General features: G+C 38.1%; 113 protein-coding genes, 2 tRNA genes and 26 pseudogenes (2 of these 141 cut by a window edge). 96 read left to right on the top strand and 45 right to left on the bottom strand.

Annotation, left to right across the window (positions count from 1 at the left end; genetic code table 11):
- Positions 1-1,725: pseudogene (locus tag AAZO_RS16890) on the top strand (ABC transporter ATP-binding protein); it begins 89 nt to the left of the window's first position.
- Between the two features lie 73 nt (positions 1,726-1,798).
- Positions 1,799-2,224, top strand: coding sequence for a beta-carboxysome assembly chaperone CcmS (ccmS, locus tag AAZO_RS16885; protein WP_013192157.1), 426 nt, complete (start codon positions 1,799-1,801; stop codon positions 2,222-2,224).
- Positions 2,225-2,244: 20 nt separating this feature from the next.
- On the opposite strand, the pseudogene AAZO_RS31015 reads toward ccmS, so the two are convergent.
- Positions 2,245-2,824: pseudogene (locus AAZO_RS31015) on the bottom strand (cytochrome P450); the annotation flags it as partial.
- Between the two features lie 378 nt (positions 2,825-3,202).
- Positions 3,203-3,571, bottom strand: a complete 369-nt coding sequence (locus AAZO_RS42705) for a cytochrome P450 (protein WP_187289508.1) — start codon at positions 3,569-3,571, stop codon at positions 3,203-3,205.
- Between the two features lie 398 nt (positions 3,572-3,969).
- Between AAZO_RS42705 and AAZO_RS16870 the strand changes: the two genes are divergently transcribed.
- The 7 genes from AAZO_RS16870 to AAZO_RS16840 all read left to right on the top strand — a co-directional run bounded on the left by AAZO_RS16870 (position 3,970) and on the right by AAZO_RS16840 (position 7,588).
- A complete protein-coding gene (locus AAZO_RS16870; protein WP_081462915.1) occupies positions 3,970-4,257 on the top strand; it encodes a helix-turn-helix domain-containing protein in 288 nt (95 codons plus the stop codon).
- Between the two features lie 549 nt (positions 4,258-4,806).
- Positions 4,807-4,995 (top strand): hypothetical protein, encoded by a 189-nt coding sequence (locus AAZO_RS16865; protein WP_013192155.1) that lies wholly within the window; start codon positions 4,807-4,809, stop codon positions 4,993-4,995.
- Entirely contained in the window at positions 4,989-5,168 is a 180-nt protein-coding gene (locus tag AAZO_RS38955; RefSeq protein WP_041641204.1) for a response regulator, read from the top strand. Before AAZO_RS16865 ends, AAZO_RS38955 begins: the two co-directional genes overlap by 7 nt.
- Positions 5,169-5,183: 15 nt before the next feature.
- Positions 5,184-5,408, top strand: coding sequence for a response regulator (locus AAZO_RS38950; RefSeq protein WP_266889610.1), 225 nt, complete (start codon positions 5,184-5,186; stop codon positions 5,406-5,408).
- A gap of 43 nt (positions 5,409-5,451) precedes the next feature.
- Complete coding sequence (holA, locus tag AAZO_RS16850; protein ID WP_013192154.1) at positions 5,452-6,438, top strand: DNA polymerase III subunit delta; 987 nt, start codon at positions 5,452-5,454, stop codon at positions 6,436-6,438.
- Between the two features lie 141 nt (positions 6,439-6,579).
- Positions 6,580-7,077, top strand: a complete 498-nt coding sequence (locus tag AAZO_RS16845; protein ID WP_013192153.1) for a DUF4168 domain-containing protein — start codon at positions 6,580-6,582, stop codon at positions 7,075-7,077.
- Between the two features lie 283 nt (positions 7,078-7,360).
- Complete coding sequence (locus tag AAZO_RS16840; protein WP_144031321.1) at positions 7,361-7,588, top strand: hypothetical protein; 228 nt, start codon at positions 7,361-7,363, stop codon at positions 7,586-7,588.
- Positions 7,589-7,684: 96 nt separating this feature from the next.
- Here AAZO_RS16840 and AAZO_RS31005 read toward each other — a convergent pair.
- A pseudogene (locus tag AAZO_RS31005) lies at positions 7,685-8,258 on the bottom strand (magnesium chelatase subunit ChlI family protein); the annotation flags it as partial.
- 210 nt (positions 8,259-8,468) lie between these two features.
- Positions 8,469-9,309: pseudogene (locus AAZO_RS16835) on the bottom strand (RpnC/YadD family protein).
- 147 nt (positions 9,310-9,456) lie between these two features.
- On the opposite strand from AAZO_RS16835, the gene AAZO_RS16830 reads away from it, so the two are divergent.
- Together AAZO_RS16830 and psbA are read left to right on the top strand one after the other, a co-directional pair.
- Complete coding sequence (locus AAZO_RS16830; RefSeq protein ID WP_013192151.1) at positions 9,457-9,807, top strand: histidine triad nucleotide-binding protein; 351 nt, start codon at positions 9,457-9,459, stop codon at positions 9,805-9,807.
- Between the two features lie 256 nt (positions 9,808-10,063).
- Positions 10,064-11,148, top strand: a pseudogene (gene psbA / locus AAZO_RS16825) (photosystem II q(b) protein).
- Between the two features lie 355 nt (positions 11,149-11,503).
- Here the strand turns inward: psbA and bchB are convergent.
- From bchB to AAZO_RS38935, 11 genes are all read right to left on the bottom strand, one after another.
- A complete protein-coding gene (gene bchB, locus AAZO_RS16820; RefSeq protein ID WP_013192150.1) occupies positions 11,504-13,030 on the bottom strand; it encodes a ferredoxin:protochlorophyllide reductase (ATP-dependent) subunit B in 1,527 nt (508 codons plus the stop codon).
- 897 nt (positions 13,031-13,927) lie between these two features.
- The gene (locus tag AAZO_RS16815; RefSeq protein ID WP_041641190.1) at positions 13,928-14,203 is read right to left on the bottom strand and encodes a DUF6444 domain-containing protein; all 276 of its coding nucleotides are present in this window, start codon (positions 14,201-14,203) and stop codon (positions 13,928-13,930) included.
- Positions 14,204-14,395: 192 nt separating this feature from the next.
- Positions 14,396-14,704, bottom strand: coding sequence for a response regulator (locus tag AAZO_RS16810; RefSeq protein ID WP_041641187.1), 309 nt, complete (start codon positions 14,702-14,704; stop codon positions 14,396-14,398).
- 3 nt (positions 14,705-14,707) lie between these two features.
- A complete protein-coding gene (locus tag AAZO_RS35550) occupies positions 14,708-14,848 on the bottom strand; it encodes a hypothetical protein (RefSeq protein WP_187289507.1) in 141 nt (46 codons plus the stop codon).
- A 73-nt stretch (positions 14,849-14,921) separates the two neighbouring features.
- A complete protein-coding gene (locus AAZO_RS16805) occupies positions 14,922-15,125 on the bottom strand; it encodes a hypothetical protein (RefSeq protein WP_041641183.1) in 204 nt (67 codons plus the stop codon).
- Positions 15,126-15,134: 9 nt separating this feature from the next.
- Positions 15,135-15,344, bottom strand: coding sequence for a hypothetical protein (locus AAZO_RS16800; protein WP_144031320.1), 210 nt, complete (start codon positions 15,342-15,344; stop codon positions 15,135-15,137).
- Between the two features lie 67 nt (positions 15,345-15,411).
- A complete protein-coding gene (locus tag AAZO_RS16795) occupies positions 15,412-17,484 on the bottom strand; it encodes a hybrid sensor histidine kinase/response regulator (RefSeq protein WP_013192149.1) in 2,073 nt (690 codons plus the stop codon).
- Positions 17,485-17,555: 71 nt separating this feature from the next.
- Positions 17,556-18,542 carry an ABC transporter substrate-binding protein gene (locus AAZO_RS16790; RefSeq protein ID WP_013192148.1) on the bottom strand — a complete coding sequence of 329 codons (987 nt, stop codon included), beginning with the start codon at positions 18,540-18,542 and terminating at the stop codon, positions 17,556-17,558.
- 550 nt (positions 18,543-19,092) lie between these two features.
- Positions 19,093-19,281: a hypothetical protein gene (locus tag AAZO_RS38945; protein ID WP_049790785.1), complete on the bottom strand. Its 189-nt coding sequence runs from the start codon at positions 19,279-19,281 to the stop codon at positions 19,093-19,095.
- A 12-nt stretch (positions 19,282-19,293) separates the two neighbouring features.
- Positions 19,294-19,545: a response regulator gene (locus tag AAZO_RS38940; protein ID WP_049790784.1), complete on the bottom strand. Its 252-nt coding sequence runs from the start codon at positions 19,543-19,545 to the stop codon at positions 19,294-19,296.
- 461 nt (positions 19,546-20,006) lie between these two features.
- On the bottom strand, positions 20,007-21,512 hold the full coding sequence (locus AAZO_RS38935; protein WP_049790783.1) for an MASE1 domain-containing protein: 1,506 nt from the start codon (positions 21,510-21,512) through the stop codon (positions 20,007-20,009).
- A 20-nt stretch (positions 21,513-21,532) separates the two neighbouring features.
- On the opposite strand from AAZO_RS38935, the gene AAZO_RS32865 reads away from it, so the two are divergent.
- The 7 genes from AAZO_RS32865 (at position 21,533) to AAZO_RS16750 (ending at position 27,079) form a co-directional block, all read left to right on the top strand.
- Complete coding sequence (locus tag AAZO_RS32865; RefSeq protein WP_013192147.1) at positions 21,533-21,850, top strand: hypothetical protein; 318 nt, start codon at positions 21,533-21,535, stop codon at positions 21,848-21,850.
- A 34-nt stretch (positions 21,851-21,884) separates the two neighbouring features.
- Complete coding sequence (locus AAZO_RS16775; protein ID WP_013192146.1) at positions 21,885-23,219, top strand: adenylosuccinate synthase; 1,335 nt, start codon at positions 21,885-21,887, stop codon at positions 23,217-23,219.
- 130 nt (positions 23,220-23,349) lie between these two features.
- Positions 23,350-23,646 carry a 50S ribosomal protein L25 gene (gene rplY, locus AAZO_RS16770; RefSeq protein ID WP_013192145.1) on the top strand — a complete coding sequence of 99 codons (297 nt, stop codon included), beginning with the start codon at positions 23,350-23,352 and terminating at the stop codon, positions 23,644-23,646.
- Positions 23,647-23,761: 115 nt separating this feature from the next.
- Positions 23,762-25,288: a bifunctional aminoglycoside phosphotransferase/ATP-binding protein gene (locus AAZO_RS16765; protein ID WP_013192144.1), complete on the top strand. Its 1,527-nt coding sequence runs from the start codon at positions 23,762-23,764 to the stop codon at positions 25,286-25,288.
- Between the two features lie 166 nt (positions 25,289-25,454).
- The gene (locus tag AAZO_RS16760; protein ID WP_013192143.1) at positions 25,455-25,964 is read left to right on the top strand and encodes a hypothetical protein; all 510 of its coding nucleotides are present in this window, start codon (positions 25,455-25,457) and stop codon (positions 25,962-25,964) included.
- A gap of 56 nt (positions 25,965-26,020) precedes the next feature.
- Positions 26,021-26,812 carry a YdcF family protein gene (locus tag AAZO_RS16755; RefSeq protein WP_013192142.1) on the top strand — a complete coding sequence of 264 codons (792 nt, stop codon included), beginning with the start codon at positions 26,021-26,023 and terminating at the stop codon, positions 26,810-26,812.
- A 48-nt stretch (positions 26,813-26,860) separates the two neighbouring features.
- Positions 26,861-27,079, top strand: coding sequence for a hypothetical protein (locus AAZO_RS16750; RefSeq protein ID WP_041643343.1), 219 nt, complete (start codon positions 26,861-26,863; stop codon positions 27,077-27,079).
- Between the two features lie 80 nt (positions 27,080-27,159).
- Here the strand turns inward: AAZO_RS16750 and AAZO_RS27090 are convergent.
- The 3 genes and pseudogenes from AAZO_RS27090 to AAZO_RS16735 form a co-directional block, all read right to left on the bottom strand.
- Positions 27,160-28,183 (bottom strand): annotated as a pseudogene (locus AAZO_RS27090) (IS701 family transposase).
- Between the two features lie 493 nt (positions 28,184-28,676).
- On the bottom strand, positions 28,677-28,937 hold the full coding sequence (locus AAZO_RS16740; RefSeq protein ID WP_041641130.1) for a ferredoxin-thioredoxin reductase variable chain: 261 nt from the start codon (positions 28,935-28,937) through the stop codon (positions 28,677-28,679).
- 197 nt (positions 28,938-29,134) lie between these two features.
- Entirely contained in the window at positions 29,135-31,099 is a 1,965-nt protein-coding gene (locus AAZO_RS16735) for a PP2C family protein-serine/threonine phosphatase (RefSeq protein WP_041643337.1), read from the bottom strand.
- A gap of 151 nt (positions 31,100-31,250) precedes the next feature.
- Here AAZO_RS16735 and AAZO_RS30995 point away from each other — a divergent pair.
- A pseudogene (locus tag AAZO_RS30995) lies at positions 31,251-31,680 on the top strand (NfeD family protein).
- On the opposite strand, the gene AAZO_RS38930 reads toward AAZO_RS30995, so the two are convergent.
- The 3 genes from AAZO_RS38930 to AAZO_RS16720 are packed head-to-tail and all read right to left on the bottom strand — an operon-like array spanning position 31,620 to position 33,020.
- A complete protein-coding gene (locus tag AAZO_RS38930) occupies positions 31,620-32,063 on the bottom strand; it encodes a hypothetical protein (RefSeq protein WP_228371257.1) in 444 nt (147 codons plus the stop codon). The pseudogene AAZO_RS30995 and the gene AAZO_RS38930 overlap by 61 nt on opposite strands.
- A 51-nt stretch (positions 32,064-32,114) precedes the next feature.
- Positions 32,115-32,621 carry a hypothetical protein gene (locus AAZO_RS38925; RefSeq protein ID WP_228371256.1) on the bottom strand — a complete coding sequence of 169 codons (507 nt, stop codon included), beginning with the start codon at positions 32,619-32,621 and terminating at the stop codon, positions 32,115-32,117.
- Positions 32,622-32,636: 15 nt separating this feature from the next.
- The gene (locus AAZO_RS16720; RefSeq protein ID WP_228371255.1) at positions 32,637-33,020 is read right to left on the bottom strand and encodes a hypothetical protein; all 384 of its coding nucleotides are present in this window, start codon (positions 33,018-33,020) and stop codon (positions 32,637-32,639) included.
- A 577-nt stretch (positions 33,021-33,597) separates the two neighbouring features.
- Between AAZO_RS16720 and AAZO_RS43935 the strand changes: the two are divergent.
- Positions 33,598-34,018 (top strand): annotated as a pseudogene (locus tag AAZO_RS43935) (DUF4277 domain-containing protein); the annotation flags it as partial.
- A 184-nt stretch (positions 34,019-34,202) separates the two neighbouring features.
- Here AAZO_RS43935 and AAZO_RS38920 read toward each other — a convergent pair.
- Together AAZO_RS38920 and AAZO_RS38915 are read right to left on the bottom strand one after the other, a co-directional pair.
- Positions 34,203-34,502 (bottom strand): transposase family protein, encoded by a 300-nt coding sequence (locus tag AAZO_RS38920; protein ID WP_266889605.1) that lies wholly within the window; start codon positions 34,500-34,502, stop codon positions 34,203-34,205.
- A 61-nt stretch (positions 34,503-34,563) separates the two neighbouring features.
- Entirely contained in the window at positions 34,564-34,854 is a 291-nt protein-coding gene (locus AAZO_RS38915; RefSeq protein ID WP_041641078.1) for a transposase family protein, read from the bottom strand.
- 301 nt (positions 34,855-35,155) lie between these two features.
- Between AAZO_RS38915 and AAZO_RS43930 the strand changes: the two are divergent.
- A pseudogene (locus AAZO_RS43930) lies at positions 35,156-36,384 on the top strand (IS1634 family transposase); the annotation flags it as partial.
- A gap of 222 nt (positions 36,385-36,606) precedes the next feature.
- Positions 36,607-37,430: pseudogene (locus AAZO_RS16700) on the top strand (SPFH domain-containing protein); the annotation flags it as partial.
- A 34-nt stretch (positions 37,431-37,464) separates the two neighbouring features.
- On the opposite strand, the gene AAZO_RS16695 reads toward AAZO_RS16700, so the two are convergent.
- Entirely contained in the window at positions 37,465-37,869 is a 405-nt protein-coding gene (locus AAZO_RS16695; RefSeq protein WP_013192137.1) for a Fur family transcriptional regulator, read from the bottom strand.
- A gap of 166 nt (positions 37,870-38,035) precedes the next feature.
- On the opposite strand from AAZO_RS16695, the gene purS reads away from it, so the two are divergent.
- The 4 genes from purS to AAZO_RS16675 all read left to right on the top strand — a co-directional run bounded on the left by purS (position 38,036) and on the right by AAZO_RS16675 (position 40,446).
- Entirely contained in the window at positions 38,036-38,314 is a 279-nt protein-coding gene (purS, locus tag AAZO_RS16690) for a phosphoribosylformylglycinamidine synthase subunit PurS (protein WP_013192136.1), read from the top strand.
- A gap of 107 nt (positions 38,315-38,421) precedes the next feature.
- A complete protein-coding gene (purQ, locus tag AAZO_RS16685) occupies positions 38,422-39,096 on the top strand; it encodes a phosphoribosylformylglycinamidine synthase subunit PurQ (protein ID WP_013192135.1) in 675 nt (224 codons plus the stop codon).
- Between the two features lie 145 nt (positions 39,097-39,241).
- The gene (locus AAZO_RS16680; RefSeq protein WP_013192134.1) at positions 39,242-40,339 is read left to right on the top strand and encodes a tocopherol cyclase family protein; all 1,098 of its coding nucleotides are present in this window, start codon (positions 39,242-39,244) and stop codon (positions 40,337-40,339) included.
- Positions 40,340-40,372: 33 nt separating this feature from the next.
- A tRNA-Arg gene (locus tag AAZO_RS16675) sits at positions 40,373-40,446 on the top strand.
- A gap of 217 nt (positions 40,447-40,663) precedes the next feature.
- Here AAZO_RS16675 and AAZO_RS30985 read toward each other — a convergent pair.
- Positions 40,664-41,457 (bottom strand): annotated as a pseudogene (locus tag AAZO_RS30985) (IS5 family transposase).
- A 771-nt stretch (positions 41,458-42,228) separates the two neighbouring features.
- Here AAZO_RS30985 and AAZO_RS16660 point away from each other — a divergent pair.
- The 5 genes and pseudogenes from AAZO_RS16660 to AAZO_RS16640 all read left to right on the top strand — a co-directional run bounded on the left by AAZO_RS16660 (position 42,229) and on the right by AAZO_RS16640 (position 47,365).
- Positions 42,229-42,759: a YdcF family protein gene (locus tag AAZO_RS16660; protein WP_013192132.1), complete on the top strand. Its 531-nt coding sequence runs from the start codon at positions 42,229-42,231 to the stop codon at positions 42,757-42,759.
- A 119-nt stretch (positions 42,760-42,878) separates the two neighbouring features.
- Positions 42,879-44,042 (top strand): GuaB3 family IMP dehydrogenase-related protein, encoded by a 1,164-nt coding sequence (locus tag AAZO_RS16655; RefSeq protein ID WP_013192131.1) that lies wholly within the window; start codon positions 42,879-42,881, stop codon positions 44,040-44,042.
- A 339-nt stretch (positions 44,043-44,381) separates the two neighbouring features.
- Positions 44,382-44,726: pseudogene (gene trxA / locus AAZO_RS16650) on the top strand (thioredoxin); the annotation flags it as partial.
- A 303-nt stretch (positions 44,727-45,029) separates the two neighbouring features.
- Positions 45,030-46,100: an LOG family protein gene (locus AAZO_RS16645; protein ID WP_013192129.1), complete on the top strand. Its 1,071-nt coding sequence runs from the start codon at positions 45,030-45,032 to the stop codon at positions 46,098-46,100.
- 716 nt (positions 46,101-46,816) lie between these two features.
- Complete coding sequence (locus AAZO_RS16640; RefSeq protein WP_013192127.1) at positions 46,817-47,365, top strand: peptidoglycan-binding domain-containing protein; 549 nt, start codon at positions 46,817-46,819, stop codon at positions 47,363-47,365.
- Positions 47,366-47,609: 244 nt separating this feature from the next.
- Here AAZO_RS16640 and AAZO_RS16635 read toward each other — a convergent pair.
- Positions 47,610-47,682: transfer RNA gene (locus tag AAZO_RS16635), tRNA-His, on the bottom strand.
- A 124-nt stretch (positions 47,683-47,806) separates the two neighbouring features.
- Between AAZO_RS16635 and AAZO_RS16630 the strand changes: the two genes are divergently transcribed.
- The 4 genes and pseudogenes from AAZO_RS16630 to AAZO_RS38900 all read left to right on the top strand — a co-directional run bounded on the left by AAZO_RS16630 (position 47,807) and on the right by AAZO_RS38900 (position 49,533).
- Positions 47,807-48,187 carry a DUF4359 domain-containing protein gene (locus AAZO_RS16630; RefSeq protein WP_013192126.1) on the top strand — a complete coding sequence of 127 codons (381 nt, stop codon included), beginning with the start codon at positions 47,807-47,809 and terminating at the stop codon, positions 48,185-48,187.
- 180 nt (positions 48,188-48,367) lie between these two features.
- Positions 48,368-48,706: a protein kinase domain-containing protein gene (locus tag AAZO_RS38910; protein ID WP_228371253.1), complete on the top strand. Its 339-nt coding sequence runs from the start codon at positions 48,368-48,370 to the stop codon at positions 48,704-48,706.
- Between the two features lie 51 nt (positions 48,707-48,757).
- The gene (locus tag AAZO_RS38905) at positions 48,758-49,132 is read left to right on the top strand and encodes a hypothetical protein (RefSeq protein WP_228371252.1); all 375 of its coding nucleotides are present in this window, start codon (positions 48,758-48,760) and stop codon (positions 49,130-49,132) included.
- A pseudogene (locus tag AAZO_RS38900) lies at positions 49,072-49,533 on the top strand (GUN4 domain-containing protein). The gene AAZO_RS38905 and the pseudogene AAZO_RS38900 overlap by 61 nt, the downstream one beginning before the upstream one ends.
- A 16-nt stretch (positions 49,534-49,549) precedes the next feature.
- Here the strand turns inward: AAZO_RS38900 and AAZO_RS16615 are convergent.
- Positions 49,550-49,738, bottom strand: coding sequence for a hypothetical protein (locus AAZO_RS16615; protein WP_013192125.1), 189 nt, complete (start codon positions 49,736-49,738; stop codon positions 49,550-49,552).
- Between the two features lie 39 nt (positions 49,739-49,777).
- Here AAZO_RS16615 and AAZO_RS16610 point away from each other — a divergent pair, with 39 nt between their 5' ends.
- On the top strand, positions 49,778-50,509 hold the full coding sequence (locus AAZO_RS16610) for a sirohydrochlorin chelatase (protein ID WP_041643328.1): 732 nt from the start codon (positions 49,778-49,780) through the stop codon (positions 50,507-50,509).
- Positions 50,502-51,248 carry a uroporphyrinogen-III C-methyltransferase gene (gene cobA, locus AAZO_RS16605; protein ID WP_013192123.1) on the top strand — a complete coding sequence of 249 codons (747 nt, stop codon included), beginning with the start codon at positions 50,502-50,504 and terminating at the stop codon, positions 51,246-51,248. Before AAZO_RS16610 ends, cobA (AAZO_RS16605) begins: the two co-directional genes overlap by 8 nt.
- A gap of 17 nt (positions 51,249-51,265) precedes the next feature.
- Here cobA (AAZO_RS16605) and AAZO_RS16600 read toward each other — a convergent pair whose 3' ends face one another.
- Entirely contained in the window at positions 51,266-52,303 is a 1,038-nt protein-coding gene (locus AAZO_RS16600) for a response regulator (RefSeq protein WP_013192122.1), read from the bottom strand.
- Positions 52,304-53,320: 1,017 nt separating this feature from the next.
- Here AAZO_RS16600 and AAZO_RS16595 point away from each other — a divergent pair.
- The 24 genes and pseudogenes from AAZO_RS16595 to AAZO_RS38865 all read left to right on the top strand — a co-directional run bounded on the left by AAZO_RS16595 (position 53,321) and on the right by AAZO_RS38865 (position 67,406).
- Positions 53,321-54,250 (top strand): RluA family pseudouridine synthase, encoded by a 930-nt coding sequence (locus tag AAZO_RS16595; RefSeq protein ID WP_041643323.1) that lies wholly within the window; start codon positions 53,321-53,323, stop codon positions 54,248-54,250.
- A 604-nt stretch (positions 54,251-54,854) separates the two neighbouring features.
- On the top strand, positions 54,855-55,376 hold the full coding sequence (locus tag AAZO_RS16590) for a phycocyanin subunit beta (protein WP_013192120.1): 522 nt from the start codon (positions 54,855-54,857) through the stop codon (positions 55,374-55,376).
- A gap of 86 nt (positions 55,377-55,462) precedes the next feature.
- A complete protein-coding gene (gene cpcA, locus AAZO_RS16585; protein WP_187289667.1) occupies positions 55,463-55,954 on the top strand; it encodes a phycocyanin subunit alpha in 492 nt (163 codons plus the stop codon).
- Between the two features lie 216 nt (positions 55,955-56,170).
- Positions 56,171-57,031, top strand: a complete 861-nt coding sequence (locus tag AAZO_RS16580; RefSeq protein WP_013192118.1) for a phycobilisome linker polypeptide — start codon at positions 56,171-56,173, stop codon at positions 57,029-57,031.
- 50 nt (positions 57,032-57,081) lie between these two features.
- Positions 57,082-57,327 carry a phycobilisome linker polypeptide gene (locus AAZO_RS16575; protein WP_013192117.1) on the top strand — a complete coding sequence of 82 codons (246 nt, stop codon included), beginning with the start codon at positions 57,082-57,084 and terminating at the stop codon, positions 57,325-57,327.
- Between the two features lie 10 nt (positions 57,328-57,337).
- On the top strand, positions 57,338-58,168 hold the full coding sequence (locus AAZO_RS16570; RefSeq protein WP_013192116.1) for a HEAT repeat domain-containing protein: 831 nt from the start codon (positions 57,338-57,340) through the stop codon (positions 58,166-58,168).
- Positions 58,169-58,238: 70 nt separating this feature from the next.
- A complete protein-coding gene (locus AAZO_RS16565; RefSeq protein WP_013192115.1) occupies positions 58,239-58,850 on the top strand; it encodes a HEAT repeat domain-containing protein in 612 nt (203 codons plus the stop codon).
- Positions 58,851-58,989: 139 nt separating this feature from the next.
- Complete coding sequence (locus AAZO_RS16560) at positions 58,990-59,820, top strand: phycobilisome rod-core linker polypeptide (RefSeq protein WP_013192114.1); 831 nt, start codon at positions 58,990-58,992, stop codon at positions 59,818-59,820.
- A gap of 88 nt (positions 59,821-59,908) precedes the next feature.
- Positions 59,909-60,652 (top strand): phycobilisome rod-core linker polypeptide, encoded by a 744-nt coding sequence (locus tag AAZO_RS16555; RefSeq protein ID WP_013192113.1) that lies wholly within the window; start codon positions 59,909-59,911, stop codon positions 60,650-60,652.
- Between the two features lie 126 nt (positions 60,653-60,778).
- Positions 60,779-61,540, top strand: a complete 762-nt coding sequence (locus tag AAZO_RS16550) for a phycobilisome rod-core linker polypeptide (protein WP_013192112.1) — start codon at positions 60,779-60,781, stop codon at positions 61,538-61,540.
- Between the two features lie 218 nt (positions 61,541-61,758).
- Positions 61,759-61,884, top strand: coding sequence for a hypothetical protein (locus tag AAZO_RS41565; RefSeq protein ID WP_266885687.1), 126 nt, complete (start codon positions 61,759-61,761; stop codon positions 61,882-61,884).
- Between the two features lie 49 nt (positions 61,885-61,933).
- Positions 61,934-62,149: a hypothetical protein gene (locus AAZO_RS16545; protein WP_144031319.1), complete on the top strand. Its 216-nt coding sequence runs from the start codon at positions 61,934-61,936 to the stop codon at positions 62,147-62,149.
- A 12-nt stretch (positions 62,150-62,161) separates the two neighbouring features.
- Positions 62,162-62,332, top strand: coding sequence for a hypothetical protein (locus tag AAZO_RS35545; protein ID WP_187289506.1), 171 nt, complete (start codon positions 62,162-62,164; stop codon positions 62,330-62,332).
- 60 nt (positions 62,333-62,392) lie between these two features.
- Positions 62,393-62,569, top strand: coding sequence for a hypothetical protein (locus AAZO_RS35540; protein ID WP_187289505.1), 177 nt, complete (start codon positions 62,393-62,395; stop codon positions 62,567-62,569).
- 412 nt (positions 62,570-62,981) lie between these two features.
- Complete coding sequence (locus AAZO_RS35535; protein WP_187289504.1) at positions 62,982-63,134, top strand: hypothetical protein; 153 nt, start codon at positions 62,982-62,984, stop codon at positions 63,132-63,134.
- Positions 63,135-63,734: 600 nt separating this feature from the next.
- Complete coding sequence (locus tag AAZO_RS38890) at positions 63,735-63,887, top strand: hypothetical protein (protein WP_228371251.1); 153 nt, start codon at positions 63,735-63,737, stop codon at positions 63,885-63,887.
- 24 nt (positions 63,888-63,911) lie between these two features.
- Positions 63,912-64,700, top strand: a pseudogene (locus AAZO_RS38885) (asparagine synthase-related protein).
- A 15-nt stretch (positions 64,701-64,715) separates the two neighbouring features.
- The gene (locus tag AAZO_RS38880) at positions 64,716-65,012 is read left to right on the top strand and encodes a hypothetical protein (protein WP_228371250.1); all 297 of its coding nucleotides are present in this window, start codon (positions 64,716-64,718) and stop codon (positions 65,010-65,012) included.
- 102 nt (positions 65,013-65,114) lie between these two features.
- The gene (locus AAZO_RS41560; protein ID WP_338027209.1) at positions 65,115-65,471 is read left to right on the top strand and encodes a type III PLP-dependent enzyme domain-containing protein; all 357 of its coding nucleotides are present in this window, start codon (positions 65,115-65,117) and stop codon (positions 65,469-65,471) included.
- Entirely contained in the window at positions 65,468-65,938 is a 471-nt protein-coding gene (locus AAZO_RS41555; RefSeq protein ID WP_266885646.1) for a type III PLP-dependent enzyme domain-containing protein, read from the top strand. The genes AAZO_RS41560 and AAZO_RS41555 overlap by 4 nt, the downstream gene beginning before the upstream one ends.
- 144 nt (positions 65,939-66,082) lie before the next feature.
- Complete coding sequence (locus AAZO_RS41550) at positions 66,083-66,214, top strand: hypothetical protein (RefSeq protein ID WP_266885643.1); 132 nt, start codon at positions 66,083-66,085, stop codon at positions 66,212-66,214.
- A gap of 128 nt (positions 66,215-66,342) precedes the next feature.
- A complete protein-coding gene (locus AAZO_RS38875) occupies positions 66,343-66,759 on the top strand; it encodes a hypothetical protein (RefSeq protein ID WP_041641051.1) in 417 nt (138 codons plus the stop codon).
- Complete coding sequence (locus AAZO_RS38870; RefSeq protein ID WP_228371249.1) at positions 66,756-66,896, top strand: hypothetical protein; 141 nt, start codon at positions 66,756-66,758, stop codon at positions 66,894-66,896. The genes AAZO_RS38875 and AAZO_RS38870 overlap by 4 nt, the downstream gene beginning before the upstream one ends.
- 213 nt (positions 66,897-67,109) lie before the next feature.
- Positions 67,110-67,406, top strand: coding sequence for a toprim domain-containing protein (locus AAZO_RS38865; protein WP_049790780.1), 297 nt, complete (start codon positions 67,110-67,112; stop codon positions 67,404-67,406).
- Between the two features lie 946 nt (positions 67,407-68,352).
- Here AAZO_RS38865 and AAZO_RS38860 read toward each other — a convergent pair.
- Positions 68,353-68,517, bottom strand: a complete 165-nt coding sequence (locus AAZO_RS38860) for an asparagine synthase-related protein (protein ID WP_266885638.1) — start codon at positions 68,515-68,517, stop codon at positions 68,353-68,355.
- Positions 68,518-68,726: 209 nt separating this feature from the next.
- The gene (locus AAZO_RS38855; RefSeq protein WP_228371248.1) at positions 68,727-69,209 is read right to left on the bottom strand and encodes an asparagine synthase-related protein; all 483 of its coding nucleotides are present in this window, start codon (positions 69,207-69,209) and stop codon (positions 68,727-68,729) included.
- 646 nt (positions 69,210-69,855) lie between these two features.
- Between AAZO_RS38855 and AAZO_RS42700 the strand changes: the two genes are divergently transcribed.
- Complete coding sequence (locus tag AAZO_RS42700; protein ID WP_338026910.1) at positions 69,856-70,161, top strand: hypothetical protein; 306 nt, start codon at positions 69,856-69,858, stop codon at positions 70,159-70,161.
- Positions 70,162-70,197: 36 nt separating this feature from the next.
- Positions 70,198-70,512 carry a nucleoside phosphorylase-I family protein gene (locus AAZO_RS42695; RefSeq protein WP_420807069.1) on the top strand — a complete coding sequence of 105 codons (315 nt, stop codon included), beginning with the start codon at positions 70,198-70,200 and terminating at the stop codon, positions 70,510-70,512.
- Positions 70,513-70,584: 72 nt separating this feature from the next.
- Here AAZO_RS42695 and AAZO_RS16500 read toward each other — a convergent pair whose 3' ends face one another.
- The gene (locus AAZO_RS16500) at positions 70,585-70,821 is read right to left on the bottom strand and encodes a hypothetical protein (RefSeq protein WP_013192111.1); all 237 of its coding nucleotides are present in this window, start codon (positions 70,819-70,821) and stop codon (positions 70,585-70,587) included.
- Positions 70,822-71,234: 413 nt separating this feature from the next.
- On the opposite strand from AAZO_RS16500, the gene AAZO_RS16495 reads away from it, so the two are divergent.
- The gene (locus AAZO_RS16495; protein WP_013192110.1) at positions 71,235-72,221 is read left to right on the top strand and encodes a cyanophycin synthetase; all 987 of its coding nucleotides are present in this window, start codon (positions 71,235-71,237) and stop codon (positions 72,219-72,221) included.
- A gap of 24 nt (positions 72,222-72,245) precedes the next feature.
- On the opposite strand, the gene AAZO_RS16490 is transcribed toward AAZO_RS16495, so the two are convergent.
- Together AAZO_RS16490 and AAZO_RS16485 are read right to left on the bottom strand one after the other, a co-directional pair.
- Positions 72,246-72,596: a hypothetical protein gene (locus AAZO_RS16490; protein WP_013192109.1), complete on the bottom strand. Its 351-nt coding sequence runs from the start codon at positions 72,594-72,596 to the stop codon at positions 72,246-72,248.
- Between the two features lie 657 nt (positions 72,597-73,253).
- Positions 73,254-73,757: a pentapeptide repeat-containing protein gene (locus tag AAZO_RS16485; protein WP_013192108.1), complete on the bottom strand. Its 504-nt coding sequence runs from the start codon at positions 73,755-73,757 to the stop codon at positions 73,254-73,256.
- Positions 73,758-73,781: 24 nt separating this feature from the next.
- On the opposite strand from AAZO_RS16485, the gene AAZO_RS42690 reads away from it, so the two are divergent.
- Positions 73,782-73,925, top strand: a complete 144-nt coding sequence (locus AAZO_RS42690) for a YraN family protein (protein WP_338027208.1) — start codon at positions 73,782-73,784, stop codon at positions 73,923-73,925.
- A gap of 443 nt (positions 73,926-74,368) precedes the next feature.
- On the opposite strand, the gene AAZO_RS16480 is transcribed toward AAZO_RS42690, so the two are convergent.
- Complete coding sequence (locus AAZO_RS16480; RefSeq protein WP_013192107.1) at positions 74,369-74,758, bottom strand: hypothetical protein; 390 nt, start codon at positions 74,756-74,758, stop codon at positions 74,369-74,371.
- A gap of 230 nt (positions 74,759-74,988) precedes the next feature.
- Between AAZO_RS16480 and queA the strand changes: the two genes are divergently transcribed.
- Positions 74,989-76,107 (top strand): tRNA preQ1(34) S-adenosylmethionine ribosyltransferase-isomerase QueA, encoded by a 1,119-nt coding sequence (gene queA, locus AAZO_RS16475; protein ID WP_013192106.1) that lies wholly within the window; start codon positions 74,989-74,991, stop codon positions 76,105-76,107.
- 138 nt (positions 76,108-76,245) lie between these two features.
- Complete coding sequence (locus AAZO_RS16470; RefSeq protein WP_013192105.1) at positions 76,246-77,370, top strand: tetratricopeptide repeat protein; 1,125 nt, start codon at positions 76,246-76,248, stop codon at positions 77,368-77,370.
- A gap of 399 nt (positions 77,371-77,769) precedes the next feature.
- On the opposite strand, the gene AAZO_RS16465 is transcribed toward AAZO_RS16470, so the two are convergent.
- Together AAZO_RS16465 and AAZO_RS16460 are read right to left on the bottom strand one after the other, a co-directional pair.
- On the bottom strand, positions 77,770-78,465 hold the full coding sequence (locus tag AAZO_RS16465) for a potassium channel family protein (protein WP_013192104.1): 696 nt from the start codon (positions 78,463-78,465) through the stop codon (positions 77,770-77,772).
- 60 nt (positions 78,466-78,525) lie between these two features.
- On the bottom strand, positions 78,526-79,860 hold the full coding sequence (locus tag AAZO_RS16460) for a TrkH family potassium uptake protein (RefSeq protein ID WP_013192103.1): 1,335 nt from the start codon (positions 79,858-79,860) through the stop codon (positions 78,526-78,528).
- 115 nt (positions 79,861-79,975) lie between these two features.
- Between AAZO_RS16460 and AAZO_RS16455 the strand changes: the two genes are divergently transcribed.
- The 6 genes and pseudogenes from AAZO_RS16455 (at position 79,976) to coaE (ending at position 84,934) form a co-directional block, all read left to right on the top strand.
- A complete protein-coding gene (locus AAZO_RS16455; protein ID WP_013192102.1) occupies positions 79,976-80,818 on the top strand; it encodes a methyltransferase domain-containing protein in 843 nt (280 codons plus the stop codon).
- Positions 80,819-80,976: 158 nt separating this feature from the next.
- Complete coding sequence (locus tag AAZO_RS16450; RefSeq protein WP_013192101.1) at positions 80,977-81,918, top strand: homogentisate phytyltransferase; 942 nt, start codon at positions 80,977-80,979, stop codon at positions 81,916-81,918.
- Positions 81,919-81,922: 4 nt separating this feature from the next.
- On the top strand, positions 81,923-82,387 hold the full coding sequence (locus tag AAZO_RS16445; protein WP_013192100.1) for a tetratricopeptide repeat protein: 465 nt from the start codon (positions 81,923-81,925) through the stop codon (positions 82,385-82,387).
- A gap of 40 nt (positions 82,388-82,427) precedes the next feature.
- Positions 82,428-83,138: pseudogene (cobA, locus tag AAZO_RS16440) on the top strand (uroporphyrinogen-III C-methyltransferase); the annotation flags it as partial.
- A 281-nt stretch (positions 83,139-83,419) separates the two neighbouring features.
- Positions 83,420-84,247: a uroporphyrinogen-III synthase gene (locus tag AAZO_RS16435; protein WP_049790779.1), complete on the top strand. Its 828-nt coding sequence runs from the start codon at positions 83,420-83,422 to the stop codon at positions 84,245-84,247.
- Positions 84,248-84,328: 81 nt separating this feature from the next.
- Positions 84,329-84,934, top strand: coding sequence for a dephospho-CoA kinase (gene coaE, locus AAZO_RS16430; protein ID WP_013192099.1), 606 nt, complete (start codon positions 84,329-84,331; stop codon positions 84,932-84,934).
- 870 nt (positions 84,935-85,804) lie between these two features.
- On the opposite strand, the gene AAZO_RS16425 is transcribed toward coaE, so the two are convergent.
- The 3 genes and pseudogenes from AAZO_RS16425 to AAZO_RS16415 form a co-directional block, all read right to left on the bottom strand.
- Complete coding sequence (locus tag AAZO_RS16425) at positions 85,805-87,199, bottom strand: TldD/PmbA family protein (protein ID WP_013192098.1); 1,395 nt, start codon at positions 87,197-87,199, stop codon at positions 85,805-85,807.
- Positions 87,200-87,288: 89 nt separating this feature from the next.
- Positions 87,289-87,714: pseudogene (locus tag AAZO_RS16420) on the bottom strand (hypothetical protein); the annotation flags it as partial.
- Positions 87,715-88,018: 304 nt separating this feature from the next.
- Positions 88,019-89,048 (bottom strand): annotated as a pseudogene (locus tag AAZO_RS16415) (ISKra4 family transposase).
- Between the two features lie 323 nt (positions 89,049-89,371).
- Here AAZO_RS16415 and AAZO_RS16410 point away from each other — a divergent pair.
- Positions 89,372-90,130: pseudogene (locus AAZO_RS16410) on the top strand (lipoxygenase family protein); the annotation flags it as partial.
- 492 nt (positions 90,131-90,622) lie between these two features.
- Here AAZO_RS16410 and AAZO_RS30970 read toward each other — a convergent pair.
- Positions 90,623-91,911 (bottom strand): annotated as a pseudogene (locus tag AAZO_RS30970) (IS701 family transposase).
- Between the two features lie 87 nt (positions 91,912-91,998).
- Here AAZO_RS30970 and AAZO_RS16395 point away from each other — a divergent pair.
- The 4 genes and pseudogenes from AAZO_RS16395 to AAZO_RS16385 all read left to right on the top strand — a co-directional run bounded on the left by AAZO_RS16395 (position 91,999) and on the right by AAZO_RS16385 (position 94,491).
- A pseudogene (locus tag AAZO_RS16395) lies at positions 91,999-92,476 on the top strand (peroxiredoxin).
- Positions 92,477-92,864: 388 nt separating this feature from the next.
- Positions 92,865-93,053 (top strand): hypothetical protein, encoded by a 189-nt coding sequence (locus AAZO_RS42685; protein WP_338026908.1) that lies wholly within the window; start codon positions 92,865-92,867, stop codon positions 93,051-93,053.
- Positions 93,047-93,289 carry a hypothetical protein gene (locus tag AAZO_RS42680; protein ID WP_338026907.1) on the top strand — a complete coding sequence of 81 codons (243 nt, stop codon included), beginning with the start codon at positions 93,047-93,049 and terminating at the stop codon, positions 93,287-93,289. Before AAZO_RS42685 ends, AAZO_RS42680 begins: the two co-directional genes overlap by 7 nt.
- 32 nt (positions 93,290-93,321) lie before the next feature.
- Complete coding sequence (locus AAZO_RS16385) at positions 93,322-94,491, top strand: IscS subfamily cysteine desulfurase (RefSeq protein ID WP_013192097.1); 1,170 nt, start codon at positions 93,322-93,324, stop codon at positions 94,489-94,491.
- A gap of 179 nt (positions 94,492-94,670) precedes the next feature.
- Here AAZO_RS16385 and AAZO_RS16380 read toward each other — a convergent pair whose 3' ends face one another.
- Positions 94,671-95,654, bottom strand: a complete 984-nt coding sequence (locus AAZO_RS16380; protein WP_041641035.1) for a cyanophycinase — start codon at positions 95,652-95,654, stop codon at positions 94,671-94,673.
- Between AAZO_RS16380 and AAZO_RS38850 the strand changes: the two genes are divergently transcribed.
- On the top strand, positions 95,596-95,751 hold the full coding sequence (locus tag AAZO_RS38850) for a hypothetical protein (RefSeq protein ID WP_228371787.1): 156 nt from the start codon (positions 95,596-95,598) through the stop codon (positions 95,749-95,751). The genes AAZO_RS16380 and AAZO_RS38850 overlap by 59 nt on opposite strands.
- Positions 95,752-95,880: 129 nt before the next feature.
- Here AAZO_RS38850 and AAZO_RS16375 read toward each other — a convergent pair whose 3' ends face one another.
- The gene (locus AAZO_RS16375; protein WP_013192095.1) at positions 95,881-97,068 is read right to left on the bottom strand and encodes a glycosyltransferase family 4 protein; all 1,188 of its coding nucleotides are present in this window, start codon (positions 97,066-97,068) and stop codon (positions 95,881-95,883) included.
- Positions 97,069-97,471: 403 nt separating this feature from the next.
- Here AAZO_RS16375 and AAZO_RS43925 point away from each other — a divergent pair.
- Positions 97,472-99,129, top strand: a pseudogene (locus tag AAZO_RS43925) (IS1634 family transposase).
- A gap of 115 nt (positions 99,130-99,244) precedes the next feature.
- On the top strand, positions 99,245-99,505 hold the full coding sequence (locus AAZO_RS42675) for a hypothetical protein (RefSeq protein ID WP_013192094.1): 261 nt from the start codon (positions 99,245-99,247) through the stop codon (positions 99,503-99,505).
- Positions 99,506-99,614: 109 nt separating this feature from the next.
- Here the strand turns inward: AAZO_RS42675 and lepA are convergent, their stop codons facing one another.
- Positions 99,615-101,426: a translation elongation factor 4 gene (gene lepA / locus AAZO_RS16355; RefSeq protein WP_013192093.1), complete on the bottom strand. Its 1,812-nt coding sequence runs from the start codon at positions 101,424-101,426 to the stop codon at positions 99,615-99,617.
- Between the two features lie 355 nt (positions 101,427-101,781).
- On the opposite strand from lepA, the gene AAZO_RS16350 reads away from it, so the two are divergent.
- From AAZO_RS16350 to AAZO_RS42670, 9 genes and pseudogenes are all read left to right on the top strand, one after another.
- Entirely contained in the window at positions 101,782-102,018 is a 237-nt protein-coding gene (locus AAZO_RS16350; protein ID WP_013192092.1) for a type II toxin-antitoxin system CcdA family antitoxin, read from the top strand.
- 184 nt (positions 102,019-102,202) lie between these two features.
- The gene (locus tag AAZO_RS16345; RefSeq protein ID WP_013192091.1) at positions 102,203-103,984 is read left to right on the top strand and encodes an ATP-binding protein; all 1,782 of its coding nucleotides are present in this window, start codon (positions 102,203-102,205) and stop codon (positions 103,982-103,984) included.
- Between the two features lie 163 nt (positions 103,985-104,147).
- Positions 104,148-104,378, top strand: coding sequence for a NifU family protein (locus AAZO_RS16340; protein WP_041641028.1), 231 nt, complete (start codon positions 104,148-104,150; stop codon positions 104,376-104,378).
- A 127-nt stretch (positions 104,379-104,505) separates the two neighbouring features.
- The gene (locus AAZO_RS16335) at positions 104,506-106,740 is read left to right on the top strand and encodes a glycoside hydrolase family 57 protein (RefSeq protein WP_013192089.1); all 2,235 of its coding nucleotides are present in this window, start codon (positions 104,506-104,508) and stop codon (positions 106,738-106,740) included.
- Positions 106,741-106,909: 169 nt separating this feature from the next.
- Positions 106,910-107,092 carry a hypothetical protein gene (locus tag AAZO_RS27060; RefSeq protein ID WP_049790778.1) on the top strand — a complete coding sequence of 61 codons (183 nt, stop codon included), beginning with the start codon at positions 106,910-106,912 and terminating at the stop codon, positions 107,090-107,092.
- Between the two features lie 12 nt (positions 107,093-107,104).
- Positions 107,105-107,254 carry a hypothetical protein gene (locus AAZO_RS35530; RefSeq protein ID WP_187289503.1) on the top strand — a complete coding sequence of 50 codons (150 nt, stop codon included), beginning with the start codon at positions 107,105-107,107 and terminating at the stop codon, positions 107,252-107,254.
- 246 nt (positions 107,255-107,500) lie between these two features.
- Positions 107,501-107,773: a hypothetical protein gene (locus AAZO_RS27055; RefSeq protein WP_144031318.1), complete on the top strand. Its 273-nt coding sequence runs from the start codon at positions 107,501-107,503 to the stop codon at positions 107,771-107,773.
- A gap of 379 nt (positions 107,774-108,152) precedes the next feature.
- Positions 108,153-109,798 (top strand): annotated as a pseudogene (locus AAZO_RS43920) (IS1634 family transposase).
- Between the two features lie 115 nt (positions 109,799-109,913).
- A complete protein-coding gene (locus tag AAZO_RS42670; protein WP_013192088.1) occupies positions 109,914-110,108 on the top strand; it encodes a hypothetical protein in 195 nt (64 codons plus the stop codon).
- Between the two features lie 246 nt (positions 110,109-110,354).
- Here AAZO_RS42670 and AAZO_RS30950 read toward each other — a convergent pair.
- Positions 110,355-111,603 (bottom strand): annotated as a pseudogene (locus AAZO_RS30950) (IS701 family transposase); the annotation flags it as partial.
- A 92-nt stretch (positions 111,604-111,695) separates the two neighbouring features.
- On the opposite strand from AAZO_RS30950, the pseudogene AAZO_RS38805 reads away from it, so the two are divergent.
- From AAZO_RS38805 to AAZO_RS16295, 3 genes and pseudogenes are all read left to right on the top strand, one after another.
- Positions 111,696-111,917 (top strand): annotated as a pseudogene (locus tag AAZO_RS38805) (IS66 family transposase); the annotation flags it as partial.
- 426 nt (positions 111,918-112,343) lie between these two features.
- On the top strand, positions 112,344-112,523 hold the full coding sequence (locus AAZO_RS16300; protein ID WP_228371244.1) for a transposase: 180 nt from the start codon (positions 112,344-112,346) through the stop codon (positions 112,521-112,523).
- A gap of 3 nt (positions 112,524-112,526) precedes the next feature.
- The gene (locus AAZO_RS16295; protein WP_228371243.1) at positions 112,527-112,967 is read left to right on the top strand and encodes a hypothetical protein; all 441 of its coding nucleotides are present in this window, start codon (positions 112,527-112,529) and stop codon (positions 112,965-112,967) included.
- 351 nt (positions 112,968-113,318) lie between these two features.
- Here the strand turns inward: AAZO_RS16295 and AAZO_RS16290 are convergent.
- Positions 113,319-113,939 (bottom strand): annotated as a pseudogene (locus AAZO_RS16290) (DUF3318 domain-containing protein).
- A 67-nt stretch (positions 113,940-114,006) separates the two neighbouring features.
- Here AAZO_RS16290 and AAZO_RS30945 point away from each other — a divergent pair.
- From AAZO_RS30945 to AAZO_RS16280, 3 genes and pseudogenes are all read left to right on the top strand, one after another.
- Positions 114,007-114,239 (top strand): annotated as a pseudogene (locus AAZO_RS30945) (hypothetical protein).
- 143 nt (positions 114,240-114,382) lie between these two features.
- Positions 114,383-114,598, top strand: coding sequence for a photosystem I reaction center subunit IV (locus tag AAZO_RS16285; RefSeq protein WP_013192086.1), 216 nt, complete (start codon positions 114,383-114,385; stop codon positions 114,596-114,598).
- 143 nt (positions 114,599-114,741) lie between these two features.
- Positions 114,742-115,343, top strand: the 5' portion of a protein-coding gene (locus AAZO_RS16280) for a DNA-formamidopyrimidine glycosylase (protein ID WP_013192085.1). Its footprint extends 235 nt past the window's final position; the window shows 602 of its 837 coding nt (coding positions 1-602); its start codon is at positions 114,742-114,744; its stop codon lies beyond the right edge, outside the window.

The following is a 115,343-nucleotide window of genomic DNA, read 5'->3' as shown; positions in this document are numbered from 1 at the left end:
GTATAATCAGCAAATTTGGCTTCCAACTGGTGCTTCTATCCTCAGTAAAGTTTTTGATCTAGTACCACCAGCATTAATCGGTATTGCGGTGGATGTGGTTGTCAAATAACAGGATTGATTCTATCATTGCTCAGTTAGGTGTTAAAGATATTACTTAGCAATTTGTAATTTTATCATTTCTCTCAGTTATTACTTGGATATTAGAATATTTTTTTGAGTATCACTATTTTGGACAGAATGTTCAGCATAATTTACGACTGGATGCATATAAACACCTACAAAATTTGGAATTAGCTTATTTTGAAGAACAGAGTAAAGGTGTTTTAATGTCAGTCCTCAGTGATGAGGTTAACCAATTAGAGCGTTTTTTAGATGTGGGTGCCAAAGATATTATTCAAGTAGTGAAAACTATTGTCATTATTAGCAGTTCATTTTTTATGATGCTCCTAGTGCGGCATGGATGACAATGTTTCCTATGCCTTTTATTCTAGGAGATTGAATAGCTTTTCAGAAATTAACTGCACCCCGTTATGCTGATGTTCGACAAAAGTAGGTTTCCTGAATGGTACAGCATCGAATAATCTGAGCGGTATTACTACTATTAAAAGTTTTATATCTGAGGATTATGGAACGGCGCACGCAGGAACTAAAGGTGATGCTAGTTACCGAAATAATACTAAGGTAATTGCTCTTTCTGTAGCTCTTATTTCCTTAATCGAGATGTTAATTTTAGATGCTTTAATGGTATTATTAATTTTGGGTGGAATGGAAGGATTTGCGGGGCAATTACCTGTAGGTGCTTATAGTTCATTGGTGTTTTCAGTTCAACTTTTACTTTTGCCTTTAACTAGATTAGGAGATACTTTTGATTTATATGAAAGGACAATTGCTTTTAGTAATCGAGTGATGGATTTATTAGATACTCCAATTGATATTCATACAGCAAGTATTAATCTTCCAGTGGATTTAGTGCGGGGGACTGTGGAATTTCAAAATGTGACTTTTGCGTATAAAGATAGACGAGCAGTAATTAAAAATCTATGGAAATACCCGCAGGAAATAAGATCGCTATTGTTGGTTCTATCGGTTCTGATAAAGGCACGCTGGTGAAAGTTTTGTTGCGGTGATATGAAGCGCAGCATGGAAAAATAACTGTAGATGGGGTGAATTTACAAAGTTTAAATTTGCGAGATTTACGTCGTTCTATTGGTTGGGTAAGTTAGGATGTGTTTTTACTTCATGGTACGGTAGCTGAAAATATTGCTTATATATGGGACTTTTAAATATTGCTTATGGGACTTTTGATGCCAAAAATGAAGATATAATCATGGGTGCAAAAGTCGCTGAAGGTGATGATTTTATTATGCGCTTGCCCCAGGTTATGAAACAATTGTAGGAGAAAGGGGGTAAAAGTTATCTGGTGGAGAAAGACAAAGAATTGCGCTCGCACGCGCTGTGTTGAAATATGCACCCATTTTGATCTTAGATGAAGCTACCTAAGCCGTGGATAATGAAACAGAAGCCGCTATTCAGCGTTCTCTAGATAGGATTACAGTGAATCGAACTACAATTGCGATCGCTCATCGTCTTTCTACAATTCGCAACGCTGATTGCATTTATGTCATGGAACATGGATAATTAGTAGAATCAGGAACTCATGAACAACTCCTGGAGAAAGATAGCCTTTACGCTAGTCTCTGGCGTGCCCAATCAGGGTTAAAGTAAGTTTCATGCCTAGATAGCGATGAAAAAGACCTAAAATAGCCAAAACCAACTTTTTGAAATTTGAATTTATATTATGTTTAGTGGTATCCAACCAGAAACAGGTGATAATCAGTGGAGACGGCTTTTAGATAAGTTTGTCAAAGCAAATCAACCAGAATTAGCCGCTTTATTTTGGGGATTATGGTTAGAAAATGGTGATACTCAGGGAACTATTGGCATTGATTTACAACCCCAGCCGCATTTTGTTTATTGTCCCAAAGAAGCAGTAAAAAACCTAAATGAGCGAGTTGGAAATCGTCTACAAGAACTTCTGGGAATTATAGAGAATAATAAACCAGAAACGGAAGTTTTAATGATTGGTATTGGGAAAGGGGAAATTAAGTTAATTCAATTTGCACCTGAACCATCACCACAGGTTTGTTTTGAGCAAGTTGGTAAGGATGTGGATAGTTTGTTAGAATCTTTGGAAGAGAGGATAATTGAGCAGATTATTTTTTAACGCAGAGTCACGTTGAGGATTTATTGGAGAAGATTTATATATATCAAGGTTCCTAGATGTTTAGAGTTTGACTGTTGTCTTAATTTTGTCTGCTTAGTTGCAATCATTTTCATTCCCGCAGGTACAGCTAAAGTTAAACCACGACGCACAGGATTAACAGGACGTTTATTTAATAAAGAAAGTTGAAAATTTGCAAGCATTGTTGCCAAGACAATTCATATTGAGCAAATGCTAAACCAATACAACTACAACGACGATTTCCCGCAACAAATGGTAAATATTCATAAGGTGAAAATTGTCTTTCTAAAAAGCGTTCTGGTTTAAATTTTTTAGGTTCGGGATAAACTTCCTCTCGATAATGTGCAAGCAGGGTAAATACTGGGAATAATGATTTTTTTCTCTGGCAATTTATAACCCATAATCTCAATGGGATTTTTCACAACTCGCACGAAACCCGCCATTGCAATTGAGTAAATTCTCAGGGTTTCCTGACAAACTGCTATTAAATAGGGCACTTTGGCATTTTGACTCGGTTCTGGGTTGACTCCCAAGGTGTTTAATTCCTGTACTAGCAATATTTTCTCGTACTTCTGGTAATAGACCTATTGCAAAATTGTTTCTGTGGTATGATAGAGAATTTTGGATTTTTTTTATGTATTTTTGGTGTTCTTTGCCCTCCCTAATTCAAACATAACCGTGTAACTCTAACTTTTGGCTAGAACTAAAGACAACACCCATTTTTATAATATAAAATTAATTCTGCAAGAGGTCTAATCTATCCAACGAGTAAAAAGACCAGGTTAACGCAGAAGCGGTGGTTTCATGTCCCCCTACCAAAACAGTCATTCACTCATCGTGTAATTCTTGATCTGACATTCCTTGATTTTCTTGGTCACGAGCCGCCCTCATTAAACTGAGGATATCTAGGCCATTTTGGTCAGATTCTGCCCGTCCTTGTTGAATCAAAGTATAAATTAGTTAGTCAATGTATTGCTGTTGGCGCCAAATCCAGCCCCAAGGACTCCAATCCTCCAAGTCTTTTTGCATGAACCGAAAGAAGAAGGCGCTGGACATAATTAGTGATGTTAAGAAGTCTAGCAAAGATGTGAGTGATCGCCTCAATTCTTCAAACATCTCTCCTTCATCTAAACCGAATATTACCCGTAATATTACCCACAAGGTGATTTCTTGCATTGATTCTCGGATATTGAAGAGCTTACCCATCTGCCACTGATTACTTACTTCTTCCGTAATATCCTGGATATCTTGACCATAAGCCCGCATTCGCTCACCATGAAAGGGAGGAGCTAATAATTGCCTTTGACGTTGGTGGGGTTCTCCATCCATTAACATTAAAGAGCGTTAGCTACGCTTGCTGTAGGTATCGCCCAAAAAAAATCTTAAACTCCTATTCCCCTCTACCCACCTCAAAATGACTAGCATCAGCAGTAAAAATCTGCTCTAATGCTTCTGGTTGGCTGAAATAGAGCTGTCAGGAAAATTAACTTGGTGTGAAAAAAATGGTAGAAGGGAATTTTGAGGGTGTACCAAAAGGAAAAATCCACTAAGTTAACTATATTCAAGAATATCCACATCATACACAACAAATACAGGGAATAACTAACCATCAGTGTCAAGACTTGTTAGCCCAAGCTGAAATGCAGCATAGAAAACTTCAAGGTGACATAGAAAGTAAAAAGATAGGTATAAATTAGAAAGGAGGAGGGGGGAAAGGGAAACTAGAAATAAAAGAACAGGTATGTCTATGCTTGTTCTATTTGAGGAAAATGCCAACATTTGAGGTTTTAGGTTTACATTTCGGTATATCTAGCTTTAAATTTCCGTATATCCCGGAAGTAAAGGACACATTTCATTACTGGCTAGAGATATTGCGAGATGTTTTCCCTCCTCGTCTCCTTGAACAGGTAGAAAAACATGATAGCGATTATGCCATGGCGACTCAGAACAAAAGGCAGGGAACAAAGAGTTTTCCACCAAGGGTGTTTTTGTTTAACAGGTCATTAGACTTGTAAAAATATTTCGGGTACCTCAACAAAGATTTCCCCTGAATTGCCCAATTTACTCACAAGTAATTCTTACTATTTGTGGTTTAGTCACATTAGGAATTGGTTAATGAGTTTTGCCCATTTCATACATGTTATGGATATGAGGTCAGTTATAAATTAGTTATCAACATCTTCATGGATAGGAACTATCCGTAACTATTCCCAACCCTGATTCTTTCCTTGGCTCTTTCCTAATCTTAACACTATGGAAAGCCAGACACATACTCCTTTCTACATTTTCGGACCTCTCTTTTGCAACCTCTATTAAAATCCATTCCAGAGATCAGGTCAGTGGATACCCGTCCCCAACTAGATTTATTTAACTTTCGTCGAGTTGCTTGCTGGAAAAAAGTTGTAGTGGCGCTCGCTTACTATATCACAGCCTGACTTTCCCATAGTTTCACTACTTGCCCCGAAACTTGTATCTATTAGCATAGTCGACGGTAATAGTTTTTTGTTCAGGACTCTATTAGAATTTCTAATAGAGAATTTCAGTCTTTTATTGCCTGTATTGGCATGACAACTTTAATTTTCAACGCAGTTTTACATGAAAATGAACAAGCAAAAACTGATTTAGGTTTAGCGAATACTAAATTAAGTACAGAAATTCGCATCCAAACGACAAATAATGTAGTTCAGTATTTAGATCACAATTTATCTGCCCCTGTTTTAATTAATCGTATTAACGCTGATGCTTTTTGTTAAATACTTTACTGAAAACTAAACAAGAACCTCTTGCTACTCCAGTTCAGTTAAAAATTCTCCTTGCCGAAGATAATAAAATTAATCAAAAAGTGGTAATTTTGATACTTAAAAAACTTTGCTATGTTGGCGATATTGCTAATAAGGGCTTGGAAGCATTAGAAATGTTAGAATAATAAGATTATGATGTAATTTTAATGGATATGCAGATGCCAGTAATCGATGGTGTAACAGCCACAAAAATTATTCGTCGATCTAACAAATCTCAGCCTTGGATTATAGCTTTAACAGCTAATGCTTTGGATGAAGATCGTCAAACTTGCTTTGATGCAGTAATGAATGATTTTATTAAAAAACCAATTACGTTTCCAGAGATTACCTGCGCTATTTCAGAATATTTGCAAAACCATAGTTAAATATTCCCTATTCCCTGTTCTCGGTTACAGCTTTTTAATTTTTATGCCAATCTATGTTTATTGGGGTGAGGATGATTTTGCTATTGAAAAAGCTGTGGTAGTTTTGCGCGATCGCATTCTCGATCCTCTATGGACAAGTTTTAATTATACTGCTTTCCCCCCAGATCAAGCTGATGCTGTGATTCAGGCTTTAAATCAAGCCATGACACCCGCTTTCGGTGCTGGTGGACGTTTAGCATGGTTAGTCAATTCTACCCTGTGCCAGCAGTGTCCAGAAAATGTGTTATCAGAACTACAACGCACTCTACCCGTAATTCCTGAAGACTCGTATTTATTGCTTACTAGTCGTAATAAACCGAATGAACGCCTCAAAGCCACAAAATTTCTGAAACAATTTGCCCAGTTCCGTGAGTTTCCACTTGTTCCACCATGGAAAACGGAGTTATTGGTACAAGCTGTAAATCAAGCTGCTCAAACTGTCGGTGTAAAATTAACTGCTCCGACTGCGGAACTTTTGGCAGAATCTATTGGTAACGATACACGGCTTCTCTACAATGAAATGGAGAAATTACGGCTTTACATACGAGGTAGTAATGAACCTTTAGATGTAAAAATAGTAACGCAATTAGTCAAAAATACTACTCAAAATACTTTACAATTAGCAGCAGCTATTAGAACTGGAGACACAGCCAAAGCTTTAGGTATTTTAAGGAATCTAATTAATGCTGCTGAACCGGGGTTACGGATTGTTGCCACTTTAATTGGTCAGTTTCGCACCTGGTTATGGGTAAAGATCATGATGGAAGCAGGAGAGTGCAATCCCCAAGCTATCACTCAAGGTGCAGAAGTCAGTAACCCTAAGCGCATCTACTTTTTGCAGCAAGAAGTCAAATCTCTTTCTGTACAGCAGCTAATTTCTTCTTTACCTCTATTGCTGGAATTAGAAGTTAGCCTTAAACAAGGAGCCTCAGAAACATCAATACTTCAAATAAAGGTCATCGAACTCTGTGAACTATATCAGAGAAGGTAGATTCGTAAATCTTTGTTCTTGCCCAATGGCCAATACCCTTGATGAAAATTTCGTTGATTTCGATTTTAGTGGAACTTCTTACTCCTAAAATAATTCAAATTTATTATCATACCTCTCGTATTGTTCTGTGTCATCTATCCTATGTGGGAAAATTTCTTTGTCATTTTCCGAAACCGAATTGAGCCAATACTGTCTCAGTCCTTAGCATTTGCAACTCTCACTACTGCGAGTTTAATTTTCACGACTTTGTCGTTGAGTTTCAAAGCTGATGCTCAAACCTTGACAGTTAATAATACAGAAGTTACTAACTATGCTCAATCTGTCTTAGCAATGGAACCAAAACGGCAGCAAGCTTTTGAGGAAATTAAAAAACTGATTGGTGGGAAAGAAATTCCTAAAATTGTTTGTAATGACCCCAAAAGTATGAGTTCACTACCAAATAAAGCTAAGGATATAGCAGTTGAATATTGTAACCATTCTCAAAAAATAGTGGAAGACCATGGTTTGAGTATTGACAGGTTCAATCAAATCACTCTGGAAATCCAAAATAACAATGCGCTGAAAAAGGAAGTTTATAATACATTATTAAGAATACAGAATGCACCTAAACCTAAATTTGGTGATCCTAATGCTCGGTAACTATTACAAGCTTTGTAAATTAGTCTCTGAATTTCATTCAGGAGTTTACAGGTAAAATAATATCTCAATAGTTCTCATTTAAGAACCTGGAATTAGTGAAGTTGTTTGGGTGAAGAGTCAAGGGTAAAATTTGCTTTTACCTTTTCTTCCACCCATTCACAACAAATAATATTAGAGAAAATTTCTGGTAAAATCCTTCTAGGATATTCTTAATATTTAATATATCTATCAAAAGATATATATTGTCATTAACCTCCTTTTACTTGGAAAAGTCCTATTACTAGTGATGGATGTATTAGGAGCTAGAAAATTTAATACAGTCAAAGTTCCAGGGAAAAGTGCGATCCAGTTTGGATCTAGTGGGTTGTATGAACATAAACACATAGCTGTAGTTAATCCTAATAATTATCAAATTATTGTTGTCACATTATCTCAAATTAGTTCTAGTAAAAATGATGCTGTATACCGCAGAGCTTATGAACATATTTTGAAATCTATAACATTTAATTGATAATAGGTATTGAGCATTGGGCATTGGAAAGTAGAGGGGAAAATCACCAAGCACGTATCCCTTACGGAAGCCATAGGCTCTATTACAAATTACCAGTTATTGTATTCTATCAATTGTTCGATATTGAATTGCTTCGGCTACATATTGGGGTTTGAGATTTTCCTCGCCTGCTAAATCTGCTATTGTGCGTGATACTTTGAAAATGCGAGGGCTCGCTCTTGCAGATCAACCTAACTTCCTAATTGCTGCTTCTAATAAATTCCGACTAGTATCATCTAACTTACACCATTTGTGAAGTTGACGACTTTCCATTTGAGCATTACAACGCAGATTTACCGCTGATTGAAAACGATTTGTAGGAATATCTATCCCACGCTTTTTGCACTATTTCCCTCACAGATTTCGACGTCTCTCCCGTTGATGCTTGGGGAATTTCTTCTGATTTTAAGCGATTTCCTGCTACCTGTCAATCAATTCTATCCATCAAACGACCCGATAATTTTACCCAGTATTATTCTCTTTGTCTAGGTGAACAAGTACATCCTTGAGTTGTATCGCAATAATAACCATAATGACAGGGATTTGTACTGGCTAGTAAAGTAAATTGTGCAGTCAAAACAACAGATTTACGAGTACGAGAAATACTGACATAACTATCTTCTAAAGGTTGACAGTCCTAAACAGCCTACTATATCTATTTACTTATTCATTGAAGGTGAGTATCATTTAACGTAGTGAATAGATGATGAAAAGATAATATCACAAACTTTTCCAGATTTAAATTTGACTGCTCAACAAATTCTTCAAGCTGGCAATAGCTGATAAGTATTTATCTTTATATATCACTTGATTCTCAATCCACTCTTTGAGTAATTAATAATTACAAATTTTCCATCACCAGTCTCAATTCCTCTAAACTTTTAGCTGTGAGAACCGAGTGTTGAATTGTTTTTAATGTCTCAAGGTCAGATATTTCTAAAATTTTTGGCATTAAATTTAATCCTTTATTAGCAAATTTCAGTTCTAAGGATAACTCAATACTTGACAGTCTATCTTCTCTCTATCCCTTTTGCAATATTTCCTGATACCAATGTGATTCGCGTAAAACTGTCATATCCCACCTCATAATTTCTTGAACTAAGGAACTATCTAATACAAAGGTAGCAAAAAAAGCGAGAACCGTTTCTAATTGGCTTAATTTTTCATCTGCTTACAATAAATCCAATGCTTCCCGAATCATAGATTCATCTTCACCACCTTTGAGAATTGGCACAAAAGGCAGTAAAGCCGGTAAAGGTGTTCTAAGGCAATTTTAACATCTAATACCCAAAGGTTAATCACTCGCTAATCTTGACGAACTTCTAAACCAGCAAGATTTGAGTCATATCGTGTTGGTATTTCTGCTTCACCTGTTTTTAGAACTTTAATGAGTACAGGATATGTTGGTAACTTATACTTTTCCTCAGCTAATTCTGAGTATGCACCCATGCAACGTGGCATTTCTGGTTCTCGATGAATTGCAATTCATTGAGAACCAGAAATTTTTTGTACTCTTGACTTTCTACACGGATACGTACATCACTTTCTCGACTAATCCACTGAAACTGAGAATTAAGAATTTCTCGAGTAACCACATCAGGGATTTGCCTTACCCATTTTACCCAATTATTGGGTGCTAGGCTAATTAAGAGTTTGGTACTGACATCAGCAGGTTTCGACATAAAGCTATAGATGCACTGACTACACAACAGCTTAACTTACCGACAGTTTATCGCCAAAAAAGCGATCACATGATTGCATTGCATACCTGTTGCGCGCGCTCGCTAGGCATAGCTTAAAATCTCTAACAGATGAGTAAGTAAATCTACATGAGTGAAACCACAGACACCATTTTCAGTAAAATCATTCGTCGGGAAATTCCTGCAAACATAGTTTATGAGGATGACTTGGCTTTAGCATTTACAGATGTTAACCCCCAAGCACCAGTTCACATCCTCATCATTCCCAAAAAACCCATAGTTAACATAGCTACAGCCGAACCAGAAGATCAAGCATTATTAGGACATCTATTGTTAACCGTCCAAAAAGTCGCAGCACAAGCAAGACTAGAAAATGGCTATCGCGTAGTCATGAACACTGGTGCTGATGGCGGTCAAACAGTTTATCACCTACATATACACATCTTGGGCGGACGGTATCTATCCTGGCCTCCTGGTTGATTTTCACCTCTAAATAATCTACATAGAGCTTTCTCCCTCGTTCCCAGTCTCTGACTGGGAATGCCCCAAAGAGGTTCTATTTCCGGTTAACAAATTCCTGTTAATCTGATTACATTATTAAAAGATATAATTGTTATCAGCTTTAGTGATATTGATGAGCTTTACAAAACTAAACTTAGCCTCTAATGTTGTAGTCAGGTAGGCAAAAAAACCTATCAACATCATACGATAGACAAAATAAAGCAATTATAAACACATGACAACAACCATTCAACAGCGGCAAGGCGCCAACATATGGGATCGATTCTGCGAATGGATAACCAGCACTGAAAACCGGATTTACATCGGCTGGTTCGGTGTATTGATGATTCCTACCCTTGTATCTGCGATCGCTTGCTTCGTAATTGCATTTATCGCTGCTCCTCCCGTAGACATCGACGGTATCCGCGAACCAGTTGCAGGTTCTTTACTTTATGGAAACAACATCATATCTGGTGCAGTTGTTCCCTTCTTCTAATGCGATCGGTTTGCACTTCTATCCAATCTGGGAAGCAGCTTCCTTAGATGAGTGGTTATACAACGGGCGGTCCTTACCAATTGGTAATTTTCCACTTCTTAATCGGCGTAGCTTGCTACCTCGGTCGTGAATGGGAACTTTCTTACCGCTTAGGAATGCGTCCTTGGATTTGCGTAGCTTTCTCTGCACCTGTAGCAGCAGCAACCGCAGTATTTTTAATCTACCCAATCGGTCAAGGTTCATTCTCTGATGGTATGCCTTTGGGTATCTCTGGAACCTTCAACTTCATGATTGTGTTCCAAGCTGAACACAACATCTTGATGCACCCCTTCCACATGCTGGGTGTAGCTGGTGTATTCGGTGGTTCCTTGTTCTCCGCAATGCACGGTTCTTTGGTTACATCTTCCTTGGTTCGTGAAACAACGGAAACTGAATCTCAAAACTATGGGTACAAATTTGGTCAAGAAGAAGAAACCTACAACATTGTTGCCGCACACGGTTACTTCGGTCGCCTGATTTTCCAATACGCTTCCTTCAACAACAGCCGTTCACTTCACTTCTTCCTCGCTGCTTGGCCAGTAATCGGAATCTGGTTCACAGCATTGGGTGTCAGCACAATGGCGTTCAACTTGAACGGTTTCAACTTCAACCAATCCATCATTGATTCTCAAGGTCGTGTAATCGGTACATGGGCTGATGTAATCAACCGCGCTAACCTGGGTATGGAAGTAATGCACGAACGTAACGCTCACAACTTCCCCTTAGACTTAGCTGCTGGTGATGTTGCTCCTGTTGCTCTAACCGCACCTCCAATCAACGGCTAATCTTAAGTATCTCACATAACTAAAAAATACCCTCCAGAAATGGGGGGTATTTTTGTTTTGTTTGCACTTAATTGATCTAACTTAATTTATCTATCTGTATCACTTTTTATTTTTAGATTTGTGTTTTTATTTCTAGATTTGTATTCAGCTAATGCCTAACTGCAAGCTACGCGAACAGCCATCAGAAGTCAGTTTTTTCATGATAGTTTTTCATGATAATTAACCAATTCCTCAAACATTCTGACTCCTGAATTCTTACTTAGATTTTCGCTTCTTGAGTAACTGAAGAAGTAAAGAAGTTGTGAAGAGTAAATCTTACCCCTCACCACTCACTCTTATTACGGAGTCCCCAAACCTACGCCCCTACAGCTTCTTTGGCAGCGTACAACACCTCAGCAGAGATGTCTTTAAACCCGCGCTCACGAGCAAACTTTTCGGTATTTCTCTTCACCTTCCCGCGCACAAAACCAGGAATCTTATTCAATTCTGCTTGTCCATCTTTTGTCCAATTCAAACCAGATTCAGCAGAAATACCTTTGGTAATGACTTCTTTTGTATCGTGGCCACCAAAGATCTCTAACAGGTGATCTTCCATTCCCAAAGTGAAGGAATTATAGATTAAATCTGTGATTTGATTTGTGCCTTCATAACCCATAAATGGTTTGTAACCAATGGGGAAATTCTGAACGTGAATAGGTGCAGCAATTACACCACAAGGAATATCCAAACGTTTACCCACATGGCGTTCCATCTGTGTTCCAAATATAGCAGAAGGTTCAACGCGAGCGATAACATCCCCAATAGCCCCATGATCATCTGTAATCAGCACCTCATCGCAATACTCACTCACCTGTTCTCTAAACCAGTCAGCATCATACTTGCAATAAGTACCAGCCCAAACAACATGAATCCCCATTTCCCGCGATAGAATCTTAGTCAGAGCCGCCGCATGAGTATTATCACCAAAGACCACAGCTTTCTTACCAGTCAAATTCTGACAGTCAATAGAACGGGAGAACCAAGCAGCTTGAGATACGTGCAGAGTTTGTTCATTGATGAACTCTTCATAATCAACCTCAGCACCTTGGGCGTTAATTACCTGCTGAATTTTGCGGATACATCTTGCAGTTTCCACAACCCCCATCGGGGTAATATCTACATAAGGTGTCCCGAATTCTTCTTCTAAATATTGAGCTGTAGTTAAACCAAGTTCCCGGTAAGGAGTTAGGTTAAACCAAGCTTGAGGCATATTTTTCAAGTCATGAACCGAAGCACCTTCAGGAATTACAGTATTTACCTCAATTCCCAAATCAGCCATTAACCGTTTCAATTCAGTGCAATCGTGGTTATTGTGGAAACCAAGAGTAGAAATACCAATAATATTAACTGACGGTTTAGCAGTTTTCTCCGTTGGTAATTCCCCTTTTTTACGGGCTTTCTCAATGTAGTACTGGACAATTTGGTGTAGAGTCCGGTCTGCAGCTTGTAGTTCGTTGTAGCGGTAATGGTTCACGTCCGCCAACATTACATCCCCTTTCGCTTCCAGTTGCGCCCTTTCCACAAAATTGTGTAAATCTTCTTGCAAAATACTGGAAGTGCAAGTAGGAGTTAAAACTATCAAATCGGGGTGTTCTTCAGCATCCTTGCGGGTAATGTTGTCTACCACCTTTTCTTGAGAACCACGTGCCAAAACATTACGGTCAACCACACTTGTTGTCACCGGGGTAAAGTTCCTTTCCCGCGATAACATGGAACGCATAACATTAAAGTAATCATCACCCAAGGGTGCGTGCATGATAGCATGAACATTTTTAAAAGAACTAGCTACCCGCAAAGTACCTATATGAGCGGGACCTGCATACATCCAGTAAGCCAATTTCATCTCGTCTTCTCCCTTTGAAAATTAAATAACTTTGACACTCCCCGAAAGATACAGGGATTCTTAAGTAGTCCAAAAGCGAACTCTTAAAGGTGTAGTCAAAACACCTCTAATAGCTTCACTGAGTTAAACTCAGTGTTACCTTTACTTTGTTTGTAGCTGTCTCGACTTGTCAGGTTTTTAATGCCCTTTTAGAGATTGAGTGACACATTCTTCATACTAATGCATTAACATAAAGTCGTTTAACGATAAACTGCTTTACTGCCTTAACATGCGGCAACTGTCCGCGTATATTCCTGAACTAAAGGGAGATTAAACAACAAATCTTTTGGATTTATTGTTTGCAGCTAACGCCACCCAATCAGGGTTTTCAGCCTATTTTCTGAATAAGTGCTTGATAATTAAATCGTTTCTTATTCTCTCAAAGATATGAGTGAATAAGGAATAGGACTATTTACTGTTTACATTGATCAATAATGGCTAAAATCTAGTTTTAGCTTGAATTCTGGGTCTTAATTAACTAAAAATCCTGTGATTTAAGCAAATAAATCTTAACTCTTTGCAAAATATTTTTATCAACTTTTAGAGATATGTTAACCATATAAATTTTAAACTATCGGAGAAGAACTTCATAATGTTAACTATGCTGCACTAAGTAAAATAGGACTTACGCAGGTTTCACAATCCAATCTCTTGTAGGGTGCGTCAGATTTTGAACATCGATTGATATTAACCAATTTATAGGTATGATGCATCCAGCCCTTTTAACTGTGTTTCCCCATATACACTCTAAATCCACGTATATCTTTCATATTCTACTATTTGGATTGGCCTGTCCACCACCTCCCCTACTTGTTGTATTTGGATTTTTATTAGTTCGCCAAACAATTGCCCCTGACCTCACCATCCATACACTTGCCGTCCCACTATCTCAAATCTATCTACTCCACCAAACCCCTTTCTCCTTTTTCCCCTATGCCCTGGTTGTCCTCCTGGTTTCCGTTTTCGTGTCTGCTTCTCTTCTTGTTTGTTCTCAGTTTTTTTGAGGATGTCTCCCGACGGTGGTTTGGATAATGTTATGGTCTCTAAATCTCTACTGACTTTGAGTTTATCTATTTCTTTTTCCAGTTCTACTACTCTATTTGTTAGGTTCTCTATACTTTGTCCCCTGGTCAATAATGATTTCTACCAGTTGCTCTGTTCCCAACTGCTTCAATATCTCTCTGTCTAGTTTTGGTGGCAGCTTCTTTTCCATAACTGCTATATTCTCCCTCTCCTATCACACTTGTCAATACCCCACCACCTGAATCCTTACCTTTTAGATTGATGAATCAGTTTGCTTAAAGGATGAGCCTCTGTATCTGGAATTTACTGGATTAATTCCATGATCAGATTCACATTAGCCTCTAGTGACCTCTCATATAATCTTACAATCCATTCTTTTGTCATTACCGTTAGATTTTCTGAAGTTAATAAATTTTCTAAATTATGGATGCTTCCACTGAGTGTCATATCTGCATAAAGATATTTCAGTCCCAAATCCTTAGATAGTGCTTCAACAATCGTATGCTCCGCAAAGGGTTTACGGAAAAAATCATCACAACTGACAGAAAGTATAATCGCTTTTTCTTCTTCTAAAACACTAGCGGTTAAAGTAATTATAGCTGTGGCGAGCACAATTCATGACTCAATATTGGCAATAAATACACTTTTAGCTTGATTGGCGACTTCAGCTTTTTCTTTAGCAATTACTAATTCTGCTGTGCATTCCTCTGCCCTATTTTCTAAGTTTTCAAAATAAGTTTGTAATTGTTCTGCCATCTGATTAAATTCGCCTACAAGGGTTTCTAATTAAGGAACTCCTTTTATCTCCACAACTTGACCAAGTTCACGATTAGCGATCTCTCTTGTCCATCGATAGATTCTTCCCAGTTATCTTTTTAGCTTGTTCAAGAATCTTTTGACTGAGAATATCGGTATACCCAATCTCCTCTCCCTTTTCATTGAAGAACCCACAATTGGTAATTGACAAAGAAAGAGATAGGTTGATTTTTTGCCAAAAGTATTGACGCAGTTCCTCAAAGTCATTGATGTTCATGGGACCTTCTTAGACAGCATGATCATTAACAGTTACTGCTTGCTCTGGAGCTTGTAGAGATACCTCAAGGTGATCCTGTACCCGATTAGTGGCCTGATCCATTAACTGATTTGCCATATCTTCTACCACTTTTTTCCCACTCCCATAGGAAAGATAACCCACTAATCCCACTGCACCGAAAATTTGTAAAACAAAGGGAACAATTAACACCCATCTCAAGAAAATATTCGGAAAATTCCTAGGTGTAAGCCATTGTCAACATTGCTTATTTGACTGGCTGTAATGCTTAGAATTTTGGGAGTTTAATGGTTGCTGCATTTTTTAATGCTTCCTGAAAGTCAGCGATAACAATGGGTTTACTAATATAATCATTCATACCTACATTTAAACATATTTGACGATCAGCATCTAAAGCATTAGCAGTTAATGCGATAATATAAGGTTGTACTTTGGCAGATTGACGAATTATCTGTGTGGCTGCAATGCCGTCCATTTCTGGCATTTGCATATCCATTAAAATGACATCATAAACCTGGGTTTCGATTTTTTCTAAAACTTCTAAACCATTGTTAGCAATATCAGCACTGTAACCTAGCTTTTTTAGAGTAAGTAGTACAACTTTTTGATTGATTTTGTTATCTTCAGCTAATAAAATTTTCAGAGTAGAGATTTTGCTAATTGTCGTTACTGGAAATACCTGGGGAGATTTTCCTGATATTAAACTACTAGGTAAAACCACTTTTGCTATAAATGTAAAATGAAAGATTGAACCTGGTAAATGATTATTTACCCAATTTGATAACCAATTTTCAGGAGGATGACCACCAATATTACCTAAACTTTCTACCCAAATTTTGCCTCCCATTAAATTCACTAAACTCTTACTAATAGCTAAACCTAAACCTGTGCCACCGTATTTACGACTAATGGAAGTATCGGCTTGCGTAAAAGGTTGAAATAATTGATTCAAGCGGTCATGCTCAATACCAATTCCTGTATCTTTAATAGATATCATCAATTCTATTTTTTGATCTTCCTGGTGTTTATTAGCTAAAACTGCAATAGAAACATGACCGTGTTCAGTAAATTTAATGGCATTACTAATCAGATTCAATAAAACTTGTCGGAGGCGCGTAGCATCTCCTAAAATATTAGTCGGTACATCAGGATTAATCGAATATTCCAGGTGAATATTTTTAGTTGCTGCTTGGGTAGAAAGAAGCTTAAATACAGATTTAATAATATCTCTTAAAATAAATCGATGTTCTTCTAATTGCAAATTACCTGATTCAATTTTCGAGAAATCAAGAATATCATTAATAATTACTAAAAGAGCATTACCGCTATCTCGAATTGTTTGGACTATATCTTGCTGTTCCTCTGAAAGGTTTTTCATGGAGAGAAGTTCAGCCATACAAATCACGCCATTCATAGGAGTACGAATTTCGTGACTCATATTGGAAAGAAACTCACTTTTAGCTTTAGTCAGCGAAGCAAGTTCAATATTAGAAATAGAAAGTTGTTCGTTAGTTTCCTTCAATTTAGCTTCTATAATTTCCCTTTTTATTAACTCCTGCTGTAGGATTAGGGTATTTTCCTGAATTTTACTCGCCATGTGATCAAATGCTACAGAAATTTGTACAAGTTCATCTGAGCCTAATAATCTAGTTCTGACATTGAAATTTCCTTCAGCTAAGCTATTACTAGCAGCAACTAACAAAGAAACTCGCCGGGTTAAGGTTAAATCAAAGAAAAGCCATAACCCTAAACAAAATATAGTTAAAAAGATATTGAACATTAATGAACGTCTCAGAGCATCACAAAATGCCTGTTGTTTAGCACGAGTAAGATCGTATTCAAAAAACAAAATTCCTACCCTAGAAGAGCTTACTTCATCAGGCAAAACCTGTAAAAGAATAGGATAAATTGCAATTAGTTTCTGCTTATCTTGAGAAAGTATAACCTCTCCTGTAAGTGTTGCTCGCACAGTAGTTAACTTAGAAGCGTACGCGGCAGCAACTGTGTTACTAATGGGAGTATTTTTTAGTTCGTAACGGTTAGATACATGAATAATATCTTGCTCATCAATTACCATTAATACATCAATATTTGGATCATTACTTAGCTGACTAATAATCGAAGTTTCTCCATCTTTAATATCTGATCTCCCATATAAATAATCTAGGATCTTTGATGTTTGTCCTGCGGAAATTCGTAGATAATTTTTAGTACTTAGTTCTGTTTTTTTATATGTTTCCGTAATTTCTTTATTAAAGGAAGTTATGCCAAATAAGCCACCAAAAAATATTAAAATTAACGGAATTGAATATCTTAGAGGGAGGGGGAATTTTTTCATCATTATTTTTATAATTTGGCATTTTTAATAAATTCATTATCGAGCAGAGTTACAAGATAAATCACCTTTTTATATCAATCGAATTTCCAGCATAATTCCCACGTTTTTTGTATAAAATTTTTCATATTATTAACAATTTTAAGATTAGTCTCATTAAGTATTTTTTGATTTTCCTGTAAATTATTTTGACGTAATAGTTTAAAGGTCTCCCAAATTCTTTTTGGGGTTAACTGAGTTCGTTTAGTAATACGAATGTCTGCATATCCAGGACTTTTTTTAGAATGATTGAAGGCGCAAAATCGTGGATTTATTAATGCTTTAATAGTGTCAGAATAATTAGTGAGCGCTTCTGTACTAACAGCGAGAATATCCACAATTTCTCCAGGAATTTGCTTGCTATCAAATAATGACCTTGACCCTGCTACCAGTAGTTTAATTTTCACTAGACCAAAGGTAAAAACAGCATCTAGGGTTCCTTGTTTATAGGCTTGTTCATATTCTGTAAGTTCTAAAGGAAAAATCTGAATATCTTTAACAGATATCCCATGTTTTTCCAGCGCATGAGTAATAAATAAAGCTCCTAAAGAAGTTGCTTCTACCCCCACTCGCTTGCCCTTTAAGGCTTTCATGTCTGTAATCTCTGGTTTTCCTAAAAACACGTCCCCACCATGAGAAACTTCCATAATGGCAATAATCTTAATATTTTCTTGGATTGCTGCTAGAGAGATCGCTTGGTCAATTGATAACCCTGCACCTTCAATTTCATTGTTGCGATAAGCTCTTACTTCCTCTGTTCCTGAAGGATAATCTACCAACTTGACCGGCTTTTTGTCATAATAACCCAAGTCACGGGCGAGATATAAAGTTCCATATCCTGTCCAAAGATTAGCACCAATGCGTAATGGTGCAACGGGTTCAGTGGTACGATTTGCGAGAGCAATCCCTAAAACTACCGTAACTATACTCCAAGTTAAATGTTTTAGGAGTTTAACAAACAGAACTCCTGAACTTTTATTTAACAGTCTGTTTTGGTACTTTATGAGTAAATTAATTAAATTCATGTAATCGCCATGATCTAGATTGACATTTTATGAGAATTTTAACAAATTTTACCGAATATGGGAGTTTAAAACCCCCTATTCCTCAATACAGAAAGTTTTGTAAGTAGTTATAAATATCTCTTTCAAAACTTAATTACAAATTATGAATTATTTTCATCCAGATTATGAATGTTTGTTAATTTAATTAAATTGGTATTTTTGCTAAACCTAAACCTATCCTGCCATATTTTCTACTAATAGAAACAGATTTAAGTAACCAGAAATTAGATGAGAATAAGTTTGGCTCTTGCATTGACTGTTTTTATGGTGATTGAGGATTGATTATAATAAAACCCTTACTGGGAAAGGTGTATAAAGAATTATGCCCTTATTTACTTTAAATAAAATGCCTAGAGAATAAGGTCTTTAATGATATTTACCAGGTTCTTCACAAAAAGAACTGAAGAACCAGAATTTTTTAGTCAATTCTATGTTTATTTACATAATTAGGTTTTGTTATCTCTTTCAAATTAATTTCAAATGACCTTATTTCAATTTATCAGCACTATGGCTATTCATTGCTGATTAAAGTCGCAGCTAAATCAACTAACTTTTCAAGTTCAAATTCTCTAGCATGTTTTGTCAAGGATTGAATCGAAAAAGTTTCTGTTTTAGGAATTGATTCAAGAAATTCCATCACATAATTAGTGTTTGCTTCGAATGCAGCTTCGTATAACTGATTAGTCCATCCTTCTGACATACAGGTCAAATTTTACGATGTCAAAGTGCTGGCTTCTGAATTATCTAAATTAAGTGCAGTTGTTTTTGCATAGAGATATTTTACACCTAAATGTTTCGCAAGCCCTTCAAGAATTGTATGCTCTGTAAAAGGTTTACGGAGAAAATCATCACAACTGGCTGAAATAACAATGGCCTTTTCTTCTTCTAGAAGACTCGCTGTTAATGCTATTACAGCGGTAGCATTGCCTAGTAGACTTAATATGTTTAGTTCCATCATAGCCATCCATAATCAGCATTCTCATATCCATCCAAATTCAATGAGGTTCCCATTTATCCCAAATGGCGATTGATTATTGTCCATTACTAGCTTCTTTCATTTCAAAAACCAACTTTTATAAAGGCTTAAACAATAATTGACGATTAATAAATAGGTTGCTCATCTACTGCTAATATTTTATATGTAGGTTGTCCTGGAGCAATTCCTATGACTCGTTGATATTCCTCTGGATAATTAATTATTAACTATTACTTGACCTAATGTTGCTTGAATAGAAACTTTAAAAGTTGTACATTTTCCTATTGCAGTTTAAACTTAAATATCTCCACCCATGAGTTGTACAAACCTGCCACTAATAGCTAAACTAAACCCATTCCTTCTTGTATCTCTTTTCCTCCTTATGCTTGAGCAAAGGCTTCAAATCCAATATTTTTGGTAATTTAGCCGCAGCAATACCCACACCTGTATCACTTACTCTGAAATGAACAGTAAAAAACATTTCTACTTTCTTCATTCACCTTGTTTGTACTAACTGTACTATCACCTTTATGGGTAAATCTGATGCTATTGATTATTAAATTAATTAAAATTTGACGAAGTTTAACTCCATCAATACAAATATACTGGGTGACATTTTTAGTGCGTCGTAACATTAGTTTTAATTCCTCATTGCTGGCGCGTAAATATAGCATATCTTCTAAATCATCTAGCAACCGATATAGCTCAAAGTTATTTACATTCAGAAAACCTTTACCTGCTTCAATTTTTGATAAATTTATAATATGATTAATCAGGGTTAGCAAACAATCTCCACTGCGATAAATAATACCTGCATTTTCATATTGCTCAAAAGGAAGATTATTTGCACGTAACATCAATTGTGAAAAACCGATCACAGCACTCAGTGGCGAGCGCAATTCGTGACTAATCTTAGCAATAAACGCGCTCTTGGCCTGGTTTGCAGCTTCAGCTTTAGCAGCTAATTCCTGTGCTTTAGCTTCGCTCTCTTGCAAATCCCTGGTGCACTCAAAAACTCGTTGTTCTAATTCCGTATTGACTATTTTTAGATTTAACCTATATTGATGATTCTCTGCAATGATGGCTAACATCACCATCACAGTTATACTAATCACGCCAATAAACAGTTGTAATAATATGATTGAATGATCTTTTAAAGCTGCGTCATAAAACACTCCTAAACGATAACTCGTAGCTACAGAAGCTATTATAGATATAATTGCTACTAACCAAGTAGTAATTGTTCGACCAAACTGAAAAGCAGACCAAAGTAACGGTGGTAAAAGTAAATACTCTAATGGTTGTGGTTGAAGAAAAGTAAAATAACTAAGTATACATAAAGTAATTACTGCCAATAAGATTTCTTTGTTTGGTCTGGATTCAACTTCCGACTTAACTATCTTTTGAAGAAAAATTAAAATAGGAGGAGCAAATACCAAAATTCCGATAGCATAAGCGACCCACCAACCAGAAAAAATATCTAAATATTTATTCCACCCTTCATCACCACCTAAGCGAACCGTAATCACACTTAAGAAAGATTGAAAGACAGTTCTAGTAAATAAACTACAAAAAGAAAAAATTACTACATCTCTAACTTGATTAAAAGGGTAATTAGTTCGACTTGATCTAACGATTACTATTACAGTAATTAGTGAGTTAATAGTGGTACCAATACCTCCAAGAATTGGAATTGCTAAAATTATAAATTTAATGTCGGTATAATTAGCCAACATTGCTCCTAAAAATACACCGAACCAACGCGATCGCCCCCACAACAATAGAAAGCCAATAGTAAAACCCGTACCTGGGCAAACAGGAGTACCAAAAGGAGGAACAGACATTTTTTTCAAAACCAGCCAAGAACTAACATAGTAGCTAATAGCAATAATTAATACATCAAACCACAAGCGAGGATTTTGGTATTCAATACCAAGACGTTGCAGAATTTCCATAGGGGATTGGGTATTGGGTATTGGGTATTGGGTATTGGGTATTGGGTATTGGGTATTGGGTATTGGGTATTGGGTATTGGGGATTGGGTATTGGGTATTGGGGATTGGGTATTGGGTATTGGGTATTGGGTATTGGGTATTGGGTATTGGGTATTGGGTATTGGGTATTGATAATTCCTGGATGGTACAAGCCCCCAGATTTATCCATGGGGTTAATGCAAAATCGGATGGCTGGTGATACATATAAGGAAATAAGTCATGATTTTATCAATTACCAATTACCCATTGCCAATCACCTAAATTGCTTGACAGAAGATGAAAAATCTGTTAATAATTAATATCTGTGGAAACTTTACCCTTTAATATAATCTCTTGGCTAACGTCATTGTCATAGGCGCTCAATGGGGCGATGAAGGAAAAGGTAAAATAACTGACTTACTCAGCCGCTCCGCAGACGTGGTGGTACGTTACCAGGGGGGAGTTAACGCTGGACACACAATAGTAGTCCAAGGTCAGACATTTAAGCTGCACTTAATTCCCTCTGGTATATTGTATCCAGATACTGAGTGTATTATCGGCTGTGGGACAGTCATAGATCCACAGGTATTGATAAAAGAACTCGAGCAACTAGAACAACTAAATATTTCTACGGACAATCTGCTGATATCTCAGACTGCTCATGTTACTATGCCCTATCACCGACTAATTGACAAGGCAGCAGAAGAAAAACGGGGCAATCATAAAATCGGTACGACTGGTAGAGGAATTGGCCCTACCTACGCTGATAAATCAGAACGGATAGGCATTAGGATTTTAGACCTGATGGATCCTATCGGATTACATGAACAGCTGGAATGGACTATAAATTATAAGAACACCATTTTAGAAAAGCTGTATAATCTCCCGCCCCTTGATCCCCAAGAAGTCATTGCAGAGTATTTAAAGTATGCAGAAAGGTTACGTCCTTTTGTAGTAGATACATCATTAAAAATATATGATGCAGTGCAGAAACGACGTAACATTTTGTTTGAAGGCGCACAGGGAACACTGCTGGACTTGGATCATGGGACTTATCCCTATGTCACCTCATCTAATCCTGTAGCTGGGGGTGCTTGCGTCGGCACTGGTCTTGGACCGACAATGATAGACCGGGTGATTGGTGTATCCAAAGCGTACACCACTAGAGTAGGTGAAGGACCATTCCCCACAGAATTGCATGGGGAAGTGGGAGATATGTTGGGCGATCGCGGTGCAGAATTTGGCACAACGACAGGTAGAAAGCGCCGTTGTGGTTGGTTTGATGCAGTCATTGGGCGTTATGCAGTCCGTATTAACGGCATGGATTGTATGGCACTGACCAAACTAGATGTACTAGATGAGCTAGAAGAAATCCAAGTTTGTGTAGCTTATGAAATAGATGGCCAACGCTGTGAACACTTCCCCACCAGCGCCCGTCAGTTTGCCCGTTGTCGTCCCATCTACAAAACCGTACCAGGATGGCAACTACCAACAACCGAATGCCGTACCTTGGAAGACTTACCACAGCAAGCACTAGACTATCTAAAATTCTTAGCAGAACTGATGGAAGTCCCGATTGCGATCATTTCCTTGGGAGCAAGTCGTGATCAAACTATCATTGTTGAAGATCCTATTCACGGACCCAAACGCGCTCTCTTGCAAGCAGACGGTACACCGGTTTCTGTTTAGTCAGGAAACAGCATGTAGGGGTGTAAGAGAAAAATCACCTCTTGGCTTTTGCCTCCTGCCTTCCTCCTTTTTTCACTGACAACTGATAACTGACAACTGATAACTGACAACTAACAAATTAAAACTAAGTATGGCGATCGCAGTAGAATCTCAAAAACGTCCAGAAGGTAGCAAACCCAAAGCTTTACGCCGTTCTGGTTTAATTCCCGCTAATTTGTACGGTCACAAAGGCACAGAATCAATTTCTTTAGTAGTTGATGCCAAAGTGGTTGAACGTTTACTCAAACAAGCAGCTCCCAATAAGACTGAGATTGAACTCAATATTCCTGAACTTGAGTGGAGTGGTAAAACTGTACTCCGCGAAGTCCAGATTCATCCAGCGAAGGGAACACCTTATCACCTGAGTTTTTTCGTTACTAAAGCCTAAACTACACTCTATTGTTCATTAAACCTTTGTCATAATTGCTCATTAAACCAGGGATTCACCCTGGTTTTTTGTTAAGCTATTACTTTTATAAGCAAATTGAGTTAACATAAATCCCATGACAGAGACCAATCTTCCAGATTTAATTCAGCAAATGTTAAAACCTGGATTCTATTCTCATCCAGTCACAGAACCTATTGAATTAATACAAACTCACGTTTCTTATGTGCTACTAACTGGGGATTATGCATACAAACTGAAAAAACCTGTAAATTTTGGCTTTTTAGACTACTCCACCTTAGAAAGGCGACAACATTTTTGTCACCAAGAGTTACGCTTAAATGAACGAGGAGCAGGTGAACTATACTTGGAAGTTTTACCTGTGACTTTAGAAGGAGAAAAATATCATTTAGGAGGTACAGGAGAGGCAGTCGAATATGCCCTGAAAATGCGGCAATTTCCCCAAGAAGCCCTCTTCAGTGAACTTCTTGCCCAAAACAAATTAAATGAGACTGATTTGGAAGAATTGGGACGATTGGTAGCTGAATATCATGCTCAAGCCCAGACAAATGATCACATCCGGAGCTTTGGTGAAGTATCACAAGTGCGGTTGGCTATTGATGAAAATTACGAACAAACCCTAAAGTATATTGGTGCTCCTCAGACACAGGAACGCTTTGCACAAACAAAAGCATATACAGATAACTTTTTTGACCAACGTCCAGAATTATTTGTTATTAGAATTGTCAATAACTATATTCGTGAATGTCATGGGGATTTACACCTGAGAAATATTGCTCGATGGCACGACAAAATTATGGTGTTTGACTGCATAGAGTTCAATGAGCCATTTCGCTTTGTGGATGTCATGTATGATGTGGCATTTACGGTAATGGATATAGAAGCAAAAGGCCGAAAAGATTTAGGTAATGCCTTTTTGAATACTTATGCAGAACAAACTGGTGATTGGGAAGGTTTACAGGTTTTACCTTTGTATTTAAGCCGTCAAGCCTATGTCCGGGCTAAAGTGACTTCGTTTTTATTAGATGATCCAAATTTACCCGCGAGTGTGAAGGAAGAAGCAGGAAAGACTGCATCTGCGTATTATTGCCAAGCATGGGATTATACTATACCTAAGCAGGGTCAAGTGATTTTGATGTCAGGGTTATCTGGTTCTGGTAAAAGTACAACAGCTAGATATTTGGCTCGGAAATTAGGTGCAGTTCATCTCCGTTCTGATGCCGTCAGAAAACATTTGGCTGGTATTCCTCTGCTAGAACGTGGTGGTGATAAAATATATACGCCAGAGATGACACAGAAGACTTATAACAGGTTGTTGACATTAGGGATTTCACTTGCTAATCAAGGTTGGTGTGTAATTTTAGATGCTAAGTATGATCGTCAACATTTGCGACAGGAGGTGATAACACAAACACAACAAAATCAATTACCTTTACAGATTATCCACTGCACTGCACCAATAGAAGTATTACAAGAGCGTCTTGTTAACCGTACTGGTGATATTGCTGATGCTACTGCGGATTTATTGGTATCTCAAATTAAACAAGCTGAACCTTTTACAAATCAGGAACAACCATACCTGAAAATATTGGATACGACTCAATCATTGGAAGCACAATTATAGCAAGTGACAGGTGACAGAAGTAGAGAGATATATTCATTATTATTTCCTGTTGCCTATTTTTTGAATTTTGTGCCTCTTCCAGAGGAAGTATGTCTACGATACACTACGTGAACATTAATGCTCAGCCTGCTGTAAGCTCTATTTTGAAGCTTGGATTCTCAAGATTATGGCATTTAACAAGAATATCCTCAGTGAAATATTATCTTCTTATCCAAACTTTTTTTCCCAACTAGTATTTGGTTTTCTCTTAACAATTATTTCTAGTTTTACAGGAGCTTCATTAATACTGAGTTTCTTTATAGGTATTATGGGTGGTGTTGCTTTAGGTTGGTTTACAGCAGTCAACGAAAATAAACCCCAGATACCAGATGTAGCTTCTAATGATGGCATTGATGCAGCACTTAAATACTGGTTAGTTTTTATGTTTGGCTTTGTGTTTATTGGTTATTCAGCACCAATAAGTATTTTATTTGGAGGATTTGCTGCTTTCGGTGGCGGCTGGATTATTGCTTGGTGGAGAAGTAAAGAAGCAACCAAAACTCAGCTATCAGATGACCTGGTACAAGTAGATATTGAATATCCTGATGAGAGACGTATTTCACGAAACAAAAGAATATCTACTCGTCGTTTTCGTCGTCCTAGTAGAAGTTTTAGTTTTAGATTTTGGCAAAAGTAAGATTGCTAATTAGGCATTGGAGTAAATTAGAAATTACGAATTAGAAGTTACGAATTATGTTTCTATATCTTTCTAAATTATTGCCTCGGTTTTTTTATCCTCTGGATTTAGCCTGTGTTAGTTTAATAGTTGCTTTAGTGAGTTTGTGGAAACGACCAAAGATTGCGGCGATGGCAATTTCTCTATCTTTAACTTTATTGCTGGTTTGTGGTAATGCTTGGGTGGCTAAAAATCTTGTGCGATCGCTAGAATGGCAAAATATCCCATTGGCTGAAATACCGCAAGCAGAAGCTATTGTGGTTTTAGGTGGTGCGACTAAATCAGGTGTCTGGCCTCGTCCCACTGTTGATTTAAGTGAATCTGGCGATCGTGTTATTTATGCAGCTCAACTCTATCGCCAAAAAAAAGCGCCTATAATTGTCTTGAGTGGTGGTCGTATAGATTGGCGTGGTAGTGCTTCTCAAGAATCTACTGATATGGCTGCCATTTTGACATCTATTGGTATTCCTTCCGAGGCGATTATTCAAGAACCCGATTCTTTAAATACCTATCAAAATGCGGTAAATGTCAAAGAAACCCTCGAAAATCGCGGAATTAAAAAAGTATTGTTAGTAACATCAGCCATGCACACACCGCGAGCGCTCAAAATATTCCAGCGTCAAGGTATTGATGTTATTCCTGCACCCACAGACTTTCTAGTTAGCCAAGGAGAACTTCAGGAACTTACCAGCAGTCCCAAAGGCGCTATACTGAATTTATTACCAGATACCACTAATTTGTATCAATTCACCAACGCTTTAAAAGAATATATTGGCAGTGTTATTTATAGTTTACGGGGTTGGTTGTAAAAATTAAAAATTAAAAAACTTCTGATGATTATCAATCATCAATTACCAATGAAAGAACTACCTTATATTATCCCGTCACCTCAGACGGAAACTCAGGATATCTTTGTAGTTCACCAAACAACAGTAGAATTTTACCACGAAGTTCGGACTCGTTCTGAATTTAAACGCTATTGTGAATGGTACTACACAACTGCAGCCCAAAACCGTAGAGATTTAGAAAAAATGCGCGGCGAACCAAATATCATGGGGTGGTTTCGTCGCCGCTAAAAGATGAATTAAGAATACAGGACTTACGGAACTGGCACAAATAGCGGGCGGGATGTAGCCCTGGCACGCAACAATTGAACTCAAACCAAGCACATAGGAAGACTTGGGCGTTTTAATCGCTGAATTAAATAATTAGAAAGGAATCTATGCTTGTTTTGATAAATAGTTTGACCAGTTTAATAGGCTAAATTCTTTAACCTAATCCAAACCAACATTGCACAAGCAATATGATTTCTTTGAAGCCTAGCTTTACGACATTGACAAGATTGAAGGCCAGTTATTTGTTTAATCTCTCGGTGAAAATCCTCGATTTTTCAACGAATTTTACATACCTCTTGTACAACATTCGTAGAACTTTGAGATAAATCCTTAGTAGCGACATAATCCGTTCTGTTGCTAGAAATAGCAACCCGGAGTAGTTTCACTTTTTTCTGAGCGGGAAACCCTTTAATTTTTATTAATTTACCACATTCTAACTCTTCAGTACTCCATTCTCATAATTCAATAGGGTTATCTTTTTCTTTGGCAAATGTATCATCAACTAACCGATCCCTTTTTAAAGGGCAATAATAAATTTAAATTTTGTCTAAGCTATCAATATACAACATTAAACTGTTTACCGCATACCATGTGTCCATCAAAACCGTATTAAATGGAAAAAGCTGATGATACACCAGGTTTTGCAGCATATCTTTCACATCATCTATCTTGCTTTTACCATCCACATCAGTATTAAAAATGCGGTAATCTATTACCCAAAATCTTTGAAATTTAGGATTCACATATACACAACTGACTACACCAATTTCTTGGAGTATGCCATGTTCATTACCACTATATTGTCTCCTCACCATCTCTATTTCTTCAGAATATCTTTTGTCTAAAACACTATCATCAAATATGATATACCCATTACCATCAGGTTCTACTACCTCTTTCACCTTATCCCATAGTAAACGAGATGTTAACTTTTCGGTTTTTAAATAATAGTTAATTGCATCATGGCTAATACTTCCTAAATGCTCTGCTAAATTAGTAATTGTATATATAATTAATTTGACTACTCCATAAGTATTGGTAGTAATCAACTTTAGTAAATCTCATTACCTTCAGCAACATTTATCTAATACAATCTCCTACCTATTTTCTCATGAATATTTCAATAATGTTTCCTGTTGCAGCTACTTCTTATGGGTTGATAAAGCTTTCCATATCCGATTCATTTAATACCGACGTACTATATTCACCCATCGCCTGTGCCAGTTCCCTAAGTCCTGGAATATATAGGAATCCGATTTGATTACTGATAGCGCAGCGTGGCCTAAGCCATATTTACTTGTGTAGGCAAGCAAAAGACAATAGGCAAAAGGGTTTTAGAGGATCCACTTGTACTGAATTTTGTATGGCTACGCCACGCTGCGCTATCAGTAATCAAATCGGATTCCTATATTTAAAGTAAGTATTGAAAATAGAAAATATAGGAGTCAGAATAATAACGGATTTTCGAGTTAAATTTGATGATTTTGATATAAAAAATCGCTTTTCTCTATTCCTGGTAAAAAAAAATTCTGACTCCTGACTCCTGAATTCTTACCATTTAAATTATTTCTAATTCACCCTCACGTAAATGAGCTTTAAATTTTTTACTAAACTCAACTAGCACCGGCAAATTAGCACTTACAGGTCTGCCTTGCCATTGGGTGACAATAGCAGAAATTTCGCCTTCTGTGCCTTTGAGGTCAAAAGCTTGACCGCGATGTTCAGGATGATGATAAACTACTACCGATTCTTTAACACGGACGCGATCGCCAACTTTCATAACATTACTTACACTTAACTTTTGCTGTTCCACAACCATCTGTCATTGTTTTTAGCTATCAAGTAATTACTCAACAGCTATCCCTCACTGAATTTGCTTTAATGAACTATTTCTCCAGATAGACTATTGCTGCTATCAAGAGTTAGATGGTCATTTTCAGCACTAAGCGGACTCTATTGCTGATTTTTCACGCTTGGCTGATTTTACCATATCTCCACGTTGGCGAAATATTTAGCTTATTCGGGTTCTGGGCAGAATTGCTGCATTTGTTGGGGAAGTTGCCGACAAACCCGCCTAAGAGACTCTGGTTCAAGCTGCCACCAAGCAAATAAACCCAAACCTGTACTTCCCATCACCAAAGCCAAAAATCCTCCTAAGAGGACTACCAATTGACTCCGACTGGTTTCTTTAACTGGATTTAGGGCTGGTTTTTCTGTCAAATCTAAATTCAATAAAGCTTGAGAACTTTCCGCCAATGATTCTACAGTTGATATTTCCAGTTCCGAAGTTTCTCCCTCCGCTGCAGTGATTGCTAGTTCCTCTGTTTCCGTAGGTTCTACTACCAGTGGTGTGGGTGTAACAGGAACTAAATAAGCTTGGGATATGCGACATAGAGTGAGAACAACAGATATATTATCTTGACCATTTTTTTTATTTGCCAGCTTGACCCAGTGATGGGCAGCATCTTCCACAGTCAATTTACCTGTTAAAACTGGCACAGCATAATTTTGCCAAGTTTTTTCTACCCACTGATGATCACTTAAACCATCGGAACACAATAATAAAATTCCGTCTTCTTCCAAAATCAAGCGTTTAATAGAAAAGTTGAGAAACTCAGCTTCTTTTGTACCTAACGCTTGGGTGAGAGCATTAGCATGATCAGTTTGCATTACTTGGCGATACAAACTTTGACCAAAGCAAACTTCCCGCGTAGCTATATCATCATCTATTGTCAATAACTGGCAATAATTGGCAGTTATCCAGTAAGCACGACTATCACCAATATTGGCTAAATAAAGTTCATGGGTATTTTCTGACTCCCACCCTGAATTTGTGACTATTCGTTGGGGTAATTGTATCGCCATGACTAAACTTGTTGCCATGCGTTCTCTACCTTGACGGTTTTGTTCGTCATTGCGAGACCAAATCATATTATTGACTACCCGCAAGCTGGCTTCTAGTTGTTGCTTTAACAAGTCTGGAGGAAGAATTTCTGTTTGTTCTGCCACATTGTTTAACAAGGCACGGGTTTGTAGTTTCAGAGACTGTACTGCTAACTGACTGGCCACTTCTCCACCTTCATGGCCACCTATACCATCACAAACAATTGATAGATGTGGGTTTAAATGCTTATCTGTGAAGTGACTCGAGTTACTGGGATAGCAGGCATCCTCATTGTGTTTCATCATAGGACCTGTATCTGTTACTCCTGCGACTGTCAACAATAGGGGTAACTCTGCTGCTGATGCTAGTAATAATTGATTGAGTTGATTGGCAACTGTTTGTAAATCTGCTCCATCCTGGCACATCTGCTGAATAATCTTACCTATCCCTGGGGCTATTTCTGCTTTTGCAACTAGTACCCACGACTGCCAAGATTGACCCAAATCCTGTAAGGTAAGATTTTCCATTGTTTGGTGCAGTTCTAACAGACGGATAGACCAACCTTGAACACGCAAATTATCTGGTGATAGCAAACTTGCTGCTACTCGTAATTCTAATAAACGTGTCCACAATTGGAGAATTTGCCATAGCCAGTACGCTTGTCTAACTGCTCTTGCTTCTTCCCAAACTTCGGTAATAATTGGGTAGAGATTTCCTGCGGTATCTATGGGCGCATTTTCTAACAGCAGAATATCATTTATATCAGATATGGAGGAATTAGTAAATCCGTAGGGTTGAGGAATGTGTAACTGTTCTGGATATAATTTGAGGTAAGGAATAACTTCTGATGGCAATTCTAAAGGGATATTTGGTGGTAATCCCGGTTGCGTATCCAGCCATATCTTTTGAGTAATTACTTCATATCTATCTGCTATCTTTGTTCCTGGTGTAATTTGTTCTGCCATTGTACCAGTAGCCCAAAGATACCGGTAAACTAGGGGCGTTTGACAACTTTTACATAAGCGCTCGCCTATATTGTTAATCGGTTGTTCACAATCTGGATTTGAGCAATTAATGATATGTTGAGTAGAAATCATCATAGATGTAAAAATTAATAAAAAGTAAAGTGCGATTAAATTTAGATGCCAACAAACAGACCAAGCTTTGTTTTCCGTAAATAGTGATTGTCTAGATGTAGTTAATCAAAAAATTAATAATTCAGATAAATTTATTACCCAGGATGGCCTTATGCCGACTTTTACCTTAATTTGGCTATTAGCAGGAATAGTTATCTGTTTAACAGAACTTTTTACCATCGGCTTTTGTAGCCTTCGTGATGGGAATGAGCGCCTTGGGGGTGCCTTTCTTATCTTACTTGGGTTTGAAAAGTTTATGGCTGCAAGTTATTATTTGGCTGTTACTTTCCACGTTACTAGTGGTATTTTCCCGTAGGTTCTTCCAACCACCACCACATAAGTCAAAAATTACAGATGCGGTATTTGGAAAAACTCTCACAGAAATTCTCCCTGGACAAACAGGAAGGGTACTATATGAGGGAAATTCTTGGCGGGCAAGATGTGATGATCATAAAGTCAGCCTATCACCTCAGCAAAGAGTTTATGTAGTTGCTAGAGAAGGTACAATTTTAATTGTTATGCCAAAATTTTGTATCCCCTGAATACTTCGGGGGATACAAAATTTTGGCATCCATGAGCAACCAAAAGGATTGAGAGCAGATTTTTCGTCAAAAATACTCCCCAAACAGGGAATGTTCCTAACCTTAGAAATGCGGTCACGAATATATTCAAAAAAGCTAATTCCCAACTTACGAGTAGTAGGAACAAGAGACATAAAAGTATCCCAAGTCTGAGTCCCTTCGAGAGTCTGAGTGGCATAACTAATATTCCCTCGCTGCACCATAGTTCTAGCACCTAACTCAGCCGGGTTATTGTGTAATGCTAATTCAGGATGCTCTAAAACATAAAGCAACTCAGAAACTTTGACCAGAGTTAATGGTTTTCGCTCATCCAATTGTTGATAACCACTGTCAGTGTGGAACAACTTCCAAAACTTATACCGGAGTTTATCTGCCGTTTGCTGACTGGGAGAATCTTAACAAGGGAGTAAGTCTCGGTAGTAATTCCAGAAATCATCCAGGAATTTATCTAAAACCTTTTGGTGACAAGCAATAAACGCACTTAAGTTCTTATAATTTCTTCCTCCATCTACCCAACACCAAACGATATTATCAGTCAGTAACTTCAATTGAGGAGCATCATCACAGACCAGAGTTTGCACCACTGGCCAATCAGTTTGTTGATGATAGAAAGCAATAGCTGCTGCTTCCATAATCCGAGTCCGTTGTTGTGAACCCAGTTTAGGCAGATGTGTATCCAGTAGGGTATGAAACTCTGCCTCACTCAACACAGTTTCTTGAGGTAATACTTGGAGAGCATTTTTCCATTTAGTTGGTAGTTGAAAATGCTCGAGCAAGTCAATATTCTCTAGGAACTCTAACAAGTTACCTTGGGTCATGTTACCCCCATAGTACAAGCTGATAATCAGGGTTTTTATTCCTAGACCGAATTCTCCCTCATAACCCCAAGGAGGTTCTGCCAAATAGGTTTTTCCTTCTCATGGTGAGTAGTATTTCTCTTTCCGGAATAGTACGTTATTGGTTGCCAGGATGATGTCTTGGATGATTACTTCTTCATACCCTTTGAACTGCGCCTCTGCTGGCAGTAATTCTTGGGGATATTCTAGTATTTCTTCTCTGTCTATTTTAATCCCAGCCTTCTTACTGCCTTTGTTGTCCTTTTTTAGCGTTTGTCGCTCTTTCTCCGATGAGTGATTACTTGTGAAGCCTTTTTGATTCTTGGCTTTTATCTTTGCCTGACCCTTTTCTCCCTTCAATCGGTTGTTTTCATCTCTTAACCCTTGATTTTCTGCCCGTAATTCTTTAACTTCTAATTGTAACTGCTCTATTAGATTCAGTAATATCTCTACTTTCTGACCCATGGATTCCCCTGCAATTCCTTTTCGCTCAATGCTTTGGAGCAATTCTGTTTGTGATAAGTCTTTTGCTAAAATTTTTTGCCTTATGTCTCATATTTTATAACGCCCTGTGTCCCACCCTCAACTTTTTCTTTTTTTCTTTTACCCCTACTTATTCCGCCGATACCCTGAAAATGTTGTCCATGATGAGTTCTAAATTTACTGGTTACTTAGGAGTGTCATCAAAATGTATCAATTTTTGTTATTACTAGCTTTAGCCTTTGGTGGTCGCAGTGTTGTACTTAAGTCCATGAGAGTGATTAATCAAGGCGATGAAGCCTTAGTAGAAATACAAAAATAAATTCAGACCTGGCTTAAACCCACATTCCACACTTCATTACTTCCTTTTGTAGTACATATACAAATGTAGAAATATCACAAAAAGTTACGTAGTAAACACATACTTAAAATAGTAAAACAATAGATAATACAGTAACAATTGCCAACAACTTAGAACTCGTAGGTATTGACAACAAATTCAGGAGAAAAGATAAGAAGATGAATCGTAATGAGCCTAAATTAAATAAAAATACCCAAAAATATGAATTACCAAAAAGAAGAGTTTCACAGTAAGAACTTTGATAACTTGGGAATAATAGATGAGATAGGAATTGTAGAAAGAATCAATAAGATATTATGAATAGATAGTAGAGAGAAAGTGAATACAGGAGAAATAGCTAAAGCAATCATTATGGACTAGGTTTTCTATGGCTTATTCCTCAAAAAGTTGAGGAATAAGCCATAGAAAATTCATTAGGAGCGCGAATTGAAGCTGAAGATTGAAATGATGGTAAAATAGGCAGAGTAGTGGATAAGCTATACAAATTAAGCTATACAAATATGGATTAACTAAATTCTTATTCCTAAGAATTGCCTTAGAAGTAGTAAGAAAATATGGAGTAGCAACCAAATATTCCCATTTGGGTTCAACCTCATTGCATTTGCATAGAGAGTATAATAATTAGAGAGGGCGGAAAATTCAGAAAGGAGTATGTGTCTGGCTTTTCATAGTGTTAAGATTAGGAAAGAGCTAAGGAAAAAATCACGGTTGGGAATAGTTACGGATAGTTCCTATCCATGAAGATATTGATGATCAATTCATAACTGACCTCATATCGCTAACACTTATGACATGGAGAAAACTAATTAACCAGTTCCTAATGTGACTAAACCACAAATAGTAAGAATTACTTGCGAGTGAATTCGGGAATTCAGGGGAAGTCCTTGTTGAGGTGCCCGGAATATGTTTACAAGTGTAATGACTTGTTCAGCAAAAATATCCTTGGTGGAAAACTCTTTGTTTCCTGCCTTTGATTCTAAGGTTAATTCTCCTTTACGTGGTTTCTTATAAGGTGTGCTAATATTCTTTCCTCCTTGATATGCTTTATCTCCTTCAAACATTTTGTTGTTATGGAACTTTTCTTGTTGCTCTCGAAATAAGCTAATATCACTGGTTGGGCTTTTTCTCCTACTTCTACATCGACAATATCTTTTCCTTCTGGTAAGCTCACAAAATGTGTCCTGCTTCTTTCTTCTTACCTGAAAAATACTTTTTTTGCTCCTGATTATCTGAAGACCTTGCTCGTGGCTGTTCCATGCTGTCGACTATTAAGTGAAACTCCGTCAATAGTTCTATCGCCATGGCATAATCCCTATCATGTTTTTCTAGCTGTTTAAGGAGACTAGCAAGCAAAACATTTGGTAATATCTCTAGCCAGTAATGAAATGTGTCCTTTGCTTCCGTTTTCCATATACCGAAATGCAGACCTAAAACCTCAAGTGTTGGTATTTTCCTCAAATAGAAGAATCATAGACATACCTCTTCTTTTATCTCTATTTTCCGTTTCCCCCCTCCTCCTGTGTGATTTATACTTATCTTTTTACTTTCTATCTCCCCTTGAAGTTTTTTATGCTGCATTTCACCTTGGGCTAACAAGTCTTGAAACTAATGGTTAGTTATTCCCATTATTTGTTTTGTACGATGTGGATATTCTTGAATATAGTCAATTTAGTCGATTTTTCCTTTTGGTAGACCCTCAAAATTCCCTTCTACCATTTTTTTGACACCAAGTTAATTTTCCTGACAGGTCTTTTGTCTCAATAATTTAGGACAAGAATTAGGAATGAACCGAGAAAATCCGACTAATATCACACAAGGATATTCTCATGACTATCGTCCAGACTGAAAACAATGTATATTAGATTTAATAGTAAGTAGTGACAGAGATATACCCTTATTTTTTAGAGGAGCATCAGGAAATGAATCAGATAAAGCAGTATTTGCTCAAATCTTGGTGGAGTATGACAAACAAATAGATTTTGAAAGTATAATGATGGTGGCTGATAGTGCTATATATAATATAGCGAAAGTAATTTAAAATTAAGCTCGAACATGAAATGGATAAGTCGAGTACCTTTATCTATTAAAAAAGCCAAAAACTTTGTCAAAGCATTTAGCAGTATAGAACTGAAACCAAGTCAAATCAAAGGATATAGCTACCAAGAAGAAGTATCTTATGGGGGAATAGAGCAAAGATGGCTATTAGTAGACAGTGCAGACAGAAAAAAAGCAGACTTAAAAGAAATTAACCCAAAGCATTCAAGAGGAGTTTCTAAAGATCAGTAAACAAGTAGGTAGATTAGTCAAAGAAGAATTTGAACAGACATTCTTAGCGGAATTAAAGATTAAACAACTGGCAGCAAAATTAAAATATCATAAAATATCGGACTTAGAAATTATTGATCGGTTAAATAAAGGACAAACAGTACTGTATCAAGTAAGAGGTAAACTAATAGGAAATCAGGAGTTAATCACCCAACATCATAACTCTTATGGTCGATTTATTTTAGCAAAAAATATTTTAGAGGCAAGGGAATTAGAAACCATAGAAATATTGAGAATATATAGAGAAGGGTAATCAACAAAAATAGGATTGAGAGTTATCAAATACCCGTTATTTTTCGCCCATAGTCTTTTTATGAAAGATCCAGAAAGAGTAGAGACAATGATGATGTTAATGGCATTGTGTCTTTTGGTTTATTGTGTGGGACAAAGACAATTAAGAATCTCGTTGAAGATGCAAAAACCTACAGTTAAAAACCAACTGAATAAACCTACAGAATCCCCTACTTTAAGTTGGATATTTCAGAGCCAGTGCCTTGGGCTGGTTCCCTGACTTGATTAGGGAAGCTCCTCGGAAAGAGGCAGTAAGGGATACTTTTTCTGATTACACGAGGAGTTCATAGGACTCTGAACTTGACAGAGGAACGTTGTCGAATTTTCCAATTCCTACCTACAGCTTGTCAAAAGTATTATTTATTTTCTTAGTTTTCAAATCTCTAATTCACTATTGTATAGTCTTGTATTTTCATAACTGATTTAAAAATTCAAATTCAACATTGTTGTCTAACTACCTTTTCTTAGACAATAGGAAAGCTGGAATTTTGACGTGCATAATTTATTTATATTTTCATGGCTACTGCATTTTTAAAAACTATAGTTCTGAATTTCCTGTAAATATAGTTTGTTTATGCTACTTATTAAAGTGCAGACTCTGGGTTGAATATGATTGATCCTTTTTTCGATAATATTGTTTACAAACAAACGATTCGGGAAAAGGTTTTAGATATTCCTCCTCAACAATGTGTCACTCGTGACAATGTTTCTATCAAAGTTGATGCGGTGGTTTATTAGCAAATTGTTGATTTGGAGAAAGCCTACTATAAGGTAGAAAATCTTCAATCGGCAATGGTGAACTTGGTCTTAACCCAAAATTCGTTCAGAAATGGTACAATTGGAATGGGATCAAACTTTTACTGCCCGCACCGAAATTAATAAAATTCTGTTACAATGATTAGGCATTTCTACCGGAACCTGGGGGAGTGAAAGTTACAAGGGTAGAACTGAGAGATATTATCCCCTCTAAGGCAGTGCAAGAATTAATGGAATTGCAAATGTCGGCGGAGAGGAGAAAAAGGGCATCAATTTTAACTTCTGCAGGTGATAGAGAGTCTGCTGTGAATACTGCTAAAGGTAAGGCAGATGCACAACTTTTAGATGCAGAAGCTGAACACAAAGCAATAATTCTCACAGCGCAAGCTGAACGTCAACAATAGGTTTTGAAGGCACAATCACTCGCAGAATCAGCAGAAATTCCGGCTCAAAAAATGAAAGCTAATCCTGAAGTCCAGAAAGCAGTGGAAGTGCTGTTGGCCTTGGGCTATCTGGATATGGGTGCAACTATTGGTAAAAGCGATAGTAGCAAAATAATGTTTATGGACCCACGCACTATTCCTACTACTTTGGAAGGCATACACTCTATTGTCTCTGATGTGCCAAGTGATTCCAATCCGCTGCTAGGAAATAAGGGATAAGAGGGTGTGTGTGAGGTATGGATATAATGACTTTCTACCTGTCACCTATTCCCTGACTAATTTCTTGACACTGACTGCATAAGCCAAAGAATTCTAAGGTGTGGTAAAAAACTTTAAATTTGTGACTGGATTTTAACTCGTTTTCCAGTTGATGGACTGGACATTGATGAATGGGTATGGAAAGACCGCATTGTAAGCAAGTGAGGTGATGTTTATCCTGCTGGGTTAAGCTATAGAGGGCTTCACCGTTAGCCAAAGTCCGTACTTGTACTTTACCTTCAAGTTTGAGGGCTTCTAGTGAACGGTAAACTGTTGCTAAACCCATACTCTGACTATGATTACGTAGTTCTATGTAGAGATCCTGTGCGGAAATGCCTTGTTTAATATTTTTTAAAAGGTTCAAAATGCGGTCTTGACTGCGGGTGCGTATAGCTCTCATACCGATTTGGGATTTTAGATTTGGGGTTTTAGATTGAAAATAGGGATAGTTAGGCTATTTTATTGATTCACTGATAGATTAACTGTAACTGCTTTGTGATCTGATTTTCAGTCATTTGGAGCATAAAAGTTATAGGATAGCGATCGCAGCATTCAGCAAAAAGCCTGTGCAAAGAAAATATTTAGCTAAGATTTTCGTCACGGTTCGGCCTTCAGTCTTAGACCCTGCTGGTGTGGCTGTACAATCTGGCCTCAAACAAATGGGATACGACAACGTGGAACAGGTACGTATTGGTAAGTACATTGAAGTCACTATCATCTCACCTGATGAGCCAAAAGCACGTCAAGACCTGAACCAAATGTGTGAGCAAATGTTAGCAAATCCAGTGATAGAAAATTATCGCTTTGATTTGATTGAAGTGGAATCACAAACGGGAGTGTTCTGACATTAGGAATTTGGGACTGGGGACTAGGGAGATGGGGGAAATGGGTAGAATAATCTGTTCCCTATTCCCTGACTAATGACTAATGACTAATGACTAATGACTAAATTATGAAATTCGGTGTTTTAGTTTTTCCAGGGTCTAACTGTGACCGTGATGTTGCTTATGTTACTAGAGATTTGCTAGGACAACCAACACGCATGGTTTGGCATCAAGAGACTGATATTAGTGATTTAGATGTGGTGATTATTCCTGGTGGCTTTAGCTACGGCGATTATTTGCGTTGTGGAGCGATAGCACGCTTTTCCCCTGTAATGCAACAAGTAATTGAGCATTCACAACAAGGCAGATTTATCATCGGTATTTGTAATGGATTCCAAGTATTAACTGAAGCCGGATTATTACCTGGTGTATTAGCAAGGAATCAGGATTTGCATTTTATTTGCGATCGCACTCCCTTAAAAGTTGAGCGTAATAATTTACCTTGGACACAAGGTTATGCACAAGGGGAAGTTATCACTTTACCCATTGCTCATGGAGAAGGGCGATATTACGCTGATGAGAAAACCTTATCAGAAATTGAAGATAACGGACAAGTATTATTTCGTTACCACGGTGAAAACCCCAACGGTTCATTAAATAACATTGCGGGGATTTGTAATCGTCAAGGCAACGTTTTAGGTATGATGCCACACCCAGAAAGAGCAGCAGATAGCGTATTAGGAAATAGCGATGGTCTGAAGTTATTTCAAAGTTTGTTGGGTAAGGCAGCAGTTTTAGTTTAAAAAATACCCGACTTCTCAAAGAAGTCGGGTATCTTAGTTTTTATTAGCTAGTCAAGTTGTTGTTAGTTTAGCAAGTACAAAATTAATTTTTCTACCTGCATCTTTTCGATTCGTAGCTAGTTCAGCAAAAAACCAAAAGCTATGTATGTTTAGTATTCCCGAAAATTTCCTCAACTCAATCCAAACACCCCATAGTGGCTACCATTGGGATGGTAGCAGTCGGCGTTTTTTTGAAGGTTGGTATTATAGAGTTACATTACCCGATATAGGGCAAACCTTTGCCTTCATGTACTCCATTCAAGATCCCATTGGTGGTAAACCTTACAGTGGTGGTGCAGCCCAAGTTCTTGGACCAGAAGATGAATATCTATGTCGTACTTTTCCCGATGTCAATAAATTTTGGGCAAGTCGAGATATGTTGGCATTAGGACATTGGGGTAAAACCAATTTACAAGTTACCCCCTTCTATCTCCTTCCTAGCGAATTTGAACATCATATTCAACAAGGCTATCAAGCTACAGACACTTTAAATCAAGGCATAATTAGCGACCCAGCCACAGGTAATTATTGCCGTTGGCAGTATGAAATTAAACCAATTTACGGTTGGGGTAATCAAAATAGCATTCAGCAATCAACCGCTGGTTGCTTATCATTTTTGCAGATATTTGAACCTGGATGGCAAATTTTGATGGCTCATGGTTTAGCTTCCGGTTTCATAGACTGGAATGGTAAAATTTACGAATTTATCAACGTCCCTGCCTACGGAGAAAAAAATTGGGGTGGTGCTTTTCCCCAAAAGTGGTTTTGGCTAAATTGTAATTATTTTGACGATACACCCGACTTAGCTTTAACTGCTGGTGGAGGAAAACGTGGTGTATTGTGGTGGATGGAATCTGTAGCCATGATTGGCATACACTACCAAGGCAAGTTTTATGAATTCGTTCCCTGGAACTCACAGGTAAACTGGGACATTCAATCTTGGGGAAGATGGCAAATGCAAGCTAAAAACTCTAATTATGAAGTGGAATTCAGAGGAATCACTAACTTATCAGGTACACTCTTACGCGCACCAACCAACCAAGGTTTCACATTTTGTTGCCGAGACACCATGGAGGGAAAACTAGATTTAGAATTGCGAGAATTAACTGGGAGCAAATCTAAAATTCTTCTTAAGACACAAAGTAATCTGTGTGGATTGGAAATAGGCGGTGATGGTTGGGAGAACATTTGGCAGTCTTCCTGAAACTAGTGCTATAATTATATATGCTTTATACTTGGGGTTGTAGCTCAGTTGGATAGAGCGGACGCCTCCTAAGCGTCAGGTCGTGCGTTCAAGTCGCACCAGTCCCGTATAAATCATCAGGATACACGGTATGTGGGAAACTGAGCGGCTTTAGCCCTGAGAGGGAAGGGACAGAAGTGGTTTTAACCACCGTGGTCTTTTCTATATTATCCGTGATATGGGTCTTCAATATACCTGAGAGTGTCAATCAGATATTGACTGGATATAGCCTTGCTCACAAGGTAATTTTTGTAATGCATCAGAGATACTTTATAAAGTAAATGTTTAGGAGACAAGAGGAAGTAGCATAATCCTAGTCATAAGAGCATATATAGACCCTTCCCTCATTTGTGTTAAACGCTCATAATCCTTGCTTAGACGATGATATTGGTTAAACCACCCAAATGTTCTTTCTACTACCCAGGGTTGTGGTAAAACTTTAAATTCTTACTCAGTAGGTCCTATGACTTCAACATGAGCTTGAATCAGGAACCAAACTGCAAGTGCAAATTTATCACCGTCATAACCGGAATTAACCCATAAAACTTGGACCTTTTCCAATAATTCTGTGGGTTCCTATAGCAGTTCCATTAGTGCATAGGCAGCAAGCATTCGTTCTGGGGCATTCGCTTCACTAACAACAAGTTTCAACACAAGTCCCAGGCTATCAACTAAAGTATGCCCCTTTCTTCCTTTTACCTTTTTACATCCGTCAAAACCATACACATCCCCTTTTTTTGGTCAGTTTTGACCGACTGACTGTCTGCAGCGAGCGCGGTAGGTTGTGTTGATTTACCTAATTTCGAGCGAACTTGACTACCCAATGTATGGTTGAATTTTTCCCAAACCCCCTGGCCCTGCCATTTCCTGTAATAGCTATATACAGTTGACCTTGGCGGGAAGTCACCTGGAAGCATATTCCATTGACATCCAGTTTTCAAATGAAAATAGATGGCATTACATATTTCACCCATATCTGTTGTGGGTGGATACCCTCCTTCTTTGCCTGGTGGAATCAATGGGGCCAGGATTTCCCAGTCCATATCAGTTAAGTCTGTGGGGTAAGACTTTCGTTCCATCAGTAGCTATGTAAATACACTACATTTTATGTATCCTATCCTTCCAACATTCCTTTTCTACTCCCCTTTACATTTACTGTATCAATAGCCTCTCAACCAATATTTAACTCTATCTATCGTGATAACCATAATTAGACCATGAATATTTCATTGATTGGATAGCTCAAATGTTTTTGTGAGTAAGTATTAATTCATGTTAGTACTTATAAGCTAAATGAATAATGAAATTAATATCTAGCAGTCAGCTTTTCAAAACTAGACCTATTGCAAAATTGTTTCTGTGGTATGATAGAGACTTTTGGATTGTCTTTATATATTTTTTTTGCTGTTCTTTGCGCTCGCTAATTCAAATATAACCGTGTAACTCTAAACTTTTGGCTAAAAGAAAGACAAGCCCTATTATAACATAAAATTAATTCTGCAAGAGGTCTACTTTTGTCTAAGAAGATACTAGAATTTAAGGATTTCCTCATTTATCTTATCTATATTATCTATTCCGTATGATTGTGTAAAACAACTTAATAAATAAATGGTTTGAACCCCTATCATAGATTGTCTAATTTAGGTTAGTATGATCCATCGAAGAGAGCAGTCAGGATTGTCCTCTGATCAAAAAATGCGTCTCGAAATAAAAATATCCCAAAGACTCATTTAAGTGGACTTTAGCTAAATTTTCTACTCCAGATAATTTCTAACCGAAATCCTGTTCTTCGCAGATACACATATAGAGCCTTGAATAAGCTACTGTTTACAGGTAAATCTTTGCAACTGATGTCTTTTATCCTACCCTTATTAGTCTGGTGGGGATATAAGGAAGTGCAAAACCAATTATTACATCCACAAGCTGTGTTAGTTTTGGGTGGTTCTACTAGACGTTTAGAAAGGGAGAAGTTTACAGCCAATTTTGCTAATAAGCATCCAAATATACCAATATGGATTAGTGGTGGCAGTCCACCTAGATATACAAAAGAAGTATTTACCAAATCTGGAGTTGATCCCAGACGATTACATTTAGATTATGAAGCTGTAGATACACTGACTAATTTTACTACGTTGGTAGATGATTTGCAAGCACGCGGCATTAAAAGCGTTTATTTAATTACTTCTGATTTTCATATGCGCCGTGCTTGTGTGATTGGCGAGATTGTTTTAGGGAGTCGAGGTATTGAGTTCAAAGCCATATCAGTGCCCTCTGAACAAGGATCAGAACCAATTGAAAAATCTATCCGTGATGGAGCTAGAGCTATTTTGTGGGTAGCAACTGGTTACACAGGAGCCCAGAAGGCTAAAAAGAACCATTAAAACTAGGTTGCAGAAAAAAATATATAGTCCTGGCTATTACCACCTATAACTGATAACTGATACCCAATATCCCCACAATTTGATACCCTAGCTTAAACAGATTTGAGAAAAGTGAAAGCGTGGAAATTCAACTTGGGCGGGGAAAAGTGGCTCGCCGAGCCTATGGTATTGATGAAATTGCTTTAGTCCCTGGTCAAAGAACACTCGACCCCAGTTTAGCGGACACTAAATGGAAAATTGGCAATATTGAGCGGGAAATCCCCATTATTGCTAGTGCGATGGATGGTGTTGTTGATATAGGGATGGCTGTGCGTTTATCCCAATTAGGAGCATTAGGAGTTCTCAATTTAGAGGGTATCCAAACTCGCTATGCTGATCCAGAACCGATTCTAGATCGGATTGCTGCTGTGGGAAAAGATGAATTTGTGTCGTTGATGCAAGAACTCTATGCCGAACCAATAAAGCCGGAATTAATTGAAAAACGTATTCAGGAAATTAAACAATTAGGCGGCATTGCGGCTGTGAGTGCGACTCCAGTAGGTGCTAGTAAATTTGGTGAATTTGTAGCTAAAGCTGGGGCGGATTTATTTTTTATCCAAGCGACAGTAGTTTCTACAGCCCACCTCTCACCAGACTCCATTATCCCTCTCGACTTGGCAGAATTTTGCCGTTCTATGCCTATCCCAGTCATATTGGGCAACTGTGTGACTTATGAAGTTACTTTGGATTTGTTCAAAGCAGGAGCGGCTGCGGTATTAGTGGGAATTGGGCCTGGTGCTGCTTGTACTTCCCGTGGGGTATTGGCTGTTGGTGTACCTCAAGCAACTGCAATCGCAGATTGTGCCGCAGCAAGAGATGATTACTATCGCGACACTGGTAACTATATCCCTATTATTGCCGATGGCGGTTTAATCACTGGTGGAGATATTTGTAAATGTATCGCCTGTGGTGCTGATGGAGTAATGATTGGTTCTCCCTTTGCTAGAGCCGCTGAAGCCCCAGGAAGGGGTTATCATTGGGGTATGGCAACTCCTAGTCCAGTACTGCCCCGTGGTACTCGCATTCGCGTTGGTACCACAGGTACTCTAGAGCAAATACTCACAGGGCCAGCCGGACTAGATGATGGTACTCATAATCTTCTAGGAGCATTAAAAACCAGCATGGGTACATTAGGAGCAAAAAATATCAAAGAAATGCAGCAAGTTCACGTTGTAATTGCTCCTTCCCTATTAACCGAAGGCAAAGTTTACCAAAAAGCCCAACAATTGGGTATGGGTAAATAAAAGGTCTGGGATTTAGGGTGTAGGAAAGAATAATATATTACTTCCTACGTCTTGCCTCTTGCCTTTTGTCTACTGCCACTGACAACTGAGCAATGGAAGCAATGAAAAATTTTTCCAGTAGCCTGAACAATCACTGGAAAAATTCCAGATGTCGCCTACAATAGAGATAGCGGAGACGCATGTTTCCGTTCACTCCTCACACCACACTCCGCCCGGACTACTGTTCGGGCGGTTCCTTATGATTAGGCATAAATGCTGTGGCTTCTTTGCAAATGTACATCCTTCACTCCCTAGCTGATGTTTTTGCTATGGTAGAATTTTCACGAAACTGATAAATATAATAGTCAAAGGTTTTTAGGAATGTCAGCAGCTGCAAGTGTGACGGATGATTTGTTTGAACAAGAAGTAATCGAAAGCCCATTACCGGTTTTAGTTGACTTTTGGGCACCCTGGTGTGGTCCTTGCCGCATGGTAGCTCCTGTTGTCGAGGAAATCGCTGCTCAGTATGAAGGTCAACTCAAGGTCGTGAAAGTTAATACTGATGAGAATCCTCAAGTTGCTGGTAAGTATGGTATACGCAGCATTCCCACATTAATGATTTTTAAAGGTGGACAAAAAGTGGATATGGTTGTCGGTGCTGTTCCCAAAAGCACATTATCTACCACTTTGGAAAAGTATCTTTAAACCTCAATCGACCGCAAAATTTCATTGATTTGTCCATCGCCTAAAGTTCTTAGGTGAATAATTGTAAATTAGTTTCAGAGGCGTAACCTTTGCGTCTCTTGAAAATGCTTTACACAAGAATGCGATATGGCAAAGCTTAAGGATGTATCTTTTGCCAGGGGTACATCCCTGTTTTTTCTTTACTAGTTAAGTTGCAGAAAAGAGCCAAAAATTTCCCAATCAGCAATCAGTCAGCCTGATGAGATAAGTTTGTGATTTACTGGAGTTTAGATAAAATATAATGCCATTGTTGTGGCAGTTCACATGACCTCTGAAGCTTCGTTTGAAATACTAGAATCTCTCCAAGCTGATATTGCTGAACTAATAGATCGTTTACCGACCTTAAAACATCGGCAATTTATCCAGCAGGCACTTGCTACTGTAGTGCGTTTGGCTGATAGTAAAGTTGAGCGTCTTGATTGGAAAATAGTATCTGCTGCTCTAGCAGATATGGAAAGAGGTTTCCAACTCTTTCATGGCTACCGACACATTCGCAAAGTCACTATATTTGGTTCTGCTCGTTTAGCCTCAGAAACCCCTGAATACGAAATGGCAGTTCAATTTGCACGTGCCGTTTGTCAATTAGGATTTATGGTGATTACAGGCGGTGGTGGTGGAATTATGCACGCGGGTCAAGAAGGCGCAGGCAGAGATAATTCTTTTGGTTTAAATATTCAGTTGCCGTTTGAGCAAGAGGCAAATCCAATCATTGATGGTGATCCCAAATTAATTCACTTTAAATATTTCTTTACCCGCAAACTTTTTCTCCTCAAAGAAAGTGATGCAGTAGCTTTATTTCCCGGTGGTTTTGGGACTCAGGATGAAGCTTTTGAGTGTATGACATTAAGCCAAACAGGCAAATTTGGCCCAATTCCTTTGGTTTTAATTGATTCTCCTGGTGGTGATTACTGGCATTCTTGGAGTCAATATATTGATCAGCAATTGGTGACAAAAGGTCTTGTGAGTCCAGAGGATCCCAATTTGTACACAGTCACAGATAACCTCGAAGTGGCTTGCAATGCTATTACCAATTTTTATCAGGGTTATCACTCTAGCCGCTATGTAGGGGATCAATTAGTGATCCGTCTCAGACAACAGTTATCAGATGCAGAGGTGGAACTGCTAAATGTTAACTTCAGTGACATTCTCGTCAAAGGCAGAATTGAGAAAAGCCAAGTATTACCTCAAGAAGGTCTAGATGAAACATCTAGTCTACCCCGTCTGCTTTTATACTTTAATCAGCGTGACCTGGGACGTTTGTATCAGATGATTGGAGTAATTAACCAATTAGTTATTCCTTCTCCAGAGGAAATAGCACATCCAGAAAGGAAGTAAGCGTTATTAGCTTTGCTGTTCCAATTCACAATTGCTGTTTTTCCTGGCTTACCAAATAAGCTATATGTATCTCTAGTACAGTATGGCATAAATAGAGCAACCATTTACAATAGACGAAAAGCCTACTCCATAAGATTTTTGACTTTTGATTTTTGACTTTTGCTTGCGGTACTAGCGGGATGCTAATGTGAACAACCGAACAGAATACAGCGTGTTGCAGGTCAATGAAGGACAAAATGTTGCTGTATAATTTCCTCATCCCGCATCTGTGCAGAACTCCAATGGAGAAGCTTGGTATAAGCCATAAATCCTTCTCCTATTCACATAGTCTGCCTTACACCCGCTGCCTTGATGATAAGTCTTTAATTGAACAAGACATTATTTCCTGTTACTGTCCCTAAGTGTTTAAATATTAACCCAGTAATAATAAATATATCTATGCCAAATCAGGTATTATAAAAGGCATAAATATTTATATCTTCAGAATAAATGCTGCCCTTATAAAAACCAATACATATTATCTGCTAAATAGGGCTTGCTGCTAGTTATTTTTAACCAATACTCAATATTTAATCAATATTTTTGATTAATCAAGCGTAATATAAATAACTTTATAATACATAAAAAATTTTCTTGAGAGAGAGTCATACTTTTACAGTTTTTGTTTGTCTACTCCTGGTTTATCCTTATAGGTGCAAGATATGAGATGAACTACAATGACTGAACTTGGCCTGCTAATGACGGGCGTGTTAAGCACCACACAACCAACTTTGCCCCATTTGCCGGAGCATCGACCATTCCCTAGAGAAAATGGCGTGCAGAAGTCAACAAATAGTCAGTTATCTCTATTAAATTCTACTTCTCAAATTACACCACCTGAATTCATGAAAACAGATGGCAGAGAAGAAGCTAATATTTCAACACTGGCAATCAAGCGGGATAAAGTATTAGCACAAATCAAACAAGAATACCTGTCCCAAATCTCTGATAAATTAGCTGATGTACATAATATCCCCACAAAACAGCAGCTATTAACCCGATACCCCGCATATGGTCAACAAGCTATGCCAACTCTACTTTTTGGTAGTGCAGGTATGTCTGTGAGAATTATGCAAAGGTTGTTAGTGTCTAATGGCTATGGTGTTCGAGTTGATGGCATATTTGGACCGCTGACAGAAGCAGCTATCAAAGCTTTTCAAAATCAGCATAATTTATTTGTAGATGGTATAGTTGGTCAAAAAACCTGGTGGGAGTTGTCAATTTGACACTCCCCAGTTTAAAGAGATGGGGATTCTTCTGTTGCCCAAAAGCTGACTCTTAAAGGCGTAGTCAATGCGCCCCTAGTAACTTTCATCCCCGGCTTAAAAGGCATAGAATAATAAAATCTGGGATTTCATGATTCTATTCTTGGGTTTTTAGCCTATCTTCTGATAGGAAAATAGTCTGAAAACCCATTATATCAATCTGCTTCCACATTAATTTTGTTTTAGACTATTTCAGAAACTACAGGGCGAACGATGGGACTCGAACCCACGAATGGTGGTACCACAAACCACTGCCTTAACCACTTGGCTACGCTCGCCATCTACTATTTTAGTATATTAGCACGACTTAGAAAAATAATCAAGACTTTTTTGCCAGAAATTGATCTGATTGATTTGTAATCTGTAAAGTGTAGAGAATAAATAGATCACAATCAAAAATATATGAAAGCCTGGACTATGATTGCATCTGTAGGAGCAGTAGGAATCGCTGTTTTGGGAGTGACAATGGCCCAGAGAAATCCACAACAGGCTGAATACGAAGAATATGCAGTACAAAAACTGACAACTTACTTAAAAACTGATTTGTGTAAAAAAACACCACATTTCTTGCAAAATCTCATACAATTTAATTGTGAGCAGTTGATGGAGTCAGTTAACCCAGAAATGCGGGATGTTATTGCTACTAAGACAAAAAGACAGAATTATATTGTTTTCAGTATTTACACTACGGATTTAAAAATTGATAATTTAATACGCGGTTATAAATTTGAAACAGTAGGAGCATTTGACAACTTTTATACTTATAAAGCTGAACAGCAATAGGGTGTGGGGATGAGGGAGATGAGGGGGATAGGGAAGTAATTTTCTTGATGATCAATGACTAATGACCAATAAGTTGTTGTACTGCTTGTCTCTATTCGCAAAATCCAGATACTGCTCGATTTTGTATTAAATTTGGTCAGTCACTATTCCTGAAAGAACGTTATTTCCCACTTTATCCAATTGGTTGGTAGCGGTGGTTTTGGCAGAACTTTTTCGGCTATGGATGAACACATCCCACCTAAACCTAAATGTGTAATTAAGCAATTGTATGTTATAGATACCAATAGGGAAAATATTATAAAGGTCGTGGGATTATTTAATCAAGAATCAGCGCGGTTAGATGAGTTAAAACATTCCCAAATTTCCCAATTGCTAGCACACTTTGAACAAGAAAATCAGTTGTATTTGGTGCAGGAATTAATTGTTGGAGAAAATTTAGCGCAGGAATTACGAGTCCAAGGTGTGTTTGGTGAAGCGCATATTTGCCAGTTACTCAAAGATTTATTGCCTGTGCTGTAATTTATTCATTCTCGACAAGTTATTCACCGGGAGATTAAACTAGCAAATATCATGCGAAGATATACCTCTATTGTAGAGAATGAAGTTGTATATCCTCCACCAATCAACAACGCTGCACTATTACATCAAGCTTCTACCATGACTATTGGTAAACTGGAATCTGTTTCTCCCTTTGATTTGTTTGATGTGACGACCGATCGCTGGGTATGGCAAAATTATCTACCTACTGGTAATACTGTTTCTGATCGTTTATGTACAGTAGTTTATCAACAATTGTACAATGCCCTCTCCCAACGTTACCAATCTGCTACTGAAGTTTTAGCAGCGCTCATACAAGTAATACCAGCTAAACAAAGCTTAATACAATGTATTCAGCCGCAGGAGTTGATTATCAAAAGTTGCATGATTTGTTGCATAATTTACTGAAAGCTAAAAAATGGCACAAAGCCGATGAAGAAACTTGGGCGGTAATGTGTCACGCTTTATCTAAACCTGTGGGCAAATATCTATTTAGTAGCGATTTAGAAAACTTACCTGGTGAAGATTTACAGATAATTTATCAGTTGTGGAGATAATATAGCCAAGAAAATTTTGGTTTTAGTGTGCAAATACAAATTTATGAAGGCTGTGGCAGAGACTATGGAGAGTTTTGCACTGCTATTGGCTGGGATATAACCAAATCAAGTTCTTCCACCCAAAACTTAATTCTTTCTTCAGCACCGAAGAAAGGAAATTTACCTTCACATCGTTGGGTTGGTGGTACTCAATTCTGGCAACATATAGATAAATGCTCTGAGTGCGGCTCTTTTGAAAATACGGTAGCCTGATCAGGAGTAGATTATTTTAGATATCGACGTTGATACTTTCTATCTGTTTAGCGGCTTTATCCCACAACTTTGCGGATTCTCCATCTTTCCAATGAGTTCTCAGATGTTCAGCTTTTTTATGGCATATTGGTTCTAGCATTTCTAGAATTGCACCTAGTGTTAGCTGATCCACTAACCCTTCTAGAACACTCATGAATTCTTTCATATAAATACCTCTTAATCTAAACTTTTAGATTCTATGCCCATGCCATCTGCCTATCTTTTAGTATCTCACGGCAGTCGTGATCCGCGTCCAGATATTGCTGTGCAACAACTAGCAAAGCTGGTAAGTCAGAAATTCCCAAATAGTGAAAATTTAGTAGGTACAGCTACTTTAGAGCTTAATACTCATCCTTTACATCAGCAAATTTACGATTTTGCTCAAACTGCTTTGGTTTTGGGGTATAAAAGCCTAAAAATTGTACCTTTGTTTCTAGTAGCAGGAGTTCATGTGATGATAGATATTCCCGCTGAAGTAGAACTGGTAAAAGCAGTACTGGGTCAAGATATGATCATTGACCTTAAACCATATTTAGGTAGTTATGGGAATTTAGAAAAATTGTTGACTCCCACAATGGCTAGTATAAAAGCAGAAGTACCAATTCTTTTAGCTCATGGTAGTCGTCGTTTTGGTTCTCAACAACCTGTAGAAACTATGGCCAGGAATTTGGGTGTAGTGGCGGCTTATTGGTCTATATCTCCGAATTTAGAATCAAGGGTGACAGAGTTGATAGTTGCTGGTTATCAGCAAATTTCAATTTTGCCATATTTTTTATTCACTGGTGGGATAACCGATGCGATCGCAGAATCAGTAGAAAAGCTAAAATTACAATTTCCAGAAGTGATGTTTAAACTAGCATCACCTCTGGGAGAAAGTACAGAACTAGCTGATGTAATTTGGGATTTAGCAACAGAAGAGGAAAAAGTTTTTGGGTAAGGTTTATTTGATTGGTGCAGGCCCTGGTGATCCTGGACTCATGACTCTCAAAGGAAAAGGTTTGCTTGAATGTGCAGATGTCGTTATCTATGATGCTTTGGTGAGTCCGGCAATTTTAGCCATGATTAATCCCCAAGCAGAAAAAATCAACGCAGGTAAGCGGATGGGAAGACATTCGCTCTTACAGGAAGAAACGACCCATCTGCTGATTGAAAAAGCCCAAGATTATGCTGTGGTGGTGAGGTTAAAGGGTGGTGATCCCTTTATCTTTGGGCGTGGTGGGGAAGAAATGGCAGAATTGGTACAAGCTGGAATAATAGTGGAAGTTGTGCCGGGGATCACAGCCGGAATTGCAGCGGCAGCTTATGCTGGTATTCCCTTAACCCATCGTCTGTATAGTTCATCTGTGACATTTGTAACTGGTCACGAAGCAGCGGGGAAGTATAAACCGGCGGTAAACTGGCAAGCAATCGCTCAAGGGTCAGAAACAATAGTGATTTATATGGGTATCCACAATCTACCTTATATCGTGGAACAGTTAAGTTTAGCTGGCTTGAGTCTAGAGACTCCAATAGGTTTAGTGAGGTGGGGAACCCGGCCAGAACAAGAAGAATTAATTGGTAAGTTAGGAACAATAGTAGAGCAAGTAGAAGAAACAGGTTTTACTGCCCCTGCGATCGCAGTTATTGGTTCAGTGGTGAAAATGCACCGTATTCTCTCTGGATGCCGTCCACTGTAGTCTTCATCAAGAAGAATTTAAACCATGTGCTGAAATATAGTTTTAAGTAAATCACCTTGATTAAGAGGCTTAGTCAAGCAACCGGAAGCTCTCACTAGCTTGGCTTTAGCTCTATCTATCAAACTGGCCTTTTCTGTCACCATAATCACAGGTGTATTTTTAAAAGATGCCTGTTTCCGCAATAAAGAACAAACTTCATAGCCATCTAAATTCGGCATCGTCACATCCAGAAAAATCATATCTGGTTTAACATGGAAAATTTCCATTAAAGCTTTTAACGAATCTGTAACACCAATTACAGAAAATATTTGCTCATCTAAAAAACCTCTCATGGTATTTAGAACCAGAGGACTATCATCGACACAGAAAATAGTGTAGTTCTTTTTGTCTTTGGGTCTTGAGTAAATCTGTTTGTATTGGTCTCTGTATTTATCCCCATTAGGTAGTTTATTCCCAATCGGGGGTAACTGTACTTCAATTTTAGCGCGTGTTCTTGGCTCATTGTATTGCCAAAACTGCTCTGGAGAAATTCGCACACCCGCTTCGCACTTTTCCACTAATAAGCGCAAGTTCAAATGACAAAACTTCGGTAAATCATCGAGGAAACTCTCTGGGATAAATTCATAACTCCCTTCTTCTATTTTCAGAAATGAATCTAGAAACTCCAAAGACAATTGCTCAATCAGCATTGCCGCTTGTAAGGGGCTAAGATAACTCTCATTAACTAACCAGCAAATAGCCAAATAATCTGGATTTGGGATAGTCTGGTTGTCGACACCCCTTTCAAATATTATCTGCAACTGCTCATTAATCTCTATGGGAAGAGTAGAATTGTGTTGACCTAACCGCTGTAAGTTTCTATATAGCGGCTCAAACATCTTCTCTGAGTAGCAGGCATAAATTAGCTTACCCTCTTGAACATAGATTGACCAAGCCCCGGAGGTGCTAAATACCTGTAGACAACCAGTAACGGACTTACTGGTGATTTTTTTTAAGAGGGATAGGGGCTGCAGTTTTTGGAAAAATCTGTATCTACTAATAGGAAGCGTTTTCATTACCACGGTTCTAATTTCAAATAAAAATTTGACATTGGAATTTGTGAATCACCCGTAGGGAATTCACACCGATCTTTTTGGACTGACTGCCAGATAAAGATAACGGTTTATATGGGGGCAAGTATAGCAAGTCTCTACTCTAATCACACAATACCCAACACCCCACACCCCACAGACCCCTCACCCAAGCAAGAAAGCCAAAATTATGCCAGAAAACAGTATTTCAAAAGTCAACTCGATTTTCTGTGCTTTTTGCTAATCTGGTTGATCTTTAGGATGTAGGAAGCAAAAGGCAAAAGGCAGGAGTTCAGAAGAAAAAAGTTCATCTCTTCACCCTTACACGTTCTTCTTACGGTGCTAGCATCTTAGTCGAGTGATTCAGACTTGATGATTTATTAACAATCAACAACTTTTTGCCATCTAACTCTCCCTACAAGATATATTGAGTGTGTTATGTAGCTTTAGTCCTAAATAATTAAAAGACAGGCATTTTTTCTAGCTACACAGTAGATGCTCAATAATTACTTACTAAATTCAGGTTACTCTACATTTACCAGAGAAATAAAAAAGTATTTTAAACCTAATATAAAAAATTGAAGTTAGGAGTAGAAATAAATACTTTATGATGAATATACTTTACCAGCAATCTCTCACAATCAAAAAAATGCGTGGACACAAGAATATATAGGACTAAGATCTTATGTTTAAAAAAACCTAGACTAAAATTACCTGTACTTCTCTGCTTACCTATCTACTCATATAGATAGTCTGAGTTTTATTTTCTTCAGCCTTAGTTGTTAACTATCAGGATGTTTATGGTGTAGTAACTATCTTGTAAGCATTCAGCGAATAACACTAAGCAGTCAACCGTTGTTAAAATTAGTAACCATCTCTCATATCGAGTAATATAAATTTAACCAACTGTACCCAATAATTCCTCAATGGTACAAGTCCCCAATGGTACAATTCCCCGGATTTATCCGTGGGGTCACTCAAAAATCCAAAATCCAAAATCGGATGACCGTTATTAATCTCCTAGTATCACAAAACACTCAGCGACTGGATCTCTATCTGTCGTCAGAATTACAAAATTTATCTCGTTCCCGTCTTCAACAGTTAATTGAACAGGGTCATGTCCTACTCAATGATCAAGTATGCACATCAAAGAAAGTAAATGTGAAAGTCGGCGATCGCATCTGTGTGGAAATTCCCTCGCTGCAACCTTTAAAATTGGTAGCAGAAGATATTCCCTTAGATATCCTTTACGAAGATGAGCAATTATTAATTTTAAATAAACCGGCAGGTTTAGTTGTTCATCCTGCACCAGGTCATCTAGATGGAACTCTAGTAAATGCTTTATTGGCACATTGTGCCAATTTACCGGGAATTGGTGGAGTTCAACGCCCAGGAATTGTTCACAGGTTAGACAAAGATACTACAGGTGCGATCGCGATCGCCAAAACAGATATCGCCTATCAACACCTACAAGCACAACTACAAGCAAAAACAGCAAGGCGAGAATATTTAGGCGTGGTTTATGGTGTACCAAAAACCGAAAGTGGCATCATTAACTTACCTATTAGTCGCCATCCCCAAGACCGTAAAAAAATGGCAATAGTCCCTACAGAACAAGGGGGAAGAACAGCAATTACTCATTGGCAAATCCGAGAAAGGCTTAGTAACTACACCTTAATCCACTTTCAGCTAGAAACAGGACGTACCCATCAAATTCGCGTCCACAGCGCCAAAATCGGTCATCCTATCGTTGGCGACTCTGTTTACGGTGCTGGTCGTTCAGTAGGGGTAAATTTGGCCGGTCACGCATTACACGCTTGGCAACTCAAGTTACAGCATCCAATCTCTGGAGATTGGATTCAAGTAACTGCATCCCCTCCCCAGACATTTACAACGTTGCTGGAAGTTTTGCGCCGTAGAAGTGAGAGGTGACATCAGGAGTAAGAATTAATTATTCTTCCCATTACCCCTGGCAGGAATAATTCAAAAAAATTTAGGAAATTTAGAAATGTAAATTTTAGATTGTTTAACAAAACTTGCTGAAAGCATAAATACGGCTAAAACCTGTCAAACTTAGTTCTGATAGAGATTTTTGAAAAAATTAAAACAATATTAAACCCCTATATTCTACTCTAAAGTCAGGCAAATGTCAAGTTTTATAACAAATGCAAGGAACTTTCCTCAGCCAACTTCCTTGTATGTAAAGGATTTGAGGCTTTTGTTATTGGCATAACTTATTTATTCATAATTTGTAATAAATAATGGATCTATAGCATTGTATAAACATAAGCTGAAGGGGTTGAACAACAAACGAAAGTTTAACACGGCAACTAATTCATTAGATTTGCGTGTTTCTCATAAACCTACCGCTGATTCTCATATTTCTACCTTCAGAATGATTGACAAGAAAATGAGAACCCACTTACTTAAGGAAGCAGTTTAATTGCAGTTTGCTGTTAACCACTTTCAAAGTGATAAAACATCCGCAGTTTTAATCAAAACCTCTCTCAACTAAGTAATTAGGAGATTAGAATCCATGACATTAGATGTATTCTCCAAGGTTGTTTCTCAAGCTGACTCCAGAGGCGAATTCCTCAGCACGGAACAACTAGATGCTTTAACGGCAGTTATTAGCGCAGGTAATAAGCGTTTAGATGCCGTAAATCGCATCACAAGTAACGCTTCTGCTATAGTTACTAATGCTGCTCGCTCTTTGTTCGAAGACGAACCCGGGTTGATCGCTCCTGGTGGTAACGCTTACACCAACCGTCGCATGGCTGCCTGTCTCCGCGACATGGAAATTATCTTACGCTATGTTACCTACGCTGCATTGGCTGGTGATGCTAGTGTTCTTGATGATCGTTGCTTGAACGGTCTGCGTGAAACCTACCAAGCTTTGGGTACTCCAGGTGCTTCTGTAGGTAAAGGTATTGGCAAAATGAAAGATGCAGCTATCTCCATTATTAATGATCCTAACGGAATCACCAAAGGCGATTGCAGCTTGCTAGTTTCTGAAGTTGCTAGCTATTTTGACCGTGCTGCTGCTGCTGTTTCATAACAGTTGCAATTTGCAATATAGTCTAGACCCTAGAAACTTGAGCTTCTCCAAGCAAAAAAGCTAAAAAACAATTAAGGAGATAAGAAATCATGAAAACACCAATTACCGAAGCGATCGCATCTGCTGATACCCAAGGACGTTTCCTGAGCAACACCGAATTACAAGCTGTTAACGGTCGTTTTGCACGTGCCGTAGCTAGTATGGAAGCTGCTCGTGGTTTGACAGCTAACGCCCAAAAGCTAGTTGATGGTGCAACAAATGCTGTGTACCAAAAGTTCCCATATACCACCAACACTCCTGGTAATCAGTTTGCTGCTGATGTTCGTGGTAAATCTAAGTGCGCTCGTGACGTTGGTCACTACCTACGGATCATCACTTATAGCTTAGTTGCTGGTGGCACAGGTCCTTTGGATGAGTTCTTGATCGCTGGCTTGGCTGAAATCAACAGTGCGTTTGATTTGTCTCCCAGTTGGTACGTAGAAGCTCTGAAGTACATCAAAGGCAACCACGGCTTAAGCGGCCAAGCTGCTAACGAAGCTAACACCTACATCGATTACACAATCAACGCTCTAAGCTAAATTAGTTCATGCCCGGAGAGGGGTACAAGTGCTGGATGACATTATCCCTTTAGGGTTAATCAGTTACTCATGGGGAATAAACCTCCCAAGACCGGACTGAATCACCTAGCAGGTGTATCTCGCTCCGGGCATAGTTTTAGGTAGGAATAAATAACAAGCTTTATACAGCAAGCACTAGGTCAGAGTTACCGCAGTGTAAATACATAGGGGAAAAAAATGGCAATTACAACAGCAGCATCAAGGCTAGGAACAGAGCCTTTTAGCGAGGTACGTCGAGTTGAACTGCGCCCCAACTCCAGCCGCGAACAAGTTGAAGCGGTTATCAAAGCCGTTTATCGACAAGTATTAGGAAATGATTATATCTTGGCATCAGATCGCCTGATCAGTGCAGAATCACTATTGCGTGATCGCCACCTAACAGTACGCGAGTTTGTGCGGAGCGTTGCCAAATCCGAACTCTACAAAGCAAAATTTTTCCATAACAGTTTTCAAACCCGGTTGATTGAACTCAACTACAAACATTTGTTGGGTCGCGCACCTTATGATGAGTCGGAAGTGACATACCACTTAGACTTATACATTAACGAGGGTTATGATGCTGAAATTGACTCCTATATTGATTCTCAGGAGTATCAAAACAGCTTCGGTGAGAACGTTGTTCCCTATTATCGTGGCTTTGATTTCCAAGCCGGACAAAATGCAGCCGGGTTTACCCGGATGTTCCGTTTATACCGTGGTTATGCCAACAGCGATACAGCTCAAGTTGAAGGTTCTAAATCTCGGTTAGCACGGGAATTGGCTAGTAATAAGTCTTCCTCAGTTGTTGGTCCATCTGGCAGCAACAATAATTGGAGTTTCCGTGCATCTGCGGACAACGCTCCCAAGCAAAACTTAGGTAATGCTGTAGGGCAATCGGATCGTGTTTACCGAATTGAAGTAGCAGGCATTCGCAATCCAGGATACCCCAAAGTGCGCCGAAGCAGCACAGTATTTATTGTGCCTTATGAAAGACTGCTTGACAAAATGCAGCAAATTCACCGACAAGGTGGGAAAATTGTCAGCGTTATATCCACGTAAGGTAGAGAGCTGTTTTTCAGAACAACCCATCAAGAGGAGATTTAGAAGCAATGTTCGGTCAAACCACACTTGGTGCTGGTAGCGTTTCTTCATCTGCAAGCCGAGTATTTCGTTATGAAGTTGTAGGCTTACGACAAAATCAAGAAACTGACAAGAATCAATTTAACATTCGTTGCAGTGGTAGCGTATTTATTACCGTACCCTACAGCCGGATGAACGAAGAAATGCAACGAATTACCCGTCTGGGTGGCAAAATCGTTAACATTTCACCTTTAACTGTAGCAGAGGAAAACTAACGCCCTGGCAATGATAGAACCCAGTGGAGAAGAATACTCTGCCGAGAATGGGGAACAGCTCACAAAAGAGCTTGCTATCGCTAATCTGCAATCATCAGATTTAAGTCTCCGCTATTATTCCGCTTGGTGGTTGGGTAAGTTTCGAGTCAGTCAGCCAGAGGCTGTAGATGCACTAATAGCAGCGTTAGAAGACGAAGCCGACAAAACAGAACTTGGTGGTTATCCTTTACGACGGAATGCCGCTAGGGCGCTCGGTAAATTGGGGAATATCAAAGCGGTACCAGGACTAATTAAGTGTTTGGAATGCTCTGATTTTTATGTGCGTGAAGCAGCTACCCAATCTCTAGAAATGCTGCGCGATATAAGAGCAGTAGAGCCACTGATCAAACTATTAGATGGGGGTGTTGACCAGGCCGTGCAAGTACCAGGTCGTCCTCATCTCGCCCAACCGTATGAAGCGGTTTTAGAAGCCTTGGGAAGCTTAGCCGCAAAAGAAGCCATTTCCCTGATTTTGCCTTTCCTCAAGCATCCAGTACCACGAGTACAATGTTCCGCAGGTAGAGCCATGTACCAACTCACACAAGACCCTGAATATGGTGAGTTATTGGTGAAGATGTTGGAGAGTGATGATTTAAAATTGCGTCGTGTTGTTTTGGGGGACTTGGGAGCAATAGGTTATATGGCTGCAGCAGATGCGATCACCCATGCTAAGGCAGAAAATAGCTTCAAACTCATGGCTCTCAAAGGATTGCTAGAGTATCAACTTCCAGATAAGTTAGATTCTCTGGCTGTTTCTGCTGAGGCCGTCCAAGTAATGAACCTGATGGATTCACTCTTATAGTCATCATTAGTCATTAGTTGAGATGATTAACCGCCGATGACTACTGACTATTATCATTGATAGTTGACCAATGACTGAGGAACTAATTAGTGCCGTCACCTTAGCAGAAACACGAGCCCAAATGGTGACAGCAGTCAAGAATTTAGCAGCAGCTAAAGATCCAAAAGCAATTTCCACCTTAATTGCTGTCTTTGGTTATAACAACCCAGCCGCTGCAATGGTGGCACTAGATGCATTAATAGAATTGGGAGAGATAGCAGTACCCCAACTGCTAGAGCACATAGACGATTATAACTATGGCGCACGGGCTTATTCAATTCGCACTTTGGCGGCGATCGCAGATCCCCGTGCTTTAGATGTCTTAATCACAGTTGCAGCTACTGATTTTGCTCCCAGCGTGCGCCGCGCCGCTGCCAAAGGACTGGGAAACTTACACTGGCATAAGTTGAGTTTTCCCGAAAATAAAACAGCCATCAACCGCGCTTTAGATACACTGCTGTTGATTTCCCAAGACACAGACTGGTCAATTCGTTATGCTGCCGTTGTCGGTTTACAAGCCTTGGCTAAAATTGCCGATGTGCAACAATCTATCTTGACTAGACTCAAACAAATGCTGGCTAATGATGTCGAAAAGGCAGTCCGCGCCCGCATTCAATTGGCTTATACCAATTGTGGATTTTAGATTTTGGATTTTCAACTTTGGGATTAACAGCCTTCAGCAATTAGCTGTATCTCAAATATTCCAAAATATCCTTACTCTTCCCACTTGATATAACAACCAGTAGACCGCTTTATCTACCAAAAACAAGGTAAAAGTAAAGATGTCAATACCACTCTTAGAATATTCTCCTTCCTCGCAAAATCAGCGTGTTGAAGGTTACGAAGTCCCCAACGAAGACACCCCAAGTATGTATCGCTTAAATACTGCCACCTCAGATGCAGACATTGATGCCATCATCTGGGCAGGATATCGGCAAATTTTCAGCGAACACCTCATTTTAGAAAGCTATCGTCAAAGCTTTTTAGAATCTCAACTGCGAAATCGGGCAATTAACGTCCGCGATTTTATCCGGGGTTTGGGTAAATCACATGTGTACCGCACCCAAGTAGGAGAAATCAACTCCAACTATCGCTTAGTTGACATCACCTTACAGCGATTTTTGGGAAGGGCTGCTTATAACAAAGACGAAGAAATTGCTTGGTCCATTGTCATTGCTACCAAAGGCTTACATGGCTTTATTGATGCTTTGTTAGATTCCGACGAGTACCAGGAAAACTTTGGTGATCACATCGTACCATTCCAACGTCGCCGCTTTGGTTCACGTCCCTTTAACTTAGTAAACCCCCGCTATGATGCCTACTGGCGTGATATGCAGTCCGTCCGTTACATGGGTGGTCGTTCCTTCTACAGCGCCCGGACTACAGGATCTTTAAAAACTGAAGATATCCGGCGGGCTATTCCTGCTAACTTCTTTGCAATGGCAGGAAAACTGATCACCACCGAACGCAACTACCAGCGCACAATTGCTTCAGTGAATTCCCAAGTAAACACTATGGCAATTCCTGATACATCGCGCGAAGTTGTTACAGAACAAGTAACAATCAAACCCGTTGCAGTTGCTCTACCTTATCGTTACATACCCAGTAACTAAATTAGGTGACAGTGAACAGTGAACAGTGAAGAAATTGATAACTGGTAACTGCTAAGTGATAATAAACAACTCACAAACACCCTGAAATATGGCAATACCTTTACTAGAATATAAACCCAGTTCTCAAAATCAACGGGTTTCTGGCTACGAAATCCCTAACGAAGACACCCCAAAAATTTACTGCATCGAAGATTATGCTAAAGCTGGGGAAATTGAAGAATTAATTTGGGCGGCTTATCGCCAAGTGTTCAGCGAACAGGTAATTCTGAAATTCTACCGTCAGAGTAATTTAGAATCTCAGGTGAAGAATAAAGCTATCACCGTGCGTGACTTTATTCGGGGTTTAGCTAAATCTGAAGCCTTCCAAAGTTTAGTAATTCAGACCAACTCTAATTATCGCTTGGTCGAATTAGGACTGAAGCGGTTGTTAGGGCGTTCTCCTTACAGCAAAGATGAAGAAATCGCTTGGTCAATCAAAATTGCCACACATGGTTGGGATGGTTTTGTTGATGCTTTGCTAGACTCTGAAGAATATAAAAGCTGTTTTGGGGAAAATATAGTTCCCTACCAACGCCGTCGCTACAAAGATAGACCTTTTAATTTGGTAACACCACGCTATGCTGACTACTGGCGTGACAAGTTGGAAGATGCGCGGTATAAACCCGGTAGCATCAGTGACTTCTTCAAAATGGCTGCTTCTATCAACATTAGAACTGTCACCTATACGCTAGTTAACACCGCTAAGATTCAAATTCCCGATACAACCAGAGAGAAAAAACCAGAAGGAATTCCTCTCTCTATTAATCCTAGCGGCAGTTTCCCTATCCGCTAAATCTCGGAAATATGTGTGTAACCTAATGCAGCAAAATAGTTAAAGCGTGAATTAGGATATTGACTAATCAAACCTTCCTTGTTCCGGTTTCAAAGTCGAATTTATTAACAAGAGGAAAGACGTAGCATGGCACTACCATTACTTCAATACAAACCAAGCAGTCAAAATCACCGCGTTAGCAGCTTTGGTGTTGCTGACATAAATGAAGATACACCTTATGTCTATCGCGTAGAAGATGTTAGTTCTTACACTGACATTCAAAGCATCATCTGGGCAAGTTATCGCCAAGTTTTCAGCGAACATGAAATTCTTAAGTTCAACCGCCAAGGAACTTTAGAATCTCAACTGAAAAATGGTTCTTTGTCTGTACGGGACTTCATCCGTGGTTTGGCTAAATCTGAGGCTTTCTATCGTCTAGTTGTTTCCGTTAACAACAACTATCGGTTAGTAGATATCACGCTCAAGCGCCTTTTGGGTCGTTCTGCTTATAACAAAGAAGAAGAAATTGCTTGGTCTATTGTGATTGGAACGAAGGGTTTTAGCAGCTTTGTTGATGCTTTAGTAAACAGCGAAGAGTACACCGTCAACTTTGGTGAAAATACCGTTCCTTACCAACGCAAACGCTTAGAAGGTCGTCCCTACAACTTGGTGACTCCTCGCTATGGTGCGGACTTCCAAGAAATAGCAGGTACAGTCAGAACCGACTGGCGTTTTACTTTGGAAAACTTCTACACCGCCAAGGCGAAAGCAAAGCGTTTAACAGAAGGTGATCCTGGTAAATATGCAGATATGGCTGCTTCCCTGTCTAGTAAGGGTAATTATGCCCAAAAGCTATCTGCACTTGATATTGATTACTTGAATGCAGTTCCTTATCGTGGTAGACGCTAAGATTAGTAATTTTTTGATTACCTAAATTTCCTACTGGGTCTGGTTTTGACCTTGATATGATAACGAGTTGGCAGTTTCTTTGTTAGCTAGTTATGATGTTAAGTGAAAATCAGACCCTTAGTGCAAGAACGCAGAAGGCAGAAATTTTTCAATCTTTAAATATGAACCAACGATTAAGTCAGAAACAATCAAACTAAATTATTGCGGAAGTTCAGGGTTTGCAATTACGGCAGGAAGAGGAATTTGATAAACTTCAGATTGAACAAATTCTACAACAATTAAAATTACCTCCTGAGTTATTAGATGAAGCGTTGATTCACTTAGGTCTTCATCAGGCTTTGTAAGTTCAACCACAGCAACCTCAATTAACGTAAAGACTCAGGTGGTGGGGTATTGACAAGTGTGACAGGTGAGACAGAATATAGCAGTTATAGAAAAGAAGCTGCCACACTAGACAGAGAGATATTGAAGCAGTTGGGAAGAGAGCAACTGGTAGGAATCATTATTGACCAGGGGAAAAGTATAGAGAACCTAAGAAATAGAGTAGTAAAACTGGAAAAGGAAATAGAGAAACTCAAAGTTAGTCGAGATTTAGAGACCATAACATGATCCAAACCACCCTTGGGAGACATCCTCAGAAAAACCGAGAACAAACAAGAAGAGAAACCAGAAGAAAACCAGACACGAAAACGGAAACCAGGAGGACAACCAGGGCATAGGGGAAAAAGGAGAAAGGGTTTTGGTGCAGTAGATAGATTTGAGATAGTGGGACAGCAAGTGTGTGGATGGTGAGGTCAGGGGCAATTGTTTGGCGAACCAATAAAAATCCAAACACAACAAGTAGGGGAGTTGGTGGACAGGCCAATCCAAATAGTAGAATATGAAAGATATACGTGGATTTGCAGTGTGTGTGGGGAAACACAAAGGGCACACTGGTCACCAGAGATAGTACCGGGACAAGATATAGGAATCATACCTTTATTCCAAAAAACCCAAAACCTTAATGAATTCTTGACTTGGCCATCCTAGTTTCAACCAAAAGTTGAATCTTCCATTCATTCATTGATCAAGCCCCAGGGGAACCTGGTAAACTTTTACCTTCCTTAGGCAATAGACATTGATCATAATTTAGCTGAACCAAGGTTAGGTTTAGCACTGACACAACGAAAAGTCTCTGGTGGTTCTCTTTCTCTGGAGCTATTCCAACATCCTGCCAATTTATTGACGGTTATACAAACTTGTCGCCCTCAAGCACTTTCTCTAATTGAGTTCTTTGACCAACCTATGAAAGCCATGGTTCACTCTGCTTTCCATACACCTTTTTTAATCTCTCTACCTTAGACCTTAATCCTTACACAGATTGATTATAGCTGGAGTAGTTGTGGCTGTTATCGTAGACATTGGGTCAGTAATATTTTTGAATCAACGATAAAGTTCTTTATTGGCTAATGTTTCTGCACAACAAGATAGTATTACTTTAGCTGATAATCGCAATCTTAAATCTATTTCTCATCAATCTAATTCTGAAGTTTTTTGCCGTGGAACTTTAAAAGATACACCAATAGGTAAAAAGCTATCTTTGGCTTGTAATTAGATTGACCCTAGTGGTCAAATTGTTAAACAAATTATCAAACTCGCAAAATTAAAACTTCTGTTTGGGATACTTACTATCGTTATAGTATTAATTCTGCTGCCCCAGTTGGTAATTGGAAGGTGGAAATGTTGCTGGAAGGTAGGAAGATTAGCGATGAAATATTTGCGTTTGATCAGTTATTTCTCCCTATCATTTTATCGGTTATTGGGGTGATAACAAGAAAAGAAGCTCACGCAAAAGTGTAGAGGCACAAAGGAAGAAGGGTAGCGAGAAAAGTTTGTTTGGAATATTGTTTATGTTGGATGTGAGTCTGTACCGTCAATAACAGAAAGTACAATTGTGGCTATTTATGCGTCGGGGTTTTCCGAACCTGATATTTCGGTGAGATTGGAATCAAATCGGTTGATTATGGGCAGGGAAGCTTTTGGTAAAGTTTCTTGATTTTGGACTCAATATAATAATGTAATTTGGTTGGCTCCTCAGTTATAATGAGTTTTATAAATGATTTAAACACCGGAGTTTAGTATTTATAGTTTATATGGTTATAGTTATTTTTGTTATGTTTCTAATCCTTTAACTCCTGTTAATGAGGTGTTGTCTGTGGTTGCGGGAACTGAAGTTATTTCGGATGGTGTTAGTTATCCTCAACTTCGCCATATTCATCAATGGTGTGAGTCAAGGGAAGAAATTAAAGATGAAAAAACCGCAGTTTCTCAATTACAAAGGTTAGTAAAAGATTCGATTCAAAAGTAAATTGGTGATTTACAAGATGAACCAGTGGCAGTTTTTCTCTCTGGTGGTTTAGATTCGTCCCTTGTTGCTGCTTTGTTGGTAGAGGCGGGGGTGAAGGTTCGCTCTTATTCTTTAGATTTTAGTCAGTTTGGCATTTCTGAAGATCCCTATCCTGAACAAGTAGCGCAGTTTCTCAATATTCCTATGGTGAAGGTTTATCCTAGTCCCAGGAATATTAAAAATGCTCTTATTGCTACTATTAAGGCTTTAGATTGACCTTTTGCTGATGGTGTAACTGTTCCCTTATTTCCTCTAAATCAAGTTGCTAGTTAAGAAACTCAGGTAACTTTTAATGGTGAAGGTGGTGATCAATTATTTGCGGGTTGGACTAATAAACCTTTAATTGCTGTTGGTACTTATCAAGCTGAATATCCTAATGAAGCACAAGGTTTTATTCAGCAATATCTCCGAACTTTTCATCGCCTCTGGGGTTATGAATCTATGGTTTATCAGCCAGAAATTTATGATCAGATTCGGGGATTAAATGCCCAGGACTGGTTGTTTGAGGCTCTTGATACCCATTTTTGTCCTTCGTTGTTGCATCGTCTCCGTCGTACCAGGATGATTTTGATGTTAAAAGGGGCGCAAAATATCCATCCACGTGCGAGTGCGTTGGGTTTTGTTCATAGGTTGAATGTGCGATCACCTTTTTGTGATTTACTTTTAGCAGTATGGACTTTTCAGTTATCTCGAGAACTCTGTTTACACGGTGCTTGTGAAAAATATATCCTCAAACGCGCTGTAGAAAATTTGCTACCAGTAGATATAGTTTAGAGACAAACGCGGGGTATGGGTGTTCCCTTAACCTCTTGGTGTGTAAATAATTTTTGGCATGACATCGGTAATTGGCTAAATCTGGGTATACTAAAGGCAGAAAATATTTTCTACCCTGACATAGCATCACAAATTGTGATACGAGAATTAGGAGGAAATATTCAAGGACGACGGATAGGTGAGATTCTCTGGTTACTAATTATATGGCAACTTTGGTATTCTCGCGTTTTTGGTGTCAACCTAGGATCAAATTCCTGGAATCATCCATTTTTATTTCCTAGTTGGTTATGGAAATTTTACAAAAAATTTTAAATTTAACAACACCATTTTCTCTGAAACTCGCTCAGGAATTATTACAGGTTTACGGTTCTCCTCTCTATGTTTATGATAGCGATATTTTACTTACGCTAAACTATTTTATATAGTACCAAGGCTTTCAATTATTCTCATACAAAGTTTCATTTCGCTAGTGTAAGAAATGGCAATATTGCAGCAGATTTTAAATCTGCTGGTTGGGGACTTCATGCTAATACTCCAGGGGATATTTATTTAGGTTTGAATTCTGGTTTTGATCCTAGAGATATTGTCTATAGCGGTAGTAATTTAAATAGGGAGGAAATGGAACAGTTTCTAAATTGGGGTGTGACTACTCTCAATTTGGATAGTATTTCTCATTTACGTTTTTTGTGTGAGGTTCTTTTGTCTCACGCAGAGTCGCAGAGTCAGAGAATCGCAGAGAGAACGAGGAGTTACGTCTTGGGTTGCGGTTGAATGTTTCTGAAGATAGTCGCATTGGTATTATTTTAGTAGATTTTGATGAGGCTGTTTCTATTGCTAAAAATGTGTGTTTAAAGATTTCAGGGTTACATTTTCATCGGGGTACAGGAACTAATGCAACTTCTGCTTTGACTGATGTGACTGATAATGTTTTAGAAACTGCACAAAAGTTACTATATTGGCAATACATAGATCTTAGTGGTAGTTTTGGTTATCCATATCATCATCAAGGTGCAACTTTTAATTGGGAGATCTTTGGATATGAATTAAGTAGAGGAATTTTAGATTTAAAAGAACATATTGATTTGATAATTGAACCCGGACGCGCTGCTATCAGTGGTTGTCCGACTTTGTTAGCTAAGGTTGTATCTCTTGGCAAGGAGGAAAACAAATTATTGGTGTTGATTCTACTGTGGCTAACATCTCTATTCCTGCTGTACATGGTGGTTACCGAGAAATAGTAACTTGGAAAAATCAAACTTCAGGAAATTACCTCACCACTCTTTGTAGAAATACGACTTATTGACGGGATTACTTAGGGAAGAATTGCCAACTTCCTGCTTTAGAAATTGGGGGTATTATCGGTATTTTTGATATTGGTGCTTATGGTTGGTTATGCAATGTCCTCTCACTTTTTACATCGTCCTAAACCAGCCGAGGTTTTATTGGGAAATGGTACACATTATTTAATTATAAAACGGGAAGATTACAGCGTTTTACTTAGTAATCAGTTCTAGTTCATTAAACGCAGATAACTTCAGATGAATAAGGATGAATAATTTTTACTTTCTTTGGATCTTTGTGCTTTTGCGTGAGATAATTAACTCGATATTTTGATGGATATCACATCACTAAATACAAAAATATGAAATGTATTAACTGCGGAACTGATAATACTTTAAAAGATAGAACAGCAAACCAAGGAAGATACAAACAGTATAATTATCCTTTTACTTCTGAGCCAAAAATAATGGGAAATTTTAAAATTAAAGACCCCATCTGTGCTAAAAGCATTTCTGATCTTCATGCTAAAAATACCTTATTTTTTACACCCAAACAACTGCTTTATTCCCTAGATATTCGTCTGAAAAGTAGAGTTCCATCATCAATTTATATTTTTATAATAGCTTATATTTTCTTCAATGTATTTTTTACAGTCATTTGTGGTTTAGTTTCTTTATCAAAACTAATAATATCAGTATTAACATCTTTTTTGAGAATAAATCTTCCAGAAAATATTAGGTTTATTTTGCCTATTTTAACATTTCCATTGGTGGGGTGATATTTTATTTATTTAAAGTAACTAATTCTGCAAAAATTAACTATATAACTCCTCAAGCAATGGCTAAATTCTTACAAATTCTCGGAGTTGTTGTGATGGTTGCGGCAATTATTGTCAGTATATTTATCATGGAATAATTTATCCTATTTGTTATTAGCGTTATTACAGGAATAATCTGAATATATTTAGGAACTCGACAGAGAGAGGAAATTAAATTAGTTCAGACATTTTTATTTCCTCAATCAGAGTTTCAACAATGGTTAAATAAATGGCAACAAATTAATGGCTCACCACCGAAGATTCTACCATCATCACGACAAGAAATTACACCAGTAACAATCAATCCTGATATGACTGCTTACAGTTTTGAAGGATTAGTGGTTTCTTATAGTTCTAGTGTTGCTCAATTATTAATTGCTAATAATTTCCACTTTGAAAATAACTGTGCAATTCTCAGTATTACCGATTATCCCCAAAGCATTTTCAGTACAACAGTGCAAATGCTGCATCGTAACCCTGATTTAAAAGTTTATGGACTACAATCATGTAGTCCTAAAGGTATTAGTTTAGCACATCCTCTCCGCACTAGTGAGAATTCATTCCTAAACAGCAATATGACAATTACTGATTCCGCAAATATTAATTAAGGTTCTGCTAAGTGGTATTTCTGGAAGTCTTAATTTAGAAAGTAAGTGATGATAGTACTATGATTTTAATGGGTGATTCTGCAAATGATCTTTATATGGTGGAAAGTTTTAGTTAATAGGCTAGTTAAAAATTATGCTTCCAGTATTTAACAGATAAAAGTAAATCAGGATCAAAAATAGAGAAACTGCCATCAATATGAACAAAAATAACTACCTCATTTAATTCAGGAGGTAACTGTACATTCAGCCATTGTTGCTCATAAAAATTCAAGCCACTTTGATAGTCTTTTAAACCAATTTAGTGTGAATTTGGGAGCTAATTCCTGGGGATTTTTCTGCTATTTTTTGCGTATAAGTAGGTTGTTCTACCCAATTTCCAGTAAGTACTCACCAAGCAATATCCAGTAAGAAGCTTTTAAGTAGGCGAGTGTAATTAAATCTAAGATAGAAAATATATCTAAACCTCTGATAAATTAAGGGTTTGAGAAATATTGTTTGATAAATATGAAAGCTGCGAGACTTTTTTATCAATAATTGTGCCTCCCTACTTAACTAGTCCGTTATCACCAGTAAAAATGTTGAGTCTATCAGTTCTCAAATTGAGAAGATGGTCTTACAGACCTTAAATGAAGTTCGTTTAACATTTGATTACTTCTTGAATACGGATTTATTTACCTGCAACCAAATTTCCAAACTCACCAATAACCATAGTTTAACACCATATCTTACCCATATATCACCTTTAAAATCTAATCATTTCTGCAAAATATCCTGATTAATATAAACTGGAATTTCACTATTGCTATTTATTGAATAAAAGTTTTTTCGCTGCTTTCTCCTAATATTTATTAAACCCTAATTGAACAGGAACCATCATTCCATTTTTAGAACGATGAATAATAGTATCTGGTGAAATATTATTCAATTTTTTTTTCAAAACGGCTTTTTATTCCACTCCAGAAAGTTTATATTCTGGAGGAATTTGCATACTTAATTCAACTACTCGCTGATCAAATAACGGTGATAAACCCTGTAAATTAGCTACTTGAGTTAAATTACTCACTTCTGTTAAAATCTGAGCGGCACTTTTAAATTTAATATTCAATGACATTACTTTATTTAAGTAATTAGCATCGGAATCTAAATCATGGGACCATACAGATGGTTCGTTTGTTAAAATTTACTGAATTTCTAGCTTTAAAAGTTGCTGTACATCTAAAGCACATTTTTGAAAAGCTATCGAATATGCTTGTAGAGAATCTTGATTATTGATTGATTGAACCATATAAACTATTAATCAACATCGGTTAATTTTTTGTATCACCAAAGCAAGGATCTCCACCTTCTCCGTTTAGTGTAGTTTTTACGTTCTCTCTTGCTAGTTTTCCTACTAGTAAATTTGCGTACTGTTAAAGGAAGACCTATCGGATCATGTAAATACAACATCATTTCTTGGAGATGTTCCCACATATCTCTAAAGGTAATTTCTAAAATGTGGTGTTGAGTTTTACAGTGTTCAGCAACTAAACTAGAAAATTCTAATTCATTGGGTGTTTCTGTACCAAAATGAACGGAATAAGTATGAACTGCTGCAGTATGCAATTTTGCAGCTAATGCTGTAATACTTCTAGAATCTAAACCACCAGAAAGAAATACACCAACGGGTTGATTGTCAGGTAAATATTCTTTAACAACTTCCTCAAGTAAATAACGTAATTTTTGACTATACCCTTCTAAAGGGTGATTTTTATCTATAATTTGTTCTTGTAGTTGCCAATAATGATAAACTTTTTCTAATGGCATTTCTATAAATGTTCCGGGACGTATTTCTCGGACATATTGCCAAAGTGTTCTTTCTCAGGGAGAAAATGGACAATAAAGGTAATCCCGTAATGCTACTAAATCTAAATTATTGGTGCTATAAGCTGCAAAGGTTGTTAATTTGGGGGAAATCCAACGAGTTAAACCAGTGGTAGTTTAATATAAAGTCCGGCTACCTATGGCATCTCTTCTTGAATATAATACTTGCTTTTATCTATCCCAAATTACTAGTCCAAACATTCCCACCAATAGGGTAAGAGATTGGAAATTGTATTTTTCCCAAAGCTGTGTAATTAATTGTTGATTACTAACATTATCGTTAATATCAATTGCTGAATATCAATTGCCAATTTTTACAGTAGTTCTGCTCGATTACTTAACCATATATCACCAACTATTATAAATCTTTTTGTAGGACTAAGTGCAAATTATTCGGGTGCAGACATAACTGCCAATTTTTCACCTTGCCAAATAACATCTACTCTGAAATTATCTAACTTTCCATAAGCCACGCACCAACTAGGAGATACTTCCAGATTGGAAATTGTAGATTTAGGAGTTTTAAAAACATTAAATAGCATGGAAGATGGATTTATATCGTTTCCTCTCGACAATTGAAAATATGCAGATGATGCACACAATTCTAGTACCCCAAGAAGCAGAATACCAAGCCGTCTGTTGCAGTGTAAGTCGTGTTACTGCTGATCAACCACAGGTGATAGCGATTCCTATGGGGATGAAATTATTACGCCAATTTTTAGCCCTAAATTGCCAACATCTAAATCAGCAACTACTCATGGGTTTATGTGGCAGCTTAAGTCAGTGTTATGGGATTGGTGATCTTGTCCCTTATCGGGATTGTATTTATCAAAGTCATTTACAAGCGTGTACTAGTAATTCCACAGCAGATATATATAAGAAGATTGAGGAGTAAGTATCTTTTGTCAAGGGATGAACGAGTGCTCGCGTAATTTATTTAACCGAGCAAAACAGTAATTTACATGAACAATCTGGTGCTGATCTTGTCGATATGGAAGGATTTGCATTCCTAGAATTTTTCCAGCAACTTGAGACATCAGTGGCAATACTACGAGTCGTCAGTGATGATTCTCTCCATGATATACCTGACGTGACATCAGCCATCAATAGCGATGGTTCACTCCAACCTTTACCACTGGCCTTAGCATTAATCCGACAACCCCTGTCCGCTACTTGGTTGATTCGCGGTTCCTTAAAAGGACTAAAAATATTTATTAGAGAGAGTCGCTTACTGTTTGGCAAGTAAGTCCGTAAACCAGTAGACAGATCCCCGACTTCTCAAAAAAGTCGGAAATCTGAGTATTACAGAACGCAAAGCTTAAATCGCCGCTACTTCCCGTTGAGAATCAAAGAAAATCTCAAAAGAACCAGCAGGTACCATTTGCCGTAAGTGCTGAACATAACCATCTGCGTCTGAACGACTACGGAATCTAGCAACAATTACACGCTCTTTATCCGCAAGAACACGAGCTATAGCCCACCCATTCAACCGATTTTTGTAAGAAATTGCTTGATTTTCTGATTTGGTATCTTTGTAATCTGTGTTTTGTGGCATGATTATATTATCCGTATGAACTTGAGCAAATGGCGTTAGTGCGTCTCTTAGCGGGGATAGCACTAGCGCCTTTAATTGACGATGCCACCTTGTTATTACATAATTTTTGAATTGTCAATACTTAGTGCAACACAATGGTTTTTACTAGGCAAGAAAACTGAGCTCAATCGATTCTACAACTTTGTCATTATACACAAAGCTAATTAATCAAAACAGTTCTGATTTAACTGTAAATAAAGTCACACCTGTTCTGATAAAATAGTTATATCATACTTAGCATATATATTGGTAAATAGATATAGGAATGCTCAATCATATATTATCAAAAAATATGTTGCCTGTTTCCTGCTACCAGTACGAATAAGTATGAATACTCCACGCAAGCTATCAAAAATCGTCCAGGATTGCTATATATGCGACTAACTACAGCAATTTTAAAAAAAGTAGCTACAGAAATGGGTGCTATTATTTTAATAGAACCTGAATATGAATTAATTGGACATATTACCTTTAAAAACGGCAAAACTACCGTTTTTGATAATACTAGACTCAACATTAATGGTTTTGCTTCTGCATACTTAGCTCAGGATAAAGGCTTCTCTAATTATTTTTTGCAGCAACTTGGTTATCGAGTGACAGAGGGTAAAACATTTTTTAATGAAAAAATGTGTGCGAAAGTAGCCAATCCCAGAAATATCCATGATGGTTGGGATTATGCCCAGAAATTAGGACTACCTGTGATTGTTAAGCCGTTAAATTTAAGTTTAGGAATCTTAGTTACGAAAGTATATGACAAATCTGAATACTATCAAGTAGCAGAAAAAATATTTAATATTCAGTCTGTGTTAATTGTAGAAAAATTTTATAATGGTAATGACTTTAGAATTTTAACTTTTGATAATCAAGTAATTGCTACTTATCAAAGAATTCCTTTATCTGTAACTGGTGATGGTAAATCCACAATCTTACAATTACTCCTGACAAAACGTGAACAGTTGCTAAAAACCGGAGAAAGAATATTAATTGATTTAGAAGATTTCCGCATAATGAAAAAAATACACCAACAAAACCTTACTTGGGAAAGTATCCTTGTCAAGGATACTGTAGTTTATCTTTTAGATAATGCAAATCTATCTACTGGTGGTCATTCAATAGACTTTACTGATATTATTCATCCTAATTTTGAGAAACTAGCGATTAATATTACTAAAGATATGGGGTTGAGATTAGCAGGTGTAGATATCCTTACCACTGATATTACTCAACCATTGGTAGATTATACACTGTTAGAAATTAACAGTGCCCCTGGTTTAGCTCATTATGCTTTTCTTGGAGACAAGCAAATACAGAAAGTAGAAAATTTATATCGCCTCATTCTGCAAGCATTAGAAAGAGAATAATCCAGAGTTTCAGATGAACCTAATTCACCAATTTTTACCCAATAAAGATTCAAATTCAGCTTGTAAAGCTTTGATATCTGCAACTCTAGCTACTAATACATTATCTCTACCTGCATCTTTTAATCTGGCTTTCCAATATTGAACACTCTCTACATTGTTCAACCAAAACTGAATCACTGTGTCTACAACTTGATCGAAATTCCAACTTCCAGATGGTGAAACGGATTCCAGAGATTCTAGAAATGCATCTAGTGTACAGATTGGTGTTCCCAAGTATTCAACTCCTTGGGGCTGATTTTTCTGCCAACTCTTTTGTTGATGATTGAAAAAGTACAAAACTGGAGATACTCCTACAATGTCAAATGCATATTTCATACCAGTCCTCCCAATCAGTTAGATGAGTGAATATGGCTGCGCTACACAAGCGCAAGATGACGAACTAATGTTATTGCTGTATATTCAACTATAACTACAAAAAAGTAAAATTACCATCTCAATTACAGCTTTTGACAATTATGCCAAATCTTTTCAAGAAATTAGCACTTGTTGATTGAGAGTGCTACACCAGGAGTCAGGAGTAAAACTCTCTTTCTGTCTAGGTTTCAACTTAGATTCTGTACCTCATTTATCTGCAATCTACTGTAAGTTAGATTCAAATATTTGATGTGTCAGGCAATAGTTTCCAATATTAATTCAGGAGTCTCAATTATTTTTCATAAATTTTTAATTATCCGCTCTGTCTACCAATTAAAAAATAAGTTGTCATTTCACATACCTTGATATTAAAAATATGGTAAAGGGTTACAGGTTCTTTGACACCTTATCCCTTGCCCTTGGAACGCAAAACCTGACAACTATTTGAATATGACTTGATTAACAACTAGTACCGCCGTGAATTCAAAATGCCTCTTTCACAAGAGCTACCCTAACAAAATATCTCCTTCGGAGACCCTACGCTAACAAAGTTCAAAATGTATATGGTGTAAGCTTTTCAGAGATTTGAAATGGTTGGTTTATTTACCCCGTACTGCACTAGGGACAAAACAAAGTCTCCCGCGTATCCCTACCGGTAATAGGATTAGTACCTTTGGCCAGGTTGCATAATTTTTTCTGCTCATCTTGACGCAGCAATGCATCAGTAAAATCCGCTCCGTCAACTATGGCACCATCAAATTTAGCACTGGCAGCAAACGCACCTTCTAACACGGCATTGGTTAAATTGGCTCTAATCAGACGAGCCGAATCCAAGGTAGCATTGGTCAAATCAGCACCTTCTAAGTTTGCAGATTCTAGATTTGCTGCAAAAAAGCTCACACCACGCAAGTTAGCACCAGTAAAATTACTCTGACGAAGATTAGCTTTGGTAAAACTGGAGTCTCTTAAATCACGTCGAGAAAAATCAGCTTCAATCAAAATTTCTTTGTTGTATTCTAGTGCTAAAGCCGTTGATGCTAAACCGACCAATGCTGTAATAGGAATAATTGCCCAGAGTAATAAACTGAGTACGAGTGATGAAATTCGATACTTAGTATTCATGATATTTTTAATGGATGTTAATAAATCTCTAAACCTCCTCCATCTAATTATCCAGATATCGGTGACATAGGAGAAGACCTGGTAGCCCAATGGTTACAATCTAAAGGTTCGGAAATTCTGCACCGTAGCTTTTCTTGTCGGTGGGGAGAGATTGATATTGTTGCCTAGTATGACGACAACAAAGCCACAGCAAATCATCAAAATGGCAATTATCAGGACTCAATACTGGCATTTGTAGAGGTAAAAACCCGCAGTGCTGGCAATTGAGATGCAGGAGGTAGAAACGCTATTACTTCACAAAACCAAGCAAAACTTTGTCACACACCAGGAATATTTTCAGCTCAGTATCCTAAAAAGGCTGATTATCCGTGCCGGTTTGATGTGTCCTTTGTTTTTTATAATCGCTTGTAAAAAGATATTGATGGGGTGATAATTACCCGTGAAACTCTGGGGAGTTTATCAATACCGGGATATGAGTTTAAGCTGCAAGATTATATTCTAGCAGCTTTTGATGCACCAATTTGAGTTATTAATTGGTCAGTTGTCAGTAGGGTGAAAATTATGCACGCTGCACTCTTGGTTTTTTGTGACTTATGACTTGTCACTGGTTTTCAAGCCAGTGTTTCTGGGCAATAGCCCAAGCCCCGGACAAATTGTTGTCGGAATGCTTCTATTTCTTCTTTTTCTGGGCTACCATGAGATACAACTGCTACTTGGTAACGGCGCATTACATCTACAGGATACTGTCCTGCTTCCAAACTCCAAAGTGCCATTTGCACCCGCATGGGTGGCTCGTAACTAATTCCTAATTCATTACAGAAAGCCCGAAAATCACCATCTTCTTGGGCTGAGACAGGATCTCTAAGTTTTATCCTTACTACCCAACCATCAATTTGATGAATTACGGTGATGAAGGAAACAGGTGTTTGGGGTCTGTTGTGCAGGTGTTGAACGACCCTGAGAGTTAAACTAGCATTGGCCAGGTAATATAAATATTCCATGATGGTGTTTGGGATCAAATCCAATCCTACATCTATATCTTCCTCAATAAAGGAGATTTCCCGGTAGGGTAAAAGTCCCCGTTTTTATATGGGGAGATTTACCCAATTTTTATCAGTTATAAGTTATTCAGTTATCAGTTGCCAGCGGTTATTCTCCCTCTACACCCTGCCCATCTGCCCCTCTGTATCCTGTTCCCACTTAAATCAATAACATAAGTAATTTGTAGGAAATGTCTAACTTAGAGATTCAAGATGTTGATTTAGACCGTTCATTATCTGGGTATGACTATGAACTTCCACCCGAACTGATTGCCCAAAATCCAGCAGTTCCCAGAGATACTTCACGGTTACTGGTGGTTAATTCTCCGAATATCGGTGAGGAAATACCAGCCTTAAATCACATTTTCCGGGATTTGCCTGATCTCCTACAACCGGGGGATTTATTAGTTATGAATAATACGAAAGTGATGCCCGCACGTTTGTATGGTCGCAAGTTAACGGGGGCAGAAGTGGAAGTGTTGCTGTTGGAAGAAAAACAGCCTAATTGTTGGTTGGCTTTGGTGAAGCCAGGAAAGCACTTCAAAGTTGGAACTAAAATTATTTTTGGTGGTAATAAATTAGGACGGGCTAAACACCCCGCTACAACTAATGACGATGAATTGATGGCTATAGTTGTGGACAAAGATACGGCAACTGGTGGCCGATTATTGCAATTTGATTTACCAGAATATAGGTCTTTGGTGCAAGTGTTGGAGAATTTTGGTGAAATACCTCTGCCTCCTTATATCACTGGGTCAACGGCTGCTGATGAACAATATCAAACTGTATATGCCCAACAAACTGGTGCGATCGCAGCCCCAACGGCAGGTTTACATTTTACACCAGAACTTTTAGAAAAATTGCGCGCTCGCGGCATTAATCAAGCTTTTTTGACGCTACACGTCGGTGTCGGTACTTTTCGTCCTGTGGAAGTAGAAGATGTCACTACTCACCAAATGCACTCAGAATGGATTGAGGTGAATAGCGCTACGGTAGAGGAAATCCGAGCTACTAAGGCTGCTGGAGGACGTATTATTGCTATTGGTACTACAGTAGTTCGTGCTTTAGAAGGTGCAGCCCAATCTGGGGATTTACAGCCGTATGTGGGTAAGGTAAATTTATTTATTTATCCTGGTTATCAATGGCAGGTAGTGGAGGGTTTGATCACTAATTTCCACCTCCCCCGTTCCAGTTTGCTGATGCTCGTAAGCGCCTTGATTGGTAGAGAAAGATTGTTGAAGATTTATCAACAGGCGATCGCATCTCAATATCGTTTTTATTCCTTTGGTGATGCCATGTTAATTTTATGATTGGGCATTGGGGACTGGGGAAGTAATTTTGCTAATGACTAATAATTATTTAGGAAGTGAATTGTGAATTTTCGATGTAGTTTTGGGTAATCTGATGTTGTGAGGATCTTAAATATAAATACAGGAGTGCTTACTTATATGTCTAAAGAATTGCAATCTAATCAGTCTTTATCCAGTCTAATTAAACCATCATTCTACAGAAATTCTGTACAGAGATTAGCAATTCTGTTTGCTTCCTCTGCATTTTTAATGTTGGCTTTACCGACAATTAATTTAACGGGTAGTAAATTGTTAGCGCAGAATGCGGTTTCTCAGGATTTAGATGCGGCTATATTATACCAATTGGGAGTGACACGCTATAACCGCAGAGACTTACAAAGTGCAGAATATGCCTTTCGTCAAGCTTTACAACGAGATAGTAATATTGGGTTAGCACGGAATTATTTAGGTAATATTTTGATGGAGCAAAATCGCCTAGATTTAGCTGTACAAGAATATGGAGAAGCAATTAGACTGATTCCCAATTTTGGTGAATTTTATTATAATTTAGGGTTGGCTTTGCAAAAACAGGGACAGAAAGAAGCGGCAATTGCTGCTTATCGCCAAGCCTTAGCAGCAAATCCAAAAATGGCAGCGGCTCAGTATAATTTGGGAGTGATATTGTATGAAGAGGAACGGTGCCAAGAAGCGATCGCCGCTTACCAGGAAGCTATTAATTTAGACCGAAACAATGCTAATGCTTACTTTAATTTAGCGATCGCTCTGCAACAAGAAGGTCAATTAGAACAAGCGATCGCTACTTATCGTCAAATCTTAAAGCTAAATCCTGAAAATACTGTAGCTTACAATAATTTAGGTAGTCTCATGGTAATTCAAGGTCAGCCCTCAGAAGCTATTGCCATCTACCAAAAAGCTATTGGCCAAAATCCCAAAAATGCCTTAGCTTACTATAACTTAGGAGTAACTTTATACAATCAAGGTAATTTAAAAGAAGCTAATGCCGCATTAAAACGCGCTCGTCAAGAATATGGTGAACAAGGAAACACTGAAAGAACCACCACAATTGACGACATGATTCAGAAAATTAGCGAGTATTTAACACCTAAAAAACCTCAACACACACAAACCACAACTCCCACTCCAAATAACAGTGATGTAGTGCTACCAACACCGGAAATGCAAACACCGCAAATGCAAACACCTGAACAACAAAAGCCAGAAAAATCTACTCATGTGCCTAAAACAGTTGAACAAAAACCATAGGTGACAGTTAACAGTTATAAGGTAAGAATTCAGGAGTCAGGAGTCACAATAGACCTCTTGCAGAATTAATTTTATGTTATAATCAGGGCTTGTGTTTGTTTTAGCCAAAAGTTAGAGTTACAGGGTTGTGTTTGAATTAGCGAGCCCAAACAACACCGAAAATACATAAAATCTAAAAATCTCTATCATAGGACATAAAGAATTTTGCAATAGGTCTAATGTTTGAGAAATTAGTTTATCAAATAGAGATTTTTGGCGTTGGCCTGAAAAAGCTTGCTGCTGATGGCTGTTTGCCTAGGGTGCGGTTAGGCATTAGCTGAATGCTTACGTTATAAGTTATCTCTAAGAATAGGCAAAGGCAAAGATAATATTTTGTCTTCTGCCTCCTGCCTTTTGCCATCAAATTGGCAACCGATTAATATCTTTATTACAACCAATCACTACCATTGCCGAGCCGCGTTCTAAACGCTTGCTGGGGTCAGGATTAATCTTAAATTTACCATCCTGACTTACTGCCAACAAATTTAAACCATAACGATTACGAAGTTGAATTTCAGCAACAGTTTTACCATGAAATTCATCAGGAACAATAACCTCAACAATACTGTTATCTGGGTCAAGATCAAATCGATCTAAAATTGATGGTTTAGTTAATGTTCTTGCTAAAGCACAACCAGCTTCATACTCGGGAAAAACAACATGATCTGCTCCCACGCGCTTTAACAATTTACGATGAACTTCACTAGAAGCTTTAGCAACGACATGAGGTACACCAGCTTCTTTAACATTGAGAGTGGTGATAATACTTTCTTGAATATAGTTACCAATTGCCACAATTACTGTATCAAACTCCAGAATACCAGCTTCTTTAAGAGCCGCAGGTTCAGTTGAATCTAGTTGTACAGCATGACTGACTAATTCTTCAGTTAATGCTTCACAAACCCGCTTTTGATCAACATCTGTAGCCAGAATCTGATAACCTAAATTATGCAGTGTAGAACAAACAGAACGGCCAAATCGACCTAACCCAATTACGGCAAATTGCTGGTTATCATGACGTAAACTGCGAAAAAACTTCAATGATGAAAGATTCATAATTTGTCAGGGAATAGGGAAGAGGGAAGGTAAGAGGTAAAAGTTTTTCCCAATTACCAATTAACCAACAAGCAAATTTTCTTCAGGATAGTGGATTCTACTGGGACGAGGATCACCTAATATCGCTGACATCAATAATAAAACACCGACTCTCCCAATATACATTGTGAGAATCAAAATTATTTTTGCTGTTGTGGAAACACCACCAGTTATACCTGTAGACAAACCCACTGTACCGAATGCTGATACCACTTCAAAAAGAATTTGAATAAACTCTAATTTAGGGTCTGTGATACTAATTAAAATTGTCCCACCTATCACAGTAGCTAGAGAACCAAAAACTACTCCTATAGCTTTTAATATCAGTGATATTGCTATCTTACGATCATACAATAAAACTTCCTCTTTTCCTTGGAGGATAGCTTTTGTACAACTGGTAAGAACTCTTAAAGTTGTCGTTTTTATACCTCCTCCTGTACCACCAGGGCTTGCACCAATAAACATCATTGCAATGGTAATAAATAAACCAGCATCCGTCATTTGCCCAATATCAATGGTATGAAATCCAGCAGTTCTAGGAGTAACTGATTGAAACCAAGCTGATAATAATTGGTTAGTAAAACTCAAATCACCTAATGTTTTAGGATTTCTGACTTCTATACAGAAAAAGGCGATTGTTCCCAAAATTAAAAGCAGGAGAGTTGTACTGGTTGCTACTTTAAAATCAAGAGAAAATACGATGGCATTGGGCTTTTTTAAAAATCTATCACGCATCCAAAGATATATATCTAAAATTACCTGATAACCAATTCCTCCAAAAATAATCAAGCCTGTGATAGTGAAAACTACTAAACCAGAACTTTGATAGCCTATTAAATTATCTTTAAACAAACTAAAACCAGCATTGTTCCAAGCATTGATGCTATGAAATATTGCTAACCACAGTCCTTTATTCCAACCATAATCAGGAACAAAAGCTGGTAATAATAACAATATTCCTGTGATTTCAAAAACCATGGTGGTAGCAATAATTGAACGGATAATTTGCGTGCTACCACTGATGCCTGGACGGTCTAAAGCTTGTTGAATTGCTACTTTTTGTCGCAGATCAAATCTGCGTCCAATTAACAAAATCAAGAATGTGGTAGTTGTCATATATCCTAAACCACCAATTTGAGCTAATAGTGTGATAAACAATTGACCCCAAAAGGAGAAAAAGATGCCAGGCTCAACTACAGATAACCCTGTAACACAAACTGCGGAAGTTGAGGTAAAAAGTGCTACAATTGGGTTATTCCACATACCATTGCTAGTTGATAAAGGCATCATTAACAGGATGGTTCCTACCAAGATGACAGCCAGAAATCCTAAGCAGATTGTGCGAGCAACAGTCATAAGTAATTTAAAAATCTTCTTCTGGAAGCAAAATCGCCTTATCTAATTAAATACACAGATGGTAGCCTAACTATATGTTTTTCAAAATTTGCCTTGTTCTTTATCTGGTGGATCCATGAGTACAAAAGTTTATCAGCAAATTCAACAATTTTACGATGCCTCCTCTGGTCTGTGGGAACAAATATGGGGAGAACACATGCACCACGGCTATTATGGTGCAGATGGTAAGCAGCAAAAAGACCATCGTCAAGCGCAAATTGATTTAATTGAAGAACTGCTGAATTGGTCAGGTGTGAAAGATGCGGAGAATATACTTGATGTGGGTTGTGGGATTGGTGGCAGTTCTTTATACTTAGCTGAAAAATTTAATGCCAAATCAACGGGTATTACACTGAGTCCTGTACAAGCTGCTAGAGCTACCCAAAGAGCTTTAGAGGCTAATTTGGGTGCAAGCAGTCAGTTTCTGGTGGCTAATGCTCAAGAAATGCCTTTTCCTGATAATTGTTTTGACTTGGTATGGTCACTGGAAAGTGGTGAACATATGCCAGATAAAACGAAGTTTCTGCAAGAGTGTTACCGGGTGTTAAAGGCTGGTGGTACTTTAATTATGGTAACTTGGTGTCATCGACCTACCCATGAGTTACTACTAACTCCTGATGAAAAAAAGCATTTGCACGATATTTATCGGGTCTATTGTTTACCTTATGTGATTTCGTTACCAGAGTATGAAGCGATCGCACATCAATTACCATTAAACAACATCCACATGGCTGATTGGTCAACTGCTGTGGCTCCTTTTTGGAATGTGGTTATTGATTCAGCTTTTACCCCCCAGGCATTTTTCGGGTTATTGTTTTCTGGTTGGAGTACAATTCAAGGTGCGCTTTCTTTAGGGTTGATGCGTCGGGGTTATGAACGAGGGTTAATTCGGTTTGGTTTGCTGTGTGGAAATAAATAGTAAGTAGGTAGACACAAATAAATATAACTATGTAACAAAATGTAAATTACTTGAAACCCTTGGGATTGCTTGATTCCCCTTTGCTGCATTTGCCATGACATAGTTATAAATTTCTACGCCTACCTACTTATTTAGCAGTCAATAGTCAGCAGTAAAAAATGAATCAATTTTATCAACAAAATTCGCCTATTTTTCCAGGAAGTTGGCTTTATGCTTTTTGGAAATTCTCTCGACCGCACACGATTATTGGTACAAGTTTAAGTGTGTTGGGTTTATATTTGCTAACCCTCGGTGTCACTTCTACAAGTTTTTCTAATGTTCATATTTGGCATATCCTTAGAACTTGGGCTGCTTGTATATCTGGCAATATTTATATTGTTGGTTTAAATCAAGTGGAAGATGTGGAAATTGACAAAATTAATAAACCTGATCTACCCATAGCTTCAGGTGAATTTACCAGGGAACAAGGAAACTTAATTGTCATTATTACAGGGATTTTAGCTTTGGTTTTAGCATGGCTAAATAGTCCATTTTTATTGGGAATGGTGACAGTAAGTTTAGCAATTGGTACTGCTTATTCTTTACCACCTATTAGATTGAAACAGTTTCCCTTTTGGGCAGCATTGTGTATTTTTTCTGTGCGGGGAGGTATTGTTAATTTAGGGTTATTTCTGCATTTTAATTGGTTATTTCAAAGAAGCCAAGGTATTCCTGCGGCAGTTTGGGTTTTGACAGTATTTATCTTGGTGTTTACATTTGCGATCGCCATCTTTAAAGATATCCCCGATATGGAAGGCGATAAACTTTACAATATTACTACTTTTACTCTCCAACTGGGTCAACAAGCAGTATTTCATCTTGCCCTTTGGGTATTAACAGTTTCCTATGTCGGCATGATTTTTGTTGGTATGTTACGCATAGCTGAAGTTAACCCTATATTTTTGTTTATCACCCATATAATAGTCCTGATTATTATGTGGAGACAAAGTAGAAGGGTAGACTTGCAAGACAAAGATGCAATTTCTCGGTTTTATCAATTTATCTGGAAACTGTTTTTTCTCGAATACTTAATTTTCCCTCTTGCCTGTATTTTAGCTTAAAATCATGTTAGATAATTCACCCGTTGGTAACATTGTTGCTATCTCTCTAGTAACTGTCAGTATTGGATTTCTCATTTATTTTGGCTGGAAAACATTAACTACCTCAAATTTATTCCAAAAAGGTATTAAGCTGTGTCAAGCAAAAGATTATAATGGCGCAGAAGCAGCTTTCCGCCAAGTAATTTCGATTAACTCTACTAATGATATAGTGCGGTTGTTATTAGGCGATATTTTAAAACATCAAGGTAAAACTGAAGAAGCAAAAGAATTATTTAGTGAAGTAATTAGTCGTAGTCCTAAAAACCCTGATGCTTACCTAAGATTGGCAAATATTTTACTGCTGCAAAACAATCAGCAAGAAGCAGTAAATAACCTCCAAAAATCCAAATATTTATTCCAAAAACAACGCCAACCTCAGAAAGTAGAAACCATAGATAAAATTCTCCAAGATATAGCAGGTAAAAACTGATAGGTGATAGGGAGGAGTTTTTACTAATTACTAACGACTAATGACTAACAATAAAGTTTACCTCGTCGGTGCAGGTCCTGGAGACGTAGCATATTTAACTGTTAAAGCCTATCGTCTCTTAGCATCTGCTCAAGTATTAGTTTATGATGCTTTAGTAGATGCCGAATTATTAAATTGTGTACCTCCTGATTGTTTGAAATTAGATGTTGGTAAACGTGGAGGTAAACCCAGCACTTCCCAAGCTAAAATTAACAATTTATTGGTGAAGCATTGCCTGGAAGGGAAACAAGTTGTTAGACTTAAATCAGGTGATCCGTTTATTTTTGGTCGCTCTATTTCTGAAATTGAATCCCTCAAAGCTGCTGGTTGTGATGTTGAAGTTATATCGGGAATTTCTTCAGCTTTAGCAGCACCTTTACTCGCAGGAATACCCCTGACAGACCCCGTTTTCAGTCGCTGTTTTGCTGTGCTGACAGCACATAAACCAGATGTTTTGGACTGGGAAGCACTATCAAGATTAGAAACTTTAGTAATTTTGATGGGGGGAAAACATCTAGCGGAAATAGTCCATCAACTGCTAAAATATGGGCAATCGCACTGCAAACCCATAGCCATTATTCGTTGGGCAGGAACTCCTAGTCAAGAAGTTTGGACAGGCGAACTCGGTAATATTTTGGAAAAAACTGCGGGTATATATCTCTCCCCTGCGGTAATCGTCATCGGTGAAGTTGTAGGATTACGGAAATTTCTATAGTATCTCAGATACCTAAACTTCCAGAAGAAGTCGGTGATCTTATCGTTAGCGAATGAGTTAGGACTGGTAAATAAAATGAAAAAATATAAACTATTGAATATAAACTAAGTAGGTAGACACAAATAAACATCAGTTTGTAACAAGATGTAAATTACTTGAAACCCTTGGGATTGCTTGATTCCCCTTTGCTGCATTCGCCATGACATAGTTATAAATTTTTCGTTATAAATTTTTCTGCCCACCTACTTATTATTTAGTCTTCTTACAACTATAAAATCGTGCATAGCCATCATTCTATCACCCCATCACCCCATCCTTCTACCACTACCCTTGCAGGTAAAACCATCTTAGTTACCCGTTCAGTCGGACAGTCCAGGCAATTTAGCGATCGCCTTACCGCCGGAGGTGCTACAGTGATTGAAATGCCTGCTTTAGAAATTAGACCCCCTTCCAGTTGGACACCTTTAGATCAAGCAATATCTAAGTTATCAAGCTTCGACTGGTTAATTCTTACTTCGAGCAATGGTGTAGAATACTTTTTTAACAGACTCCAAACCAAAGGTAAAGATAAAAGCGCCTTAAAGAAGGTAAAAGTTGCTCTTGTTGGTGCAAAAACAGCCCAAAGTCTTAAAAAACAAAATATTCAGCCAGATTTTATCCCTCCCCACTTTATCGCTGACTCTTTAGTAATGAACTTTCCCGAAAACCTAGCAGGTAAGAAGATTTTATTTCCCAGAGTTGAAAGCGGAGGAAGACAAGTTTTAGTCAAAGAATTAACCGCTAAAGGTGCAGAAGTTATAGAAGTTCCTGCTTATGAATCTTGCTGTCCTCAAAGTATTCCCCCAGCTGTAGAAGTAGTTTTGCGAAATGGAACTTTAGATTTAATCACCTTTGCTAGTTCTAAAACAGTACAATTTTTTTGTCTATTAACAGCAGCTAAATTTCCAGAGGGAATGACACAATACTTAACCAAAACTTGCATTGCTTCCATTGGTCCCCAAACTTCTGAAACTTGCCATGATCTATTTGGTCGTGTTGATATAGAAGCAGAAGAATACACTGTAGATGGATTAACTAAAGCAATTATTCAATGGGCGCAAGGGTGACTAGGGAGATGAGGGAGATGAGGAGAAAAAAAATACTTTACCTATTCCCTATTTCCAATATTTTCTAATGACCCATGACTAATGACCAAACGTTTAATCGGTTTAACTGGTGGTATCGCTACAGGTAAAACTACAGTGGCTGATTATTTAGCTACTGCTTATGATTTACCAATTTTAGATGCAGATATTTATGCTAGAAATGCAGTATCTGCTGGTTCACCTGTTCTGGCACAAATTGCCCAACGTTACAACAAAGGGATTTTACTTCCAGATGGTAATTTAAATCGTGCCAAGTTGGGAGAAATTATTTTTAATCAACCAGAAGAACGTAATTGGGTAGAAAATGTTATTCATCCTTATATCACGAATTGTTTTCACCCAGAAATCACTAAATCATCTGCACCCATACTAGTTTTAGTTATTCCTCTGTTATTTGAAGCCGATTTAGAACATCTAGTTAGTGAAATTTGGGTTGTATCGTGTTCAGCAGAACAGCAACAAGAGAGATTAATTCAGCGAAATAATTTAAGCAGTGAACAAGCAGTAGCTAGAATTAATAGTCAGTTACCAATCTCAGAAAAACTTGCACGTGCTGATGTTATTTTAGATAATTCCTCCAGTTTAGAATCACTTTTACAACAGGTAGATGTATTGATGAAAAGTAGGGGCGAAGCATTCCGAAAATAGCCTTTGGTAAAAACCGATAATTAATCTACTGAATGCTTCACCCGTAGAGTAGTCAAAAGTATGATTAATTAACTGTGTATTCAAGCCAATTTATTTGTGATTTTTGGTTATGGTTGTAACTCTAGAAGAATTAACTGCTTTAATTTTTTACGAATTTCTGGAAATCCCGAATTAGGATAAGGTACGGGATTTTTGACCACTTTTTCTAAAGTCCTATAATAGGGGTCTTTGTCCAGCGATTTAGTCTTAAATACACTATAGCTAGCAGCAATTAAATAACGCGGTATGGCATTTTCACCTGCATCTTTACTACTTAGGGCCTGCTGAAAAAGTCACTAAAAGGCAAGAGAAGAAATGACTAAGTAGTCAGGCAGGGGTAAAGATACGTTTTTGTTGTCTGAAATTAGACAAAGTATCACTTTTATTAATAGAAGAACTAAAAAAGGATGTTGTTTTGAAAAATCGCCATAAAAAAATACAAAAAACCCGTATAATTTTTTCTCGCTATATTCTTGTAGCTTCTCGGTTTATTTATCTTTTTTACTTCCAGGGAGTTATATAAAATATCTATAGTTTTTCTGTTTGCTTTCTTGCTTGATTCAATAGGGTTTTTACCTATTTTAACTCTTCTCCTTGGACCTTATTCACTTTTTATCCCCCCAAATCTCTTAATTTATCTAAGTTTTTCATTTATATGGCTTAACGCCACACTACGCTATCAGCAAGCCCTATTTAATAGTAAATATTCTCTCTATGTCAACCCCTACAATGCTTTCATCTATTTTCTCATAGATTTCTTAATACTGTTTTATAAGTGTAGCCAATAATTTAGCATAACAAGTAATGAAGAGCCTTAATTTTATTAATGATTTAACTTTCTCCCCCCACAACTATATCTCTGATTCGCAAACTTGGCCCACCACAACCGACAGGTAAACCATTTTGTCCACCTTTACCGCATCCACCTGATTCATCCCAGTAAAAATCATCACCTATCGCTTCTATATCTGCAAGGGTTTGGAAAACATTACCGGAAAGGGTGACATCTTTCACAGGTTCAGCTATGTTGCCATTTCTAATCATCCAGGCTTCACCGGCGGTAAAGGTGAACATTTCCCCGTTTGTCATTCCACCTAACCAGTTACGAGCATAAACCCCTTCTGTAATATCAGTAAATAAGTCTAGGACTGGTGTATTACCTCTCTCAATCCAGGTGTTTGTCATTCGCACAATGGGAGAAAAGTGATAATCGAGACAACGAGCATTACCTGTGGGTGCTTCTTCTAATTTGCCCGCAGTTTCACGAGAATGCAAACGCCCGACTAAAACACCATCTTTAATTAACTGCGTAGTTGTCGCTGGTACGCCTTCATCGTCGTAAAAATAACTACCGCGATGACCTTGTGGGGCTGCACCATCAAAAATTTGCAGTTCTTCGGAGCCAAAGCGACGGCCAAGGGTCATAACTTCGAGTAAGTCGGGGTTTTCATAAGCCATATCTGCTTCAGAAAGATGCCCGAAAGCTTCATGGACAAATAAACCACTCAGTATGGGATCAATTACGACTGTATAAGTGTTGCCTTTAACTGGGGGTAAGGATAAGGCTGTAACTGCTCTTTCTGCGGAACTTTTAACTTGAGCATCTAAATTTACTAAATCTTCGTAGGCTTTGCGAGAACCGATGGTTTCTCTACCAGTTTGTACGGTGTCGCTGTTTCTTGCTGTGGCTGCAAAGCGCATTTCCATATCTACCCAAGACTGTTCAATGAGAGTTCCTTCAGAGGTAGCAATAATCACTTTTTGGGCGCTATCACCATAGCGGACAGAGGTTGTGGTGATGCGGTGGTCAACACTTTTTAATAATTCGGTATAGTGATCGCACAATTCTTTTTTTTGTTTTAGGGAAACTCGACGCGGGTCAATACCCGTCAAAGGCAACTCACAGATGGCTTTGATTGGGTCAATGGGCGCGAGTATAGTTTCTTCATCTCCCACTATTCTAGCTGCTGCAATCGCTTCTTCTATCCGTTCTTTGATAGTAGCTAACTGGTTGAAACTACTTAACCCCCAGCCTCCTTTATAACAAGCACGAACATGGCCACCAATAGAGATGCCTTCGCTGAGAGTTTCTATCTTGTCACCACGCAAGAAGATATCTGTTCCTTCTGCCTCTTCTAAGCGAATCATCAAATAATCCACGCGGGAGCTATAGCGGGTGATTAGCTCAGATAGTAAATTTTGTACGTCAGCAAGTGTATTTAGCATTCTTGTTAGTGTTCATGACGAACTGTATTTATTTTGCAACTATTTAGATCAATGTTGCTGGTCGAAGGCAATCTGCTTTTAAAATTCTCTTCAAGAACATATTCTTCAGCCACTCTTCCATAGATGAAAATCGCTTTAAACCAATAAATCCATCATATTCGAAAAATGGTTCTACTTCAAACACGTCTAATTTTAAAGATTTTTCAATTTTACCACAGATCTCCTCAAACCCGGGACTGGGACTATCAATAGTGACAACTAAATTAGGATCATTAGGATCATTTTCTTTCTTGAGCAAACTTAATAATTTCTTGTGCCACATTCCCCCGACGAATTTCTACAGGTAATTCTAGTAAACATTCATAAATAAAAGTTAGCCGTTTTAAACTGAGTTGCCATTCCTCAATTAAAGGATCATCCCAAATCGAAAGTGCTGGGATATTAGGGTACCTTTTAAATGTGGGGTTATTAGGACTCAAACAATCTCCATGTACCCAAATAATTGGTTTCTTCATATTACTAGTTCGTAATGAAAGATAATTGATGTATGCGATACCCAGAAGTCTGTTTAGCCATATATACAAGCATATAATAGTTCTGATTTACACAGATCAGAAATTACAGGTTTTATGGATAAATATCATTGATTTATAGATTGTCTAGATGTGAATGAAGAGAATAATTTTGATGATTCAGAATTTTAGTATATATGCGCCCACAGATTTCTACACATAACATAAATATAATTAAAAATTTTACTTTTCTCAAGTTTTAACGTGGTGCGATCACATCGGGAGGATAGAGTTTTGGCAGAAAGACTCAAATAGGAAGCAAACCATTGAGATAAGCACAAGGAAGGGAAAGGATTTGGTAGACACTTTCAACATTCCACTGTGGACCAGAAATTTAAATCCTTGCTCCAATCTGTTGAATAGCAGATTCGACAGATCCAGAACCAATAGAACACAGTTGTTCAGCTGGGTAGTAGGTGTAGTTAATAATGCCAGTGGGATGTTTTTCGAGATAAGCGAAAAACTTCTTAACTTGTTTGCCTCGACAATTATTAAATAAAGCTTGAATTGGCTCTATCTAACCTTACCACAATAAACTCTCAACAGCTTGGAGATGCTTTAAATAACCACCAATTTGATAAAGATTCTCTTTGAGGAGATCCCAATCCAAAATTTCCAAAGGTTTGAATTTTTTAGTTCCAAACTCTTTAACTAAATTCCAAACTCCATCATGACCATCCCCCAAACACACAAGGGGGTTAACCAAAGACTGGCTATTAACATAATCAACTTATGATTGATTAGTTGTTATCAAAAAATGCGCCATCATAAATTCCTTGTAGACGAAGGATTTTATTTATAGTCTCGCCAGTACCAGCCTGGTTGTGGTTTGCCCCCTAGTCGTACTTTTCCACCATCCATGCTCACTTCACAGACAGCCTGTTTTCCTTGCGGTAGCTCCCAATCTTGTTCCACAACTAGTTTTTGTTGCCTCCTATGGCCAACTTTTACTCCTGTTAATGTCTCAATTTCAACTTCTGCTGTTTGATTTGATATGATTTCTTAGCTGATAGCCTCAAGCAGCACTTTTGAAGTAATGGACTTAATCGACTTCTTGGCTTCAAACCCAGTCTCTTCAACTGTTTAGCTTTTAGTTTTAGTTCTCCTCTCCTACTAAGGTTTTAACTTTCCTGGTTTTACCTACTTTCCTTCCGGTTGTTTCTTCGATAAAAAAGGGGTATTTCTGAACTTACCACTTCTAATATTTGACTCCTTACTGTTTTTTGTATGCCTTCCAAGTCTGTTATCTGACTTTTGTCTGCTTCTTCATATAACAATGTTGCCTATTCTTCTAAGTAGGGTTTGACCCGTTCTTTTTTATCCTGGTTCATGGTTGCTAATCCACACTTGTTTATCCTTATATTCTCCTATCACTTGTGTATATTCTAATAGTGGATCCTCCCATCAAATCACCTATCCAAGGCTTGGTTAAAGCAGTGAGGATATGAAATCCAGAGACTAACAAACATCCAATTCAGACACAGAATTTTAACGAACTTGTCTCCCGTATTCCCAAATTTGACTATTCGGCTTTTTACTAAACTCCCCTTTCAGAAAAAGCCGTTGTTCTAAGTCATAATAAAAGTTATGTGTTCAAACTACAGATGTAACCCATCATGAATTCATTGCAAATTTAAGTGCTACTCGTTTAGCAATGGAAGCATTAGTGATCGCAACTCCTAGGCAGTTACCAAATAATCACCCAGCTTATCAATTAACATCGCCCGGTTTTAATCTTTCAATCGCAATTAATAACGGTGCTAATAGTATATTCTTAGCAGAAGTTCCAGGGATTAAAGATTTAACTGTTCCCACTATTGAAACTTCTTTTAACTTGATGAATAAGGCCTATTGAGAAAAGTCTTTTTCGTATTATTCCCTATTAAAAGATATCGAAGTGCGGGGAATAAAACCGAAGTTATTGCCAGACTTTCCTTACCAGGACGATACTCTGTTATTATGGGAAGCGATCGCAAAATATACAACTCGCTATTTACAACCTTACTATCCAGATGACAAAGCAGTAATACAAGACCCCTATTTACAAAATTGGGCTCAAGAACTCAGCCCACCTCTAAACACCCGTACCAAATCAGATTTTTCCCAAGTACCTGCATGGTTTTCCAAAGAATTAGTAGTAGCATCAGGAATAGAACCCCAAGAATTACCTTCCTATCCCCGTATACCTGGATTTACAAAAATAGGTAGCTTGCAGCAATTAATCGACATTGCAACTATCACCATTTTTACCTGTAGACCACAGCACGCAGCCGTAAATTTCAGTCAATATGATTTTTGTTATTTACCTAATGCACCTTTAGCAAACTATAGCCTACCAGGTACACCACCCACTTTATAAGAAAAATAACCTCCCAAAGATAAAGACTTATAACAAATACAATTAACTTTTTCACTAAGTAGGATTAATTGGAGTAAATTAGCGAGTTCTGAGTTTATTCAGTTTACAGATAAAATTGATAAACAAATCCTAGCCCAATTTCAAAGTGATTTATTGGCAGTTGAATGCAAAGTTACAGCCCAAAATCAACAGCATTTCATAGAAACTGGTGTTGAATATCCCTAGCCTTTACCATCTCGTATTACCAATAGTATTAATAATATTTGAGGATAAAAGAATGATAAATTCTCGTTATAATATTGCGATGTTCTGCAAAATTTGGATACTCTCAAAATAAAGCCTTATTCCTATTGATGTGAGTTTTAAGCTATCAGCAGTCAGCTTTTTCAGGCTAACAGCAAAGATACCTACCTATTTGATAATTAACCAATTTCTCAAACATCCTGATTCCTAACTCCTGATCGTAAATTAGCATTTGTCTGTGGTTGAAACTCATTTATTTGTATTAATAGGACGTAAAAAAAATAAAGCCCGAATGTAGCCAAAACTGGCTTCATAAGAAGGAAACACGTCCAGATTTAAGTTGAACCAATCAATCAATAGAAAAGATATGGCTGTTCTCAACGCTTCTAAAGCTTCAGTAAAGGTTTCTTAGTCCACCTTGCTCTTAATCCTCCAGTCCACTGATGGCAAAGAATAAAAGTGTAGGCACAGAAAACCAAAATAAAATGGCGCTGTTAACTACTTTTATCTCCAACTTGATATTCTTTGAGTCCTAACCATCCCTTGGCTTCCCTGTAAACAACTTCTACCCAATTTCTTTGAGAATATGTATCAACTATCCATTGGGGTGTGACAATTGATGAAGAAACATTGGTAATAAGGTAGTCAATATCAGTGGCTTGAGAGAAAGTCGAAGCGTTCATGACGATAGCAATATTCCCCTTTCCAGTTAAGGGTGATATTTCTACTTCTTTAATTACTACCCATAATGTTTTGGGTTTATCTAACTCCAGTTCAATTTCTATAAAAGCCTCTTAGGGTCAACTTTGTGCTAATTCATCTAACCTAATTACTGGTGGATTATCCTTTTGGTCACTCACTAGCAAGGACTTTGGGATTTTTAGCTAATCCTCTTCAATACTTTAAATGCCGATTTTCTATCTTTAATAAGAAAGACCTATTGTGGCCATATCCAGCATCTATAATTACTATTCCTGGTTGATAACCACGACTTAAGGTCAGATCTATTAATTTAATTCCTAACTCAGGTTTATTCTCAAATAGAGGGTCTTGTTTCCCTTTGGGTAAAGAACCACCGTGGTGATATAACTCTATATTTAATGGTAAGCTTTTACTGCCATCATATAGATGTGTTATTACTACTACTATTCCATTATCCCTTTTCCCAATTTCTCCAATATATTGTCTTCCTACTCCATCCTTAAAATTCCCCCTTTTTCTATGGTCATAATCATGAATTATTAAGCTAAATCCTCTGGTGATTCTCCTCTGACTACACTTGTTCATCATCTCTAAGCGACGCTCATTGACTTGGGAACTGGACCAAGGTGCTTCAGTTAAAACGTGGTGTAATCGGTGGTACGTCACCCCTAGGGCATTCTCTAGCATTTGAAATAGGTTTTTTCTCTCAGTTTCACCCAATCATCCCCCTAAATAATGTCTAAACTCTCTTCTTTCCCCTTGATGAGTAAATACATCATCAAATGACACCATCTTTCAAACCATGGTGCCATTGCTGGGGCAGTGGTTTCTTTCATCAGCTTCTTTTAACGTGAAAGCTACACCAAAACCCCACTATACTCCTTTTTACTCTTAACTTTCGTTTAAGTCCCTTTAATTCGATCATGACCAAAATTCCCCAAACTGGACAATCAGCACCCGATTTTTTCTACCCCAGATCAAAACGACACTCTTGTCTCCTTCGCTGACTTCAACGAGTGGATACTCCTTCATTTCTACCCCAAACACGACACCCCTGGATGTACCACAGAAGCAAAAGACTTCACCGATTTATCACCACAATTTACTGCTTTAGGAAATAAAATAATAGGTGTTAGTCGATATTTTGGTAAATCTCATTGCAAATTTATCGACAAAAATAACCTATCATTCACCCTATTAAGTGACCCAGAACATTAATTAATAGGAGCTTATGGCCCATGGTGTTTAAACAAGTTTATCGGTAAAGAATATATGGGAGTTGCTCATTCAACATTTCTGATTTCACCTGATAAGGTCATTGCCTACTCTTGGCCAAATGTCAAAACAAAAGGTCACGCTCCAGTGTTGTTAAAGCAATTACAAGAATTAGCTGTTAAATAAACACTTACTAGTGAGGGAGCTTTGCCTCTTTCCAAGCTTTCATTAATTTATTTATCATTTGTTCTTAAAATGTTAATTGAGTTAAATTTTATCTAAGTAGATTGTGTTAGGAAAATAACATTCTCCTTTAGATCTTATATAATATAAATAGCATTTTTAGTTGATTAAAAATAATAGGTTTGAGATTATCCAAGCACAAAATATTAACCTTGCTTACTTAAAGGAAAAATTTGCTCTGCAAAAGTCTAAAGATGACTTCTTTTTTACAGACTACTTGGAAGATTTACCGAGAGTGTCTGAATTATAACAGCAATATTTAGACCGAGTTAAGACTAACTATCTTACCGTAGTATAAACCTCCAGAATTTTGCAAGATGCTGTTAAAATAGTGGTATTATCTCCCTTATTGGATCTAGCTGGTTTCTATCAGTATCCCTTTTATATTGGCACAGAAGAACCAATAGAAATTCGTGAAACAATAATTACTGATGAACAAGAAAATCGAGAAGAAGTTACAGAGATTATCAAAGGTAAAATAGATGTTTTTTTCTCTAAGAGCAGTTATGTTTATTGGTAGTTGAAGCCAAAATGGCTAGTCTTTCCTTAGCCAAAGCCATAGCCCAAGCAATTACTTATATGTTAGTTAATCCTCACCCTGATTATCCTCTATATTCATTGGTAATTAATGGTGAAGACTTCCAATTTATCAAACTTACCCAACAAGATAAACCCAGGTATACTTTGTCTGATCGATTTACTTTATATAGACGTGAAAACGAACTGTATCAAGTTCTGAAAATCTTGAAAAAATAGGTCAAATTTTGAGTTAAACATTGAGTTAATTTATGTCCAGTCGTCCTATCTACCTCGATTGTCACGCTACCACACCCATAGATGAACGGGTACTAAATGCAATGATTCCTTACTTTACAGAAAAGTTTGGTAATCCAGCTAGTATTAGTCATGTTTATGGTTGGGAATCAGAAGCCGCTGTTAAACAATCCAGAGATATTTTAGCAACTGCTATTAATGCTAACCCGGAAGAAATTGTCTTTACTAGTGGTGCAACAGAAGCTAATAATTTAGCCATCAAAGGTGTAGCAGAAGCTTACTTTGCCAAAGGTCAACATATTGTTACAGTTGCAACCGAACATAAAGCGGTTTTAGAGCCTTGTGAATATTTAGAAAGCATGGGTTTTGAAATTATGGTTCTTCCAGTTAATCAAGATGGTCTAATTGATTTAGAGCAATTAGAAAAAACCTTGCGTCATGATACAATTTTAGTATCAGTCATGGCTGCAAATAATGAAATCGGAGTTTTACAACCCTTAGATAAAATCGGTAAAATGTGCCGTCAAAAAGAAATTATATTTCATACAGATGCAGCTCAAGCCATTGGTAAAATTCCCTTAGATGTAGAAGCATTAAATATTGATTTAATGTCCTTAACAGCCCATAAAGTCTATGGACCAAAAGGTATTGGTGCTTTATATGTTCGCAGACGCAACCCCAGAATTAAACTAGCAGCACAACAGCATGGGGGTGGCCATGAAAGAGGAATGCGTTCTGGGACATTATATACACCCCAAATCGTTGGTTTTGCTAAAGCTGTAGAAATTGCTTTAGCAGAACAAGAAACTGAAAATCAACGCTTAACAGAACTGCGGGAAAGATTGTGGAAACAGTTATCTACTCTGGAGGGAATTTATATTAATGGACATCCCCAAAAACGGTTGGCAGGAAATTTAAATATTAGTCTTGAAGGTGTAGATGGTGCTGCACTTTCTTTAGCTTTACAACCAATGGTAGCAGTATCTTCTGGTTCTGCTTGTTCCTCAAATAATGTTGCACCTTCCTATGTGCTGATAGCTTTAGGTCATCCAGAAAAATTAGCTTATGCTTCCGTGCGATTTGGAATGGGTAGATTTAATACTGTTGAAGAAATAGATAAAGTAGCAGAACATTTCATTACTACTGTGAAAAGTTTAAGAAGTACTTCAGTAGTCATTTGTTAGCAAATTCAGAGACCACATTCATTAGAAAAGTCGGGGTCCTATTTATTCATAATATGGTAAATTTTACCTTTATTGTGATAACAATTAATTAATTTTGTTTAAAATCGTTAATGACCATTCTATGTAAGGGTTTGGCGTTGCGCTTTACCCCTACATGATTGTGTCCAATAATTACTCAATCAATAAGGATCACAATCAAATCTTCCCCGTTTTACACTCCTAACATAATAACCTTTTGACGGAATTTTATTTAAATCAAATGTCTCACCTCTAGGTACTCTCCAAATTTTATAGTCGTAATATGTCAGGGGACTTCCAGGTTGACAAATTTCTGGGGGATGATCTCCCAGTACAAAATAAGCAGAACCTCTACCTATGACTTTAGCAATACCGTTTTTATCTACAAGCAAAGATGTTTCTTCACTAATAGCTATTCCTAATGCATTTGCCGATATACCATCTTGAATTTGTCGAGCGATAAAAACCATAATTCTACCCATTCTTTTTCTTTCGTCAAAATGGGTATCAATAATCGTCCTTCGCAAATATTTCCACTGGAATAAGTTATAGGTAAAGGTAATATTTCGATATGGGTCTTCCAGTGCTTCGTTAGTTTCAATGCTATCTTTACAAGCACAGGAATCATAAACATATTCACTTTGAATCATTGCACCTGCACTAGTACCACCAATAGCACCACCTTTATCGTAAACTGCCTTGACAGCAACTTCTAATTTAGAGTTTTTCCAGTTGCGAATATATTCACATTGATCTCCACCAGCAAAGAAGATTACTCCAGCATTTCTGACTTTATCAAAAATATCTGTTCTGTTGGCTTCTTGTCTGTTACTAATGATCAATGTTTCTACATAATTCACCCCTCTCATGCGATAAATTAATTGATTGTAATCATCGTTACCAGCAGCGCGAATAACTAAAACATTTACTTTGGTATTGGAGTTGGAACCACCCCTAACTTGATTAATCATCCACTGAATAGCATCATCAACATCGGGACCACCTCCACCCAAATTATGCACGGGGCCAGTTAAGGTGGGCAATTTATAGGTGATTTTAGTTGATGGAGGACGGACATCCTTGGACATGCCTGTGAAGTATCGCCTCAAGTTTGCTTTCAGACGGTTTATGATGTGGTTTACCATCCTCAACAGGGTAGTTGTTGCATTCTGCAAACGCCGTGCTATATTTGGGGATGCCTTTGTCATAGTTACCTTTTGGCGCAAACAGCAATCATCCTAACTCTCGCATCAATGGGGGGGAAATTCCCAGCGTACTGGTTTTGTACTGTTTTTTTACGCCAGAAAATGCAGAGTAATGATTAATTCTTTTTACTACTCTGCGACAACCTCAATTTTACTTTGTGTTTAATTACCAGTGAATTTGCGAGCGCTCTTTTATCACTCTCTCATATACTGCTTCCGTTCTTTTGGCTAATTTTTTCCACCTAAACCGTCTTTCTAAGTCTTGGTATGCGTTATCCACCAACCATTGTCGATAACCTGGATTTTGTAAAACTTCCAAAATTCCCCAAGCTAGGGAATCCGGATTATTGACTTTGGTGACAATACCTGTTTTTGTATGCTGCACTACCTCTGGAAAACCACATGTATCGGAAACTACAACAGGTACTCTAGAAGCAAAGCTTTCTAAAGCCACAATACCAAAGGGTTCATAAAGGCTGGGAAAAACTGCACAGTCAGCTATGGTTTGAAATTTATCTAAGTATTCATCAGATAAAAAACCAGTAAAATAGCATTTATCCCAAATTCCTAATTCCCAAGCTTGCTTTTTTAAATGGTCAGTATTACCACCACCAACTATTACAAATTTAACGTAACCTGCCATTTCCCAAAGTACCTTGGTAGCGGCATTAATTAATACAGAAACTCCTTTTTCATAGGTCATCCGACCAAGGTAATAAACTATTTTTTCATGATCTGCGGCAAATTGACGGCGAAAATCTTGAGCATAAAAATCTTTGTGATGCTGTTTTTTTTCTGGGCGAATACCATTGTAAATCACATCTATTTTATTCCCAGGACTATGTAATGCTCTTGCTACTTCTGAACGCATATATTCAGTACAAACAATAATTCGCCAAGCGTTATAAGCCAACAAGTTTTCTTTGTCACTAATATAGCTTTGGGTATCATTGTAAATACCATTATAGCGCCCGTATTCTGTGGCGTGAATAGTAGCAATTAAGGGGATTTTAAAAGTATGCTTGAGAATGATCGCAGCGTCTCCAACTAACCAATCATGAGCATGGATAATATCAAAAGAGCCTTCTTCCAAAATCAACTTACCACCGTTATGTCCCATACTCTTGTTTAAATTAGCCACCCAGTGGAAAAAGTCATGACTATGGGAAACTGGCACTCTATATACATGAATACCCTCAACAACTTCATACAGAGAAGCCTGTTTAACTTCAGGCGTAATCAGGTGGATATCATGTCCTAGCTTCACAAGTTCCGGGTATAATTCCGCTACGTGACGAGCGATACCTCCGACTATCCGGGGAGGAAATTCCCAACTTAGTACTAATATCTTCATTGATTCGACTCCCTAATGTTTTACAAAAATTTAAGAATCTATATTCATCTCAAAATAGGAAGTGTGACAAATACCATAAGGGTGATTAGGAAAAATTTTTAATTTTTTAAAAGTTTTTTTCATAAAGCTTATCATATCAATTTGGGTTATATAAAACCGACCTTCCGCACCCTAACTATCACAGATAGTAGTACACAAGAACTAAAGCTCCTGCAAGGGAGAAAAGGCTTAATAAGAACAAGGATGATTAAAATGGCAATAGAGTGAGAGAATAAAGTTTTGTAAAGAAGATAAAAGAAAAGAAAATTTAATGATTTAAAAATTAAATTAGAACAGAAGAAGAAATGATTGAATCACAACAGGAGTTGTGGATAATTCTGTTGTGAAATCAAAGGTTCAAAAAATGGAAACTCAAAACCTAGACCATTTAGGCATAGTAGCAGGAATAATAGACGCCATAGGAGTCGTAGAAATAATCAACGAATTAATAGGAGTTGAAATTGGAGAGAAAGTAAGTCCGGGTCATGTAGTAAAAGCCATGATAATCAACGGGTTAGGATTTGTATAGAAACCCTTATATATGTTTCCCCAAGATTTTGAAACAATCGCCTGTGACCATCTAATAGGACCAGGAGTAAAACCAGAATATCTCAAGGACGATAAACTGGGGAGAGTCATGGATAAACTATTTATAAAAGGATTGGATAGAATATTCTTTATTGTCGCCTTAAAAGCAGCCCAAAAATTTGGAGTATCCCTATGAGCAGGGCATCTAGACTCATCATAAGTGGACGTACATGGGCAATATAATACCAGCTTACCAGAAGTAATATTTGAGAGTCAAAAAGTAGGAAATAATCAAGAAATAGAAGAATTAGCAGTAAAATCACCAAAAGAAATAACCATCACCTACGGTTATTCTGGTGACCATAGACCGGAGTTAAAACAGTTCATTATAATAGAAATGATATGTTCAGGAGATGGAGACATACCAATATATATTTTTAAAACTAGCATCGGGAAACCAAGCAGATTCATCATGCTTTGGTAAAATAGCAGTAGAGTACCAAAAATAATTAAAAGTTAACAGTCTCATAGTAGTAGACTGGGCCTTATATACAGAATCAAATCTGAAAATGATGTCAGATTTAAGCTGGTTATATCCACTGCCATTAAGCGTAGAATCAGCACTATCATTAATATCAACATTACCAGAAGCAGAATTTGTTGATAGTAACTTACCCGGATATAAACTAGCTTCAAAAACAGTAAATTATCCAGGAATACAACAAAGATGGTTAGTAGTGCAAAGTCAAGAAAGAAGAGGATCAGACCTGGGTAAACCCTCACAAAAAATTACCAAGGTAGAATCAAAAGCTGTGCAAGATTTGAAAAAGTTATCACCAGGAGAATTTGCTTGTGAAGCTGATGCTATCAAGGGGTTATCTAAACTATTTAAACAATTTAAATATCACCAAATTAACCAGAGTAACGTTACTCAAATCAAATCTAAGAAAAAAGATAGTTCAGGAAAGATATCCTAATGAAATATCAGCTACATTCTCCCAGAATGAAAGTAAAATTAATACAGAATTTCTGAGGGCAGGGCCTTTTATTATTGCTACAAACCTTTTGGATTCCAATGAACTTACCCATGACTCCATCTTGAGTGAATATAAAGCTCAATATAAAGCTCAACAGTCTTGCGAGAGAGGGTTTGCTTTTCTCAAAGACCCATTATTTTTTGCAGACAGTATTTTCCTACAAAGTCCAGAGAGAATAGACTCCCTGGGAATGATTATGGGTTTATGTCTGCTGGTTTATACTTTAGGGCAACGACAAATTAGAACCCCTTTGAGAGAGTCTAAATCAACAGTAAAAAATCAATTGGGTAAACCAACTGACCGCCTCACTTTACACTGGATTTTTCTATGCTTTCAGTCTATTCATTTAGTTACACTTAACTAAGGAAAATACATCTCTCACTGGACTCAAGAGAGAGATTTCATTGTGAATCTTTTACCAGAGCATTGTTTTCTCTACTATCAATTACTTACCTAGTTTTTCTCTCTATTAATTTAATTTCTATCAGAAAATAAATTAATATCTTTGATTTATAGCTCTATTTTACTATGTCCATAATTTCTTTTTTTACTTCAATCTATGAGTCTAAGTTATGATTTATCTCTTGAATATCTTCATTTATCTGTTGACTCCTCTGGGCGGTGTTCTTTCTTATTGCTCCTTATTGAGAATAGCTTTTGATGCTATTTTTGGTGCTTTACTGTTTCTCCAATGCCTTTTATCACTGCATATGTTTGTTTTTATGCTCCCTTGGATTTTTTCTCTCCGTAATTTCTCTCTGTGGCACTTTATGGTGCCGAATGTGGGTTTAAAGCATTATTCACCCGATTTCATGGGGAAACCAGGTGAATAATGCTTTTATCTCTAGGTTCAGGAGAGTAAAAGTGTAGAGGTACAGAGGACGAGGGGAGAAAAACTAAATTCTTACTTCTTATTTCCGCCTTCTGTCACCTTCCTCTTCACTAATTTTGATCTAACCGCAACACAGCCATAAAAGCTTCCTGGGGAACATCCACCGTTCCTACAGATTTCATCCGCTTTTTACCCTTGGCTTGTTTCTGCAAAAGCTTTTTCTTCCGGCTGATATCACCACCGTAGCACTTGGCTAAAACGTCTTTCCGCAAAGCCGGAATATGTTCACTGGCAATAACTTTACTACCGATAGATGCTTGAATAGGTACTTTAAATTGATGACGTGGTATCAGTTCTTTTAGCTTTTCAGCCATTGATCTACCCACGTTGTATGCTTTATCCCGGTGGACAATCATCGCTAGGGAATCTACCGGATCACCGTTAATCATAATATCCAGTTTTACCAACGGATTTTCACGGTAGCCGATGAGATGATATTCCATACTCGCATAACCACGAGAACGGGATTTCATTTGATCAAAAAAGTCAGTCACAACTTCTGCTAAAGGTAACTCATAAGTGAGTGTAGTCCGTCCTTGGGTGAGATATTTCATATCCTTGAATACACCCCGCCGATTTTGTGACAACTCCATTAAAGAACCAACGTAGGTTTCAGGTGTAATCATTTCTACCTGGACATAGGGTTCTTCTATTCTTTCCCGTTCATTGGGAGAAGGTAAGCGACTGGGATTATCAATGTACACTTCCTCACTTTTGATGGTGATGACCTTATAAACTACAGATGGGGCTGTGATGATCAAATCTAGGTTATACTCCCTCTCCAGCCGTTCTTGGACAATTTCCATATGTAGCAAACCCAAGAACCCACACCGGAAACCAAAACCCATGGCGCTGGAAGTTTCTGGTTCGTAATGCAAGGCTGCATCATTGAGTTCCAGTTTTTCTAAAGCTTCCCGCAAGTCTTCAAACTGGTCTGCGTCGATGGGAAACATTCCACAAAATACCATTGGCTTAGCTTCTGTGTACCCAGGTAATGCCTCTGTGGCTTTGGCTTTGGCTAAAGTGATGGTGTCTCCCACCCTTGCATCCGCTACTGCCCTAATTGATGCTGCTAAATAGCCTACTTCCCCAGCGTGCAGTTCTTCAACTTGCTTTTGGGTGGGAGAAAGAATACCTAATTCATCAATGTCATATTCCTTACTCGATGCCATCAAATAGATGCGATCACCTTTTTTCACACTACCATCCATCACCCGGAAATAAACAATTACACCCCGGTAGCTGTCATAGTAGCTATCAAAAATCAACGCCCGCAAACGTTCATTCACTCGATCAGGTGCAGGGGGTACTCTTTCCACAATCGCCTCTAAAATCTCAGGAACTCCTATTCCCTCCTTAGCAGAAGCTAAAATTGCCCCACTGCAATCTAAACCAATAATCTCTTCAATTTCACCAATTACTCGATCCGGTTCTGCTCCTGGCAAATCAATTTTATTTAAAACAGGAATAATTTCCAGATTATGCTCCAGCGCCAAATACACATTCGCTAGAGTTTGTGCTTCTACTCCTTGGGACGCATCCACTACTAACAAAGCACCTTCACAAGCAGCAAGAGAGCGTGAAACTTCATAAGAAAAATCTACGTGACCAGGAGTATCTATTAAGTTTAAGACATACTGCTGACCGTCTTTAGCTGTGTAATTCATCCGGGCAGCTTGCAGCTTAATTGTAATACCGCGCTCCCGTTCCAGATCCATATTATCGAGAAACTGTTCCTTCATCTGTCGGTCTTCTACAGTCCCAGTGGCTTGTAGCAAGCGATCGGCGAGAGTAGATTTCCCGTGATCAATATGAGCAATAATACAAAAATTGCGAATGCGAACTGCGGGAACGTCAGTCATATACTATCTTTGCTTAAAGCAAACCAAAAGTGAAATCTATTTACTTCATGTATTTTAATGCTTTCTTGGGTAATGTAATTGGTAATTGGTAATTGGTTAAGAGGCAGAAGGCAGGACATAGGAGATAATACACTATTCTCTCCCACACCCTTACAGCCCACACCTCATACCCATATCCATAGACCGATTAATTTTTAAGGTTATTTGGTACTATTTCAATGGGGTAAGGGTTAAGAGTTAAGGGGGGAGGGGTGGAATTTTTTCTTACCTTGTCTCTTGCCCCAAATTCCGCCGTCATTCTCATATCACTTCTTGACAAAGCTTTAGATAAAAAAACTTTAGCAGATATAAACCTATGAATATGCAAGACAAGCCTACCGATGCGGAGAACAAGCACCCCAACAAGGTAGAAATAGCGGTTAGCTTGGACTCTGACTTAATAGCGCAAATTCAGCATCTTACCAATGATCCCAGCAAAGTGATTGAGGTAGCAATCCGCCAATGGTTGCGGGGAGATGTGCCTAGAGATGATGACTTAACTCGTACACCAATGCATACACCAGTTCCCCCCAGGGGTGAATGGAACGATTAAAACTTCCCATCAATCCCTCCTTTAATCCCTCTAAATGCTAAAAAATGTAAAATTTACCGCTCTAAATTCTAGAAAAATCAAAAATACACGATCGAAAGTGTGAAAGCTGTAAAACTTTATGCCAAAATTTAAACAGCTTTAGTAAAAGCACGGTGGAAAGCTATTTGTCTATCCAATTCGATTAATGACTATTACTGCGAACACCCAATTGCCAAATTTATTTTCTCAGAACCTGGAATCTATTAACCGTAGTTCTGATGGCTTGTTACAATCTCTCAGTTCTGAGTTGGTATATACGCAAGATGGGAGCGGGCGCTATCTAACATTTGATTGGCAGCGCAGCGAACTCCTAGATTTAAATACTGAGAAAATTGTTGAAGCACTGAATGCAAATGAAACTTTTGCTGCAGTAGATAAAGTTGCCTACTTAGAACAATTACACCGGGTATTGAGTTCTTTAGTACCGGAAAGGGTTCAGTGCTGGTTTAAATGCAGTCAGAAATTAATAGAGTTGGAGTTGACAATTACTCCAATTATGTCGCAATTGGGTCAAGCCGCGACCACGGTTCTGATCATGGGTAGGTTATTACAAGCTCAAGTCAATGGCAAAGAAGCAAATCAGGAGGGTTCAAAACCGTCTTCACAACCAAAGTGGGCTTTGCGTTCCCGTAATGTGGGACAGATATCGCAACAACACCAAAAATTATTAAATAAAATTACTAGAAATATCCGGCGGACACTGGATATAGAAATTATTTGGCAGCAAACAGTTGACAGTTTAGGAAAGATCCTCAAGCTAGAGCGTTGTATTATTTGTCCTTATCAACCCAGAGCTTCAAAAATCAAGGTAATCGCAGAATATCACCAGCCAGAATTAGATTCCATGCTTGGCTCAGAAATAGAGATATCTTCTGAGGCAGTCTTTGCCCAGGCTTTAGCAACTCTTGAACCAATGGTGATCAAGATGTCTGTGCATAAAAATCCTCAGCACCAGAAATTTCTGTTGGTTGCTACTAGCTATCAAGATCAGCCAAATGGTTTGGTAGCCTTAAGTTTAAACGATGAATGCGATTTATTAACAGAAACAGAACTGGAATTAACCAAAGAATTAGCAGATCAATTGGGAACTGCGATCGCTCATGCTACCTTATACAAAGAACTGGAAGCAGCAAGACAAAAAGCTGAAGAAGCATCCCGCCTCAAAAGCGAATTTCTGGCCAATGTATCCCATGAAATTCGCACCCCTCTCAACGGGATGATTGGCTTACTCAAGCTGATTTTGGAAGGAATGGCAGATGGGCCAGAAGAACATGAGTTTGTCCAAGATGCTCATGATTTATCAATCCACCTCCTTGGTATTCTCAACGACATTTTGGATTTTGCCAAAATTGAAGCAGGCAAAATGGATATCCGCTGCGGGCCTGTCAGACTTCATGAATTATTCAATGATGTAGAAAGCTTTGTGCGTCCCCAAGCAGAGATGAAAAATCTCAGCCTCCAGATGCAAATGCCCACTACCTCCGATGAAATTATCATCCTGGGCAACTACCAAAGATTATTACAGGTCATGCTCAATTTGGTGGGCAACGCTATTAAATTCACCCACAAAGGCGGTGTCACCATCAGCGCCGATTTAGTCCTCAAAAAAGCAAAAGGACAATCACAACCACAGCATCCCGGCATTGTGAAAGTACGGGTAGCAGATACTGGTATTGGTGTTTCCTTAGACCAACAAGATAAACTATTTCAATTATTTTCCCAGGTAGATGGTTCTCGTACTCGCCCTCATGGTGGCACAGGTTTGGGACTAACTATATCCCAAAAGCTAATTGAGGCAATGGGTGGTGAGGTACATTTCTACAGTTTAGGCGAAGAACTTGGCTCAACAGTAACCTTCACAGTTCCCCTTTATCAACAACCGGTGTTATGTTCCCCTAGCGAGTGTGAAATAGAAACTCTTAATTGAATTACCTTATTGAAGCAGGGTATAGGATGTAGAGTCCGGAGTTTAGGATCGATTTAATTCAGCAAAAGAAGAAAATTTTAGTTATTTTGGGAAATAGACAACGATCTTAATTCCCAATTTTCATCACCATCATTAACTTAGCAGGTCTAAAACTATGTCAACTATGGAACTTACACTTGAAAACGTTGAAACAGTATTAGATGAAATGCGCCCTTATCTAATGTCTGATGGGGGTAATGTGGAAGTCGTAGAACTGGATGGACCTATTGTAAAACTGCGGTTACAAGGTGCTTGTGGTTCTTGTCCTAGTTCGGCAATGACCCTGAGAATGGGCATTGAGCGCCGCCTCAAGGAATTGATTCCCGAAATTGCGGAGATTGAACAAGTCGTTTAGAAACTAGGGACTGGGAAGATGGGTAATAGGTAATGGGTAATAGGTAATTGGGAAAATTACCCATTACCTATTACCATCATTCATAATTCAAGATTATTAGCAAATCCCCAATAACTCATCACTCCTCATGTCCCACCCTCTATACGTCGCTTTTATCTGGCATCAACATCAGCCGTTATATAAATCTCCTCGTAGTGGTGTTTCTACACCTGCTAGTCAGCAGTACCGCTTGCCTTGGGTTAGGTTACATGGTACTAAGGATTATTTGGATTTAATCTTGCTGCTAGAGCAGTATCCCAAGTTACATCAAACGGTGAATTTAGTACCATCCTTGATACTGCAACTAGAAGATTATATTGCTGGTACTGCGTTTGACCCTTATCTGACTGCCAGCTTAACACCTGTTGAAAAGTTAACTCAGGAACAGAAAGAATTTATTGTTGAACATTTTTTTGATGCTAATCACCATACTTTAATAGATCCCCATCCCCGCTATGCCCAGTTGTACTATCAGAGACAGGAAAAGGGACAAGCGTGGTGTTTAGCAAATTGGCAGCCACTAGATTACAGTGACTTATTAGCTTGGCATAATCTAGCTTGGATTGATCCTCTGTTTTGGGATGACCCAGAAATTGAAGCTTGGTTAAAACAGGGACAAAATTTTACTTTAAGTGATCGCCAACGCATTTATTCTAAACAACGTCAAATCCTCAGCCGCATTATTCCCCAACACAGGAAAATGCAAGAAACTGGACAGTTAGAAGTCACCACCACCCCCTATACTCACCCAATTTTGCCCTTGTTAGCTGATACCAACTCCGGGCAGGTAGCAGTGCCAAACATGACATTACCTAACAATCATTTTCAGTGGGCGGAAGATATTCCTCGTCATTTACAGAAATCTTGGGATTTATATAAAGACAGATTTGGACAAGAACCACGGGGTTTATGGCCTTCTGAACAGTCAGTTAGTCCAGAAATATTACCGTATATTATTAAACAGGGCTTTAATTGGATTTGCTCAGATGAAGCCGTCTTAGGTTGGACCTTAAAACACTTTTTCCATCGAGATGGGGCAGGAAATGTCCAGCAACCAGAATTACTGTACCGTCCTTATCTTTTGCAAACTCCAGCAGGTGATTTATCCATAGTTTTCCGTGACCATAGGTTGTCAGATTTAATTGGTTTCACATACAGTTCCATGCAGCTAAAACAGGCCGTAGCGGATTTAGTGGGACATTTGCAAGTGATCGCTAAAATGCAAAGAGAGAAACCCAGCGAACAACCTTGGTTAGTAACCATCGCCTTAGATGGTGAAAATTGCTGGGAATTTTATCCCCAAGACGGCAAACCATTCCTAGAAACCTTATATCAAAGCTTGAGTAATGAACCTCATATCAAACTGGTTACCGTCTCGGAATTCCTAGACAAATATCCCGCCACAGCCACTATCCCCGGAGAACAACTCCATAGTGGTTCTTGGGTAGATGGCAGTTTTACCACCTGGATAGGAGATCCCGCCAAAAATCGCGCTTGGGACTACCTGACCCAAGCCAGACAAGTATTAGCCAATCATCCCGAAGCTACCGAAGACAACAACCCTGCAGCCTGGGAAGCCTTATATGCAGCCGAAGGTTCCGATTGGTTTTGGTGGTTTGGAGAAGGACATTCTTCAAATCAAGATGCCATGTTTGACCAATTATTTCGTGAACATCTCTATGGAATTTATAAAGCCCTCAATGAACCAATACCAGTCTATTTAACAAAACCAGTAGAAGTCCATGAAACACGAGCAGACCGTCGGCCAGAAGCCTTTATTCACCCAGTTATTGACGGTAAAGGTGATGAACAAGACTGGGACAAAGCCGGCAGAATAGAAGTTGGTGGTGCAAGGGGAACAATGCACAACAGCAGCCTCATTCAACGACTTTGGTATGGAGTAGATCACCTGAATTTTTACTTACGGGTAGATTTTAAAAGTGGCATTGCACCAGGAAAAGAACTACCAACAGAGTTAAATTTACTTTGGTATTATCCAGATAGAACAATGGTTAATAGCCCTGTAACTTTAGCAGAAGTTCCAGATATATCACCAGTTAATTATCTGTTTCACCATCATCTAGAAATTAATTTACTCACACAATCAATTCAATTTCGAGAAGCAGGAAATAACTATCAATGGTATCCCCGCGTTAGTCGCGCCCAAGCTGCTTTAAATACTTGTTTAGAAGTGGCAATACCTTGGGCAGATTTGCAAGTTCCCCCAGATTATCCCCTGCGTCTGATTTTGGTACTAGCCGATGATGGGTGTTTCCATAGCTATTTACCAGAAAATGCTTTAATTCCTATTGAAGTACCTTAGTTGATAGTAAATAGGGTGGGTAATGCCCACCTTAAACAACAATAATTTTTTTAGAATTGGATCCTGAAAATCAACTTATGAGCGTCATCAATCTAAAAGAATCTAAAAGGTAAGGATTCAGATGGTGGGGTATTAACAAGTGTGATAGGAGAGGGAGAATATAGCAGTTATGGAAAAGAAGCTGCCACCAAAACTAGATAGAGAGATATTGAAGCAGTTGGCAATAGAGGAACTGGTAGAAATCATTATTGACCAGGGGAAAAGTATAGAGAACCTAAGAAATAGAGTAGTAGAACTGGAAAAAGAAATAGAGAAACTCAAAGTCAGTAGAGATTTAGAGACCATAACATGATCCAACCCACCCTTGGGAGATATCCTCAAAGAAACTGAGAACAAACAAGAAGAGAAACCAGAAGAGAACCAGACACGAAAACGGAAACCAAGAGGACAACCAGGGCATAGGGGAAAAAGGAGAAAGGGGTTTGGTGGAGTAGATAGAATAGATTTGAGATAGTGGGACGGCAACTGTGTGGATGGTGAGGTGAGGGGCAATTGTTTGGCGAACCAATAAAAATCCAAATACAACAACTAGGGGAGTTAGTGGACAGGCCAATGGAAGTGGACTTGCAGTGTGTGTGGGGAAACTCAAAGGGCACACTGGTCACCAGAGATAGTACTGGGAGAACATATAGGAATCACAGGACAAGCTTTTTTGGGATGGATCAATAACTAGGGCCATTTACCCTATGAGAAACAACACTTGTTGTTGTGGGAACTCGGTCAAATAGAAATTGGAGTGGGAACATTAGTAGGTACCGATGAAGGAATAGATGGTCCAGTGGCTCAAAGTATTCATAGCCTCAAACAGTGGATAAAACAAACCCAGCCTCATATCCTTGGGGATGAAACACCCTGGGTAGTCAAAGGGGTAAAACAATGGTTATGGATTTTTGCTAATAGTGACTTCCCTTTATTTCATGGGCCTGATACTCCTTGTCCTGGTGAATCAGAATCTATTCTGGGTTCAAGTTAGTCTGGTGTACTCAGTTCTGATGACTTTACTGCCTATAACGATTATCCGGTCAAAGCTCAACAGAAATGTCAGGCACATCTACCTTACCCCGTCACTTCAAGATACTAATCAAGATTCCTGGCTTAAAACTGACCGACCTTCCGCACCCTAACTGTCACAGATAGTAGTACACAAGAACTAAAGCTCCTGCAAGGGAGAAAAGGCTTAATAAGAACAAGGATGATTAAAATGGCAATAGAGTGAGAGAATAAAGTTTTGTAAAGAAGATAAAAGAAAAGAAAATTTAATGATTTAAAAATTAAATTAGAACAGAAGAAGAAATGATTGAATCACAACAGGAGTTGTGGATAATTATGTTGTGAAATCAAAGCTTCAAAAAATGGAAACTCAAAACCTAGACCATTTAGGCATAGTAGCAGGAATAATAGACGCCATAGGAGTCGTAGAAATAATCAACGAATTAATAGGAGTTGAAATTGGAGAGAAAGTAAGTCCGGGTCATGTAGTAAAAGCCATGATAATCAACGGGTTAGGATTTGTATAGAAACCCTTATATATGTTTCCCCAAGATTTTGAAACAATCGCCTGTGACCATCTAATAGGACCAGGAGTAAAACCAGAATATCTCAAGGACGATAAACTGGGGAGAGTCATAGATAAACTACTTATAAAAGTATTGGATAGAATATTCTTTATTGTCGCCTTAAAAGCAGCCCAAAAATTTGGAGTATCCCTATGAGCAGGGTATCTAGACTCATCATAAATGCACATACATGGGCAATATAATACCAGCTTACCAGAAGTAATATTTGAGAGTCAAAAAGTAGGAAATAATCAAGAAACAGAAGAATTAGCAGTAAAATCTCTAAAAGAAATAACCATCACCTACGGGTATTCTGGTGACCATAGACCGGAGTTAAAACAGTTCATCATAGAGATGATATGTTCATGAGATGGAGACATACCAATATATATTTTCAATACTAGCATCGGGAAACCAAGCAGATTCATCATGCTTTGGTAAAATAGCAGTAGAGTACCAACAACAATTAAAAGTTAACAGTCTCATAGTAGAAGACTGGCCCTTATATACAGAATCAAATCTGAAAATCATGTCAGATTTAAGCTGGTTATATCCAGTGCCATTAAGCGTAAAATCAGCACAATCATTAATATCAAAATTACCAGAACCAGAATTTGTTGATAGTCAGTTACCCGGATATAAACTAGCTTCAAAAACAGTAAATTATGCAGGCATAGAACAAAGATGCTTAGTAGTGCACAGTCAAGAAAGAAGAGAATCAGACCTAGGTAAACTCTCACAAAAAATTACCAAGGCACAATCAAAAGCTGTGCAAGATTTGAAAAAGTTATCACCAGAAGAATTTGCTTGTTAAGCTGATGCTATCAAGGGGTTATCTAAACTATTCAAACAATTCAAATATCACCGAATTAACCAGAGTAACGTTACTCAAATCAAATCTAAGAAAAAAGATAGTTCAGGAGAGATATCATAATGAGATATCAGTTACATTCTCCCAGAATGAAAGTAAAATTAATACAGAATTTCTGAGGACAGGTCCTTTTATTATTGCTACAAACCTTTTGGATTCCAATGAACTTATCCATGACTCCATCTTGAGTGAATATAAAGAAAGCTCAACAGTCTTGCCAGAGAGGGTTTGCTTTTCTCAAAGACCCATTATTGTTTGCAGACAGTATTTTCCTAAAAAGTCCAGAGAGAATAGAGTCCCTGGGAATGATTATGGGTTTATATCTGCTGGTTTATACTTTAGGAGAACGACAAATTAGAACCCCTTCGAGAGAGTCTAAATCAACAGTAAAAATCAATTGGGTAAACCAACTGACCGCCCCACTTTACGCTGGATTTTTCCATGCTTTCAGTCTATTTATTTAGTTACACTTAACCAAGAAAAACACATCTGTTACTGGACTCAAGAGAGAGATTTCATTGTGAATCTTTTACCAGAGCATTGTTTTCCCTACTATCAATTAGTTACCTAATTTCTCTCTCTATTAATTTAATTTCTATCAGAAAATAACCTAATTTCGTTGATTTATAGCTCTATTTTACTATGTCCATAATTTCTTTTTTTACTTCAATCTATGAGTCTAAGTTATGATTTATCTCTTGAATATCTTCATTTATCTGTTGACTCCTCTGGGCGGTGTTCTTTCTTATTGCTCCTTATTGAGAATAGCTTTTGATGCTATTTTTGGTGCTTTACTGTTTCTCCAATGCCTTTTCTCACTGCATATGTTTGTTTTTATGCTCCCTTGGATTTTTTCTCTCCGTAATTTCTCTCTGTGGTAGTTTAGGGTGCGGAATGTGGGTTAAATCACCAAGAAATTGGCACAAAATTCATCTACCTCATAGATGAAGGTTTTAAAAACTACCCTTTATTCCAACAAACCCAAAACCTTCATGAATTCTTGACTTGGCCATCCTAGTGTCAACCAAGAGTTGAATCTTCCATTCATTCATTGATCAAGCCCCAGGGGAACCTGGTAAACTTTTACCTTCCTTAGCGGGACGTAAACAAAAATCAAGCCCAAATTTAGCCCAAACTGGCTTGACTTGATAAGAAGGAAACACGTCCGGATTCAAGTTGAACCAATCAATAAATAGAAAAGATATGGCTGTTCTCAACCCTTCTAAAGCTGCAGTAAAAGTATTCAAAGGTTTCTTAGCCCACCTTGGTCTTAATCCTCCAGTCCACTGATGGCAAAGAATAAAAGTGTAGGTACAGCAAACCAAAATAAAATGGCGCAGTCAACTGCTTTTATCTCGAACTTGATATTCTTTGAGTCCTAACCATCCCTTGGCTTCCCTGTACACAACTTCTACCCAATTTCTTTGAGAATATGTATTAACTATCCGTTGGGGTGTGACAATTGATCAAGAAACATTGGTCATAAAGTACTCAATATCAGTGGCTTGAGAGAAAGTAGAAGCCTTGATGACGATAGCAATATTCCCCTTTCCAGTTAAGGCCGATATTTCTACTTCTTTAGTTACTACCCATAATCTTCTGGGTTTATCTAACTCCAGTTCAACTTCTGTAAAAGCATCTTGGGGTAAACTTTGTGCTAATTTATCTAACCTAATTACTGGTGGACTATCCTCTTGGTCACTGGCAAGGACTTTGGGATTTTTAGCTAGTCCTCCTCAATACTTTAAATTCCGATTTTCTATCTTTAATAAGAAAGATGTATTGTGTCCATATCCAGGATCTATAATTACTATTCCTGGTTGATAACCACGGCTTAAGGTCAGATGTATTAATTTAATTCCTAACTCAGGTTTCTTCTCAAATATAGGGTCTTGTTTCCCTTTGGGTCAAGAATCACCGTGGTGATATAACTCTATATCTAATGGTAAGCTTTACTGCCATATAGATGTGTTGTTACTACTACTATCCCAGTATCCCTTTTCCCAATTTCTCCAATATATTTTCTTCCTACTCCATCCCTAAAATTCCCGCTTTTTCTATGGACAGAATCATCAATTATTAAGCTAAATCCTCTGGTGATTCTCCTCTGACTACACTTGTTCATAATCTCTAACCGACGGTCATTGACTTGGGAACTGGACCAAGGTGCTTCAGTTAAAAGGTGGTGTAATCGGTGGTAGGTCACCCCTAGGGTATTCTCTGCCATTTGAAATAGCTTTTTTCTCTCACTTTCACCCAATCATACCCCTAAATAATGTCTAAACTCTCTTTTTTCTCCTTGATGAGTAAATACATCATCAAATCACACCATCTTTCAAACCATGGTGCCATTGCTGGGGCAGTGGTTTTTTTCATCAGCTTCTTTTAACGTGAAAGCTACACCAAAACCCCACTATACTCCTTTTTACTCCTAACTTTTGTTTAAGTCCCGTTAGGCAATAGACCTTGATAATAATTTAGCTGAACCAAGGTTAGGTTTAGCACTGACACAAGGAAAAGTCTCTGGTGGTTCTCTTTCTCTGGAGCTATTCCAACATCCTGCCAATTTATTGACCGTTATACAAACTTGTCGCCGTCAAGCACTTTCTCTAATTGAGTTTTTTGACCAACCTATGAAAGCCATGGTTCACTCTGCCTTCCATACACCTTTTTTAATCCCTCTTCCTTAGACCTGAATCCTTACCTCAACACACTACAAGGATAATTAGCGGTATATTTATAGATGATTCTGCTTATTGCTTTGTAAATACTCAACAGAAGCTTCTAATACCAATTCAGAAAATGTTTGCGACAGATAGGGCATTCAAAATGAAATCATTGTAGGATGACAGATAGATTCATGAATCGCAGGACTTGCGGGGAAGTGGTGGGAAGTATTGGGATGAGCGGGTTGTGGGGTTTTGGACGGGGGAAAGGGTGCGACACTTAATTTGATTAACTTTGTCGCATAAGCGTCACATAGTTTGATTAGCCAATAAGCGGCTCTTGTTGATTTTAGTTCTGATGGGGTGTGTGCTATAGAACCCATTTGGGTTCTTGTAGAATTTGATCTTAAAAGTACTTCTTATTTCTCATATGTTTAAGCAGTTTAACAGATGAAGAGTGGTCAATTATTGAACCATTATTTATTGCCTAAAAAGAAGCTGACTCATCCACGTACATGGAGTAAAAGACAAATTTTAGATGGTATCTTTTATCAGCTGAAAAATGGCTGTAATTGGGCTGACTTACCTAGTGATGGATTTATTGAGGATATCATGGAGATTTTACACTAGAGGGTGCGAGCAAAAGAAGGAAGAAAGCCAGTTTGGACTACCTTGATAATGAGCTATTTCCAAGCCGTTAAAAATACTTGTAACGCTAGTATTGAAACCAAGGGGTTTTGTTTTTACAAGTCCACCAACGCTATAAAAAGGCATCTGGCAGTAGATATTCTCGGCTTTCCCTTTTTTATTCACTGTACTCAGGCTAATATTTCTGATGACCAAGGGCTGATTGAGATGTTGACAATTTATATCGACTTCTTCAAATCAAAATCTGTGGAACTGCTTAAAACGACAACTCTTTCAGACAACGGCTATCATCCTGACAAACTAGAAGCAGAGTTAGTTTTGGTTGATCCAGAAATCATGAGTAAAATTCAATTTCAATTGTCTCCTAAACCATTCCAGGAGGGAAGAAAAGGCCAAGCAAGGGAGGTCTGGTTTTGTGCCAGTTAAAGCCAGATGGGTAATTGAAAGAAGTAATGCTTGGATGGAACGCTGTAAAAGCTGGGTTAAAAATTTTGAAAGAACTTTGGAAAATGCGACGACTAAAATTCATCTCTGTTTTGTCAGACTTATGCTCCGAAGATTAGTTACTTCATAGATCCCAAATGGGTTCTATAAATACTGATCATGGATTAGCTGTTTAAGCACAGATATGTAAGGCTGAAAATTGACGGTTGGACTTCGGTTATGATTTGTGGTTAAGTTCCGTCACATAATTTGATAAACGCCACAGATAATTTGATTAATCAATATATGTGACGGGCTACATTCAAAATTCAAAATCTCAAATTGAATCACCAATTACCTATCACCAGTTTTATTTCCTGGCATTGCTATGGGAGAAAAACCTGCGATCATGATCGCTCTCAAATTTTGACACCGAATTAGTTCACTAAAATCTAAACCAGAACGCCCTTCTATCCTTGGTACTGTCTCGATGGCGGTTAACAAATGCTGTGCGGCTTCTGTTTCTGAATAATTACGTCTTTGGGCAATGCTAATGGCTGTTGTATCGGCGTTTAATTCTGATTTCTGTGACTGACTCATCCGCCATATCCGCACACCAGCTAAAACACTTAATCCTCCAGCGATAATTACACCTACCACATCAGATTAGGCAACTTCCACCACACCACCTAACAACCCTGCTCAAACCAGTCCTTGATAAATATCTGGTTGTAACCACTTCACCCCTGTCCACCAACTAACCTGATACAGCAGCAGTAAATCTCTTTGTGGCTTAGTGAAGCGTCTCCACAAATCAAAATTAATATATATCTTTGTCGTTCCTGACTCCAAGGTAAAGCAAAAGCAGTATCTATCACCTTTTTTTGCTCTGGTTTACTGACGTTTTTAGTCATCATGCGCCCAGAAGCAGGTATTACATCTAAACAATGGGCAAATTTCACTATTTGGCTCCATTGTCTTCATTCTTAGCGATACTATATGTATAGTAATTTACTACTAAGACTTCACTTAAAATATTTAGATGGATGCTTTTGTTCCCACAGCTCCAGAATGGACAAATCAAGCTATTCTCGCAACTCAGTTTTGCTGTCCCGTCACTCCAGTAGTCGAGAAGCGGTAGTAGTTTGGTTAAATAGGCGATCGGCTGTTACAACTGTAAACCATCGTCGTAAGTGGTGAGAATTCTACCATTGTCATTGTGGTTGTGCTTGGTGGGCTTGGAGTAACGACAGGCCACCCACAGATTCACACTAAGTTTTCCAACCCCCGCAAAAGGATGCAAATAGCTTTGAAAACCGTAAAGATTTTATTCAAGCTGTTGACCAGTAGCAAAAAAGTTCTAGACTAAAAAGAATTAGCCCTAGTTTATTGGCAATTAATTCAAAGGTAAAATCATCATGGTTCAACGTGGTTCTAAAGTGCGCGTCCTCCGCCCCGAATCCTACTGGTATCAAGATGTAGGAACTGTGGCATCTGTAGACCAAAGCGGCATCAAATACTCTGTAATTGTCCGCTTCCCCAATGTTAACTACTCTGGCATCAACACCAATAACTTCGCCGTAGATGAATTAATCGAAATCGAAGCACCCAAAAAAGCTGCTGCTAAAAAGTAAGCAATCAAGCTACTAGGGGATTGTTTCATGGCATGATATAACTAAGTGTGAAGTATAAAGCCTCAAGGCAGAAATATTCAACCTTCCTTATCTCTGACTTCACAATCCCTGAATATATCACATTGGTTCCTTAGTCCGCTGAAATGCCTGAACTGCCTGAAGTTGAAACAGTCCGACGGGGTTTAAATCAACTAACCCTAAACGAAGGAATTACGGGGGGAGATATCCTGCTAAAACGCACTGTCGCCTACCCTTTTTATGTTAGCGAATTTATAGATAACCTGAAAGGAAGCAGCATTAAATCTTGGCATCGTCGTGGTAAATATCTTCTAGCTGAACTCACACCCTCTTCAACCTGCTTGGGTGTTCATCTGCGGATGACCGGTCAACTGTTATGGTTAAACCAAAATGAACCCTTACACAAACACACACGAGTCAGATTATTTTTTGGGGAAAAACAAGAACTACGCTTTGTTGACCAGCGCACCTTTGGGCAAATGTGGTATGTTCCCCCTGGTGTCCCTGTAGAAAGTATTATTAGAGGTTTAGCACAACTGGCAGTAGACCCATTTTCACCAGAGTTTACCGTTGAGTATTTAGCAAATAAACTGCAAAAAGGTCGTCGTCCCATTAAAACCGCACTGTTAGATCAGTCGATAGTAGCGGGATTGGGTAATATTTATGCTGATGAAGCTTTGTTTAAAAGTGGTATTTTACCAACTACTCTCTGTACAGATTTACAGAA

Origin of the sequence: 'Nostoc azollae' 0708 (assembly GCF_000196515.1) — a bacterium.
Taxonomy (GTDB): Bacteria; Cyanobacteriota; Cyanobacteriia; order Cyanobacteriales; family Nostocaceae; genus Trichormus_B; species Trichormus_B azollae.
The sequence above is the reverse complement of the archived record's forward strand: the minus strand, read 5'-3'. Positions and strand labels throughout refer to the sequence as shown.

Excerpts from the sequence above, each read along its gene's own strand:
- ccmS (WP_013192157.1), top strand. The coding sequence starts at position 1,799 with ATGTTTAGTGGTATCCAACCAGAAACAGGTGATAATCAGTGGAGACGG.
- AAZO_RS42705 (WP_187289508.1), bottom strand. The coding sequence starts at position 3,571 with ATGGATGGAGAACCCCACCAACGTCAAAGGCAATTATTAGCTCCTCCC.
- AAZO_RS16865 (WP_013192155.1), top strand. The coding sequence starts at position 4,807 with ATGACAACTTTAATTTTCAACGCAGTTTTACATGAAAATGAACAAGCA.
- holA (WP_013192154.1), top strand. The coding sequence starts at position 5,452 with ATGCCAATCTATGTTTATTGGGGTGAGGATGATTTTGCTATTGAAAAA.
- AAZO_RS16845 (WP_013192153.1), top strand. The coding sequence starts at position 6,580 with ATGTGGGAAAATTTCTTTGTCATTTTCCGAAACCGAATTGAGCCAATA.
- AAZO_RS16830 (WP_013192151.1), top strand. The coding sequence starts at position 9,457 with ATGAGTGAAACCACAGACACCATTTTCAGTAAAATCATTCGTCGGGAA.
- bchB (WP_013192150.1), bottom strand. The coding sequence starts at position 13,030 with ATGAAATTGGCTTACTGGATGTATGCAGGTCCCGCTCATATAGGTACT.
- AAZO_RS35550 (WP_187289507.1), bottom strand. The coding sequence starts at position 14,848 with ATGGCAGAACAATTACAAACTTATTTTGAAAACTTAGAAAATAGGGCA.
- AAZO_RS16805 (WP_041641183.1), bottom strand. The coding sequence starts at position 15,125 with ATGAACATCAATGACTTTGAGGAACTGCGTCAATACTTTTGGCAAAAA.
- AAZO_RS16795 (WP_013192149.1), bottom strand. The coding sequence starts at position 17,484 with ATGATGAAAAAATTCCCCCTCCCTCTAAGATATTCAATTCCGTTAATT.
- AAZO_RS16790 (WP_013192148.1), bottom strand. The coding sequence starts at position 18,542 with ATGAATTTAATTAATTTACTCATAAAGTACCAAAACAGACTGTTAAAT.
- AAZO_RS38945 (WP_049790785.1), bottom strand. The coding sequence starts at position 19,281 with ATGTCAGAAGGATGGACTAATCAGTTATACGAAGCTGCATTCGAAGCA.
- AAZO_RS38940 (WP_049790784.1), bottom strand. The coding sequence starts at position 19,545 with ATGGCTATGATGGAACTAAACATATTAAGTCTACTAGGCAATGCTACC.
- AAZO_RS38935 (WP_049790783.1), bottom strand. The coding sequence starts at position 21,512 with ATGGAAATTCTGCAACGTCTTGGTATTGAATACCAAAATCCTCGCTTG.
- rplY (WP_013192145.1), top strand. The coding sequence starts at position 23,350 with ATGGCGATCGCAGTAGAATCTCAAAAACGTCCAGAAGGTAGCAAACCC.
- AAZO_RS16765 (WP_013192144.1), top strand. The coding sequence starts at position 23,762 with ATGACAGAGACCAATCTTCCAGATTTAATTCAGCAAATGTTAAAACCT.
- AAZO_RS16760 (WP_013192143.1), top strand. The coding sequence starts at position 25,455 with ATGGCATTTAACAAGAATATCCTCAGTGAAATATTATCTTCTTATCCA.
- AAZO_RS16755 (WP_013192142.1), top strand. The coding sequence starts at position 26,021 with ATGTTTCTATATCTTTCTAAATTATTGCCTCGGTTTTTTTATCCTCTG.
- AAZO_RS16750 (WP_041643343.1), top strand. The coding sequence starts at position 26,861 with ATGAAAGAACTACCTTATATTATCCCGTCACCTCAGACGGAAACTCAG.
- AAZO_RS16740 (WP_041641130.1), bottom strand. The coding sequence starts at position 28,937 with ATGGTTGTGGAACAGCAAAAGTTAAGTGTAAGTAATGTTATGAAAGTT.
- AAZO_RS16735 (WP_041643337.1), bottom strand. The coding sequence starts at position 31,099 with ATGATTTCTACTCAACATATCATTAATTGCTCAAATCCAGATTGTGAA.
- AAZO_RS16720 (WP_228371255.1), bottom strand. The coding sequence starts at position 33,020 with ATGGGTCAGAAAGTAGAGATATTACTGAATCTAATAGAGCAGTTACAA.
- AAZO_RS16695 (WP_013192137.1), bottom strand. The coding sequence starts at position 37,869 with ATGAGAGCTATACGCACCCGCAGTCAAGACCGCATTTTGAACCTTTTA.
- purQ (WP_013192135.1), top strand. The coding sequence starts at position 38,422 with ATGAAATTCGGTGTTTTAGTTTTTCCAGGGTCTAACTGTGACCGTGAT.
- AAZO_RS16680 (WP_013192134.1), top strand. The coding sequence starts at position 39,242 with ATGTTTAGTATTCCCGAAAATTTCCTCAACTCAATCCAAACACCCCAT.
- AAZO_RS16660 (WP_013192132.1), top strand. The coding sequence starts at position 42,229 with ATGTCTTTTATCCTACCCTTATTAGTCTGGTGGGGATATAAGGAAGTG.
- AAZO_RS16645 (WP_013192129.1), top strand. The coding sequence starts at position 45,030 with ATGACCTCTGAAGCTTCGTTTGAAATACTAGAATCTCTCCAAGCTGAT.
- AAZO_RS16640 (WP_013192127.1), top strand. The coding sequence starts at position 46,817 with ATGACTGAACTTGGCCTGCTAATGACGGGCGTGTTAAGCACCACACAA.
- AAZO_RS16630 (WP_013192126.1), top strand. The coding sequence starts at position 47,807 with ATGAAAGCCTGGACTATGATTGCATCTGTAGGAGCAGTAGGAATCGCT.
- AAZO_RS38905 (WP_228371252.1), top strand. The coding sequence starts at position 48,758 with ATGCGAAGATATACCTCTATTGTAGAGAATGAAGTTGTATATCCTCCA.
- AAZO_RS16615 (WP_013192125.1), bottom strand. The coding sequence starts at position 49,738 with ATGAAAGAATTCATGAGTGTTCTAGAAGGGTTAGTGGATCAGCTAACA.
- AAZO_RS16610 (WP_041643328.1), top strand. The coding sequence starts at position 49,778 with ATGCCATCTGCCTATCTTTTAGTATCTCACGGCAGTCGTGATCCGCGT.
- AAZO_RS16600 (WP_013192122.1), bottom strand. The coding sequence starts at position 52,303 with ATGAAAACGCTTCCTATTAGTAGATACAGATTTTTCCAAAAACTGCAG.
- AAZO_RS16595 (WP_041643323.1), top strand. The coding sequence starts at position 53,321 with ATGACCGTTATTAATCTCCTAGTATCACAAAACACTCAGCGACTGGAT.
- AAZO_RS16590 (WP_013192120.1), top strand. The coding sequence starts at position 54,855 with ATGACATTAGATGTATTCTCCAAGGTTGTTTCTCAAGCTGACTCCAGA.
- AAZO_RS16580 (WP_013192118.1), top strand. The coding sequence starts at position 56,171 with ATGGCAATTACAACAGCAGCATCAAGGCTAGGAACAGAGCCTTTTAGC.
- AAZO_RS16575 (WP_013192117.1), top strand. The coding sequence starts at position 57,082 with ATGTTCGGTCAAACCACACTTGGTGCTGGTAGCGTTTCTTCATCTGCA.
- AAZO_RS16570 (WP_013192116.1), top strand. The coding sequence starts at position 57,338 with ATGATAGAACCCAGTGGAGAAGAATACTCTGCCGAGAATGGGGAACAG.
- AAZO_RS16565 (WP_013192115.1), top strand. The coding sequence starts at position 58,239 with ATGACTGAGGAACTAATTAGTGCCGTCACCTTAGCAGAAACACGAGCC.
- AAZO_RS16560 (WP_013192114.1), top strand. The coding sequence starts at position 58,990 with ATGTCAATACCACTCTTAGAATATTCTCCTTCCTCGCAAAATCAGCGT.
- AAZO_RS16555 (WP_013192113.1), top strand. The coding sequence starts at position 59,909 with ATGGCAATACCTTTACTAGAATATAAACCCAGTTCTCAAAATCAACGG.
- AAZO_RS16550 (WP_013192112.1), top strand. The coding sequence starts at position 60,779 with ATGGCACTACCATTACTTCAATACAAACCAAGCAGTCAAAATCACCGC.
- AAZO_RS38880 (WP_228371250.1), top strand. The coding sequence starts at position 64,716 with ATGGGTGTTCCCTTAACCTCTTGGTGTGTAAATAATTTTTGGCATGAC.
- AAZO_RS41550 (WP_266885643.1), top strand. The coding sequence starts at position 66,083 with ATGGTTGGTTATGCAATGTCCTCTCACTTTTTACATCGTCCTAAACCA.
- AAZO_RS38875 (WP_041641051.1), top strand. The coding sequence starts at position 66,343 with ATGAAATGTATTAACTGCGGAACTGATAATACTTTAAAAGATAGAACA.
- AAZO_RS38865 (WP_049790780.1), top strand. The coding sequence starts at position 67,110 with ATGACTGCTTACAGTTTTGAAGGATTAGTGGTTTCTTATAGTTCTAGT.
- AAZO_RS38860 (WP_266885638.1), bottom strand. The coding sequence starts at position 68,517 with ATGTCATTGAATATTAAATTTAAAAGTGCCGCTCAGATTTTAACAGAA.
- AAZO_RS38855 (WP_228371248.1), bottom strand. The coding sequence starts at position 69,209 with ATGCCATTAGAAAAAGTTTATCATTATTGGCAACTACAAGAACAAATT.
- AAZO_RS42700 (WP_338026910.1), top strand. The coding sequence starts at position 69,856 with ATGATGCACACAATTCTAGTACCCCAAGAAGCAGAATACCAAGCCGTC.
- AAZO_RS16500 (WP_013192111.1), bottom strand. The coding sequence starts at position 70,821 with ATGCCACAAAACACAGATTACAAAGATACCAAATCAGAAAATCAAGCA.
- AAZO_RS16495 (WP_013192110.1), top strand. The coding sequence starts at position 71,235 with ATGCGACTAACTACAGCAATTTTAAAAAAAGTAGCTACAGAAATGGGT.
- AAZO_RS16490 (WP_013192109.1), bottom strand. The coding sequence starts at position 72,596 with ATGAAATATGCATTTGACATTGTAGGAGTATCTCCAGTTTTGTACTTT.
- AAZO_RS16485 (WP_013192108.1), bottom strand. The coding sequence starts at position 73,757 with ATGAATACTAAGTATCGAATTTCATCACTCGTACTCAGTTTATTACTC.
- AAZO_RS16480 (WP_013192107.1), bottom strand. The coding sequence starts at position 74,758 with ATGGAATATTTATATTACCTGGCCAATGCTAGTTTAACTCTCAGGGTC.
- queA (WP_013192106.1), top strand. The coding sequence starts at position 74,989 with ATGTCTAACTTAGAGATTCAAGATGTTGATTTAGACCGTTCATTATCT.
- AAZO_RS16470 (WP_013192105.1), top strand. The coding sequence starts at position 76,246 with ATGTCTAAAGAATTGCAATCTAATCAGTCTTTATCCAGTCTAATTAAA.
- AAZO_RS16465 (WP_013192104.1), bottom strand. The coding sequence starts at position 78,465 with ATGAATCTTTCATCATTGAAGTTTTTTCGCAGTTTACGTCATGATAAC.
- AAZO_RS16460 (WP_013192103.1), bottom strand. The coding sequence starts at position 79,860 with ATGACTGTTGCTCGCACAATCTGCTTAGGATTTCTGGCTGTCATCTTG.
- AAZO_RS16455 (WP_013192102.1), top strand. The coding sequence starts at position 79,976 with ATGAGTACAAAAGTTTATCAGCAAATTCAACAATTTTACGATGCCTCC.
- AAZO_RS16450 (WP_013192101.1), top strand. The coding sequence starts at position 80,977 with ATGAATCAATTTTATCAACAAAATTCGCCTATTTTTCCAGGAAGTTGG.
- AAZO_RS16445 (WP_013192100.1), top strand. The coding sequence starts at position 81,923 with ATGTTAGATAATTCACCCGTTGGTAACATTGTTGCTATCTCTCTAGTA.
- coaE (WP_013192099.1), top strand. The coding sequence starts at position 84,329 with ATGACCAAACGTTTAATCGGTTTAACTGGTGGTATCGCTACAGGTAAA.
- AAZO_RS16425 (WP_013192098.1), bottom strand. The coding sequence starts at position 87,199 with ATGCTAAATACACTTGCTGACGTACAAAATTTACTATCTGAGCTAATC.
- AAZO_RS16385 (WP_013192097.1), top strand. The coding sequence starts at position 93,322 with ATGTCCAGTCGTCCTATCTACCTCGATTGTCACGCTACCACACCCATA.
- AAZO_RS38850 (WP_228371787.1), top strand. The coding sequence starts at position 95,596 with ATGCCTGTGAAGTATCGCCTCAAGTTTGCTTTCAGACGGTTTATGATG.
- AAZO_RS16380 (WP_041641035.1), bottom strand. The coding sequence starts at position 95,654 with ATGGTAAACCACATCATAAACCGTCTGAAAGCAAACTTGAGGCGATAC.
- AAZO_RS16375 (WP_013192095.1), bottom strand. The coding sequence starts at position 97,068 with ATGAAGATATTAGTACTAAGTTGGGAATTTCCTCCCCGGATAGTCGGA.
- AAZO_RS42675 (WP_013192094.1), top strand. The coding sequence starts at position 99,245 with ATGATTTATCTCTTGAATATCTTCATTTATCTGTTGACTCCTCTGGGC.
- lepA (WP_013192093.1), bottom strand. The coding sequence starts at position 101,426 with ATGACTGACGTTCCCGCAGTTCGCATTCGCAATTTTTGTATTATTGCT.
- AAZO_RS16350 (WP_013192092.1), top strand. The coding sequence starts at position 101,782 with ATGAATATGCAAGACAAGCCTACCGATGCGGAGAACAAGCACCCCAAC.
- AAZO_RS16345 (WP_013192091.1), top strand. The coding sequence starts at position 102,203 with ATGACTATTACTGCGAACACCCAATTGCCAAATTTATTTTCTCAGAAC.
- AAZO_RS16340 (WP_041641028.1), top strand. The coding sequence starts at position 104,148 with ATGGAACTTACACTTGAAAACGTTGAAACAGTATTAGATGAAATGCGC.
- AAZO_RS16335 (WP_013192089.1), top strand. The coding sequence starts at position 104,506 with ATGTCCCACCCTCTATACGTCGCTTTTATCTGGCATCAACATCAGCCG.
- AAZO_RS27060 (WP_049790778.1), top strand. The coding sequence starts at position 106,910 with ATGGAAAAGAAGCTGCCACCAAAACTAGATAGAGAGATATTGAAGCAG.
- AAZO_RS42670 (WP_013192088.1), top strand. The coding sequence starts at position 109,914 with ATGATTTATCTCTTGAATATCTTCATTTATCTGTTGACTCCTCTGGGC.
- AAZO_RS16300 (WP_228371244.1), top strand. The coding sequence starts at position 112,344 with ATGAAGAGTGGTCAATTATTGAACCATTATTTATTGCCTAAAAAGAAG.
- AAZO_RS16285 (WP_013192086.1), top strand. The coding sequence starts at position 114,383 with ATGGTTCAACGTGGTTCTAAAGTGCGCGTCCTCCGCCCCGAATCCTAC.